This window comes from Bacillus sp. FSL K6-2865 (assembly GCF_040311405.1).
Lineage (GTDB): Bacteria > Bacillota > Bacilli > Bacillales > Bacillaceae > Bacillus > Bacillus velezensis.
Window position 1 is genome coordinate 2,323,274 of the sequence record NZ_CP152036.1, and the last position, 113,287, is coordinate 2,436,560.

Annotated in this window: 130 protein-coding genes, 1 other RNA gene, 1 pseudogene and 2 riboswitches (2 of these 134 cut by a window edge); of the genes and pseudogenes, 13 read left to right on the forward strand and 119 right to left on the reverse strand. The window is 46.4% G+C overall.

The features are described 5' to 3' along the window. Together NYE42_RS11375 and NYE42_RS11380 are read right to left on the reverse strand one after the other, a co-directional pair. Positions 1–193, reverse strand: the 5' portion of a protein-coding gene (locus tag NYE42_RS11375; RefSeq protein WP_032866285.1) for an ATP-dependent DNA helicase. 1,727 nt of this gene lie to the left of the window's left edge; 193 of the gene's 1,920 nt are visible here — the first part of the coding sequence; the start codon lies at positions 191–193; its stop codon lies beyond the left edge, outside the window. A gap of 103 nt (positions 194–296) precedes the next feature. After that, complete coding sequence (locus NYE42_RS11380; RefSeq protein WP_003153550.1) at positions 297–488, reverse strand: hypothetical protein; 192 nt, start codon at positions 486–488, stop codon at positions 297–299. A 165-nt stretch (positions 489–653) separates the two neighbouring features. Here NYE42_RS11380 and NYE42_RS11385 point away from each other — a divergent pair, with 165 nt between their 5' ends. Continuing rightward, complete coding sequence (locus tag NYE42_RS11385; protein ID WP_003153548.1) at positions 654–806, forward strand: YpzG family protein; 153 nt, start codon at positions 654–656, stop codon at positions 804–806. A gap of 40 nt (positions 807–846) precedes the next feature. Here the strand turns inward: NYE42_RS11385 and NYE42_RS11390 are convergent, their stop codons facing one another. The 9 genes and pseudogenes from NYE42_RS11390 to NYE42_RS11430 all read right to left on the reverse strand — a co-directional run bounded on the left by NYE42_RS11390 (position 847) and on the right by NYE42_RS11430 (position 8,221). Beyond that, positions 847–2,013, reverse strand: a complete 1,167-nt coding sequence (locus tag NYE42_RS11390; protein ID WP_015417697.1) for a class I SAM-dependent RNA methyltransferase — start codon at positions 2,011–2,013, stop codon at positions 847–849. A 96-nt stretch (positions 2,014–2,109) separates the two neighbouring features. Further along, positions 2,110–2,491, reverse strand: an RNA gene (gene rnpB, locus NYE42_RS11395) — RNase P RNA component class B. 55 nt (positions 2,492–2,546) lie between these two features. Continuing rightward, the gene (gene gpsB / locus NYE42_RS11400; RefSeq protein ID WP_003153541.1) at positions 2,547–2,846 is read right to left on the reverse strand and encodes a cell division regulator GpsB; all 300 of its coding nucleotides are present in this window, start codon (positions 2,844–2,846) and stop codon (positions 2,547–2,549) included. A gap of 79 nt (positions 2,847–2,925) precedes the next feature. Next, entirely contained in the window at positions 2,926–3,474 is a 549-nt protein-coding gene (locus NYE42_RS11405; RefSeq protein ID WP_007409499.1) for a DUF1273 domain-containing protein, read from the reverse strand. 88 nt (positions 3,475–3,562) lie between these two features. Continuing rightward, positions 3,563–3,799: a spore coat protein CotD gene (cotD, locus tag NYE42_RS11410; RefSeq protein ID WP_003153539.1), complete on the reverse strand. Its 237-nt coding sequence runs from the start codon at positions 3,797–3,799 to the stop codon at positions 3,563–3,565. An 83-nt stretch (positions 3,800–3,882) separates the two neighbouring features. Beyond that, positions 3,883–3,990 (reverse strand): annotated as a pseudogene (locus NYE42_RS11415) (hypothetical protein); the annotation flags it as partial. A 121-nt stretch (positions 3,991–4,111) separates the two neighbouring features. Next, on the reverse strand, positions 4,112–5,350 hold the full coding sequence (locus NYE42_RS11420; RefSeq protein WP_352426470.1) for a ribonuclease H-like domain-containing protein: 1,239 nt from the start codon (positions 5,348–5,350) through the stop codon (positions 4,112–4,114). Positions 5,351–5,369: 19 nt separating this feature from the next. After that, on the reverse strand, positions 5,370–7,616 hold the full coding sequence (locus NYE42_RS11425; RefSeq protein WP_352426471.1) for a DEAD/DEAH box helicase: 2,247 nt from the start codon (positions 7,614–7,616) through the stop codon (positions 5,370–5,372). A 98-nt stretch (positions 7,617–7,714) separates the two neighbouring features. Beyond that, positions 7,715–8,221: a PTS glucose transporter subunit IIA gene (locus tag NYE42_RS11430; protein WP_012117833.1), complete on the reverse strand. Its 507-nt coding sequence runs from the start codon at positions 8,219–8,221 to the stop codon at positions 7,715–7,717. A gap of 138 nt (positions 8,222–8,359) precedes the next feature. On the opposite strand from NYE42_RS11430, the gene NYE42_RS11435 reads away from it, so the two are divergent. After that, positions 8,360–8,773 carry a hypothetical protein gene (locus NYE42_RS11435; protein ID WP_039254739.1) on the forward strand — a complete coding sequence of 138 codons (414 nt, stop codon included), beginning with the start codon at positions 8,360–8,362 and terminating at the stop codon, positions 8,771–8,773. Positions 8,774–8,802: 29 nt separating this feature from the next. Here the strand turns inward: NYE42_RS11435 and NYE42_RS11440 are convergent, their stop codons facing one another. Beyond that, positions 8,803–9,270 (reverse strand): YppG family protein, encoded by a 468-nt coding sequence (locus NYE42_RS11440; RefSeq protein ID WP_094032290.1) that lies wholly within the window; start codon positions 9,268–9,270, stop codon positions 8,803–8,805. 186 nt (positions 9,271–9,456) lie between these two features. On the opposite strand from NYE42_RS11440, the gene NYE42_RS11445 reads away from it, so the two are divergent. Next, positions 9,457–9,639, forward strand: a complete 183-nt coding sequence (locus NYE42_RS11445; protein WP_003153532.1) for a YppF family protein — start codon at positions 9,457–9,459, stop codon at positions 9,637–9,639. A gap of 38 nt (positions 9,640–9,677) precedes the next feature. On the opposite strand, the gene NYE42_RS11450 is transcribed toward NYE42_RS11445, so the two are convergent. Both NYE42_RS11450 and NYE42_RS11455 read right to left on the reverse strand, forming a co-directional pair. Further along, the gene (locus NYE42_RS11450; protein WP_007409492.1) at positions 9,678–10,046 is read right to left on the reverse strand and encodes a YppE family protein; all 369 of its coding nucleotides are present in this window, start codon (positions 10,044–10,046) and stop codon (positions 9,678–9,680) included. A gap of 45 nt (positions 10,047–10,091) precedes the next feature. Then, positions 10,092–10,337: a DUF5446 family protein gene (locus NYE42_RS11455; protein ID WP_277506579.1), complete on the reverse strand. Its 246-nt coding sequence runs from the start codon at positions 10,335–10,337 to the stop codon at positions 10,092–10,094. Between the two features lie 205 nt (positions 10,338–10,542). Here NYE42_RS11455 and sspM point away from each other — a divergent pair, with 205 nt between their 5' ends. Next, the gene (gene sspM / locus NYE42_RS11460) at positions 10,543–10,647 is read left to right on the forward strand and encodes an acid-soluble spore protein SspM (protein WP_003153525.1); all 105 of its coding nucleotides are present in this window, start codon (positions 10,543–10,545) and stop codon (positions 10,645–10,647) included. A 43-nt stretch (positions 10,648–10,690) separates the two neighbouring features. Here sspM and NYE42_RS11465 read toward each other — a convergent pair whose 3' ends face one another. Continuing rightward, entirely contained in the window at positions 10,691–11,653 is a 963-nt protein-coding gene (locus tag NYE42_RS11465; protein ID WP_108724853.1) for a DUF2515 domain-containing protein, read from the reverse strand. A gap of 41 nt (positions 11,654–11,694) precedes the next feature. Between NYE42_RS11465 and recU the strand changes: the two genes are divergently transcribed. Both recU and NYE42_RS11475 read left to right on the forward strand, forming a co-directional pair. Beyond that, entirely contained in the window at positions 11,695–12,303 is a 609-nt protein-coding gene (gene recU / locus NYE42_RS11470) for a Holliday junction resolvase RecU (RefSeq protein ID WP_007409489.1), read from the forward strand. A gap of 38 nt (positions 12,304–12,341) precedes the next feature. After that, positions 12,342–15,122, forward strand: a complete 2,781-nt coding sequence (locus tag NYE42_RS11475) for a PBP1A family penicillin-binding protein (RefSeq protein WP_144464466.1) — start codon at positions 12,342–12,344, stop codon at positions 15,120–15,122. 77 nt (positions 15,123–15,199) lie between these two features. Here NYE42_RS11475 and NYE42_RS11480 read toward each other — a convergent pair whose 3' ends face one another. From NYE42_RS11480 to NYE42_RS11565, 18 genes are all read right to left on the reverse strand, one after another. Beyond that, positions 15,200–15,691 carry a YpoC family protein gene (locus NYE42_RS11480; RefSeq protein ID WP_144464468.1) on the reverse strand — a complete coding sequence of 164 codons (492 nt, stop codon included), beginning with the start codon at positions 15,689–15,691 and terminating at the stop codon, positions 15,200–15,202. Then, positions 15,688–16,347 carry an endonuclease III gene (gene nth, locus NYE42_RS11485; RefSeq protein WP_047935888.1) on the reverse strand — a complete coding sequence of 220 codons (660 nt, stop codon included), beginning with the start codon at positions 16,345–16,347 and terminating at the stop codon, positions 15,688–15,690. Before nth ends, NYE42_RS11480 begins: the two co-directional genes overlap by 4 nt. Before the next feature lie 18 nt (positions 16,348–16,365). Next, the gene (gene dnaD / locus NYE42_RS11490; RefSeq protein WP_060674319.1) at positions 16,366–17,064 is read right to left on the reverse strand and encodes a DNA replication protein DnaD; all 699 of its coding nucleotides are present in this window, start codon (positions 17,062–17,064) and stop codon (positions 16,366–16,368) included. 94 nt (positions 17,065–17,158) lie between these two features. Further along, on the reverse strand, positions 17,159–18,451 hold the full coding sequence (asnS, locus tag NYE42_RS11495; protein ID WP_003153515.1) for an asparagine--tRNA ligase: 1,293 nt from the start codon (positions 18,449–18,451) through the stop codon (positions 17,159–17,161). Positions 18,452–18,585: 134 nt separating this feature from the next. Further along, positions 18,586–19,767 (reverse strand): pyridoxal phosphate-dependent aminotransferase, encoded by a 1,182-nt coding sequence (locus tag NYE42_RS11500; RefSeq protein WP_251257374.1) that lies wholly within the window; start codon positions 19,765–19,767, stop codon positions 18,586–18,588. A 22-nt stretch (positions 19,768–19,789) separates the two neighbouring features. Continuing rightward, a complete protein-coding gene (gene tseB / locus NYE42_RS11505; RefSeq protein WP_007409483.1) occupies positions 19,790–20,275 on the reverse strand; it encodes a cell wall elongation/penicillin-binding protein regulator TseB in 486 nt (161 codons plus the stop codon). 9 nt (positions 20,276–20,284) lie between these two features. Then, on the reverse strand, positions 20,285–20,455 hold the full coding sequence (locus NYE42_RS11510) for a YpmA family protein (protein ID WP_003153512.1): 171 nt from the start codon (positions 20,453–20,455) through the stop codon (positions 20,285–20,287). 147 nt (positions 20,456–20,602) lie between these two features. After that, entirely contained in the window at positions 20,603–23,389 is a 2,787-nt protein-coding gene (gene dinG, locus NYE42_RS11515; protein WP_352426472.1) for an ATP-dependent DNA helicase DinG, read from the reverse strand. Positions 23,390–23,510: 121 nt separating this feature from the next. Next, positions 23,511–23,894, reverse strand: coding sequence for an aspartate 1-decarboxylase (panD, locus tag NYE42_RS11520; RefSeq protein WP_003153510.1), 384 nt, complete (start codon positions 23,892–23,894; stop codon positions 23,511–23,513). A 1-nt stretch (position 23,895) separates the two neighbouring features. Next, positions 23,896–24,756 carry a pantoate--beta-alanine ligase gene (gene panC / locus NYE42_RS11525; RefSeq protein WP_352426473.1) on the reverse strand — a complete coding sequence of 287 codons (861 nt, stop codon included), beginning with the start codon at positions 24,754–24,756 and terminating at the stop codon, positions 23,896–23,898. 3 nt (positions 24,757–24,759) lie between these two features. Next, positions 24,760–25,593, reverse strand: coding sequence for a 3-methyl-2-oxobutanoate hydroxymethyltransferase (panB, locus tag NYE42_RS11530; RefSeq protein WP_144464474.1), 834 nt, complete (start codon positions 25,591–25,593; stop codon positions 24,760–24,762). A gap of 244 nt (positions 25,594–25,837) precedes the next feature. Next, complete coding sequence (locus NYE42_RS11535; RefSeq protein ID WP_199022007.1) at positions 25,838–26,815, reverse strand: biotin--[acetyl-CoA-carboxylase] ligase; 978 nt, start codon at positions 26,813–26,815, stop codon at positions 25,838–25,840. Continuing rightward, positions 26,800–27,990, reverse strand: a complete 1,191-nt coding sequence (locus NYE42_RS11540; protein WP_241457510.1) for a CCA tRNA nucleotidyltransferase — start codon at positions 27,988–27,990, stop codon at positions 26,800–26,802. Before NYE42_RS11540 ends, NYE42_RS11535 begins: the two co-directional genes overlap by 16 nt. Positions 27,991–27,994: 4 nt before the next feature. Beyond that, positions 27,995–29,128: an N-acetyl-alpha-D-glucosaminyl L-malate synthase BshA gene (gene bshA / locus NYE42_RS11545; protein ID WP_335404094.1), complete on the reverse strand. Its 1,134-nt coding sequence runs from the start codon at positions 29,126–29,128 to the stop codon at positions 27,995–27,997. Beyond that, positions 29,125–29,838: a bacillithiol biosynthesis deacetylase BshB1 gene (bshB1, locus tag NYE42_RS11550; RefSeq protein ID WP_335404093.1), complete on the reverse strand. Its 714-nt coding sequence runs from the start codon at positions 29,836–29,838 to the stop codon at positions 29,125–29,127. The genes bshA and bshB1 overlap by 4 nt, the downstream gene beginning before the upstream one ends. Continuing rightward, complete coding sequence (gene mgsA / locus NYE42_RS11555; RefSeq protein WP_064115553.1) at positions 29,831–30,244, reverse strand: methylglyoxal synthase; 414 nt, start codon at positions 30,242–30,244, stop codon at positions 29,831–29,833. Before mgsA ends, bshB1 begins: the two co-directional genes overlap by 8 nt. 23 nt (positions 30,245–30,267) lie before the next feature. Then, complete coding sequence (dapB, locus tag NYE42_RS11560) at positions 30,268–31,071, reverse strand: 4-hydroxy-tetrahydrodipicolinate reductase (protein ID WP_144664603.1); 804 nt, start codon at positions 31,069–31,071, stop codon at positions 30,268–30,270. Between the two features lie 8 nt (positions 31,072–31,079). After that, positions 31,080–31,415 (reverse strand): nucleotide pyrophosphohydrolase, encoded by a 336-nt coding sequence (locus NYE42_RS11565; protein WP_003153495.1) that lies wholly within the window; start codon positions 31,413–31,415, stop codon positions 31,080–31,082. Positions 31,416–31,557: 142 nt separating this feature from the next. Here NYE42_RS11565 and NYE42_RS11570 point away from each other — a divergent pair, with 142 nt between their 5' ends. Next, positions 31,558–32,430: a YitT family protein gene (locus NYE42_RS11570; RefSeq protein ID WP_003153493.1), complete on the forward strand. Its 873-nt coding sequence runs from the start codon at positions 31,558–31,560 to the stop codon at positions 32,428–32,430. Between the two features lie 23 nt (positions 32,431–32,453). Here the strand turns inward: NYE42_RS11570 and NYE42_RS11575 are convergent, their stop codons facing one another. The 35 genes from NYE42_RS11575 to NYE42_RS11745 all read right to left on the reverse strand — a co-directional run bounded on the left by NYE42_RS11575 (position 32,454) and on the right by NYE42_RS11745 (position 64,331). Further along, positions 32,454–33,629 (reverse strand): oxalate decarboxylase family bicupin, encoded by a 1,176-nt coding sequence (locus NYE42_RS11575; protein WP_241457516.1) that lies wholly within the window; start codon positions 33,627–33,629, stop codon positions 32,454–32,456. A 29-nt stretch (positions 33,630–33,658) separates the two neighbouring features. Further along, the gene (gene ypjB, locus NYE42_RS11580) at positions 33,659–34,441 is read right to left on the reverse strand and encodes a sporulation protein YpjB (RefSeq protein WP_007612217.1); all 783 of its coding nucleotides are present in this window, start codon (positions 34,439–34,441) and stop codon (positions 33,659–33,661) included. A 67-nt stretch (positions 34,442–34,508) separates the two neighbouring features. Next, on the reverse strand, positions 34,509–35,102 hold the full coding sequence (locus NYE42_RS11585) for a DUF1405 domain-containing protein (RefSeq protein ID WP_186314444.1): 594 nt from the start codon (positions 35,100–35,102) through the stop codon (positions 34,509–34,511). A gap of 107 nt (positions 35,103–35,209) precedes the next feature. Beyond that, the gene (locus NYE42_RS11590; protein ID WP_007409471.1) at positions 35,210–35,977 is read right to left on the reverse strand and encodes a menaquinol-cytochrome c reductase cytochrome b/c subunit; all 768 of its coding nucleotides are present in this window, start codon (positions 35,975–35,977) and stop codon (positions 35,210–35,212) included. Between the two features lie 31 nt (positions 35,978–36,008). Next, a complete protein-coding gene (qcrB, locus tag NYE42_RS11595; RefSeq protein ID WP_003153485.1) occupies positions 36,009–36,683 on the reverse strand; it encodes a menaquinol-cytochrome c reductase cytochrome b subunit in 675 nt (224 codons plus the stop codon). Position 36,684: 1 nt separating this feature from the next. Further along, positions 36,685–37,188, reverse strand: a complete 504-nt coding sequence (locus tag NYE42_RS11600) for a ubiquinol-cytochrome c reductase iron-sulfur subunit (protein WP_003153484.1) — start codon at positions 37,186–37,188, stop codon at positions 36,685–36,687. A gap of 137 nt (positions 37,189–37,325) precedes the next feature. Continuing rightward, positions 37,326–37,772, reverse strand: a complete 447-nt coding sequence (locus tag NYE42_RS11605; RefSeq protein WP_158185899.1) for a YpiF family protein — start codon at positions 37,770–37,772, stop codon at positions 37,326–37,328. A 54-nt stretch (positions 37,773–37,826) separates the two neighbouring features. Next, positions 37,827–38,366 carry a ReoY family proteolytic degradation factor gene (locus NYE42_RS11610; protein ID WP_003153482.1) on the reverse strand — a complete coding sequence of 180 codons (540 nt, stop codon included), beginning with the start codon at positions 38,364–38,366 and terminating at the stop codon, positions 37,827–37,829. Positions 38,367–38,439: 73 nt separating this feature from the next. Beyond that, positions 38,440–39,711 (reverse strand): tetratricopeptide repeat protein, encoded by a 1,272-nt coding sequence (locus tag NYE42_RS11615; RefSeq protein ID WP_265451383.1) that lies wholly within the window; start codon positions 39,709–39,711, stop codon positions 38,440–38,442. Positions 39,712–40,026: 315 nt separating this feature from the next. Continuing rightward, a complete protein-coding gene (gene aroA, locus NYE42_RS11620; protein WP_352426474.1) occupies positions 40,027–41,313 on the reverse strand; it encodes a 3-phosphoshikimate 1-carboxyvinyltransferase in 1,287 nt (428 codons plus the stop codon). An 11-nt stretch (positions 41,314–41,324) separates the two neighbouring features. After that, a complete protein-coding gene (locus NYE42_RS11625; RefSeq protein WP_025284926.1) occupies positions 41,325–42,440 on the reverse strand; it encodes a prephenate dehydrogenase in 1,116 nt (371 codons plus the stop codon). A gap of 51 nt (positions 42,441–42,491) precedes the next feature. Beyond that, positions 42,492–43,574 (reverse strand): histidinol-phosphate transaminase, encoded by a 1,083-nt coding sequence (gene hisC, locus NYE42_RS11630; RefSeq protein WP_144664598.1) that lies wholly within the window; start codon positions 43,572–43,574, stop codon positions 42,492–42,494. An 11-nt stretch (positions 43,575–43,585) separates the two neighbouring features. Then, the gene (gene trpA / locus NYE42_RS11635) at positions 43,586–44,383 is read right to left on the reverse strand and encodes a tryptophan synthase subunit alpha (RefSeq protein ID WP_352426475.1); all 798 of its coding nucleotides are present in this window, start codon (positions 44,381–44,383) and stop codon (positions 43,586–43,588) included. Continuing rightward, a complete protein-coding gene (gene trpB / locus NYE42_RS11640; protein WP_352426476.1) occupies positions 44,376–45,578 on the reverse strand; it encodes a tryptophan synthase subunit beta in 1,203 nt (400 codons plus the stop codon). Before trpB ends, trpA begins: the two co-directional genes overlap by 8 nt. After that, entirely contained in the window at positions 45,559–46,212 is a 654-nt protein-coding gene (locus NYE42_RS11645) for a phosphoribosylanthranilate isomerase (protein ID WP_015417721.1), read from the reverse strand. Before NYE42_RS11645 ends, trpB begins: the two co-directional genes overlap by 20 nt. 4 nt (positions 46,213–46,216) lie before the next feature. After that, the gene (gene trpC, locus NYE42_RS11650; protein WP_007612237.1) at positions 46,217–46,969 is read right to left on the reverse strand and encodes an indole-3-glycerol phosphate synthase TrpC; all 753 of its coding nucleotides are present in this window, start codon (positions 46,967–46,969) and stop codon (positions 46,217–46,219) included. After that, entirely contained in the window at positions 46,962–47,978 is a 1,017-nt protein-coding gene (trpD, locus tag NYE42_RS11655) for an anthranilate phosphoribosyltransferase (protein ID WP_352426477.1), read from the reverse strand. The genes trpC and trpD overlap by 8 nt, the downstream gene beginning before the upstream one ends. Continuing rightward, positions 47,950–49,497: an anthranilate synthase component I gene (gene trpE, locus NYE42_RS11660; protein ID WP_144664593.1), complete on the reverse strand. Its 1,548-nt coding sequence runs from the start codon at positions 49,495–49,497 to the stop codon at positions 47,950–47,952. The genes trpD and trpE overlap by 29 nt, the downstream gene beginning before the upstream one ends. 223 nt (positions 49,498–49,720) lie before the next feature. After that, positions 49,721–50,104, reverse strand: coding sequence for a chorismate mutase (aroH, locus tag NYE42_RS11665; protein WP_003153463.1), 384 nt, complete (start codon positions 50,102–50,104; stop codon positions 49,721–49,723). Next, complete coding sequence (gene aroB, locus NYE42_RS11670) at positions 50,101–51,189, reverse strand: 3-dehydroquinate synthase (RefSeq protein WP_015417725.1); 1,089 nt, start codon at positions 51,187–51,189, stop codon at positions 50,101–50,103. The genes aroH and aroB overlap by 4 nt, the downstream gene beginning before the upstream one ends. After that, entirely contained in the window at positions 51,189–52,361 is a 1,173-nt protein-coding gene (aroC, locus tag NYE42_RS11675; RefSeq protein ID WP_003153459.1) for a chorismate synthase, read from the reverse strand. The genes aroB and aroC overlap by 1 nt, the downstream gene beginning before the upstream one ends. A gap of 71 nt (positions 52,362–52,432) precedes the next feature. After that, the gene (locus tag NYE42_RS11680; RefSeq protein ID WP_015417726.1) at positions 52,433–53,203 is read right to left on the reverse strand and encodes a protein-glutamate O-methyltransferase; all 771 of its coding nucleotides are present in this window, start codon (positions 53,201–53,203) and stop codon (positions 52,433–52,435) included. Positions 53,204–53,392: 189 nt separating this feature from the next. Further along, complete coding sequence (ndk, locus tag NYE42_RS11685; RefSeq protein ID WP_015417727.1) at positions 53,393–53,839, reverse strand: nucleoside-diphosphate kinase; 447 nt, start codon at positions 53,837–53,839, stop codon at positions 53,393–53,395. A gap of 120 nt (positions 53,840–53,959) precedes the next feature. Continuing rightward, positions 53,960–54,922 carry a heptaprenyl diphosphate synthase component II gene (gene hepT / locus NYE42_RS11690; protein WP_186314443.1) on the reverse strand — a complete coding sequence of 321 codons (963 nt, stop codon included), beginning with the start codon at positions 54,920–54,922 and terminating at the stop codon, positions 53,960–53,962. Positions 54,923–54,950: 28 nt separating this feature from the next. Next, positions 54,951–55,652, reverse strand: a complete 702-nt coding sequence (gene menG / locus NYE42_RS11695; protein WP_003153453.1) for a demethylmenaquinone methyltransferase — start codon at positions 55,650–55,652, stop codon at positions 54,951–54,953. Positions 55,653–55,657: 5 nt separating this feature from the next. Next, complete coding sequence (gene hepS, locus NYE42_RS11700; protein ID WP_007409455.1) at positions 55,658–56,413, reverse strand: heptaprenyl diphosphate synthase component 1; 756 nt, start codon at positions 56,411–56,413, stop codon at positions 55,658–55,660. Between the two features lie 156 nt (positions 56,414–56,569). Continuing rightward, positions 56,570–56,797, reverse strand: a complete 228-nt coding sequence (mtrB, locus tag NYE42_RS11705; RefSeq protein WP_003153449.1) for a trp RNA-binding attenuation protein MtrB — start codon at positions 56,795–56,797, stop codon at positions 56,570–56,572. Positions 56,798–56,817: 20 nt separating this feature from the next. After that, a complete protein-coding gene (gene folE / locus NYE42_RS11710; RefSeq protein WP_003153448.1) occupies positions 56,818–57,390 on the reverse strand; it encodes a GTP cyclohydrolase I FolE in 573 nt (190 codons plus the stop codon). 186 nt (positions 57,391–57,576) lie between these two features. Beyond that, positions 57,577–57,855: a non-specific DNA-binding protein Hbs gene (gene hbs / locus NYE42_RS11715; RefSeq protein ID WP_003153447.1), complete on the reverse strand. Its 279-nt coding sequence runs from the start codon at positions 57,853–57,855 to the stop codon at positions 57,577–57,579. Between the two features lie 374 nt (positions 57,856–58,229). After that, complete coding sequence (gene spoIVA / locus NYE42_RS11720; RefSeq protein WP_007409454.1) at positions 58,230–59,708, reverse strand: stage IV sporulation protein A; 1,479 nt, start codon at positions 59,706–59,708, stop codon at positions 58,230–58,232. A 185-nt stretch (positions 59,709–59,893) separates the two neighbouring features. Beyond that, positions 59,894–60,628 (reverse strand): hypothetical protein, encoded by a 735-nt coding sequence (locus tag NYE42_RS11725; protein WP_003153436.1) that lies wholly within the window; start codon positions 60,626–60,628, stop codon positions 59,894–59,896. A 19-nt stretch (positions 60,629–60,647) separates the two neighbouring features. Beyond that, complete coding sequence (locus tag NYE42_RS11730) at positions 60,648–60,851, reverse strand: DUF2768 domain-containing protein (RefSeq protein WP_003153435.1); 204 nt, start codon at positions 60,849–60,851, stop codon at positions 60,648–60,650. Positions 60,852–61,170: 319 nt separating this feature from the next. Then, positions 61,171–62,208 (reverse strand): NAD(P)H-dependent glycerol-3-phosphate dehydrogenase, encoded by a 1,038-nt coding sequence (locus NYE42_RS11735; RefSeq protein ID WP_003153434.1) that lies wholly within the window; start codon positions 62,206–62,208, stop codon positions 61,171–61,173. A gap of 17 nt (positions 62,209–62,225) precedes the next feature. Beyond that, positions 62,226–63,536, reverse strand: a complete 1,311-nt coding sequence (gene engA, locus NYE42_RS11740) for a ribosome-associated GTPase EngA (RefSeq protein ID WP_003153433.1) — start codon at positions 63,534–63,536, stop codon at positions 62,226–62,228. A gap of 192 nt (positions 63,537–63,728) precedes the next feature. Continuing rightward, positions 63,729–64,331, reverse strand: coding sequence for a hypothetical protein (locus tag NYE42_RS11745; protein WP_053573269.1), 603 nt, complete (start codon positions 64,329–64,331; stop codon positions 63,729–63,731). A 76-nt stretch (positions 64,332–64,407) separates the two neighbouring features. On the opposite strand from NYE42_RS11745, the gene NYE42_RS11750 reads away from it, so the two are divergent. Further along, positions 64,408–64,539, forward strand: coding sequence for a YpzI family protein (locus tag NYE42_RS11750; protein WP_003153429.1), 132 nt, complete (start codon positions 64,408–64,410; stop codon positions 64,537–64,539). 34 nt (positions 64,540–64,573) lie between these two features. Here the strand turns inward: NYE42_RS11750 and fni are convergent, their stop codons facing one another. From fni to NYE42_RS11835, 17 genes are all read right to left on the reverse strand, one after another. Continuing rightward, the gene (fni, locus tag NYE42_RS11755) at positions 64,574–65,623 is read right to left on the reverse strand and encodes a type 2 isopentenyl-diphosphate Delta-isomerase (RefSeq protein ID WP_144664590.1); all 1,050 of its coding nucleotides are present in this window, start codon (positions 65,621–65,623) and stop codon (positions 64,574–64,576) included. A 14-nt stretch (positions 65,624–65,637) separates the two neighbouring features. Further along, positions 65,638–66,786, reverse strand: coding sequence for a 30S ribosomal protein S1 (rpsA, locus tag NYE42_RS11760; RefSeq protein WP_003153426.1), 1,149 nt, complete (start codon positions 66,784–66,786; stop codon positions 65,638–65,640). A gap of 226 nt (positions 66,787–67,012) precedes the next feature. Then, on the reverse strand, positions 67,013–67,687 hold the full coding sequence (gene cmk / locus NYE42_RS11765; protein ID WP_014305316.1) for a (d)CMP kinase: 675 nt from the start codon (positions 67,685–67,687) through the stop codon (positions 67,013–67,015). Between the two features lie 78 nt (positions 67,688–67,765). Continuing rightward, entirely contained in the window at positions 67,766–67,942 is a 177-nt protein-coding gene (locus tag NYE42_RS11770; protein ID WP_186314442.1) for a YpfB family protein, read from the reverse strand. A gap of 46 nt (positions 67,943–67,988) precedes the next feature. Further along, positions 67,989–68,645 carry a flagellar brake domain-containing protein gene (locus NYE42_RS11775; protein ID WP_342496964.1) on the reverse strand — a complete coding sequence of 219 codons (657 nt, stop codon included), beginning with the start codon at positions 68,643–68,645 and terminating at the stop codon, positions 67,989–67,991. An 87-nt stretch (positions 68,646–68,732) separates the two neighbouring features. Then, positions 68,733–70,082: a germination protein YpeB gene (gene ypeB, locus NYE42_RS11780; protein ID WP_342496965.1), complete on the reverse strand. Its 1,350-nt coding sequence runs from the start codon at positions 70,080–70,082 to the stop codon at positions 68,733–68,735. A 24-nt stretch (positions 70,083–70,106) separates the two neighbouring features. Beyond that, positions 70,107–70,976, reverse strand: a complete 870-nt coding sequence (sleB, locus tag NYE42_RS11785) for a spore cortex-lytic enzyme (protein WP_064115478.1) — start codon at positions 70,974–70,976, stop codon at positions 70,107–70,109. A 130-nt stretch (positions 70,977–71,106) separates the two neighbouring features. Beyond that, positions 71,107–71,763, reverse strand: coding sequence for a glutamic-type intramembrane protease PrsW (gene prsW, locus NYE42_RS11790; protein ID WP_352426478.1), 657 nt, complete (start codon positions 71,761–71,763; stop codon positions 71,107–71,109). A gap of 96 nt (positions 71,764–71,859) precedes the next feature. Then, positions 71,860–72,843: a YpdA family putative bacillithiol disulfide reductase gene (locus NYE42_RS11795; RefSeq protein ID WP_012117874.1), complete on the reverse strand. Its 984-nt coding sequence runs from the start codon at positions 72,841–72,843 to the stop codon at positions 71,860–71,862. A gap of 105 nt (positions 72,844–72,948) precedes the next feature. Next, the gene (gudB, locus tag NYE42_RS11800; protein ID WP_003153413.1) at positions 72,949–74,223 is read right to left on the reverse strand and encodes an NAD-specific glutamate dehydrogenase; all 1,275 of its coding nucleotides are present in this window, start codon (positions 74,221–74,223) and stop codon (positions 72,949–72,951) included. Between the two features lie 160 nt (positions 74,224–74,383). After that, positions 74,384–74,968, reverse strand: coding sequence for a genetic competence negative regulator (locus NYE42_RS11805; RefSeq protein ID WP_003153412.1), 585 nt, complete (start codon positions 74,966–74,968; stop codon positions 74,384–74,386). 151 nt (positions 74,969–75,119) lie between these two features. Continuing rightward, the gene (locus NYE42_RS11810; RefSeq protein WP_352426479.1) at positions 75,120–75,908 is read right to left on the reverse strand and encodes a metallophosphoesterase; all 789 of its coding nucleotides are present in this window, start codon (positions 75,906–75,908) and stop codon (positions 75,120–75,122) included. Between the two features lie 86 nt (positions 75,909–75,994). Next, a complete protein-coding gene (locus tag NYE42_RS11815; RefSeq protein WP_144664587.1) occupies positions 75,995–76,453 on the reverse strand; it encodes a YpbF family protein in 459 nt (152 codons plus the stop codon). A 68-nt stretch (positions 76,454–76,521) separates the two neighbouring features. Beyond that, positions 76,522–77,304: a LysM peptidoglycan-binding domain-containing protein gene (locus tag NYE42_RS11820; protein ID WP_060674344.1), complete on the reverse strand. Its 783-nt coding sequence runs from the start codon at positions 77,302–77,304 to the stop codon at positions 76,522–76,524. Beyond that, positions 77,282–77,869 carry a CPBP family intramembrane glutamic endopeptidase gene (locus tag NYE42_RS11825; RefSeq protein ID WP_007409441.1) on the reverse strand — a complete coding sequence of 196 codons (588 nt, stop codon included), beginning with the start codon at positions 77,867–77,869 and terminating at the stop codon, positions 77,282–77,284. Before NYE42_RS11825 ends, NYE42_RS11820 begins: the two co-directional genes overlap by 23 nt. A 14-nt stretch (positions 77,870–77,883) precedes the next feature. Beyond that, the gene (locus NYE42_RS11830; protein WP_095352982.1) at positions 77,884–79,374 is read right to left on the reverse strand and encodes an ATP-dependent DNA helicase RecQ; all 1,491 of its coding nucleotides are present in this window, start codon (positions 79,372–79,374) and stop codon (positions 77,884–77,886) included. Continuing rightward, positions 79,367–80,425 (reverse strand): helix-turn-helix domain-containing protein, encoded by a 1,059-nt coding sequence (locus NYE42_RS11835; RefSeq protein WP_352426480.1) that lies wholly within the window; start codon positions 80,423–80,425, stop codon positions 79,367–79,369. The genes NYE42_RS11830 and NYE42_RS11835 overlap by 8 nt, the downstream gene beginning before the upstream one ends. 268 nt (positions 80,426–80,693) lie before the next feature. Between NYE42_RS11835 and NYE42_RS11840 the strand changes: the two genes are divergently transcribed. Next, positions 80,694–80,942 carry a ferredoxin gene (locus NYE42_RS11840; protein ID WP_003153403.1) on the forward strand — a complete coding sequence of 83 codons (249 nt, stop codon included), beginning with the start codon at positions 80,694–80,696 and terminating at the stop codon, positions 80,940–80,942. Between the two features lie 141 nt (positions 80,943–81,083). Here the strand turns inward: NYE42_RS11840 and NYE42_RS11845 are convergent, their stop codons facing one another. Continuing rightward, a complete protein-coding gene (locus tag NYE42_RS11845) occupies positions 81,084–81,656 on the reverse strand; it encodes an ECF transporter S component (protein ID WP_007409438.1) in 573 nt (190 codons plus the stop codon). Between the two features lie 147 nt (positions 81,657–81,803). Continuing rightward, positions 81,804–81,938: riboswitch (FMN riboswitch) on the reverse strand. Between the two features lie 206 nt (positions 81,939–82,144). Between NYE42_RS11845 and serA the strand changes: the two genes are divergently transcribed. Beyond that, positions 82,145–83,722 carry a phosphoglycerate dehydrogenase gene (gene serA / locus NYE42_RS11850; protein WP_007409437.1) on the forward strand — a complete coding sequence of 526 codons (1,578 nt, stop codon included), beginning with the start codon at positions 82,145–82,147 and terminating at the stop codon, positions 83,720–83,722. 46 nt (positions 83,723–83,768) lie between these two features. Here serA and NYE42_RS11855 read toward each other — a convergent pair whose 3' ends face one another. The 14 genes from NYE42_RS11855 to NYE42_RS11920 all read right to left on the reverse strand — a co-directional run bounded on the left by NYE42_RS11855 (position 83,769) and on the right by NYE42_RS11920 (position 96,732). Beyond that, positions 83,769–84,833 carry a sugar dehydratase gene (locus NYE42_RS11855; RefSeq protein WP_352427012.1) on the reverse strand — a complete coding sequence of 355 codons (1,065 nt, stop codon included), beginning with the start codon at positions 84,831–84,833 and terminating at the stop codon, positions 83,769–83,771. Then, positions 84,808–85,392: an RNA polymerase sigma factor SigX gene (gene sigX / locus NYE42_RS11860; protein ID WP_352426481.1), complete on the reverse strand. Its 585-nt coding sequence runs from the start codon at positions 85,390–85,392 to the stop codon at positions 84,808–84,810. The genes NYE42_RS11855 and sigX overlap by 26 nt, the downstream gene beginning before the upstream one ends. 190 nt (positions 85,393–85,582) lie before the next feature. Further along, a complete protein-coding gene (locus NYE42_RS11865) occupies positions 85,583–87,364 on the reverse strand; it encodes an ATP-binding protein (protein WP_007409435.1) in 1,782 nt (593 codons plus the stop codon). After that, positions 87,361–88,083: a DNA-binding response regulator ResD gene (resD, locus tag NYE42_RS11870; protein ID WP_003153397.1), complete on the reverse strand. Its 723-nt coding sequence runs from the start codon at positions 88,081–88,083 to the stop codon at positions 87,361–87,363. The genes NYE42_RS11865 and resD overlap by 4 nt, the downstream gene beginning before the upstream one ends. 81 nt (positions 88,084–88,164) lie before the next feature. After that, complete coding sequence (ccsB, locus tag NYE42_RS11875) at positions 88,165–89,340, reverse strand: c-type cytochrome biogenesis protein CcsB (RefSeq protein ID WP_007409434.1); 1,176 nt, start codon at positions 89,338–89,340, stop codon at positions 88,165–88,167. A gap of 18 nt (positions 89,341–89,358) precedes the next feature. After that, positions 89,359–90,987 carry a cytochrome c biogenesis protein ResB gene (locus NYE42_RS11880; protein WP_352426482.1) on the reverse strand — a complete coding sequence of 543 codons (1,629 nt, stop codon included), beginning with the start codon at positions 90,985–90,987 and terminating at the stop codon, positions 89,359–89,361. Beyond that, entirely contained in the window at positions 90,984–91,523 is a 540-nt protein-coding gene (locus NYE42_RS11885; protein WP_003153391.1) for a thiol-disulfide oxidoreductase ResA, read from the reverse strand. Before NYE42_RS11885 ends, NYE42_RS11880 begins: the two co-directional genes overlap by 4 nt. 84 nt (positions 91,524–91,607) lie before the next feature. Then, positions 91,608–92,342 carry a 23S rRNA pseudouridine(2605) synthase RluB gene (gene rluB / locus NYE42_RS11890; protein ID WP_007409432.1) on the reverse strand — a complete coding sequence of 245 codons (735 nt, stop codon included), beginning with the start codon at positions 92,340–92,342 and terminating at the stop codon, positions 91,608–91,610. Positions 92,343–92,435: 93 nt separating this feature from the next. Continuing rightward, positions 92,436–92,972, reverse strand: coding sequence for a spore maturation protein (locus tag NYE42_RS11895; RefSeq protein ID WP_007409431.1), 537 nt, complete (start codon positions 92,970–92,972; stop codon positions 92,436–92,438). Positions 92,973–92,976: 4 nt separating this feature from the next. Further along, complete coding sequence (locus NYE42_RS11900; RefSeq protein ID WP_003153385.1) at positions 92,977–93,567, reverse strand: nucleoside recognition domain-containing protein; 591 nt, start codon at positions 93,565–93,567, stop codon at positions 92,977–92,979. Next, a complete protein-coding gene (locus NYE42_RS11905) occupies positions 93,555–94,706 on the reverse strand; it encodes a D-alanyl-D-alanine carboxypeptidase family protein (RefSeq protein ID WP_352426483.1) in 1,152 nt (383 codons plus the stop codon). Before NYE42_RS11905 ends, NYE42_RS11900 begins: the two co-directional genes overlap by 13 nt. A gap of 112 nt (positions 94,707–94,818) precedes the next feature. Continuing rightward, the gene (locus NYE42_RS11910; protein WP_015240120.1) at positions 94,819–95,304 is read right to left on the reverse strand and encodes a DUF3907 family protein; all 486 of its coding nucleotides are present in this window, start codon (positions 95,302–95,304) and stop codon (positions 94,819–94,821) included. Between the two features lie 89 nt (positions 95,305–95,393). Further along, complete coding sequence (scpB, locus tag NYE42_RS11915; protein WP_144664582.1) at positions 95,394–95,987, reverse strand: SMC-Scp complex subunit ScpB; 594 nt, start codon at positions 95,985–95,987, stop codon at positions 95,394–95,396. Next, on the reverse strand, positions 95,977–96,732 hold the full coding sequence (locus tag NYE42_RS11920) for a segregation/condensation protein A (protein ID WP_007409427.1): 756 nt from the start codon (positions 96,730–96,732) through the stop codon (positions 95,977–95,979). The genes scpB and NYE42_RS11920 overlap by 11 nt, the downstream gene beginning before the upstream one ends. 207 nt (positions 96,733–96,939) lie before the next feature. Between NYE42_RS11920 and NYE42_RS11925 the strand changes: the two genes are divergently transcribed. Beyond that, complete coding sequence (locus tag NYE42_RS11925; RefSeq protein ID WP_003153376.1) at positions 96,940–97,029, forward strand: YjcZ family sporulation protein; 90 nt, start codon at positions 96,940–96,942, stop codon at positions 97,027–97,029. Between the two features lie 87 nt (positions 97,030–97,116). After that, positions 97,117–97,638, forward strand: coding sequence for a DUF309 domain-containing protein (locus NYE42_RS11930; protein WP_327942244.1), 522 nt, complete (start codon positions 97,117–97,119; stop codon positions 97,636–97,638). A 65-nt stretch (positions 97,639–97,703) separates the two neighbouring features. On the opposite strand, the gene ribT is transcribed toward NYE42_RS11930, so the two are convergent. The 9 genes from ribT to NYE42_RS11975 all read right to left on the reverse strand — a co-directional run bounded on the left by ribT (position 97,704) and on the right by NYE42_RS11975 (position 104,365). Next, positions 97,704–98,078, reverse strand: a complete 375-nt coding sequence (ribT, locus tag NYE42_RS11935; RefSeq protein ID WP_003153373.1) for a GNAT family N-acetyltransferase RibT — start codon at positions 98,076–98,078, stop codon at positions 97,704–97,706. A 116-nt stretch (positions 98,079–98,194) separates the two neighbouring features. Beyond that, complete coding sequence (gene ribE, locus NYE42_RS11940) at positions 98,195–98,659, reverse strand: 6,7-dimethyl-8-ribityllumazine synthase (RefSeq protein ID WP_352426484.1); 465 nt, start codon at positions 98,657–98,659, stop codon at positions 98,195–98,197. A 32-nt stretch (positions 98,660–98,691) separates the two neighbouring features. Next, positions 98,692–99,888, reverse strand: a complete 1,197-nt coding sequence (locus NYE42_RS11945) for a bifunctional 3,4-dihydroxy-2-butanone-4-phosphate synthase/GTP cyclohydrolase II (RefSeq protein WP_003153371.1) — start codon at positions 99,886–99,888, stop codon at positions 98,692–98,694. Between the two features lie 14 nt (positions 99,889–99,902). Beyond that, entirely contained in the window at positions 99,903–100,550 is a 648-nt protein-coding gene (gene ribE, locus NYE42_RS11950; protein WP_015417743.1) for a riboflavin synthase, read from the reverse strand. Continuing rightward, on the reverse strand, positions 100,531–101,646 hold the full coding sequence (gene ribD / locus NYE42_RS11955) for a bifunctional diaminohydroxyphosphoribosylaminopyrimidine deaminase/5-amino-6-(5-phosphoribosylamino)uracil reductase RibD (RefSeq protein ID WP_042635315.1): 1,116 nt from the start codon (positions 101,644–101,646) through the stop codon (positions 100,531–100,533). Before ribD ends, ribE (NYE42_RS11950) begins: the two co-directional genes overlap by 20 nt. Positions 101,647–101,777: 131 nt before the next feature. Continuing rightward, positions 101,778–101,924, reverse strand: a riboswitch (FMN riboswitch). Between the two features lie 119 nt (positions 101,925–102,043). Beyond that, positions 102,044–102,388, reverse strand: coding sequence for a hypothetical protein (locus tag NYE42_RS11960; RefSeq protein ID WP_007409423.1), 345 nt, complete (start codon positions 102,386–102,388; stop codon positions 102,044–102,046). 248 nt (positions 102,389–102,636) lie between these two features. Next, positions 102,637–103,212: a signal peptidase I gene (gene lepB, locus NYE42_RS11965; protein ID WP_032861567.1), complete on the reverse strand. Its 576-nt coding sequence runs from the start codon at positions 103,210–103,212 to the stop codon at positions 102,637–102,639. An 80-nt stretch (positions 103,213–103,292) separates the two neighbouring features. Beyond that, positions 103,293–103,784: a CcdC protein domain-containing protein gene (locus NYE42_RS11970; protein WP_042635316.1), complete on the reverse strand. Its 492-nt coding sequence runs from the start codon at positions 103,782–103,784 to the stop codon at positions 103,293–103,295. Between the two features lie 149 nt (positions 103,785–103,933). After that, entirely contained in the window at positions 103,934–104,365 is a 432-nt protein-coding gene (locus NYE42_RS11975) for a peptidylprolyl isomerase (RefSeq protein WP_003153363.1), read from the reverse strand. A gap of 284 nt (positions 104,366–104,649) precedes the next feature. Between NYE42_RS11975 and NYE42_RS11980 the strand changes: the two genes are divergently transcribed. Next, entirely contained in the window at positions 104,650–105,549 is a 900-nt protein-coding gene (locus tag NYE42_RS11980) for a DUF1002 domain-containing protein (RefSeq protein WP_014418285.1), read from the forward strand. 44 nt (positions 105,550–105,593) lie between these two features. On the opposite strand, the gene lysA is transcribed toward NYE42_RS11980, so the two are convergent. The 10 genes from lysA to spoIIAB all read right to left on the reverse strand — a co-directional run. Further along, positions 105,594–106,913, reverse strand: coding sequence for a diaminopimelate decarboxylase (gene lysA, locus NYE42_RS11985; protein WP_352426485.1), 1,320 nt, complete (start codon positions 106,911–106,913; stop codon positions 105,594–105,596). A 124-nt stretch (positions 106,914–107,037) separates the two neighbouring features. Then, the gene (locus tag NYE42_RS11990; RefSeq protein WP_007409417.1) at positions 107,038–108,519 is read right to left on the reverse strand and encodes a spore germination protein; all 1,482 of its coding nucleotides are present in this window, start codon (positions 108,517–108,519) and stop codon (positions 107,038–107,040) included. Then, positions 108,473–109,081, reverse strand: a complete 609-nt coding sequence (locus tag NYE42_RS11995) for a stage V sporulation protein AE (RefSeq protein WP_025284950.1) — start codon at positions 109,079–109,081, stop codon at positions 108,473–108,475. Before NYE42_RS11995 ends, NYE42_RS11990 begins: the two co-directional genes overlap by 47 nt. Positions 109,082–109,084: 3 nt before the next feature. Beyond that, on the reverse strand, positions 109,085–109,435 hold the full coding sequence (spoVAE, locus tag NYE42_RS12000) for a stage V sporulation protein AE (RefSeq protein ID WP_007409415.1): 351 nt from the start codon (positions 109,433–109,435) through the stop codon (positions 109,085–109,087). Further along, entirely contained in the window at positions 109,436–110,452 is a 1,017-nt protein-coding gene (gene spoVAD / locus NYE42_RS12005; RefSeq protein WP_015240132.1) for a stage V sporulation protein AD, read from the reverse strand. A gap of 11 nt (positions 110,453–110,463) precedes the next feature. Continuing rightward, positions 110,464–110,916: a stage V sporulation protein AC gene (gene spoVAC, locus NYE42_RS12010; protein WP_003153353.1), complete on the reverse strand. Its 453-nt coding sequence runs from the start codon at positions 110,914–110,916 to the stop codon at positions 110,464–110,466. Positions 110,917–110,928: 12 nt separating this feature from the next. Further along, positions 110,929–111,354 (reverse strand): stage V sporulation protein AB, encoded by a 426-nt coding sequence (locus tag NYE42_RS12015; RefSeq protein WP_014418289.1) that lies wholly within the window; start codon positions 111,352–111,354, stop codon positions 110,929–110,931. Next, a complete protein-coding gene (locus NYE42_RS12020; protein WP_007409412.1) occupies positions 111,344–111,964 on the reverse strand; it encodes a stage V sporulation protein AA in 621 nt (206 codons plus the stop codon). The genes NYE42_RS12015 and NYE42_RS12020 overlap by 11 nt, the downstream gene beginning before the upstream one ends. A gap of 126 nt (positions 111,965–112,090) precedes the next feature. Continuing rightward, positions 112,091–112,858, reverse strand: coding sequence for an RNA polymerase sporulation sigma factor SigF (sigF, locus tag NYE42_RS12025; RefSeq protein ID WP_003153348.1), 768 nt, complete (start codon positions 112,856–112,858; stop codon positions 112,091–112,093). Positions 112,859–112,869: 11 nt separating this feature from the next. Then, positions 112,870–113,287 carry the 3' portion of an anti-sigma F factor gene (spoIIAB, locus tag NYE42_RS12030; RefSeq protein WP_003153347.1) on the reverse strand. Its footprint extends 23 nt past the window's final position, so only the last 418 of its 441 coding nucleotides appear in the window; its start codon lies off the right edge, out of view — the gene reads right to left on this strand; its stop codon occupies positions 112,870–112,872.

The following is a 113,287-nucleotide window of genomic DNA, read 5'->3' on the forward strand; positions in this document are numbered from 1 at the left end:
CTGCCTCAGCGAACATGACTTTTTTCTCTTTAAATGCCCGTTCAAGCTGAAACGCCATAAATACCTGCTCATCCCGAAGGTCAAAGCCTTTCTCGGGAAGGATATCGTAAAACACGTCACCAATCCAATTGTTCAATTCTTCGTAAAAATTCTTTTCTTTTGTTAAAGCAAAAGGCAAACGTGATGTTGTCACCCAACTCCAACCCCTAACTATTCGGCATTCAGACCATCTATAATATCATTTAACCCTTTTCAATACAACAAAAAAACTTGGCCTCGCCAAGTTTTTGTCATTATCATTTCCGGTTAATGATATGTGTACATAGGAACGGATGGTCTGTTGAATGTGTATGTTTTACCGCATTTTCAAGTTCTTCCTGTGCGTGTGTCATGGCGGAAGGACCGAACTCCGCTCCGGCTTCCTCCAGCCGGAAAGCAGTTGCGTCTAACGCCTTTTGTATTTTACTGAAGTGCTCGCTGTTCAGCATAAAATAGATCACCTCTCAAATAGAAATAATCATCATTCTATGCCGATGCTTCACTTTCTATACATGCCATTCTGAATGATCCGCACCTGACCTGCACAAACTACAACAGATATTCGATCGAATATCCATCTTCACAAAATTATTCTATCCGGGAGTGATGGTTACATGAGTTATAAAGATCGATTAGATCAGCATTCTGAATTGTTTCATCACAATTGGACGCGGCCGAAACGCTCTAAATCGCAAGTGAACGGCCACACCGAAATGTCCCAGACCAACATTATTTTACGGAGCAACGCAAAAGCGCACCGCTGGTAATGGCAGAATAAAACGTAAAGATGCCGGAGAAGACGCTGTTTCAGGCGTCTTCTCTTTGTTGCGGCTTTTTCCGCTGCGGCCGCACTTTAGCCCAGTACTGATAATAATCCGTTTTGATAAAACCGTTAAAGAGCTTCCGTTTTTTGGTTGCTTTTCTTCCGTAGACCTCTTCAAATTGTTCATTTGACGTCAACATGTAGACAGACCATGTATCAAGAGATTCAAATGCCCGGCCCATTTCTTTATACATCTGCTCGACTTCCCTTTTTTCGCCGAGCCGTTCGCCGTACGGAGGGTTTCCGACGATTACGCCGTATTCGAGTTTCGTCGTAAAATCCTGCACCCGCATTTGCTTGCATTCGATCAGGTCACCGAGTCCCGCTTCTTCTGCGTTTTCTTTGGCGATGTTTACCATCCGGTGATCCACGTCACTGGCAAAGATCTGCAGCGGCTGATCATAGTTCGCCTTTTCTTCCACTTCAAGACGCGCCTTGTCCCACAGTTCTTTTCCGATCCATTCCCAGTCTTCTGAAACAAAATCACGGTTAAAACCGGGAGCAATGTTTTGTCCGATTAAAGCGGCTTCAATGGCGATCGTGCCGGAACCGCAGAACGGATCGACGAACGGACGGTCAGGCGTCCAGTTGGTTAACTGAATTAACGCGGCAGCGAGCGTCTCTTTAATCGGAGCTCCTCCCTGATCAACCCTGTATCCCCGTTTGTGAAGGCCTGTTCCTGATGAATCCAGTGTAAGCACGGCTTTATCTTTTAAAAGGGAAATCTCCACCTTATACTCGGGGCCCGTTTCTTCAATCCATTCATTTTGTTTTCCTGATTGAAGTTTCAGCTTTTCCGCTATCGCCTTTTTGACGATCCGCTGGCAGTCAGGCACACTGGCAAGCACTGATTTCACGGATTTTCCGATAACGGGGAACTTTGCGTTTTCCGGAATGTACGCGCGCCAGTCAATCGCTTTTGTTTTTTCAAACAGCTCATCAAACGTTTTCGCCTGAAACTCGGCGACCTGTACTTTGATGCGGTCAGCCGTCCGCAGCCATAAGTTAGCGCGGCAGATCGCAAGCGCATCTCCTTCAAAAATGACTTTTCCGTTGTCTACTTTGCATTCATAACCTAAATCACGCACTTCTTTGGCGACGATCGCTTCAATTCCCATCGGCGCCGTCGCTATTAGTGTGTACTTCTTCATCGTATCACCCTGTCTCTTTTAAGCTTTCGTCTCATTCAAGATAAAAGCTCCCCTTTAAAGGAGAGCTCTAATTTGTCATATCAATAATGTTTAACGTTCTGTAAGCCATGTTTTGTTCCGTCGTACTGCAATCGGCTCATCACCTCGTACTCAGGCGGCAATCATCTATCTACAGAAAGCATTCTGTCCTTCTATCTGTTCAATTCCTTCAAGAAGGTTCCCCTACCAAAATTTGGGTTTCTCGCTCGAGGGGTTTACCGCGTTCCACTCTCACCATTTCTGATGAGACTTCGTCACTGTGGCACTTTCAAGGATACTCAGCCATATCCGGAGACGTAGGCTTTTTTCCTGCCGTCAGCCTATCAAGGCTGCCCTAGCTTATTTCTTCGCTAGGCACGAACACTACGGGCATCTCAGCACCGTGCGAGCATGGACTTTCCTCTACAGATTCAAAGATCTGCAGCGATTACCCGAACGTTAAGAACACTTGTTCATTATAAAGCAACTTGTCTCATTTGACAAGTGCATCTGCCCTATTCGTCATAAAGTTTGCTGCCGAATACATGTTTCTCAAGGTTGGACAGCCTTTTCAGAATGTCAAAGTTGGTCGTATTGGACTGCACCGGCTGTTTTTTGCTTGCTTCTTCAAGCTGTTTTTTCAGCTGCAGATTTTCTTGCTGCAGTTCTTCAATTTCTTGATGAAAGGTTTCATAATCCTTAATAATCATATCTAAAAATTTGTCAACGTCTTCTTGTCTGTAACCTCTAACGCCTGTTTTAAATTCTTTTTCCAAAATGTCTTTCGCAGAAAGCTTTACTTTATCAGCAAGCATCTTTTTCACCTCATATCGTGAATCATCATGTTATATTTTATTCAGAAACACGTCCCGTTGTCAAATATTCTCTGACGTGTTATGTAAAGAAATCTTCTTCTTCAACGGCGGCACGGAGATCATCCATCGTAATCGAATAAATCGGATATCCGTCTGTTTCACGGCGTTTTTCTGCCTGCTGCAGCATATATTTCGGCGATCCTTCCATTTCAGGATCATATAAAAGCAAAAGCGCATCTGACTTTTCAATAAAGAACGCGTTTTTCTGCCGGAATTGGAGCGGACTTTCGTACGGCCGATGCGTCAGGCTCTCCTCATAATCTGCCTGAGCAAGCACCGCTTCATACATTTCTTTATTCGGTTCCTTCCACTTTTCTTCCTGGCCGTAGAAAGGCGTGATAACGGCAACCTTTAATTCCGGATACTCTTCTCTGAGATCGTACGCCGTTTCAGCCGCCCAAAGCTCAGTCCCCAGCTGTCCGGATATGAGAATCCATTCCAAGCCTTCGTCAATAAAGCTTCTGAGTCTGGTTTCTATCGCCTTTTTTATATAAACAAGCGCCCGGTCATCCTGTTTAAAAATTCCGAGTTCAAACGGCTTGTATCCTGTTACGGCTAATACTTTCAATTGATCACCTGCTTAAAAAATGGGGCTCCCCATCGGGCCCCATTTTGATTTGCTGATATCCTAACCGATCTTGCTTAAGCGTTCAATACTAATGATCGCAGCAAGGGCTTCCGCACTGAAAATGCTGGTGAGTTGTCGGGTCAACATTTGAAAAAGTGTGCGGATAGTAATGAACGTGCTCAAAGTTGTGGTGATTTACGTTAGTTGTATGTTGCGGATGAATATGCGGCACAACTGTGTTAGAAAAACAATGGTGTTCACAGCAATGAGTCGGATGGACAATCGGCGGCATCACGTTTGGTCTGCAACAATGATGATGAAACATGCTAAATCCCCTCTCCATTAACTTATATTACACTGTTAGGTTATGAAGAAAAGAGGGTGCATGTTCTAATTCAATCACCCAATTTAAAAGTGTGTCAGCAAGCTGTCTTTAAAATTCGAAAATACAAACGCAATCAAAAAAACCACGACAAAGAACAAGTAAAAAACACCTTTATACATACCAACTCTCCCCTATAAATAACTAACGCTATTTTACAAGATGCGGCACCATTCTACAACAAAATCGATGCGGATTCAGAAAAAAATATTTTTGGCGAAACAGCTCGGCTTTTGCGCTTTCCCGGGCAATATTTCAAGAAGGATATTTCCTCTTAAGCCGGGCAATTCTCACATGGAGCTTCTCGGCTTCTTTTTCCGATATTTCCCCGTCTTCTGCCGCCTGCTGTGCGGCCTGCAGAGCTTTTTTATAATCTTTTGCGTGATGCTCAAAATAGATCGCCAGCTCTACCGCTGATTGGTGTCTGCATATGTGAAGATCAGAGCCCGTCAGTTTCTCCCAAAGGGGCACGGCGTCTTGCCTGCGGTTTTGTTTTTTATAAAGCATTGCTAAGTCAAAAAGGGCCCGATCCGAATCTTCAAAGGCTTTGCCTTGCAGCGCTTCCAGCTGTGAAACAGCCCGATCGGTTTCTTTATGAGCGATAAACCATTTCGCCATGGCGTATGCTTCCTGACGTTCTGACGTCTGATCAGAAGATGCAAAAATCTTTTTTGACATATGGATGTAAAGAGCGATGAGGGAAAGCACATCTTGTTCATTATGCGAGAGCACTCCCTTTAAAAGAGCCGGATCCTCCGCCTTTAAAAATTGAAAATACAGCATCGGCGCCAAATAACCAGGTGTGTCTTCGTCCCTTTTAAAAGCAAGCTCTTCATTTTCAACCGCTGAAAGCGATACACGCTCTAATTTATGTTTCCAAAGCCGCCTCGCTCCGTGCAGAAGATCAAAGTGTCCGAATTCAGGAAGTTTCGGAAGTCTGTCCCGAAGCAATGTATGCCTTGTTTTTACTTGCGGCCAGTCAAAGGCTTTTCCGTTATACGTAACAAGAGACGTAATGTCAACCTCACTTAAAAAGCTTTTGTAAAAAGCCGTCTCGTTTCCCGGTTTAGGAAGCAGATGCTGTTTAACCGCGACACGGTCTTCATACACTCTTGCATGGCCGAGCAAAAAGATCATATTGCCGGCCCCGCCGCCGAGGCCGGTCGTTTCAGTATCAAAGAAGAACAGCTGGCTTTTTTCGTATCCTTCTGCTGATAAAGTATGTGTCAAACCGCCTTTATTCCATAATGCCATGACGTCATCAAGTTCACTGAAGCTGTACCGTCCGTGGCGGTGCGAAAGCGGATAGACGGTTTCGCGGATAAGACAGTATTCATCCTCAAAAAAGAAAGGCTTCACTCCGAATGCCTCCCATTCTTCTCTAAATGGGACTTGAATATCCGGGACCGAAAGTTGTGAAGCTGCCGGCTTTTTTTCAGCTTCCGGCACATTCAGGTGGTTTTTCATCCGCTTTAATTTATTTTTCAAGGACATCTTTCGTCCCCCTTTTCTTTTACACGTAATTCAAGAGCCGGAGTATCGCTTTCTTTGCATCTATTCCTTCTATTTCGGAGCCGATGCAGGAAGGACATCCGTCTTGACATGGACATTGTCTGATCAGGCGCTCAGCCCCTTCATTGATTTCATCAAATCGCTTATATACTTCATCAGCAAGTCCGATTCCGCCCGGATAATGATCATACAGAAAGATTGTCGGAAGTCCGGTATGTGCGGCTTTGGTTTGCGGCACGACATGCACGTCATTTCGGTCGCACATGACGTATACAGGCACGATATGCTGCAGGACGTGGGCAATGCCTAAAAGCAGCTGTTCAAGCGTTTTTTCGCCGATCTCCGAATCCGTCTCTTTCAATTCAAGCCAGGCAGCACTGGTATGCAGTTCTTCTTCTGGAAGATGAATCGGCCCTGATCCTATATTTTCAAATGTCGTCATTTTAATTTTTTTAAATATTGTCGGAAGTGCGTTCACGGTTACATCGCCGAAATGTAAGGCCGTTTTCTTTCTGCTGTCCGTTCTGTCAATGTCCAGCACTTTCAGCTGCACCGCTAAATTGGCATCTGTATAATATTCGACATCGACCTTTCGCACGTACGCTTTTTTATGATCCCAATCAAGCTTTTCAACCTGGTACTGCACCCCTTCATGAAGATAAATCGCTTCATCATGAAGAAGCGTCATCGCGCTGAAGCGGTCCATTTCTCCGATGATTTTTACATCAGCCGTCTCTGACCGGTCAACGATGACCACGTTTTCCTGTGACGCCGAACGGAGACTGATGTTGGAGGCGGGAAAAGATTCGCTCGCCCAGTGATAGCGTTCGCGGTTTTCGTGAAGCACCCCTTCTTCTTCTAAATACTCGAGAATGTCTCTTGCATCATTTTCTCCGAATGTTTCATCGGCTCTGAAAGGCAGCTCATACGCGGCGCATTTCAGGTGATCGACCAATATAATGAGATTATCGGGATTGATTCTTGCAGATTCAGGCGAGCGTTTAAAGAAATAATCAGGATGGCGCACAATATATTGGTCAATCGGATCAGAGTTCGCCACCATCACGATAAGCGCCTCTCCCTGCCGCCGCCCGGCCCGGCCCGCCTGCTGCCATGCGCTCGCGACACTGCCCGGGTACCCCGTCATCACGCAGACCTGAAGCTGGCCGATATCAACGCCGAGCTCCAGCGCGTTTGTGCTGACAACACCGAGAATGCTGCCGTCTCTTAACCCCCGCTCTATTTCTCTTCTTTCTTTCGGAAGATATCCGCCGCGATAACCTCTGACAGACTTCGCGCCGATTTCTTTTTTTACGATCTCCTGAATGTGGCTTAAAATAATTTCAACCCGGACACGGCTTCTGGCAAAAACAATCGTCTGGATCTTATTTTTTAAAAAAGTTTTGGCAAGTTCGTTCACTTCCACGGTGGCGCTTTTTCGAATATGCAGCGGTTTATTTACAATCGGAGGATTGTAAAAAGCAAAGTGCTTTCTTCCGGCCGGGGCGCCGTTATCGTCAATCAGGCGCACTGATTTTCCCGTCAGCTGCTCCGCCAATTCCCTCGGATTGGCGATTGTGGCGGATGTACAGATAAATGACGGCGTGCTTCCGTAAAAAGCGCAGATTCTCATTAAACGGCGGATGACGTTCGCCACATGGCTGCCGAATACGCCCCGGTACGTATGTAATTCATCAATGACGATATATTTCAGGTTTTCAAACAGACTCACCCATTTTGTATGGTGAGGAAGAATGGCTGAATGAAGCATATCAGGGTTTGTGATCACAATATGCCCGGCTTTTCTGACTTTCTGCCTGATGGCCGGTGATGTATCTCCGTCATAGGTAAAGCTTTTAATGTCCATGCCCGTCTCGTCTATGATTTCGTTCAGCTCGCTTTTTTGATCCTGCGCGAGCGCCTTTGTCGGAAATAAATAAAGCGCGCGGCTTGAGGCATCTTCCGCGATAGACTGAAGAACCGGAAGATTATAGCACAGTGTTTTTCCGGAGGCCGTCGGTGTGACAGCCACAATGCTTTCTCCGTTTTGAACCGTCTGAAAAGCGGAGTATTGATGTGTAAAGAGCCGCTCGATCCCCCTCTTTTCGAGGGCCGCCCGAATTTTCGGATCTACTTGTTCCGGCATCGGCATGGTTTTCGCCTCCCGCGGTTCCTCTTCATGCCAATGCACAATATTTTCATGATTTTTTAATTCCTGAATCAGTTCGCTCAGTGATTTTTTCTTCATCGTTCACACCTCTTTATGAGGTACAGTTTACCGAATATTTGTTTGCCTGGCTAGATGAAAATCCTGCACAAGAAAAAAAGCAGGGAATCAGCCCCTGCCTACTTCATTTTTATCGTAAAAAGCTCTGTTTGTCCTTTTTTCGCTTCATTTGCGCCTGCAAATTGCAAAGGTTCTGCGGCATCGCCATTCATAATCACCATAGGGATGACGGTGCTGCTTGCTTTTTCTTTTATTAAATCCAGCCGGCACGTTAAAAGCAGATCGCCTGTTTTCACTTTGTCTCCTTCTTTTACATGCGCTTCAAAGCCTTCGCCGTTCATATTGACGGTATCCAAACCGACATGTATCAAAAGTTCCGCTCCGGAAAGGGTGCGGATGCCGACAGCATGTTTTGTATGGAACAGCTGAATCACTTCTCCCTCAACCGGTGAAACAATGTCTCCGTTTGCAGGCTCGACGGCGATCCCGTCCCCCATCATTTTTTGTGAAAATACGGGATCCGGCACTGAAGCCAAATCCATCACCGCTCCGTCAGCCGGAGAAAAAATCACTTCCTCGGCCGGCTTTTTCCGGCTGTCTCCCAATCCGAATAATTTTTTCAGCAATGTGTTGTGCTCCCCTTCCTAAATGTGAATCCGTTACCAGTTTATTCTCCACTATTTAACCATACTTTCTTTTTTCCTTCAATTCTTAACCATACGGCATAACATCGCATAGTCTGTTTGTAAAAAGGCGGTGGTCATATGGATCAATCACAAAACGATAAACTTGATCCGCAAAGTAATGAGGACATCATCAGCCATGCGATGGACCAATTTTTTCACTCAGGTCCCTTCGCAGAATTGATGCAGGGTTTTCAGCACCTTGTCAATTCGGCTTTTACTGAAGCGCAAGTGACGATTGACGTCAGAGAAGAGCCGAAGGGCCTCGCGGTTGATATCGGCGTTCCCGAGACGTTCCGTGACGGGGATATGCTGGTGGAAACGAAGGGGTGCTACCTTCACGTTACAATCCGCTACGATCATAAACAGGCTCATTCATCCCATGTGTCTTCAAGCATGACAAGAACCGTTGTCCTCCCGTATAAGGTGAGTGAAGAAGATATGGAAACATCCTGGAATGAACAGACGCTTACCCTCTTTTTCCCTAAAAAATAAGCATGAATGATGGATATCATTCATGCTTTTTATTTGAAGATACTGGTGAAGCCTTTCACCAGCGATCCGACCTGATTTACGGCGCTTACCATCTGCCCCGTTGTATCTATCATTTTATTAAAGTCAAACTGTCCGTTCGTTTTTTTAAACTGGGAGAGTATGCCTGAGAATTGGGAAGACTGCTGCTGATTCGGTCTGGGAACGGGGTAAGGATTCACAAACCCCGGCTGCCCCCCGGGCATGGCTGCCTGAGGAGGAGAGGGAGCAAACGGCTGCTGCATATGACCGTATTCCTGATTCGGATAAAATTGCTGCGGGTACTGCCCTTGCTGATGATATGGCGGATGCTGCAATGGCTGTATCTGCTGCGGACTCGGCGGCTGTAGCGGCTGTATCTGCTGCGGATACGGCTGCTGTAATGGCTGTATCTGCTGCGGGTAGAAATATCCCGCCGGCTGCTGGTACATATTTTGATATGGCTCTGCTCTCCATTGCATACGACATTCCCCCTTGTCTCTCACTAAGTTTCTGCTATATATGTATGAATTCCGCCGTGGTTATGTGCTTTCGGTGATTCTGATTTTTGTCAAATGCTGTCGAAAGTCTTAATTTTTTAAAAACAGAAAAAAGTCGAATCGTTATGTTACCATAATCTCAACATACATGAGAGGGGATGCACCATTATGAACGTATCATACTTAAGAAAGCGTTTTGCTGAAGTGAAAAAATATGAAACAGATTGTGCAGATAAACTGATGGACTTTGCAAAATTCCTCTATATTCAAGGCCATCTCACCGCAACCGAATTTCGAAACAGTATGAAGGTTCTCGAAGCAAGTGGAGCAGAAAACCCGGCGTATGAATAACATACCCGACCCCTTTATATAAAAGAAGGCAGCCGTTTTCAGCTGCCTTCTTTTTCAATTTCATCCCTTAATATACGAAGCGTATATAAAACAGATTCAGTTAAATCCCTGTATCTTTTTTTATGAATATGATGAACATATGATTGGAGCATCAGCTCTCCGAAATTTTCTGTAACGGCCTGAATTTGTGCGTGATGAACGTATTTCGGACGGTTTTCCTGAATAAACGCAAGTGCTGCTTCTGTCCAAAGCGCGCAAAGCCGGTCTCTTTTTTCAACATCGGGTTTAATAATCTCAAAAAAATCATATGAACGGCCTGACTCTTTTCCATCCTGATACCTTTTTTCGGCTTCCAGAACCGCCTCTATCATTTGTTCTGTCAGCTCCAATAACGACTGTGTCTGCAAACGGACTCACCTCAGTACATATGGTACCAAAGTTTTTGCATAAAATCAGCTGATCCGGCAGACTCTCGGCAAATCCTTTTTACGCCGGTCAGTCAAAAACAGGTCATCAATACAAACATGAAGCTCCCGCGCCTCTTCCTCAAGGCGGGAAAGTTTCTCCTGTCTGATTTCTTCAGCTTCCGCCTGACAGGATCTGACTGCTTGGGTAAGCGTCTTTTCAGCAACAGAAATCCGGATTTCGATATCAGAAAGCAGACGGAGAATATCGGCCTTGCTCGTGTAAACAGACATTCATGTTCCTCCCTTTTATCACTTGCGTCTCTTACGAATATAATTCTCGTTTTCATACCGCTCTCCTTTGCACATGACAAAACTAGAAGCAGTTCGGCAAACAAACAGAGATTATCCTAAAAGGCGTGCCTTTCGACAAAAAAGTGCCGCAAACTTTGTATGAACCGGCACGTTAATGCAAACGATACAGTTGAGGAGGTGCCGTATGAAAACGAGACCGAAAAATGCAGGTAAACAGCAAAAAACCGAAGCAAAAACGACTGATACGCTTGATAAAAAATTAGGCGGCCCAAACCGCCCTTCCACGTAACACATCAGCAGCCCGAAACCCCAGCGAACGGTTTCGGGCTTTTTCATTTCTTCAGCCACTCTTTAACCGCGAAGAGCGCATGGAGCTCCCGTCTTTTCTGGAAGTACCAGTCCGTCAGTTCAAGCTGTTTCGGCATTTTCTCCTGTAAGAAAGCCCCTTTTCTTAACCTTTTTTGAAACCAATCCGCCCTTTCGCCGTCTAATGGGTGGGCAACAATGGGATAGGTTGTCCTCAGCATCGGTGATGTTCTTTTTTTGATGCCGATCATTTTCTCCATATCAAAGCGTGAACCGGTATGAGGAACGGTATCAAGAAAACGGTAAAAAGAAGCGTGAAGATCAGGGCTGAACAGAAGGCGGGCCAGCTGTTTTCCGAGCGTAATTCTTTCTTCGGTTTTTGAAAACCGTTTGACGGAAATTCCGTATAAATGTCCGTCAAATGAAGGGAATATCACCGTATTAAAGTGAAAACAATCACTTAAATAAAAAGGAATCGTGCCAAAAACATTCTTTTTAAACGAAGGATTTTGTATAATAGGTGCTTGGATAGTGTTTTGTTCATTTATAATAAGAGCATACATGAGCCGTTCCGTATCTCCGTCACGCCAAAAGCGGAACCATTCTTCCTGCATAAAAGCCGAGACGCGGAAATAAGGAAGATGACGGAAAAGAGGTTCGCCGATTTGTTTTGACCACTGGTAGACCAGAAGCTGAGGATAGGCATCAGAAAAAATCAGCCAATTCGCCCTTTCATACGAAAGGAAAAACCAGTTTTTCTGACTGCTGTCAAGGCCCTCCTGATAAAGGACGCCTCTTAAATCAGTCATCGACCAGCCCGCATTGCGGGACACAAACGATGCCAAAAGCGGCCACTTGATCTCAGGATGGCGGTCATAATATGCTTTATAGGCATTCGTCCGGGAAATATTATCGGCATTTTTTATTTTCGTCTCTTTTTCGATCAGGCGAAGAATGGCGGTTACGGTCTGTCGTTTATGCACGTTCATTCACTTCCGTCACTATTAGTTTGATAAGGAGGATGGAAAAAGTGATTCGGTACCCGAATGGAAAAACTTTTCAGCCGAACAAAACGGTTTCATCCCAAAACAGCCAGAAACGGTCCCATTCATACAGTAATCGCGGCATGACCCTCGAAGACGACCTGAATGAAACGAATAAGTATTATCTGGTTAACCAAATTGCTGTCATTCACAAAAAGCCGACACCCGTCCAGATTGTAAACGTCCACTATCCGAAAAGAAGCGCCGCAGTCATTAAGGAAGCTTATTTTAAACAGTCTTCCACAACTGACTACAACGGCATTTATAAAGGGCGCTACATTGATTTTGAGGCAAAAGAAACAAAAAACAAAACGGCATTTCCCCTGCAGAATTTTCATGATCATCAGATTGAGCATATGAAGCAGGTGGTCAGACAAGACGGCATTTGTTTTGTTATTATATCCGCTTTCGGAAAGGTTTATTTCCTCGAAGCCGACAAGCTGTTTGTCTTTTGGGAGAGAAAGGAGAACAATGGCAGAAAATCGATTCGCAAAGACGAATTAGAAGATGCTTCCTTTCCGATTTCCCTTGGATACTCACCGAGAATTGATTATATTAGTATTATTGAACAGCTTTATTTTTCGCAGGAACAGTAGACTGAGCGAAAGGTTGATAAACGAAAGGTTGAGATGTTATGTCAGATCAATTTACGAGCCGTGAAGAACGCCGTAAGGCAAGGCAGACGAAAAGCACTAAGCCCTCTTCACCGAAAAAAGGCAAGAAACAGCGTAAAGGCGGTTTATTCAAAAAGATTGTACTGTCCTTGGTTATTCTGTTTGTCCTTGGCATAGTCGGCGGAGCGGCGGCATTTGCCGTTTTGGTTTCCGGCGCGCCGTCTTTGGACGAAGCCAAGCTGAAAACGCCTTACTCTTCAACGATTTACGATAAAAACGGCAAAGAAATCGCGGAAGTGGGCGGTGAAAAACGAACCTACGTCCCGATTAAGGATATACCCGATGTTGTGAAAGAAGCATTTATCGCAACTGAAGACGCCCGTTTTTATAAGCACCACGGTATAGACCCGATCCGGATCGGAGGCGCCTTGGTCGCCAACTTTACGGATGGATTCGGTTCAGAGGGAGGAAGCACAATCACCCAGCAGGTTGTGAAAAACTCGCTTTTGACCCATCAGAAAACGATTAAACGGAAAGCACAGGAAGTGTGGCTTTCACTGCAGCTGGAGCGCCATTATTCTAAAGATGAAATCTTAGAAATGTATTTAAACAGAATTTATTTCTCACCGCGTGCCTACGGCGTCGGTAAAGCCGCTGAAGAATTCTTCGGCGTAAAAGATTTGAGCAAGCTTACGGTTGAACAGGCGGCGACGCTTGCCGGAATGCCGCAAAGCCCGACCGGATATAACCCGGTTAAAAATCCGAAGGCTTCCGAAAAACGCCGAAACATCGTTCTCAGCTTAATGGAAAAACAAGGATTCATTTCAAATTCTGACTACCAAAAAGCAAAGAAAGTGTCCATGAAAGATGAAGGCGTCGTCAGCCAAAAGGAATACGATAAAAAGGACACAAATAAATACAGCGCTTTTGTCGAAGAAGTTATGAAAGAAATTGAGACAAAAGAAAAGAAAGACGTCGATATTTCAACTGACGGATTGAAAATTTACACGACTCTTGATACGAAAGCACAAGATTATCTTGATCAATTGATGAACGGAGATACAGCCGGCTTTTCGGAAGGCATGCAGGGCGGCGTCACCCTCCTTGATACGACAAACGGAGAAATCCGCGCTATCGGAGCAGGACGGAACAGAACTACCGGGGGATTCAATTATGCAACACAAGGTAAAACCCAGCCCGGTTCAACGATAAAACCTATTCTTGATTACGGCCCGGTCATTGAAAATAAAAAATGGTCGACGTATGAGCAGATTGATGATTCGGCTTATACGTACTCTAACGGCACACCAATCCATGATTATGACAATAGATACAGAGGCCAGATATCAATGCGAGAGGCCCTCTCAGACTCACGTAATATCCCTGCTTTAAAAGCATTCCAAGCAGTTGGAAAGGATAATGCCGTGGACTTTGCAAACGACCTGGGATTAGGTTTAAACAAAGATCAAGTATATGAGCCCTATTCTATCGGCGGTTTTGGGGATGAAAATCGCGGTGTATCTACTATGACCATGGCAGGCGCCTACAGCGCTTTCGGAAATAACGGAACGTACAATGAACCGCATGCGGTCACATCAATTGAATTTAATGACGGCACTAAGCTTGATTTAACACCGAAACCGAAAAGTGCTATGAGCGATTACACGGCATTCATGATTACCGATATGCTCAAAACAGTCGTGCAGTCAGGAACAGGCAGACTGGCTCAAGTACCGAACGTGGAAGTCGCCGGTAAAACGGGTACGACTAACTTTACTAAAGAGGACATTCAAAAATATAATATTGCTCCAGGCGGAGTTCCAGACTCCTGGTTTGTCGGATACACCCCTCAATATACTGCGGCGGTTTGGACCGGAGTTGAGTCTGGCAACAAAGCAGGCAAGAAATCACTGTCTTCTGCAGACCAGCAAGTCGCAAAACGGATTTTCCAAAAGCTGATCTCTTACGTTGATGACGGTAAAGGAAGCTTCAAGCAGCCTGACAGCGTCGTCAAAGAAACAGTTGAGAAAGGCTCGAATCCTGCCGCTTTAGCCGGACCGAATACGCCGGATGATAAAAAAGTGACGGAGTACTTCGTGAAAGGAACGCAGCCAACTGCCGTTTCTAAAACGTACAAGAAAGAAAAAGCCGATAAACCTACAGGATTGCAAGTGAAATACGACAAAGATAAAAAATCATTAACTTTAAGCTGGAATTATGACGGTGATGCAACATTCAATGTCAAACAATCCGTTGACGGCGGAAGCTACAGTGACATTCAAAACAGTTCGGCAAAAGAAGCCGTCGTCTCAGATGTCACACCAGGCTCCACATACAGCTTCCAGGTGACAGCGGAAAACGATGACGGAAAAAGCGATACGGCATCAGCTTCTTTCAAAGTCCCGAAAGATGAAGAAGACGATGCGGATAAAGATAAAGCGACTGACGATGAACAGAAGTCTGATGAAGATAAAGACAAAGACAAAACGCAAACCGATGATTCAAACACAGATGACAATCAGACAGATACGTCTGACGGATCGGATCAAACACCAACTGATGACCCGGATAAAAATCAGGATCAATCCGATAAGGATCAAACAGATAACAACAATCAGAATCAGCCCGGTAACGGGACCGATAACAACGGACAGCAAGATAACTCTGATAATGGTTCCGACTCCGGTTCAGACGGCCCGAATAAACCTGACAACGGTCAAACGGACAAAAACCAAGACTCATCTTCAAATATCAACGGGCAGTCCAATTCGTCAACCATCCAGTCAAATCCCGCTCATTAGCGGACGAAATCCTTCACCTCAACCAGGTGAAGGATTTTTTTCATACAAAAAAACCTCCTTTTCTCATAAGGAGGTTTTTAACCTTTGTTCATGGCTTCATATTTATGATATTGTTTCTTCATCTCCGTCATCAATTCATCCAGCTGAATAAACGAGTGATATTGAGTCGGTTTTGTTAAAATAAACGCCATTCGCTCCGCCCAATTGATCGGTTCGGCGGGAAAATGCTTTGTTTCAAGCACAGACCAATCGAGTGATGTGACCCGCTCCCCTGCCGTCCAGTGAAAAGCGGCAATCAGACAGGCAATTCCCTTCAGCATGTCATTTTGATCACATCTCGATTTTCTTGTTTGAAAAACGGGAAGCAACGTTTCTTTCGTTTCATTCCAAATCTGAAACAGAAACGGGACATATTCGCCCCTTTCCCTCCATGGCTGCACTGTTGGCTGACCGCTGAAATCCATATACAGCGGATGGCGGCGCAACGCCGTTTTGACCTCGAGGCTTTCCAAGTCCGTAAGGCTGCGCAGGTATGTTTCATAGCCTGCCAGAATGTCAATCGCCGTCACCGTTTCACCAGCCCTTTTTTGTCACGCTTCTGCCCTTCTCTGCATAGCGGAAGCAAAGGACATTCCGCACAGCGGGGAGATTGCGCTTTACAATGATACCTGCCGAAAAATATTAATCTGTGATGCGTAACAGACCAATCCTCTTTCGGCACTTTTTTCATTAATGTTTTCTCTACCTCCAAAACAGAGTCCTTCCAGCGGCAGATACCAAGCCGTTTAGAGACTCGCTCCACATGAGTGTCTACTGCGATCGCAGGTACGCCGAAAGCAACAGACACGACCACATTTGCCGTTTTCCGTCCGACACCCGGCAGATTCACAAGCTCATCCCGGTCTTTCGGCACTTCTCCGCCGTACTCTTCGATGATCATTTTGCTCAGCTTTTGAATATTTTTGGCTTTATTACGGTACAGACCGATTGATTTAATATCCTGCTGGAGTTCTTCCAGCGATACGGAAAGATAATCTTCGGGCCGTTTATATTTTTGAAATAGCGTTTTTGTCACTCTGTTGACGAGAGCATCCGTACATTGCGCGGATAGTGCGACTGCCACAACCAGTTCGAAAGGATTTGAATGGACAAGTTCACATTCTGCGTGCGGAAACATATCGCCGATTTTTTCAAGACAATATTCAATCTGCTTTAAATTTAACACGTTTCTCCCCTTCTCATGTTATTGTTCCAGCCAATTATAAAAAGGCACCTGCCTCGTATACTCTTTTTGCGGATCATTTTGTTTCGTTTGAACACGCCGGAATTTTTGACTGTGCGCCTTCGCCTGCTCAACCGTTTTGAAGCCGTTCTTTTTCCATTCAAATAAAATCCGGTCAATATAGCGAAAACTGAGTTTCCCCGATAAAACGGCTTCTTTTAAGGCGTGCTTAATCAGAATCGCATCATGCTGATCCTGGTCCTGCCATATGGCCAGCGTCTCGCATTCAAGCGGCGACAGCGGTCTTCCGAACTCTTCTTCAAAGATGGTATACAGGCTTTTTTGTTCTTTTTCTGACGTTCTTTCCTGCGTTTCATTTTGAGAATGCTGCATGTAATCATACAGCTTCGCCCATAACGGCTGCAGAGAATATTTTTCAAACTTTATGCCGTTATGGTCTTCACATTCTTCAATAAACAGAAAACCTTTTTGAATAAACATTCTCAGGCAGCTTGTACATTCTTCAGCAGAGATGGACATGCCTGACTGAAGTTCAAACGGCGTCGGAAAATAAGAGCCCTTTTCCAAATGCATTTTAATCTTCAAAAGCAGGATCAATTCGGTTTCATTCAGCCCGAGCTGCCGGTAATGTGTCAGCAGCAGGTTGGGAATGCTTGAAATGCCAAGTTCCTGCATATCTATAAATTGCTGTTTTTTCATCCTTACACCTCTTACTGTAAAAGGTTATCTCCGGGAGTTTTCCCCTTTACTTAGAAAAAGTCTCCCTTGCAGGAGACTTCGTTTTTCATAACTATTACGGATACAGACGGTTCAGAAGTCTCGGGAACGGAATCGTTTCACGCACGTGAGGCGCTCCGCTGATCCAAGCCACTGTCCGCTCAAGTCCGAGGCCGAAGCCGGAGTGCGGAACAGAACCGTATTGTCTGAGTTCAGCATACCATTTGTAAGCATCTGAATCCAGACCGTGTTCTTTTAATCTTTCTTCCAATAAATCCATATCATGAACGCGTTCTGAACCGCCGATGATTTCCCCGTAGCCTTCCGGAGCGATTAAGTCGGCACATAACACGACATCGTCACGATCTTTGGCAGGCTGCATATAAAACGGTTTTAATGACGTCGGGTAATGAGTGATAAACACCGGTTTGTCATAGCTTTCTGCGATCGCTGTTTCATGCGGCGCACCGAAGTCATCTCCCCACTCAATATCGTCAAAGCCTTTTTCTTTCAGGAATTCGATCGCTTTATCGTACGTAATGCGCGGGAATGGCGCTTTGATTTGTTCAAGCTTCGATGTGTCTCTACCTAATGTGTTCAGCTCGATCTTACAATGTTCCAGCACACTTTGTACGATGTATGCAACATAATTCTCCTGAACTTCAAGGTTTTCTTCAAATTCAACAAATGCCATTTCAGGCTCAATCATCCAGAATTCGATGAGATGGCGTTTCGTTTTCGATTTTTCCGCTCTGAACGTCGGTCCGAAAGAGAATACTTTTCCGAGCGCCATTGCAGCTGCTTCCATATACAGCTGGCCGCTTTGAGACAGGAAGGCGTCTTCATCAAAATATTTTGTCGCGAAGAGCTCAGTCGTGCCTTCCGGAGCGCTTCCCGTCAAAATCGGCGGATCAACTTTCACGAAGCCTTCTTTATTGAAAAATTCATAAGTCGCACGGATGATTTCGTTGCGGATTTTCATAATTGCGTGCTGGCGTTTCGAACGGAGCCATAAATGTCTGTGATCCATTAAGAATTCCGTACCGTGCTCTTTAGGCGTAATCGGATAATCAGTCGCTTCGTGAATGACTTCAATGGATGTAACAGCAAGCTCATAGCCAAGCGGTGAACGCTCGTCCTCTTTCACAATTCCTTTTACATAAAGTGACGTTTCCTGTGTCACTGATTTCGCGATTTGGAAGATGTCTTCTTCTACTTCAGCTTTAACGACAACTCCCTGAATGAAGCCTGTACCGTCTCTCAGCTGTAAAAATGCGATTTTACCACTTGAGCGTTTATTAGCGACCCAAGCTCCAATCGTTACTTCCTCGCCTGTGTGTTTATACACTTGGTTGATTGTTGTTTTCAAACTCTTTCCCTCCAGAACAAGAAAGACATTCAGGAATCTGCCTGAATCTCTTTTTTCATCACTTTATTATACCCGTTCTACTCTAACGGGGTCAATGCAAGTGAAAAGCGGCTTTAAAAGCCGCTTTTTCAGAATCAGCTGTGTTTTTCCGTGAAGCGGCGGATTCTTTCGACCGCTTCTTCTAAAAGATCGAGTGACGTTGCGTAAGATAAACGGACGTTGTCCGGTGAGCCGAAGCCCGAGCCCGGCACGACGGCGACTTTTTCTTCTTCCAGAAGCGCCTTGACGTATTCATCGACATCTTTGAATCCGCAGTTTTCTGCGGCCGCTTTGGCGTTAGGGAACAAGTAAAACGCCCCTTCAGGTTTGACACAGGTGAATCCGGGAATTTCACTGAGCTGAGCGTAAATGGTGTTCAGTCTGTGCTCAAATGCCTGTCTCATCTCTTCCAGCGGCTCAGCCGGACCGTTATAGGCCGCAATAGCGCCGTATTGAGCGATAGACGTCGGATTTGATGTGCTGTGGCTCGCAAGGCTCGTCATCGCTTTAATAATCGTCTCCGAACCCGCCGCATAGCCGATCCTCCAGCCCGTCATGCTGTGAGATTTCGACACACCGTTAATGATGATCGTCTGCTCTTTCAATTCATCTGAAAGCTGTGCGATTGAGACGTGTTTTTTTCCTCCGTATGTAAGCTTCTCATAAATCTCGTCAGAAACGATCAGAATGCCATGCTCCAGACACACTTTTCCGAGTTCCGCAAGCTCTTCTTTCGTATACATAACACCTGTCGGGTTGCTCGGTGAATTGATAATGAACGCTTTTGTTTTCTCGGTGATAGCCTGCTTCAGCTGCTCCGGTGAAATTTTAAACTGATTGGATTCCAGCCCTTCTGCATAGACGGGACGCCCCCCTGCCAGTTTCACCTGCTCAGGGTAGCTGACCCAGTAAGGAGTCGGTATAATCACTTCGTCCCCTTCATCGAGAATAACCTGAAATAATGTATACAGAGCGTGTTTCGCTCCGGTGCAGACAATGATTTCTGACGGCTTATATTCAATCCCCTGGTCGTTTTTGAATTTTTTTGCAATACTGTCTTTCAGCGCCGGCAGACCGCCTGATGGCGTATATTTCGTATGGCCTTCATTCATGGAACGCACCGCGGCATCTATAATGTGCTGAGGCGTATTAAAATCCGGTTCTCCTGCTCCGAGGCCGATGACATCATGGCCTTCTGCTTTCAGCTCTTTCGCTTTTGCAGTAATTGCAAGTGTTGCAGACGGTGTTAATGCGGATACTCTTTTTGCCAATTTCAACTTGAACTCCCCCTAATACGTCTCACGGTGTGATGTTTTTGAGAATCTTGCCGCTTGTAAAGTCCACATAACTAAAGCTATACTGCCCGCTTTTGTTGATATAGGTCACTTCCCATAACGGAACATTGTTTTCTCTCGCCGGGTGAACGCCATTCAGCTTGGAAACAAGCCCTTCGTCCCGAACGATCTTGGCAGCCTTGCCGCTTGAAATGCCGTCACTGGCTTTTTTTGAGAGAATTTTTGCTTTTTTGTCGGCCGGAACCCATACATACATATCTTTTCCATGTTTATCCGTTCCGGTAACAACATAATATTTCTGTTTGCCGACAAAGGTCTCCACTTTCTCAGCATCTGTCAGATCCGTTTTTTCTTTAGCGGCTGCGGCAGCTGTTTCGTGGCCTTCTTCTTTTTGAGCCATTGCAGATTTAAAAATGCTGGCCGAAAATAAAAGAACTGCTAAAAAAATAATACCAAATACGGCTGTAAATATTAATGCTTTTTTTCTCATCTTTTTCACCTATGTGCGATAAATGGTGAAGACCGCTTCATTTTGATTTTCTTCGTCGAGCGCAAGCCCGAACATCAGATTGTCCCGTTTCAAAGTCCGGTTTAATGTATCGACGATTTTATATAAATCATCTGAATGCTCCACATTAATCGTTGACAGAATTTCAATTTTGCTTTCCATTTTTATACCCTCCATCGGTCGAACAAATTTTGTTAGTCATAACGGGATGCGCCCGCGGCATAATAAAATCACAAGGCGGCATGAACCCGCTTTTACTATAAAAACAATTCCTCATCCCACACCACGAAAGCCGCGATTATGCGGCTTTTATTCCGTTTGGCTGACATAAGCCCCGAGTTCGGCATCCGTCAGCTCCAAAAGGGATGAAGTCGGGAGCGCTTCAAGAAACAGCCGTCCGTATCCCGCCGTCTTTACACGCTGATCTAAAAGAACGATCGTTCCCTTGTCTCCCGCCGTACGGAGCAGGCGCCCAACCCCCTGTCTGAACGTTAACACAGCCTCAGGCAGGGAAATCGTCTGAAACGGATTTTTGCCCTGCTTCTTGGCAAATTCGCATTTTGCGGCATGAAGCGGATTGTCAGGCGCCCTGAAAGGAAGTCTTGCGATCATGACGGTTGACAATTCATCCCCCGGAAAATCAACGCCTTCCCAGAAATGATTCGTCCCGAGCAAAATCGCCCGGCTTGCCGTTTTAAAGGTTTTCATTAATTTACCGGGACTCCCGCCTGAAATACCTTGGGCGAGAAGCTGAATGCCTGATATCTCCATACTGAGTTTCAGTTCCTGATACACTTTTTTCAGCATATCATGAGACGTAAACAGGACAAGGATCTTCGGCTGTTTTCCCTTTGACATGATTTCTGCATACTTGGCAATATGCTCGATGACTTCCCGCTCTCCGTCATATTTAACGGATTTCATCTCTTTCGGAATGATGACGTTCATCTGATCATCGTAAGAAAAAGGAGACGGGATGCTTTTGGTGCGCGGATAAAAATCCGCAAGTCCGAGCCTTTCAATCATAAATTGAAAAGAATGCTCCACCATTAAGGTCGCTGATGTGAGCACAACGCTTTTTTTGCGGGCGAAAAACTGGTCTGCCAGCATTTCACCGGGCTCCAAAGGCTGCGCATAGATGCTGACGGCATTTTTTGCGCCCTTCGCGTCAATTTCAACCCAAACGGCTTCTTTCTCATCATTTTCAAACAGCAGCCTGCTGAACGTATCGCGATATTCTTTCAGCCCCCTGATACACTTTACATATTCGGCCGCTAAAAAAGCCGCTCCGCTTTTCATCTGATCAAGCTTTTGATGTAACAGTTTCTCCTGTACTGAAAACATGTCAAGCAGCTGATCCAGCATCGCACAAAGCCGCTCCGCTCCGTCCGTTATCATGTGAAACCCTTTATCCTGGCTTTTATGATTGAGACTATAAACGAGACGGTTCAGATCGTCTTTAGGTTTTCTTCGTTTGACAAAAGAATGCACTGAACTGAAAAATGCGTCGCTTTCCGATTGAATATGCTTCATCCACTCATCGGCGTCAAAAAAACTTTCCGCCGGCAGTTCATACGTATAAAACAGTTTTCTCATCCGCTTTAACAGTCCGTGTTCCTTTAAGGTTCCGATTCGGCTGAGCTTTGTGTGCAGTCCGATGTATGAAGCTCTCTTCCCCAGGTGCTCGCTGGCAGCGCGTTCGAAATGATGCGCTTCATCAATGATGATCGTTCCGCTTGCAGGCAGTTTTTTCGTTTCACTGCTTTGATCTGAAAACAGCAAAGCATGGTTTGTGATAATCAGATCTGCGGCCTGCGCCTTTTCTTTAGCCCGTTCATAAAACCCGGCAGCCGAGTCCTTCCCTTTTTTCAAAAAAGAATTCTCATCGTAAGCCATGCGCTCCCACAGCAATCTGCCGCCTGATGGAAGATTCAGCTCAGCGGCGTCGCCCGTTTCAGTCTCCGTCAGCCAGACGAGAAGCTGCGCTTTCGTCAAAACCGCATCATAGTTGTCATCTTCCTCATGCAGAATATGTTCAAACTTAGGCAGGCACAGATAATGTGATTTCCCTTTTAAAATAGCGGCTTTAACCGGCCAAGGAAACATACGCTCCAAAAGCGGAAGATCTTTAGATATGATCTGCTGCTGCAAAAGAGTAGAGTACGTGCTGATAATCACGGGAGTTTGCTCCGCTTTGGCAAATAAAACAGCCGGAACGAGATAACCGATCGTTTTTCCGATGCCGGGTGCCGCTTCAATCAGCGCATGCTCCCGATTGCGGAAGGCGCCAAGCACTTCATCCATCATCGAAAGCTGCCCTGTCCGCTTTTCATAGCGGGGGATGATGCCGGATAAGATCTGTTCTTTTTCTTCGTTCCACTTTTCAAGGTCAATGGCCGCATTCACCGGACGGGAAACCGGAATGTGATCGGGCTCTTTAATTGAAAAAGAGGCGTATGGAATGCAGCGCTTTTCTTCCGCCGGCCTGCTTTCATGTATAAAAGAATCCAAAAGCAGCGTCAAATCGCTGATAAAATGCTGTGAAAGCCTTCTAAGCTGCTTTAATGTCGGTAAAGGCAAATGTTTCAGTTTATGTAAAATGTCTAAAAAGACCAGTCCCGTAACCTCCGCATCGCTGTCTGCGCGGTGAGGGCGGTCATGAACAATATTCAGCTCCGCACACAACTCACCGAGCTTATATCCTTCAAACCCCGGGAAAACAATACGCGAAAGCTCAACCGTATCAAGCACTTCACAATCCGGCAGCTCATAGCCCGCTTCGCTCAGTTCATACCGGACAAATCCGAGGTCGAAATGAATATTGTGGGCAACAAAATACGCGCCGTCAAGCAGATGAAAAATCTCCTCTGCGACCGCTTCAAACGGCAGTTCATTTTCAACCATTCCGGACGAAATTCCGGTCAGCTGTTCAATAAACGGCGGGATGGCCTGATTCGGATTGATATATTTTGAAAACCGCTCAGTTATTTGTCCATTTTCAATGACAACCGCTGCGATTTGAATGATTTTATCGCCCTTTTTCGGCGAATTTCCTGTTGTTTCGACATCTATGACAACGAACCGTTGTTTGTTCATTAAAATGGACACCTCAATTCTTGCATACGAGAAAAGTGTAACACGTTTTGTTGAGAAATGGAGCGGAAAAACAGCTTTTGCCCCTAAATCTTAAAAGAAAACCCCCATGAAGGGGGCTCTTTTACAAAATCGTGTGTGCCGGCTCCTGGCCCAGCATCTGCTCGATTTTATTCTGATCATCCAGAACGGCCACCTTCGGCTGATGGCTTTTTGCTTCCTGATCAGACATCATTTGATAAGAAATAATAATGACTTTATCTCCTTCTTGGACGAGACGGGCGGCAGCTCCGTTTAAACAGATGACGCCGCTCCCCCGCTTACCGGGAATAATATACGTTTCAAGTCTCGCTCCGTTGTTATTATTCACAATCTGAACTTTTTCATTAGCGAGCATTCCGACGGCATCTAAAAGATCTTCATCAATCGTAATGCTGCCGACATAGTTTAAATTGGCTTCCGTCACGGTAGCGCGGTGCAGTTTTCCGGCCATCATAGTGCGGTACATATTATGATCTCTCCCATTCATCAATATCAATAATGATATTATCAATCAGTCTGGCTTTAGAAAATTGGACGGCACAGGCCAGAATGACCTTGCCGTTTAATGTTTTAAGCGGAGTCAGCTCCGGATAAGCGTACAGTTCGGCATAATCAATGACGCCGCTTGTGTTTTCGATGATATCGGTGACGGTTTTTATAACGGTTTCCGGATTTCTTTCACCGTCTCTGATCAGTTCGGCACCTTGCTGCAATGCTTTATAGATCATCGGCGCTTCTTTGCGTTCCTGCTCAGTCAGATAGACGTTGCGAGAGCTTTTGGCAAGTCCGTCTTCTTCTCTGACCGTGTCCACTGCAACCAATTCGATATCCATAAAGAAATCCTCAATCAATCCGTCCACAACCGCTGCCTGCTGGGCATCTTTCAGGCCGAAGTAGGCGCGGGTCGGTTTAACGAGATTGAAAAACTTCGTCAGCACAGTGGCCACTCCGTCAAAATGGCCGACGCGGGAGGCGCCGCACAACGCGTCAGTTCTCCTTTTCACTTGCACGGCAACATTTTGCTCGCCTTTATACATGTCACTTGGAGACGGCGTAAACAAAACATCTGCCCCCGCCTGTTCTGCAAGCCGGGCATCGCGCTTTAAATCTCGCGGATATGCTTCGTAATCCTCGCCCGGTCCGAATTGAGTCGGATTGACAAAGATGCTCATCACAACAATATCGTTTTCTTTGCTTGCTTTTTCAACCAGCGTCAGATGTCCTTCATGAAGAAAACCCATTGTCGGGACGAATCCGATCGTCCGGCCTTCTGAGCGGTATTGTGCAATCAATTCTTTCAGCTGTTGAGTTTCTGTCAGTTGTTTCATCGCTTACTTTCCTCCGTACAAGCCTTGCAGCACAGTTTGGTTTATCTGAAAGGAATGCTTTTCTTCCGGGAAAACCCGGTCTTTCACATCACGGACGTAATCGCTGAGGGCCGACTCAATCGTGCCGTCGATTTTGGCGTATTGCTTCACGAACTTCGGTGTTCTGTCCACGCCGTGGCCGACAACGTCATGATAGACAAGGACTTGGCCGTCCGCTTTTGAACCGGCTCCGATTCCGATGACGGGAATGGATACTTCTTCTTTTATTTTAGCAGTCAGTTCAGCAGGCACGCATTCAAGCACGAGCATCATCGCTCCCGCCTGCTCGCATTTGATGCTGTCTTCAATGAGCTTTTTCGCGCTTTGCTCATCTTTTCCCTGCACTTTATATCCGCCTAATACGCCGACAGACTGCGGTGTGAGGCCTAAATGGCTGACGACAGGAATTCCGCCGAGAGTCAGCGCGCGGATGGATTCGAAAACGCCGTCTCCGCCTTCAAGCTTTAACGCGTCCGCGCCGCTTTCCTGAATAATGGCCGCGGCGTTTTTCAATGTATCCTCTTTTGAAAGATGGTAAGACATAAACGGCATGTCAGTTACGATAAACGTATTTTTCGCACCGCGTTTTACCGCTTTTGTATGGTGAATCATGTCACTGACCGTTACGCCGACTGTTGAATCGAGTCCGAGCACGACCATTCCGAGCGAATCCCCGACTAAAATCATGTCGACTCCCGCCTGTTCCGCAAGCTTTGCCTGCGGATAATCGTAAGCGGTCAGCATCACGATCGGCTCTCCATTTTCCTTCATTTTCATGAAATCCAGTTTTGTTTTCATTCTGTTTCTCCTCCTCTAAACGGTGAGGAGATGAGCCGCCAATTCTTCGCAAGCAAAAAAGCCTTCTGTAAAATAAGAAGGATTCCCACTTGTTTAACGTTCGGCGAATGTCATCCCTCTGTCCCAGTCCTTTTTTGGATCAAGGCAGACTTTTCGTAATCTCTGTTCTGCTGATCAGGTGCAGTTCATTATGATACTGCCCATAGGAAGTATACCAAATTCACGAGGCTTGTACCAACTAAGATTAATTGAGCTCAATATCGGCAGAATATATCTTCTTTATACCGTCTCTCGTTTCCAAGAGAAGAACTCCCTCATCATCAATGCCGAGCGATTTCCCGTAAAACGTCCCTTGCAGCGTTCTCGCTCTGAGCTCGTTCCCCAGTCCGACCGCATAGCTTTCCCATAACAGCTTGATCGGTGTAAAGCCGTGCTTCAAATAATCCTGATAGCGTTTTTCAAAAGTCAGCAGAATCTCTTGTATCAGACCCGCTCTGTCAATTTTTTCGCCGGCTTCCATGCTCAGACTCGTCGCAATGTCCTGAAGCTCGCCGGGAAAATCGGTTTCCTGCTGGTTCACGTTGATGCCGATGCCGAGAATGACCGAACGGACACGGTCTTCTTCTGCCTGCAGCTCAGTTAAAATCCCGACGGCTTTTTTGCCGTGAATCATTAAATCATTCGGCCATTTAATGGCGGGCTGTACACCTGTAAAGGCCTCGATGGCCTGTACGACCGCAACGGCGGATAACAGAGTGAGCTGCGGCGTTTTTTGCAAAGGAACGTCGGGTCTCAGAATGAGGCTCATCCAAATCCCGTTTCCCTCCTGTGAATGCCATACTCTGGCCATTCTTCCTCTGCCTGCCGTTTGTTTATCGGCGACTACGAGCGTCCCTTCCGGCGCGCCGTCATTGGCAAGTTCATGAGCGGTTTTTTGGGTGGACGGCAGGACGTCCCGGTAATGAAGCTGTTTGCCCAAAACCTCTGTTTTCAGCCCGAAACGGATTTCGGATTCACTGAGTTTCCCCGGTTTTTTAATGAGCCTGTACCCTTTTCGTCTGACCGCCTCAACCTCATAGCCCTCTTTGCGGAGCTCCTCTATATGTTTCCAAACGGCGGTTCTCGAGCAGCCGAGCGCGTCACTTATTTTCTGCCCGGAGATAAAGCCGTCACCCGCCTCAGAAAATAAATCAATTAATTGGGTTCTTAATGTTGATCCCATGATGCGAGCCACTCCTTTATGTCATGTTTTCGGTTAGGGAGCTTCCCTGCCAATACCGCTTCTTCAATCCGGCGAAGTTCTTCGGCCACCCATTTACCCGCGCGGCGGTTTCTGAGCTCCATCAGATCAGCGCCTGAAATGTCGAGGTCTCGAAGGCTTTTGATCGGCAGCTTCTCATACAGGCTCTGAACCTCTTTCAGCTTTTGTTCATCAATCGTCTTATGCTTTTTCAGCATCCCGATTTTAACGGCTGATAACAGCGCCTCTCCCGCCCGGTACATCGCTTCCGCTTCCAGCTGCGCCGGATAAACGCTTATGATCTGCACCGCTTTTTTTATGACTTTTCCCGGCAGTTTCCATTGTTTTAAAAACGCCTCGGCGCTTTTCGGACAAAGACCGAGAAACAATAACAGCGCTGCCCAGCGTTCTTCGCGTGCATCTAAAGAAGAAAACGGAAAGCCGCTCGCTTCCAGCATTTGCTGCTCATAACCGGAAAGGCCGGGCAGCTCTTGTATCAGACCTGTCTGCACCATCGTTTGAATTGCATCCTGTGAGAAAGCGCCCTGCAGCAGCTTTTCAAACTCGACGGTCTTTCGTTCTACTGATACATGTGCCAAAAGCTCCCTGTCTTTTATGACGGCCTCTCTTGTTTCTTTTTCTAACAGAAAGCCGAGCTGACTCATAAAGCGGACGGCTCTCATCATCCGCAGAGCGTCTTCCCGAAAACGGTCTTCAGGATTACCCACCGTACGGATCAGCTTTTGTCCGATATCATGTGCGCCTCCGAAATAATCAAGCAGCTCTCCTTCGGCAGACATCGCCATCGCATTAATCGTTAAGTCTCTCCGCTTTAAGTCTTCTGATAAAGAAGTAATGAACCGCACAGCTTCAGGGCGCCGGTAGTCCTTATATTCTGATTCGGCACGAAAAGTGGTGACTTCATAGGTTTCATCTTCCCACAGGACGATGACGGTGCCGTGCTCTTTTCCTACATCGACAGTCCGCTTAAAGAGACGTTCCACCTCATTCGGCGAAGCGCTGGTTGCGATGTCCACATCACCAATTTTTCGTTTCATATAGCTGTCTCTGACGGCTCCCCCGACAAAGTACGCCTGATGGCCCGCCTTCATCAGGCGATGAAGGATGGGGAGGGCTTTGACAAATTCCTGTTCCATAAGATCACTCCGGTCCTGCCAATTCGTCATAAATCCGTTCATACTGACTGACGATTCTTTGCGAAGAAAAGGCGGTCTCCACCATTTTCAGCGCATGATCAGTCAATCGTTTGCTGAGCTGTTTATCTTCTAAAACGGCAAGCGCTTTTTCAGATGCCGCCTGAATATCGCCGACTTCCACCAGAAAACCGCTTACTTGATCTTTAATCACTTCCGGGATTCCGCCGATATTTGTTCCGATGCACGGCACGCCGCAGGCCATCGCCTCAAGGAGGACGAGTCCGAAACTTTCTTTTTCAGACAGAAGAAGCTTAAGATCGCTGATAGAATACAGCTCTTCCACCCTGTCCTGATTTCCGAGGAGCAGCACTTGATCCTGCAGTCCGTATTTTTCGACAAGCTGCCAAGCGACGCACTTTTCCGGCCCGTCGCCGACAAGCAGGAGCTTCGCCTTTGTTTTGGCTGCGATATTACGGAAAACGCGGATGACATCTGTAACACGTTTTACCTTTCTGAAGTTCGAGACATGGATGACGACTTTTTCATCCGGCAAAATGCCATGTTTCTCTTTTATACTCTCTGTATTTTTCTTAAGATAAACACGTTCATCAATAAAGTTGTAGATAGTTTCAATTTTTTTATCCGGCTTGATTAAGTCATATGTTTCTCCGGCAAGCGCGGTTGATACCGCCGTCACTCTGTCGGACGCTTCGATGGCAAAACGGATTAAATCTTTTAATGACGGATCATATCCTAAAACGGTGATGTCCGTACCGTGAAGCGTCGTCACGATGCCGATGTCGCGCTTGAGCATCTGTTTGGCGAGATAAGCGCATACCGCATGCGGCAGCGCGTAGTGCGCGTGAATGATATCAAGATTTTCCCTCGCGGCAACCTCGGCGATTTTGCTCGCCAGCGTAAGGTCATAAGGCGGATATTTAAATACCGCGTATTGGTTGACTTCCACCTCATGAAAATGAATATTCGGATGATATGTATTTAATCTGAACGGGATGCTTGATGTGATGAAATGAACCTGGTGCCCTTTTTCTGCAAGCAGCTTGCCGAGTTCCGTCGCAATAATACCCGAGCCTCCGACACTCGGGTAGCATGTAATCCCTATTTTTAATGGTCTCATTGTCCGCCCCCAAAAACATCATCATTCAAAACGGGAAGCTGTTTTGAAAAGAAACCTTCGGCATACCCCGTCCCGGCTTCTTTGCCATACAGTCTTTCCCGCGCTTCCACCATTTCGATATAACCGTTGGTCAGCGGTGTGTTCACTGACTGCGCCGTAGGAATAAACTGGCTTTCATAGGCGTGCAGGCTTTCTTTTTTCAGATCGATGGTTTCCGTTATGTCGATTACAAAGTCCGGACGGTGAAACCCGTTGATCATATAATAGTATACGCGCTGGGCCTTATGAGCCGGCAGTTCCTGGTGATCTCTGTATTTATGAATTCCAGCCGAGAACACCGCTTCTTCGACCAAAGCCGCCGCATTGCCGTGGTCAGGATGGCGGTCTTTCGGATAAGGCATGAAAACGGTTTTCGGTCGGCAGGCTCTGATGACACTGACAATCCGGCGGATGCCGTCCTCACTTTTCAAAAGCCCGCGGTCGGGAAGCGTAAGCTGGATTCTCTCTTTTACGCCGAGAATTCGTGCCGCCTCTGCCGCTTCTTCTTTTCTTATCCCTACCGTTCCGTTGGATGATAGTTCGGCCTCGGTCAAATCGCATATCACCGCGGTTTTTCCTTGAGCCGTAAATTTTGCGATCGTGCCGCCCATACCGATCTCGACATCATCACTATGGGCGCCGAACGCCAGAATATCAACGTGTTCAGACATTCGGCTCTCCTCCGCGCACAAGATTGCGGAAATCAAATGCCCCGCCGTCCAGCGTCCGGACGAGGATTTCCGCTGTTCCCATATTTGTGGCGAGCGGGATCGCGTATACGTCACACAGCCGGATCAGCGCCGAGACATCCGGTTCGTGAGGCTGCGCAGTTAACGGATCGCGCAAAAAAATGACGAGATCCAAGGCATTTGCCGCAATCAATGCGCCGATTTGCTGATCTCCGCCGAGCGGGCCGGATTGGAAACGTTCAACGGACAATCCGGTCGATTCCTGGATTTTTAAGCCTGTCGTACCTGTCGCGTATAACTCATGATGGCTCAGTATATCTTTATATGCGGTCGTAAACTGAACCATATCCTGCTTTTTTTTATCGTGAGCAATCAAAGCAATTTTCATTTGATGTTCTCCCCCTTGCCGATTCAGTCGATAATATTTTCGAGTCCGTATACAAGCTGGTCGATTTTCATCACTTGCTCCACTGACAGCTTCACTCCTGACATAAAGGAAGCCCGGTTATAGGAGTCATGGCGCAGTTTCAGCGTCTGGCCGTCCATGCCGAACATGACTTCTTGGTGGGCGATAAGGCCCGGCAAACGCACGCTGTGAAGGCGGATGCCGTTTAATTCAGCACCGCGGGCTCCCGGCAGAATTTCTTTTTCATCAGGATGGCCCTGCTGCTTTTCTGAACGGACGCTTGAGATCATTTCCGCTGTTTTCAGCGCCGTTCCGCTCGGGGCATCCAGCTTTTGATCATGATGAAGCTCAATGATTTCTACATCTTCAAAATAGTTGGCGGCCATTTGTGAGAACTTCATCATCAGCACCGCGCCCAATGCAAAGTTCGGAGCGATGATGGCGCCGATTCCTTTTTCTTCAGTCAAGGCTTGAAGCTCCTCTAAATCCGCTTCAGAAAATCCGGTCGTTCCCACAACGGGGCGGACGCCGTGTTCAAGAGCGGCTTTCGTATGTTTTTTGCCGATTTCAGGCGTTGTCAAATCGATCAGCACATCCGGTTTTGTTTCTTGGAAACATGCGCGGATATCCGTATAAATAAGAGCGTCTGAATCAGCTGACATCACTTCCCGCAATGTTTGCTGATCGTATGTATGGTCAATGGCGCCGACAAGCTCAAAATGAGGCGTGCGGACGGCAAGTTTTACGGCCTCCTGGCCCATTCTGCCTCTCGGTCCGGCAATGACGACTTTAATGGTTTCATTTGACATGGTTTCTCCTACTTTCCTTCTTCTTTTCTAGTCCAGCGGTCTTTATCACGTGTATTAAATTTATGCATGACGCGGTTATGAGCTTCCTCCAATGAAATATCAAGGGAGTTGGCGAGGCAGATCAGGACGAACAGCACATCGCCCATTTCCTCTTCCATGCTTTTCTCATTTTCCGTCGTTTTCTTCGGCTTTTCCCCATAATAATGGTTGACTTCTCTTGCAAGTTCGCCCAGTTCTTCCGTGAGACGGGCCATCATGGCAAGCGGGCTGAAATAGCCTTCTTTGAATTGGCCGATATATTCATCGACCTCAGCTTGTAAGTCTTTCATCGTTTTGTCACTCACTGTGCGAATACCTCCTGTCATCTCTTCCATGTTAGCTAATTCAAGTACATTTGACAAATGTTAAAAACGGCAGTTTGCTGTTTTCTTTTGTATCCACTATAATATTTACGCAATCTTATGGAAGGAAAAGGGGTTTGATGCAATGCTTGGAGAAATCAGAATTAAAAACATTTGCTTTATTTTAATCGGCGCCGCTGTTTTTTCATTCGGACTGGTTCACTTTAATATGCAGAACAATTTGGCGGAAGGCGGATTTACCGGCATTACGCTGCTTTTATATGCGTTATTCCACATCAGCCCTTCTATTTCCAACCTGGTATTGAACATTCCTATCTTTTTCATCGGCTGGCGTATGCTCGGCCGGACGATGTTTGTCTATACCCTGATCGGCACCGTCTCTCTTTCTGTTTTTCTGAGTGTTTTTCAGCGCTACGAAATTCATATGCCGCTGTCCCATGATTTAGCGCTGGCCGCCTTGTTCGCCGGAGTATTTATCGGCGCGGGTCTCGGTATTATTTTTAAATACGGCGGCACGACGGGCGGGGTCGATATCATCGCCAGGCTGATCAACAAATTTTTCGGAATCCCGATGGGCCGGACGATGTTTGCCTTTGACGCCTGTGTCATTCTGCTTTCTTTGTTTACGTATCTTTCTTACAAGGAAGCGATGTACACGCTTGTAGCCGTTTTTGTCGCTGCGAGATTGATTGATTTTATTCAGGAAGGCGGCTATGCCGCAAAAGGGGCAACGATTATTTCTTCGAAAAACGATTTGATCCAGCAAAAAATCATTGAAGAGATGGAGCGCGGCGTCACCGTTTTAAAAGGACAGGGATCATATACAAAAGAAGACAGGGACGTTCTTTACTGCGTCGTTCCGAAAAACGAAATTGTGCTTTTGAAAAGCGTCATCACTTCCGTTGACCCGCACGCCTTTGTTGCAGTAAGCGACGTCCATGATGTGCTCGGCGAAGGATTTACGCTTGATGAAAATAAAAATCCGATCAGACGATAATAAAAAGGCGGCTTTTGCCGCCTTTACTGTTCGTGTTTCCATTTGACAACCGGTGATTTTTTCTTTTTCAATCGGCGGGCGAATGCCGGACTGACATTGAGCGTCTGCTCGACGAAGCGCTGCGGCGTCAGTGCCAGCCATTGGTTTAAGGAGACGTCTTCGAAACGGTCGCTTTTGAAGATTTCCAGAAAGCGAAGCACGGTCTCACCGGTATTCTGAACATAATGTCCCATTGTAAAAGGAACATATCCTACGTCACCCGCTTGATAGTTAAATGTCCGCGCTCTTCCCTCCGCCGCAAACACCGTCATTTTCGCTTCTCCTGAAAGATAATACTGCCACTCGTCCGTATTCGGATGCCAATGCAATTCTCTCATGCCTCCGGGTTCGACCTCCACAAGAGCTGCGGCAATCGTTTTTGACACCTTAAACGTTTTTGAATCGACAATCTTTACTCTTCCCCCGCTGGTAACAAGAGGCTCCTGCCGGGAAAGCTTGTAGCTGAACGGCTCCAAAACGGTGCCTTCCGGGGAAGAAACTGCTGCCTGCTCAATAGGGGGAGGCGGTTCCAACTGGAACATGTAACGCTCTTTCTTATGGATGTAAGCCAAATCATATCCGGAAACACCAAAGTTCGCCTCCAGCACGCTGCGCGGGGTATGGGCAAACCAGTCCGTTACTGAAAAGGTGCTGTTTTCTGAAAAAGAGCCGTCATCAAAGACGAGCAAAAACTCACTGCCCTGCTCTAATCCTTGAATGGAATGAGGAATGCCGGAAGGAAAATACCACAGATCCCCTTCACTTACGTTGTCAATAAAATTCCTTCCATTTTGATCGACCGCAGTTAAACGGACTCCTCCGTTAATCACATATCCCCATTCGGCTTCTTTATGCCAATGAAGCTCCCGCACAGCTCCCGGCTTCAGTCTCATGTTCACCGCCGCGATGTTTTTGGATACCGGCAGTTCCCTGACCGTCACCTCTCTGGACCATCCGCCGTCTTCAAGCCTCATATGCGTATCAGAAAATGAGAATTTCAAGTTTTGAACCGTTCCTGCATCCGTTGAAGGCGGAACGAGCATGTCAGGATTCTGGAAGTCACGCGCGAGGTTTCGCGGTCCTTCGTCAGTCGCCCCTTTTCTGCCTCTGATCGGCTGCGGGAGGTGTTTTGAAGCCAATTGCTGGATGAGTTTTTTCACTGCCTTAGCTCCTTTACAGCAATTTGTGTTTATTTAGACTTAGGATACTCACGCTTTTTCTCTTTCTTTTTTTCCGCTCTGTATTTTCGGTAGCCGACATATGTCAGCGCAGTAATAATGATACCGCCTGTTGTCAGAATGACCCAGAGCAGCGAAGGGTCAGCGTCATCCCGCTCCACCTTGTCAAAAACCCGCTTTAAATCCTGCTGCAGGAGCGTCAGACGCTCAAGCTTTGTTCCTTTTGTCATCTGCTGAAACCCGTCCTGCTCAATCACCTCGATATGTTTCGCCACCGTATCAAGCTGGCCGGCCGACACATCCATTGTCAGGCTGGGATAAATTAAATCATATAATGATATAAATTCATTCCACTTTTCATTGAAATTTTCACTTCCGTTTCCGCTGACATCTTCTTTTAAGGCGCTGAATGTCGCCATAATCGGTCTTTCAAGCGAACCCCACAGCGGATCGGAGTGGTCTTCCATCGCATCCATTACCAACCTGAACTGGGCGGCTGCCCGGATTTTTTCGGTATCTGAGGCGTCTGCCTGTTTTAGAACGCGCACTAAATCATTGAAACCCAGAGTCACCTGCCTGACTTCGGCGCCGCTCAGTGAGTTTACGTGTGTCATTTTTTTCTTAAAGTAGCCAAGCACTTGCAGAGCCTCATCATACTGCGAATGCCGCGTCATTTGGAAAACGGTATCCGAAAGGTCGTTCAGTTCCTTGAGACCGCCCTCATCTTCAGCTTTGGCAGTTGTGATGAAACACATAAGAGCAAGTAAAAGACAGATCGTCAGCTTTCGTTTCATAGAGGTCCCTCCCACTCCTTCTCTTTACAGAATATGAGGAGCGGGACAAGGTTAGACCAAGATTCTATCAGTGTAAGTCAAGCTTTATCCGTCTTTTGGAAATCACCAAGTAGTATGCAAGGCCGAGTGAAAATATGCTCAGCCAGAATGTAGCATAGCCGATCTCTTGCATATAGTCATTGAGCATTGAGTAGCGGGGCATCATGCCGAAAAGATAATCAATGACATCATTATGAAGCGTCCAAACAGCGGCAGCGGCAAGATGCCATAACCGGAACCGAAAATACGGGCTGTATAAAACGCCTTGAACGGCCATGGCAAAATGTGAAGCAATCAGCATGTACCCTTCCCAAGGCATCTGCCCCATTTTGACCAGCACAAAGACATTCATTCCTACCGCCCACAGCCCGTATTTTACAAGGGTTACAAGAGCCAGCGCTTCAAACAGCGGCGCGTTTCTTCCCATGAGAAATGCCAGAAGCACGAACAGGAAAAAAAACGTCGCCGTCGGGCTGTCAGGCACAAATATCAGAAATCGGAACGGCGTGTCCGCAAGCTGCGGCAAATACCAATAATAGCCGTACACCGTACCGATAAAATTAACGGCAAGAACAAGCAGAAGCATGCCGCGCAACCCTAAAAGATAAGAAATCCACCTCATACCATCAACTCTCAGTCCGTAAAAAGTATGTATCATGCAAAAAAAGCTGACATCCGGTCAGCTCTTTTCATAAAAGTATATCCTGCTATTGTCTACTTCACAATACGTTATTTCGCTGTCGTTTCAGAAATGAACTTCGCCAGCTGATCAAGCTGTTTGTCATTCCCTTTAAAAATACCGGCTGGCATCTGCCCTTTCCCTTTGACGGCGATTTTTTTAATTTCTTCCGGGCTCAGCCCGTTATCGACCAGAGACGGACCGGCGCTTCCGCCTTGAAGATTATCCCCGTGACAGGAAATACAGCCTTGTTCTTTAAATACCTTATAACCGTCTGATTCAGTATCAATGGCGGCTTCTTTTTTGATTTTCCCTTGCTCCTCCGCCTTCGCCCAGTCATGCGTCGCGACTGACTGCCACGTTAAAAAGACCGTAGCGCAAAGCGCCAAAAGCATCATGCCGACCGCAACCGGACGCTTCCACGGCCTTCTTTCAGACCCCCTGTCGAGAAACGGAGCCAAAAGCAGCGACCCGAAGGCAAGACCCGGTATAATCATCGCGCCGATAACGGTGTAGCTCCCTGCGGCATATTCATATTTTAATAGCTGGTATAAAAATAGAAAATACCAATCCGGCAGCGGAATATACCCTGTATCCGTCGGGTCCGCCACCCGTTCCAAAGGCGGCTCGTGCACAATCGTTAAAACGAGAAATCCGACGAGGAAAACGGCCCCGACCATCCATTCTTTCAGCAGGAAGTTCGGCCAAAACGCCTCTGTCTTTCCAGGATACTCTGAATAGTCTTTCGGTATATTCGGTTTTTTTTCAGCCGGTATCCTTGAATCTCCTACAAACTTCATTCCTTTCCCCCGGTGCATGTCATCCCCTCCCTTTTATATCAGATTTGTATTAAAGCGGTCCTGAAATTCCCTGCTTGCGGATCATGACAAAGTGGGCGCCCATGAGCGCAAACAAAGCGGCAGGGAGAAAAAATACGTGAATCGCAAAAAATCTCGTCAGCGTTTGGGCGCCGACAATATCGTGGTGGCCGGCAAGAAGAGTTTTCACCTGCGCTCCGATCAATGGCGTCGCCTCCGCAATCTGAAGACCTACCTTTGTCGCAAACAGCGCCTTCATATCCCATGGAAGCAGATACCCTGTAAAACCGAGACCGAGCATCACAAAAAAGATCAGAACACCGACGATCCAGTTCAATTCCCGAGGCTTTTTATAAGCTCCCTGAAAGAAAACCCGCAGCGTATGTAAAAACATCATCACGATGACTAAACTTGCGCCCCAATGGTGCATACCCCTTACAATCTGCCCGAAAGCGACTTCATTCTGCAAATAATACACAGATTCCCACGCGTTTTTTATATCCGGCACATAATACATCGTTAAAAACATCCCGGACAGCACTTGGATAACGGTTACAAAAAACGTCAAACCGCCGAAACAATAGACAAAAGCCGAGAAATGGTGAGCGGGATTTACATGTTCCGGCACTTCATGGTCGGCGATATCCCGCCACATCGGCGTAATATCGAGACGTTCATCCACCCAGTCATAAATTTTGTTCAGCATGTCACCCTTCCCCCCTAGGCTTTGCTTTTCCAAGATACAAAAAGCCGTCCTTTACTTTTTGCTCATAACGGTCAAGAGGCGCGAGCGGCGGCGTGCCCGGAACGTTCGTGCCGTCTTTTTCATACAGCCCGTAATGGCAGGGACAAAAGAACTTGTTCGGATTTTTAGGATCATTGTTCCAGTTTACGGTGCAGCCCAAATGCTTACAGATCGGAGAAAGCGCTATAATTTCATCCCCATGCTTGTAAACCCAGGCTGACCTGGATTCTTCCGATTCGTACCAGGCGTCGACTTGATGAATTTTAAAGTCAAACCGCTTCGGCTCCTTCGTCAGCTCATCCACACTGACAACCTGCACCATTTTTTGATCTCCCGTCGGTTTTAATACCGGGTCCAGCGCAAAACGGACCATGGGCATAAGCGCACTGGCGGCCATAAATCCCCCCACGCCGGTGAGCGCATAGTTTAAAAATTGTCTTCTTGATATATCTTGTTTTCCGCCCATCTCTTCCCCCCCTAAAGATTGACCAAAAATTAACTAAAATAGAAAATAATTCTGAGATTTGACACCCTCATAATATATGAATCTTTCAGCAAGGTCAACAGAGGCAAAACGGGTGTTTTGCGGGATGCCTGGTGTTTTTAAGAATTGTTCCACTTCTGTAACAAAACGTTCAAAATTTCTCCGCACTTGTCATCCGCAATTTTTCTCTTTAAAGAGTCTTTCATATGTTCAAACGGAACGGCAGGTATGTATATGACATCAGACCCTATTTCAGAATCCTTCCATTTTTCGTCTGCCGTCAGAAACAAGGCGTGCCGGAAGTTGGTCATCACCTCTTCTTTGAGTTTTTGAAGCAGGGCGATTTGTGATTGGTCTATATCAACATATGTATAAGAGGGGAATAAATATACCCGTCCCTTCAATTGGCGCTCAAGCTCTTCAGAAAGCAATTGAGTGCTTTCCCCCTGTTCAACGGCCTCTTTTAAGCCTCCTGAAGACGTTATGGAAATTAACGGAATGACAGCGGTATCAATGTAATCCGCAGATTGTATATAGGCATCGGCATCAGCGGCCCTCCATCTCATGTCCCGTTCCTCCTCTTTACGCAACAAGCCTTGCATATTCTGCAAGGCTGTCATTTATGTGAGCTGATTCAATTGGCGGGAAAGCTTTTCAAATGTTTCTTTGTCGTGGCGGTCCAGCGCCTCGTCGATATCTTTAAGCAGCTTTTCCCGCTGGAAAGTGGAAATGGCATGTTCTAATATTTTTTCGGCCATCCCCTGATCCTGTTTATTTTCAAACAGGTCTTTCGGCAGATGCGGATTTGATTCAAGAACAGCGGCATATTCCGGTGAGCTGTAGGCCGAACGGAAATTCAGCTGGATAAATAAATCCTGCTGTTTATTTAACCGGATGTCGTGAAAAGATTTTTCCGCGTCCGTAGTCATGACATTTTCTTTATAAAACCTAAACGGCACCTCATCAACGCAATGAGTAGACATGATAATGCCTCTCGGGCAAAATTCGGCTTGTTCTACAAAATGGACTTTTTCCATTAATGAATCATGACTCATTAAATAATTTAAAATCCAGACGCACTCCCGGCGTTTAAGCTGATAATGATTTAAAAACCAACGGATAAAATCCTTTTTTTCATTGACAGAAACAGGGGTCTGCATGTAATTCCCTCCTCTATCGATCGTATAATCTGACATCACTTATACATTCAGCAAGCATGGTCCAAAATCCTGCTTATCTTAAAAATTCATCCTCTATCCGTAAGATTGTTTCTTCAAGCTCTTCGTTTGTTCCATCCATTGAAAGCACTTGTTTTAAAAGCGGCAGCGCTTCTTTCTGGAGACCCTCTTCCAATAAGAAGTGAGCGTATTCATATAAGAAATCCCGATCATCCTGATAATGGAGATACGCAGCTTCGAAGCTTTTTTTCGCTTCAGCGTATTGCTCAAGGCCTGTATAGGCACCCGCCAAATACCAATTGTATTTCGGATCTTCTTCTCCGTAGCCGCGGACTTCCTTAATCAGATCAATAATCTCTTCAAAGCTTTCTTCTTTATGATAGACGGCTAAAAGCGTATGGAGCGCTTCCACGTAACCCGGATCGAGCGCCAGCGCTTCCTGAAGAAGCTTTTTGCCTTCCTCTTCGTTGCCGAGCTTTAACGCCATTTTCGCCGCATAGAGAAAAAGCTCTTTATTGTATTCATCGTAAGTAATACCTTCTTTAGCGGTTTTTAATGCATCTTCATACATGCCTTCTGCCTCATAGCTTTTTGCAAGCGGCATATAAAGCGATGAATAGGAAGGATCAAGCCCTTTTAAATCAGACAGCTGCTTGATGGCTGTTTTGACCATTCCCGCCTGATAGGCTGTGAACCCGTACCCGAAAATCGTATTCGGTTCTGTATGTTCTGCCGCCGCTTTTTCATACCATGAAATCGCTTCCTCAAATTCACCCGCCGCGCTCAATGACTCAGCCAGCCTCTGATGAACATTTACGCCGCCGATTTCGTGCCGTTCTTTTGCCGTCTCTTCATAGTAAGGAACGGCTTTTGCGTATGACCCCTGAGTGAAGTATAATTCCCCCAGAGCGAAATCAATAACAGGTTCATCTTGTAACATCGTTTTCGCCTGTAACAGCTTTTGCTCACTTACTTCAAATAAGCCCTGCATCTGATACAGATCAGCCATTAAAAGAAGGCTTTCCGCGTAAGACGGGTCTTCCGGAGAAATTGTCTCCAGCACCTCAAGAGCTTTTTCTTCTTCATCAATATCTATTAACAATTCGGCGTAAAAATTCGTCAGCTCAGACTCATCCGGATAAAGGTCATGCAGATCACTGATCAGCGCTAATGCTTTTTCGGCGTTTCCCCATTCATAGTAGAGCTGGGCTGCAATGGCTTTGTCTTCGTCATGAAGCTGCGTTTCAGCTTTTGAAAGCGCTTTGAGTCCCTTTTCGGTTTCACCTGCTTCAACTAATTTTATGGCTTCTTGGATCAATGTATTCAAATCAGACCGGTCCTTTCTTTTCCTATACCTCATCAACCAATGAAAAGGGTTTTTATTCGGGTTATTCTTATCATAATTCAGACAGGGCCTGCCCGCAAATAAGATGCTTCACCCGGCATTATAGTTTATCAGAAAATGGTTAAGAGGAAAACGGCAAAAAAGGGGACGGCATCTTTATACGCAAACAGCGCAATTTGTTCCGGCTGTTTCTGTAACGAAAACGCATTCCCCCTTTCTGTTATTTTCTGTTTAAGACAAGCTATGTCAAAGCCCAAAGTTTTATGACACATGAAGAAAAAAGCCCGAAGAATCTCTTCAGGCTTTTTTGGCTAATTGATCTAAATGCTCAAAAAATGTCGGATATGAGACATGGATTGCCTCAGTATCACAGATGTCAATCGGCTCTTCTGTCAGGCATGAAGCGACACCGAGCATCATGCCGATGCGGTGGTCGCCGTGGCTTGACACATCGGCTCCGCCCGCAAGCGTTTTTTTGCCGTGTATTTTCATGCCGTCTTCAGTCGGTTCAATGTCTGCGCCGATTTTCCGGAGCTCTGATACGACGGTGTCGATCCGGTTCGTTTCCTTCACCTTCAGCTCCGCAGCGTCTTTAATGACAGTTGTGCCTTCAGCCTGCGTTGCCAAAAGGGCGATAATCGGGATCTCGTCAATTAAACGGGGAATGATTTCTCCGCCGATTTCTGCCGCTTTCAGATCTGAAGTTTCAATAACCAGGTCTCCATAAGGCTCAGCGCTGTCCGCTTCTGAAGGAATCACTTCAAGTGAAGCCCCCATTTGCTTTAAGACATCAAGTATTCCCGTGCGTGTCGGGTTCAGGCCGACGTTTTTCAGCACAATCCGGCTTCCGGGAACGACAGCACCTGCCGCGAGGAAAAAGGCCGCTGAAGAAATATCGCCGGGCACGAAAATATCAGCTCCCCGAAGCTTCTGACCGCCCGTTACGGAAGCGCTCGTCTCCGTTTCCGCAAGCTCGGCGCCAAAAGCGTTCAGCATCCGTTCCGTATGGTCTCTCGATTTATGAGGCTCAGTGACGGTCGTCGTCCCTTCTGCCTGCAATCCGGCAAGCAGCACGGCGGATTTGATCTGCGCGCTTGCAACAGGGGAGACGTAATCAATGCCTTTCAATTGTCCGCCTCTTACGGATAAAGGCGTAAATCCTCCGTCCGCTCTTCCGTCAATCGCGGCTCCCATCTGTTTTAAAGGCTCCGTCACCCTCTTCATCGGGCGCTTTGCAATACTTTCGTCGCCCGCTACCGTACTGTGAAATGGGCGTCCGGCTAAAATGCCGAGCATCAGGCGGATGGTCGTGCCGGAATTTCCGACATCAAGAAGGCTGTCAGGCTCAGAAAGTGCGTCAATGCCCTTTCCGTATATCTTTACATCACTTCCGTTTTGTTCAATGGAGACACCCATTTTTCTGAAGCAGGCAATGGTGCTCAGACAATCGGCTCCGGGCAAAAAGTTTTTTACCGTTGTCGTTCCTTCCGCAAGCGCTCCGAACATAACAGAACGGTGGGAGATGGATTTATCCCCCGGAATATGAATTTCACCGTTTAAAGACGTCACTTTTTCTCTTTTCAATGTTTTCCACCTCAGTCAGCGTAAAATGTGTCATATTTGGCGCGGGATTGAATGCAGGTTTCCGCACGCTTCCGGTCATCATCAGTCTGGAAACTGATTCTGAGAATTCCGTTAATATCTTCTCTTGTTTCGATAATGCGGATGTTGGTGATACTGATTTTTTCTTCTGCCAATATCGCCGTAATTTCCGAAATGACCCCCGGATGATCGGGAACATCGACATAAAGGTCATAAAAGGACGGGATCGCTCCTTTTTGACGGAGCGGCAGACCGTCGCGATAATCTTTCGCTTTTTTAAAATATCCGAACAGGCTGTCCGCATCTTCATTTTCTACATAAGATTCGATCGTGTCAATCTCCCGTTTCCATTCTTTGAAGCGGTCAAGCAGTTTATCTTTGTTATGAAGAAGTATGTCCCTCCACATCGCCGGGCTGCTTGAGGCGATCCTGGTGATGTCCCGAAAACCGCCGGCTGCGAAACGTTTCAAAAACGGATAATCTTCTTCAGCATGATGAGCCTGATGTACGAGGCTTGCAGCAACGATATGAGGGAAATGGCTGATGACGCTCGTTACGCCGTCATGCTCCTCGGGAGTCATCTCCACAAAGTGGGCGTTTGCCGCTTTCAAGAGTTCCTTCAGATGCGTTACTGACTCTTTAGAAGTTGATTTTCCGGGTGTTAAAATATAAAACGCATTTTCGAATAAAAATTCTTTCGCGGCAGCGGCCCCGGATTTATGAGATCCCGCCATCGGATGACCGCCGACAAATTGATAGTGAGCCGGAAGCACTTTGTCGGCGTAGCTGACGACTTTCTGTTTCGTGCTGCCCACATCCGTAATCAGGAGTTCATGGGTGATGTCTGATGCGGCCAGCACATCGAGCATTTTCAGCGTTTGGGCGACAGGCGTGGCGATAATGACAACAGACGCTTGCTGCGCCCCTTCCGTAAATGAGCCGGCCCGCTCGTCAATAATTCCGAGCTTCAGCGCGGCAGTGAGCTGTTCTTCCGAAATATCCACACCGATAATCCGTTTATGCGGATGCTCCTTTTTGATGGCCAATGCGATCGATCCGCCGATCAGCCCGATCCCCGCAAGCAATATAGTATCCTTCATTTCACTCATTTCCTTTTTCAACTATTTTAATAGAGCAAAGAGGTGATGCCTGATCACCTCTTATAATATTTCAGCTAAAATTGTGAGAATTTCCTCATTCTGCTCTTTCGTACCGACCGTAATCCTTAACGCTGTCGGAAATCCGAGCGCCTGTCCTGAGCGGACGATATATCCTTTTTCCAACAGGGCTTGGAACAGTTCATCCGCCGGGCGGTTAAAATCAATGAGCACAAAGTTGGTTTGTGAAGGATAACAAGTTAATCCGTGAGTTTCTGCAAAATCATAATACTGCTTAAGGCCTGCTTTATTTTTCTCGACGCATTCCTGAATAAATGTCTGGTCATCAAGCGCTGCCAGTGCCGAAGCCTGACCGATTCTGCTCGTATTGAACGGCTCTCTCGCCGGTTCAATCTGGCGGATCAGCGCTTCGTCCGCAATGCCGTATCCGACGCGCAGCGCGGCAAGTCCGTACGCTTTAGAGAAGGTGCGGAGGATCATAACATTCGGATATTGCTTTACAAGCGGAATGCTTTCTGGGTAATCTTCCGCCGTAACATACTCGTAGTACGCTTCATCAAGTACAACGAGTATATGCTCGGGAACTCTGTTTAAAAAGGCAATTAGCTCTTGTTCAGAAGTATATGTCCCCGTCGGATTATTGGGGTTGCATACCCATATGACTTTCGTCTCGCCGTCAATTGCTTCCAGCATCCGGTCCAAATCATGAGCGCCGTCACTGCGGAGCGGCACCTCGCGCACCTCAGCGCCTTCAATCACCGCATTGTGTCTGTATTGCGGGAAAGTCGGGGCGGCGGTAATCGTGTTTGCCTGATCATTTAATAAAGAACGGCAGATAATCTGCACTAGCTCATCAGAGCCGTTGCCGAAAATGATCGAAGATTCACTGACCTGCAGATGCTCACTGAGCCGCGTTCTCAAGGCGGCACTGTAACCATCGGGATACAGCGCAAGCTGCTCAATCTCCTGATGAAGCGCATCTTTAGCGGCCTGTGAACAGCCGAACGGATTTTCGTTAGAAGCGAGTTTTACTACTTTCTCAAGCCCGTATTCCATTTTCACTTCTTCTATTGGTTTGCCCGGCTGATACGGTTTCAGCTGCCGCAGCTGTTCTTTTATCTGCAAATCCAGTCACCTCATTTTACACTGTACAGTCGTCCGAACGTCTTTGCGTATTCTTCAAATTCAAGAAGCGCATCAGCTCTTGTTCCGGGATTCACAAGCTTTATTTTAAGCTCTTCAACTTTTTTGACAAGCGCGCTGCCGACAACGACACCGTCAGATATTTCATTCATCCTGTCAACCTGTTTGCGGTTCGAGATGCCAAAACCGACCGCCACCGGAACAGGGCTGAATTCTTTCACCTTACGGATGAAAGAGTATACAGACGGATCGAATTCGCTGCGTACGCCCGTCACTCCTAAAGAGGATACACAATACACAAAGCCGCAGGCCTGTTCAGTAATTATTTTCAAACGGTCTTCACTTGTCGGCGCAACCAGTGAGATATAAGCGATATTCTCCTTTTTGCATGTCATTTGCAAAAGGGAGCTTTCCTCTAATGGAAGGTCGGGTACAAGCAGACCGTCTATGTCGTTTTCCCGCAGTAAAGCGAAAAAGCATTCTTTTTCTAATTGTAACACAGGATTGTAATACGTAAAGAGGATTATTGGAATATGAACGCCGTTTTTTTTCATTTTGCCGCCAAGTTCAATTGCTTTTACGATATTCATTCCGTTTTCCAGAGCCCGTTTTGAAGCCCGTTGTATGACGGGTCCGTCCGCAAGCGGATCTGTGTAAGGAACGCCGATTTCAAGGGCAGAAGCGCCTGCGTTCTGCAATGATATTGCCAGTTCAACAGAAATGTCAGGAAGCGGATCGCCAGCTGTAATAAAAGGGATAAATAATTTTTCAGACTCTCGCAGATTAAACATGTGTCTCCACCCCGTTTTCCAAAACATTCATCAGCGTATGAACGTCTTTATCTCCTCTTCCCGATAAACTGACGAGAATGATTTTATCTTTATCCATGTCTTTTGCCATTTCAAACGCTTTTGCCAGGGCGTGGGCAGATTCAATAGCCGGAAGAATACCTTCTGTTTCAGAAAGCAGACGTAACGCGGCAATCGCTTCTTCGTCTGTCACGCTTTCGTACGTTACACGGCCGCTTTTATGCAGATAGGCGTGCTCAGGGCCGATCCCCGGGTAATCAAGGCCTGCTGAAATGGAATACGGTTCGATAATCTGCCCGTATTTATCTTGTATTAAATAGGTCATTGATCCGTGAATCACCCCGAGCGTCCCTTTTGCGATCGTTGCCGCATGCAGCGGCGTATCAATTCCTTTTCCGGCCGCCTCGGCGCCGATCAGCTCAGTATCTTCGGCTAAAAAGGCCTGAAAAATGCCCATCGCATTGCTTCCGCCGCCGACACATGCAACAATCTTATCCGGGAGCGTTCCTTCAACCCGGCGGAGCTGTTCTTTCGCTTCCTCTCCGATGATTTTCTGAAATTCGCGAACGATATACGGATACGGATGCGGCCCCACTACAGAACCGATAAGGTAGAAATGATCTTCACAATGCTGGACCCAATACCTGATCGCCTCATTCGTCGCATCTTTCAGCGTGCCGTTGCCGCTTGTGACCGGCACCACTTCCGCGCCGAGCAGTTTCATCCGGAATACGTTCAGCGACTGGCGCGCAACGTCTTCTTCACCCATAAAAACCGTACATTTAAAACCGAATTTTGCGGCGGCTGTCGCGGCAGCCACACCGTGCTGTCCCGCGCCGGTTTCGGCGATGATTTTCGTTTTGCCCATCTTTTTAGCAAGCAGAATCTGGCCTAACGCGTTGTTAATTTTATGAGAGCCGGTATGGTTTAAATCTTCTCTTTTCAGATAGATTTTCGCCCCTCCCAAATACTCTGACACCCTGTCTGCGAACGTTAATGCAGTCGGTCTTCCGGAGTAATCAAACAATAGCTTTTTATATTCGGCATGAAAAACGGGATCATTCTTTAATTCTGTGAAAGCCGTTTCGATTTCCTCAAGGGGCCGCATCAATGTTTCAGGGACAAATTTGCCGCCGAATTCGCCGTATCTTCCGATTTCATTTGGATATGGATACATAGTGGTTCATCCTTTCTTCTAAAAGCCGGATCAGTGTTTGATCCTTTTGTCCGTTTTTTTCAATTCCGCTGGCAAGATCTATACCGCACGGACGCGATCTCAGTAAGCCGGTAATCGTTTCAGGATTAACGCCGCCCGCGATAAAACAGCGCTTGTTTGCATTTTGAGCCTGCTTTCGGTACAAGGGGACACGAGCCCATGAAAACGCGATTCCCGTGCCGCCTCTCATTCCTTTTACTGAAGAATCAATGACATAGCCGTCGACAGCAGGTGCAAATTGAGCCATCTGACGAAGCGTCCCTTCCCCGTGATGGAGCGCTTTCCATATCTCCGAGCGCACAAGCGGACGGAGACGGAGGGCATCCTCAGGCGATTCATCACCGTGAAGCTGGATGGCGTCAAGTGCCAGATCAGAGGCGATTTGCGCGATGTTTTCTATCGTTTCATTTACAAATACTCCGACATGTTTCTTGTCTGTCCGGACCTGCTCTTTCCATTTCCGGACCTCATCCGGCGTTACTCTCCGTTTGCTTGCGGCAAAAATAAATCCCAGATAATCCGCTCCTGAAGCTGCCGCAAGTTCGTAATCACGCTTCGATCGTATCCCGCAGTACTTTACCTCAGGCTTTTTCATATCATCACTCCCCGAACAGTCCGCGGATCGCCTTTTGCTGCGAATCCTCTCTCATTAAGGATTCTCCGACCAATACAGCCTGCGCCCCGTGCTTGTTGACGAATTGCAGGTCAGCCAAAGAACCGATGCCGCTTTCGCTGACCAGCAGGCAGCCGTCCGGTACAAGCTGCGCTATTTTTTCCGTTTGCGAAACAGAAGTACGGAACGTTTTTAAGTCCCGGTTGTTTATGCCGAGAATGTCCGGCTGAAACACTTGTAAAATCCGTTCAAGCACAGTTTCATCATGGACTTCAACGAGAACGTCCATGCCCTTCTCGCGGGCTTCCAGATAAAGCTCATGAAGCTCTGAAGGTTCCAGCGCTTCCCCGATCAGCAAAATGGCATCGGCGCCGATCCTGAACGATTCCTCCACCTGAAGGGAATCAATAATAAAATCTTTTCTCAGCACGGGAAGAGACACGGTTTGTTTAACATCTGTCAGAAATTGATTTCTCCCCTGAAAAAAACGGGTATCCGTGAGAACCGAAAGGGCGTCGGCTTTAGCCGCTTCATAATCCGCCGCAATCGTTTCCGGAACAAAATGCTCTTTAATCAATCCTTTAGACGGCGAAGCTTTTTTCACTTCGGCGATCAGCCCGATAAAACGGTTCGGGTTCAGGAGCGCTTTTTTAAAGGATCTCCGTTCAATTTGACAGGTTTCCGGCAGCACGATGGATTTGATTTCTTCTTTTTTCTGCTGAATGATTTGATCAAGCATACATTTCTTCCTCTTTCTGTTTCAGACGTTCGAGCTGCCTTTTGGCATCTCCGTTTTGAATCGCTTCTAAGGCGGTTTTCGTTCCTTCTTTCAGATCGTTTGCAAGACCTGCCGTATAAATGGCCGCGCCCGCATTTAAGGCGGTAATATGCAGAGCGGATGACGGAGCTTCATTTGCAAAAATATTCTGAATGAGGAGCGCGCTTTCTTCCGATGAACTCACTTGAATATCCTTTAGTGAACCTTCTGCAAAACCGAATTGTTCAGGTAAAACGGAATATTCCAGACGTTCACCGTTTTTCAGTTCAATAATATCGGTCGGTGCTGTGATGGACAGTTCATCTAATCCGTCACGGGCCGACACAAGCATGACGTGTCTGACATCAAATTGTTCCAACGCGCTTGCCATCAGGCGCGCTTTATCTAATGAATAGACGCCGATCACCTGCCGCTTCACCTGCAGCGGGTTGCTGAGCGGGCCCAGCAGATTAAATACGGTTCGGAAGCCAAGCTCTTTTCTTGCGGCGGCGACGTGCTTCATTGACGAATGAAACAACGGCGCAAACAAAAACCCCATTTGTTTCATTTCAATGCTGCGTTTGACGCTGTCTGGTGTGGCTTGAATGGAAACCCCCAGCTTTTCCAGCACATCCGCGCTGCCGCTTTTAGACGAAACGGAGCGATTTCCGTGCTTGGCAACTTTAGCTCCGGCGGCAGAAGCTGTAATCGCCGCTGCCGTGGATATGTTAAACGTAGAAATCCCGTCTCCGCCTGTTCCGCACGTATCAACGACATCCGCCAAGCCACCCGCCGTCTGTGCCCGTGCCCGCATCACTTTTACAAATCCGGCAAGCTCCTCCGCCGTTTCACCTCGATGGGCTAACACCGATAAAATCCCGCCGATCTCAGACTGCGACATGTCCCCGTTCATCATCATCTCCATCAGCTTTTCGGCTTCTCCGGTTTTCAGCGTACGGCCATTAACGCACGATTGCAGAAATTTGTTCATCCGTCTTCTCCTCCCCGCCAGAAAAGATGTCTTCTGCGATTTGAATCGTTTTTAAAAGCGCCCCCGCTTTGTTACAGCTTTCTTCATATTCGGCTTCCGGGACGGAATCGGCGACTATTCCCGCGCCCGCCTGCACCGATGCCGTACCGTTTTTGACACTCATAGTGCGGATGGTAATACACGAATCAATTGACCCGTCAAATCCGATATAAGCGATACATCCGCCGTAGGTTTCTCTGGAAGTCGGTTCTAATTCATTTAAAAGCTGCATCGCGTGGATTTTCGGAGCGCCCGTGAGTGTTCCTGCCGGGAATGCCGACATCAGCGCGTCAACGGGATGGACGCCCTGCTTTAAACGGCCGGTTACAACAGAGATGATGTGCATCACATGTGAAAAAGAAACGACCTTTGTGAATTCCGGAACGGCTACGGAACCGTACTCCGCAACTCTGCCGATGTCATTGCGCGCAAGATCGACGAGCATGTAATGTTCAGCTTTTTCTTTTTCGTCATTCATCAGCTCTTTTTTCAGGCGTTCATCCTCTTCTTTTCCGGCGCCCCTTCTTCTCGTTCCGGCAATCGGATGAATTTCCAGGTGCCTGTCATGCACGCGGATCAGACGTTCAGGCGAACTCCCGACAATGTCTCTGTCAGGCAGTTTGATATAGTACATATAGGGTGAAGGATTGATGATGCGGAGCACCCTGTACAGCTCAAATGAATGTCTGGATACCGGAATGTCAAACTTTTGCGAAAGCACCCCTTGAAAAATGTCTCCCGCTTTTATATATTCTTTCAGTTTATTAACGCCGGCCATAAACTCCTCTTTCGTATAATTGGATGTCACATCGGCAAAACTTGGCGTGTCAAACGTTTCTTTAGAAAAAAACGGCTCTTTCATATCTTTCGATTCTGTCAAAATACCGATAAGCTTACGAAGCTCCGCGCAATTTTCTTTAAAAACGGCCCGCTTTTCTTCCTCCGTCTCCCGGCCGTTAAGCTCCGCATATTGAATGAAATGCACTTGTTTCGTTTCGTGGTCGTACGCGATGATTTTCCGGCAGACAAACAGCATACATTTTTCGAAATCTGTTACTTTCGCGTGGCTTGGCACGGAAGGCTCAATCAAAGGAATCATGTCATAGCTCAGATAACCGACCGCCCCTCCCGAAAATGGGATATCAAGCTCGGGTGTTTTAATGCGGAAGCTCTCATTCATCCAGTCAAGCACGGCTTTTAATTCTCCGGCTTCAAACAGCGTATGCCCGTTTGGATCAGTGGCAGTGAATGTGTTATGACTCTCTTTAATGGTGATAAAAGGATCAAGGCCGATAAAAGAGTATCTCGACCAGCTTGACGACTCATCCTTGCTTTCTAAAAGATACGTAATGTTTCTGTCCAGTTTTTCAACCATCTGAATGGGTGTGATCGTGTCGACCGTAAAAGTCTCTGCGATTGGAATGGTGCGGTGTGTCAGACTGTCCTTTAAAAATAAAGAAACATCCGATTGTAAATTCATGATTCTCCTCCTTACGGTAAGGAGAATGAGATGAAGAGTGAGAGGAGTCTTGCGTATAAGAAATAAACCCAAAAGAAAGGCTTCTTTTGGGCAGAATAAAAACGTGTTTATCTCAGCTCAGCTAAACTCATTCTCTGCTACCCTATTCTAAACTCAACTGTTCAATGTCTTACTTACCAGCTCTATACACACTCTTGTGTATTTCTAAGCTTTGTTTATCGTATTACATGTCAGTATTTTTTGTCAATGATAAATCCGGCCTTAACACAACGGCTTTTTCTAAATAGACATGCTTGATTTCATCCTGAGGCGTATCCGTCTGAACCGTCATCAGGACACGGATACACTTTTGCAGAGCGCCGGTGACATCCATTTCCTGCATGCACGTCACCGGGACGTACTGCCACCCGGAAAGGCGGCGGACCGCTTTTGCCGGAAATACGGAATGGATATCAGGCGTGGCGGATAACAGGATCTGTACAACGTCTTCCGGCTTGCATCCATTTTGTTCAATGATTTTTTCAAGCAGCTGCTGTGTTTTTTCTAAAATTTCTTGTTCGGTGTCTTGTTCCACCGTTGTTGCTCCGCGAATGCCGCGTATCATCATGCTGTTTCCTCCATTCGCCATTTATTCAGCAAATTTTCGAGCTCATCTTTTGAAAGCATGCAGTCCCGCGCTTCGCCTAATTCTTTTAACACGATGAACTGTGTCATGCCTCCGCGCGTTTTTTTATCATTCATCATCCGGGCGGAGAGAACCGGCGTTTCAATATCTTGTCTGATGCTTCCCGGGTAGCCGAGCCCAATCAGCCATTGTGTGAGTTCTTTCCTGTTCATCTTGCAACCCGCAACCTGTTCACTCACGTAAAGGGCAAACTGCATGCCGAGGGCGACCGCATCTCCATGTGTAATCCGTCCGTAGCCGTATTCCGCCTCAACGGCATGGCCGAGCGTATGGCCGAAATTCAGAAAAGCTCTTATCCCCTCTTCCTTTTCGTCCTCACGCACGACGGCCGATTTGATTGAAATTCCTTTATAAATCATTTCATTCAGCTCAGCGCTTGTCAGTCCTTGCAACGTGTCAAACGTGAGAAGTTTTTCTAAAAAAGCATGATCGGCGATAAACGCGTGTTTGATCACTTCAGCCATGCCCGATCTCAGCTCTTGTTCCGGCAGGGTTTTCAGAAGCTCCGTATCGTAAATCACCGCTTTCGGCTGATAAAACGCGCCGATTAAGTTCTTTCCGAGTTTATGGTTGACGGCCACCTTGCCGCCGACCGCGCTGTCATGGGCAAGCAGTGTTGTCGGCATTTGAATGAAATCAATTCCGCGCATAAAAGTTGCTGCGCAAAAGCCGGCCAAATCACCCGTCACGCCGCCTCCGAATGCAATCATACATGAGGAGCGGTCCATATGGAAAGCGATCGCTTCCGTTTGAATCCGTTCATACTCTTTTAGAGATTTCGCTTCTTCTCCGCTTGGAACGATCACCTTTTTCACGGGCCATGTTTCGTTTAAAAGCCGGAACATCTCATCACCGTAAAGCCGGTCAACTTCAGCATCGATGATGAGAAGGATCTTTGTCAGCGGCCTGTTCAGTGAAGACAAAAGGGCAGCGGCCTGTTTCCTTATGCCTTCACCGATATACACGGGATATGCGGAGGAAGCTGTCCGAACCTCAAGCTCTTTCATCAGAATTCCCTCGATAGTTTTTTCATGTTTTCAACATTTTCTTTAATGCGGTCGATCTGGTCAAGCCCGAATTGTTCGACGACTGCATTTGCGATTTCCCAGGCCACTGCTGCTTCAGCCACTACGCTTGCTGCCGGAACCGCGCAGCTGTCTGAACGTTCAATGCTCGCTGTAAACGGTTCTTTCGTTTCAATGTCGACGCTTTTCAGCGGCTTGTACAAAGTAGGGATCGGTTTCATAACGCCGCGGACGACAATCGGCATTCCCGTCGTCATACCGCCTTCTAATCCTCCGAGCCTGTTTGTGGCGCGTGTATAGCCTTTCTCTTCATCCCATACGATTTCATCATGAACTTCACTGCCGTTTTTGCCGGCCGCTTCAAAACCGATGCCGAACTCTACGCCTTTAAACGCGTTAATCGACAGAACGGCAGCAGCGAGCTTGCTGTCCAGCTTACGGTCATAGTGGACATAGCTTCCGACACCGACCGGCATACCTTCGACGATCACTTCAACGATTCCGCCGATCGAGTCGCCGTTTGCCTTCGCTTCATCAATGGCTGCCATCATTTGACGGCCTGCTTCTTCATCGTAGCATCTGACCGGTGATTCTTCCGTTACCCGTTTGAGATCCTCAATGGATGTGTAATCGGTTTTCTCTGCTTTTACGCTGCCGATTTGCAGGACATGCCCGGCGACTTTAATGCCAAGCTCCGCTAAAATCTTTTTAGCGACGGCTCCGGCAGCCACGCGAACCGTTGTCTCACGCGCGGAAGATCGTTCTAACACATTTCTCATATCACGGTGATTATATTTAATAGCACCGTTCAAATCTGCGTGTCCCGGTCTCGGTCTTGAAATCTGGCGTTTCATTTCACTTTCTTCTTCTTCTGTAATCGGTGCTGCGCCCATAATTTTTGTCCAGTGGGTCCAGTCTTTATTTTCTACAACGAGCGCGATGGGTGAACCGAGTGTCCGGGCATGCCGCACGCCGCTTGTGATCTTCGCTCTGTCCGTTTCAATCTGCATGCGGCGTCCGCGGCCGTGCCCTTTTTGACGTCTGGCAAGCTCAAAATTAATGTCTTCTTCAGTTATATAAAGCCCCGCAGGCACACCTTCTATAATTGTCGTCAGCTGCGGACCGTGTGATTCTCCGGCTGTTAAGTATCTCATTTTTTTCTTCTCCCTTCATCGCATTAACGCTTTTAAGTAAAACTATACCACAAGTTTTCATTAAATGTCTTCTATCTTTTTTGATAAAAAAATGTATCAGTGCTCTCAAGGCCGAATTTTTCCGGGCTGAAAATTTGTTCTGTACTGCCTACAAACAGAATTCCGTTCTTTTTCAGACTGCCCGCCATTTTCACATACAGCTCTTCTTTTGCTTTTTCAGTAAAATAAATAAAGACGTTGCGGCAGACGATCAGATCAAAATCCTGTTCATAGCTGTCGGCAAGCAGGTTGTGCCGCTTAAACCGGATGTTTTTCTGAATCTCTTGTTTTACTTGATAACTGTTGTCAGCCTGCTTAGTGAAATAACGGCTTTTCACGGAAGCCGGCACCTCTTGCAGCGAGCGTTCCTGATAGATGCCCCGCTTAGCTTTGCTTAGCGCCTTTTCATCAATATCTGTCGCCAATATATCAAATCCGGCCAGTCCCGTCTGCTGATTGAGAATCATAGCCAAAGTATAGGGCTCCTCTCCCGTTGAACAGGCCGCACTCCATATTTTTAACGGTTTTTTATGCTTTATTAACGGAAGAATTGAGGTTTCAAGAACTTCCCACCGTTTATAATTTCGGTAAAATTCAGAAACATTGATCGTCATTCTGTCCAATGTTTCGTTTAATAAAAGCTTGTCCTTTTCCAAAGCGGCGGCAAATTCCTGAAAATCTCTGAACCCCTTCTTTTCATAAAGGGACGTCAGCCGCCTTTTCATCTGTGCTTCTTTGTATAAAGATAAATCAACGCCGGTTATTTGTTTCCACTTGGTGATAAAAATGTCGTAAGGCTCCATTGCTTCTCTCCCAATCTCGCTGTCTTTTGTCCTAGTATAGCCTGTTTTCTTTCTAATTTGTACGATTTCAATAAAAAAATCAGCCCGCAGGCTGATTTGTGAGAAATGAAAAGACAGGGCAGCACAGCCTCTGTCTTTCTTAAAATATGTAAACCTTTTCATAACAAGAGAAAAAGAAAGGCTGACGGCTTAGTACACCCAGTCGGCCATTAATTTTTGATACGGTACAAGCTCTTCCTGTTTGAAGAAAATGTCAATTTCCCGCTCAGCGCTTTCTAAGGAGTCTGAACCGTGAATGATATTTTTGCCGACAAACATGCCGTAGTCACCGCGGATCGTGCCCGGCAGTGCATCTTTCGGGTTCGTTTTTCCGATCAGCTGTCTTGTGATCTCTACTACATTTTCCCCTTCCCATACCATTGCAAATACGGGTCCTGATGTAATGAATTCCACAAGCTCGCTGAAAAACGGCTTCCCTTTATGTTCAGCATAATGGTTTTCAGCCATCTGTTCTGAAACTTGCATTAGCTTGGCTCCTGCCAATTGTAAGCCCTTACGCTCAAATCTGGATAAAATCTCTCCGATTAGCTGGCGCTGTACGCCGTCCGGTTTTACCATGATAAAAGTTTTTTCCATAAGATTCTCCACCCCATCATTATGTATAGGCTTTCAAGTTGCACACCGAAATCGTAACATCTTTCTGACAATTAATCAATCCAGGGCGGAGAATGTTCACATCTTGTTCGTAAAAGGAATTTAAAATTTCCGTTTGCCGATATATTTGGCGATGGCGGCCAATGATGAGCGCGCACGTCCTCTCGGCAGTGTATTCAGTTTTTCAAACGCTTTTTTTAAGTACCTGTCACTGACGGCTATTGATTTTTCAATCGCGTCTGTGCGTTTAATATTTTCAATAATGGGGGCGAGTTGCTCCTGTGTTGTTTCACTGTTAATTAATTTCAGCTGATTTTTCAATTCAGGCTGACGGAGCGCGTACAAAACGGGCAGAGTGACATTTCCTTGCAGCAGATCCCCTCCGACCGGTTTTCCCAGTTCCTCTTCCGTTGAAGTGAAATCAAGAATGTCGTCAATAATCTGATAGGACATGCCCACGTAATAACCGAACCAATATAATGCTTTGTGAATCTTCTCATCAGCTCCCGAAGCGATGGCGCCGAGCTGGCAGCTGACGGCAATGAGAAGAGCCGTTTTCCGTTTGATGCGGCGCAAATAGGTTCTGAGGTTTTGTTCCATATTGTATTTATCTCTGATCTGTTCAATTTCTCCGAGGCATACTTCTACGATGGTTTTGGACAGGATTCGGTGGGCTTTCGGCTCATCCAATCTCGTCATCATCTCAAGTGAGCCCGCTAGCATATAATCACCGGTATACATGGCGATGCGGTTGTCCCACTTGGCTTTGATGGTCGGTTTTCCCCTCCGCAGCTCGGCGTCATCAATGACGTCGTCATGCACGAGGGACGCCATATGAATCATTTCCAGCGTCACCGCAACATATTTTATTTTATTAATGTCATAGTCGCCAAACATGCCGGAAAGCAATACGAAAACAGGGCGGATCCGCTTGCCGCCCGCCTGGAGCAGGTGGAGCCCGGCTTCACTCAGCAAAGGATAGTCTGACCGCACCGTTTGCTCAAGCTCCCTTTCGATCACATCAATATCGTCATTTAAAAAAGAATAGGCCATTTTAAATTTCATATCATTCACCCAAACATCTGTATATTCATCATTTCCAACCGATATGCGTAGCGGCCACTCCGCCGGTAAACGAATGGTATTTGACATTCGTCAGGCCCGCTTCTTCAAACAGACGCGCAAGTTCTTTCATACCGGGAAATTCTCTTGCCGATTCTTGAAGCCAAGAATATTCTTTATAGCTCTTCGCAAACATTTTTCCGAAGAAAGGCATGATGTATTTAAAATAAAGAAAATACGCCTGTCTGAATCCGAACATTTCCGGCTGGGATGTTTCCAGACATACAACCTGCCCGCCCGGTTTGACGACCCGCCGCATTTCTTTCAGCACGGTCAGATAGTCGGGAACGTTCCGCAGCCCGAAGCCGATGGTGACAAAATCAAAAGAATCATCAGCGAAAGGAAGCTCCATCGCATTTCCGTGCAAAAGCTCAATTTGGCTGTAACCGCCCTCTTTCACTTTTTTCTCACCGATGCTCAGCATATTTTTGCTGAAATCCAGTCCTTTGATTTCGCCGCTTTTTCCGGCCGCTTCTGCGAGGGCAATCGTCCAGTCAGCCGTTCCGCAACAGACATCAAGCGCTTTTGCGCCTTCTTTTACATTCATGATCTGCATCGTTTTATCGCGCCATTTTTTATGCTGCTGAAAACTGATGACAGAGTTCATTTGGTCATAATTTTTATAGATTTTTTCAAACACGCCGTGTACGCGCTGTTCTTTTGACTCCTGCATGTTGATTACCCTTCTTCCACTTTCTGATGATATGTTTTGTCCTGGCTGATCGCTTTAAGCCGGTTCAGCATGAGGTTTTGGATTGGTGAATTGAGCGGCAGCAGCGTTTCAATGCTTTGCTTTGCCTTTCGGAAGCTATCTTCCATTATGTCAGCCTTTGATTTCCCTGACTTTACAATATTGCCGATGACATCGAGAAATATAGCATTGCCGTTCATCAGCCGCTTATATACAAAAAAATCACTCGCCAGCTCTTTCCAGCGCGGAAGATTAAAGTGGTCTGACACTCTGTGAAACAGGGCCGCTTCCACAATCGCCATGCTTTCGATCAATTGATTCAAGTCATTGACAGACCGATCGTACAGACGGATTTTATGCTCATTGATTTCTTTAATTGCCGTAGCGAGCGTCCGAATCATATAGATATCCTTCATTTCAGATAAAAGCGAATAATACAGTCCGCTGAAATAGTCGCCGGCAAGCACGGTGAGCTGCCGGTTTTTATTTTCGTCTCGCTTTAACGCTCTGGCTGTTGTCACTTCATCGTGGGTATCAAGGGCGCTTTGGACAAGCATCGCAGTTACTATGTAATTTTCTCTGTCGTTGTTCTTAATGTCCGCCTCTTCAAACAAAGCGTGAAAAAGAAGAAGCTTATCCTCATCGATTTTAGGCGCAGAAATATGTTTCGCTAAATAAGGATGAGACAGCTTTTGTTTTAATTTCGTATTTAGATTCGCTAAAGTTCCGTAGATGTCTTGCAAAAATATCACCCTTGTCCCCAAATTCACATTTATTCTAATATGTATGAGATTTACTCGTCATTATTATACGCAGGTATCATTATAGCATAAAAAAAAGAAATTGGCTGTATTCTCCCGCCGTTTGCGGGCATTTGGCAAAAGCGGGAAACAGCCGGCTTATTTTTTTTCGCTGTTCATTTCTCCGTAAGCGGTCTGGATGAGGGCGTTGCCTCTCACTTTGATGGCAGAGGTATGCTCAGTAAACTGAGCGATAATCACTTCGCCTTTGTCCAGTTTTTCGGAATGGTGAAATTTCGTATCCGTTCCTCTCGTTAAACCGATGACGTTCACGCCGTCCTCGACCGCTTTAATGACGACAAAATCACTTGAATGCTTTGAATTCATATCTGCACCCTCTATCATTATTAATCCGCACGTTTAATATGTTCTAACACTTCGGAACGCGCCGCTGCGTCATCTTTAAAAATACCTCTTACAGCGGAAGTCACTGTTTTTGCACCTGGCTTTCTTACGCCCCTCATTGTCATGCACATATGCTCAGCCTCGACGACAACCATGACGCCGTGGGGATCTAAGGTCTCTACGATGCTTTCTGCAATCGTTGAAGTGATGCGCTCCTGCAGCTGCGGGCGTTTTGAGACGGCTTCCACCGCCCGCGCCAATTTACTCAGGCCCGTCACTTTGCCGCCGCGCGGAATGTAGGCAATATGCGCTTTTCCGTAAAAAGGAACAAGGTGATGTTCACACATGGAATGAAACGCGATATCTTTTACAAGAACAAGCTCCTCATGGTCTTCTCCGAAAACGGTTTTAAAGTGTTCTTTCGGGTCTTCATTTAATCCCGAGAATACTTCCGCGTACATTTTCGCCACGCGTTTCGGCGTATCTAAAAGCCCTTCCCGGTCCGGGTCTTCTCCAATCGCCTCTAAAATCTGGCGAACCGCCTGTTCAATCTGTTCTTTATTAACTTCTTTCATTGTCTGTGTCCTCCACCATTGAATACATTTAATTTCGATTCTAGCACATTTGCCGCGCCAAAAGCAAAACGAAAGTCCTGCCCGGTGACCGAGGCTGCTTAAATATGAAAAGCCCCTTTATCAAGGGGCTTTTCTGTGAAGAAACAAAGTGTATGTATCAGATGCATACACGATCTATATTCACAATTATTTTCCTGCAACAGCGTCTTTAAGAGCTTTACCTGGTTTGAAAGCAGGTACCTTGCTTGCAGGGATTTCGATTTCTTCACCAGTTTGCGGGTTACGTCCTTTACGTGCAGAGCGCTCGCGCACCTCAAAGTTACCGAAACCGATCAGTTGGATTTTATCACCGTTTTTAAGTGCATCTAAAATCGTATCAAAAACAGAATCAACTGCTTTTGTAGCGTCTTTTTTAGACAATTCGCTTGCTTCAGCAACCGCATTGATTAGTTCTGTCTTGTTCATGCCTTTCACCTCCTCCCAAAAGGGTATCAAATCAGCAGTTTATTATCATTTCTTCACAGTTCAGCCTGATTCTAAACCTGTCTGATAAAAAATCAAAGCAGGGAAGAACAGACAAGTAAACGGCTTTTCAAAAGAAAACAGACACTTTGAGGAATGTTTGTCCAACAAAGTGAAGATTTTCTGTCTGTAGAGTAACACATATAAAAAGCCATATCAAGCATTTTAAAGCCTCAATCCCTTGCTCGTCAAGGTTTTCACGTGTTTTATCGAACAAATATTCCTTTTTTTGCTTTTTTCCTCCTAATCCTTGATTGATTTCCAGTATCTAAAAAGAATAAAAAAAGACCCCCCGTTTCAGGAAGAGGTCCTTCAGCTTACAAAATAATGGCGATCAGGCCGCCTGAGCCTTCGTTAATAATTCTCTCCAGCGTTTCTTTCAATTTATATCTCGCATTTTCCGGCATGAGTGACAGTTTTGCGGAGATTCCTTCTCTTACGATAGAGCTCAATGATCTGCCGAAAATATCGGAGTTCCAGATAGAAAGCGGATCATCTTCAAAGTCCTGCATTAAGTAACGGACAAGTTCTTCACTTTGTTTTTCCGTCCCGATGATCGGCGCGAATTCACTTTCCACATCCACTTTGATCATATGAATGGACGGAGCGACCGCTTTGAGCCTTACTCCGAATCTTGATCCCTGTCTGATGATTTCCGGTTCATCAAGGCTCATATCGGCTAAGGCCGGGGCGGCAATGCCGTAGCCGGTCTGTTTCACCATTTTCAGCGCATCTGATACCTGATCATATTCTTTTTTCGCGTGGGCGAAGTCCTGCATTAATTCAAGCAGGTGGTCTTTCCCGCGGATTTCAACGCCGACCACTTCTTTTAAAATCTGGTCATATAAATGATCCGGCGCATACAAATCAATTTCTGCGACACCCTGGCCAAGTTCGATTCCGGCCAATCCGGCGCTTTCAATAAACTCAAATTCACTGAAGTGTCCGACAACCCGGTCGACATCGCGCAGGCGTTTAATATCTTTTACGGTTTCTTTCACTGATTCCTGGTAGCTCTCTCTGAGCCAGTGATTTTCTTTCAGCACCATGACCCAGCTCGGAAGGTTGACATTGACTTCCAGCACAGGGAACTCGTAAAGCGCTTCTCTGAGGACGCTTAACACATCTGTTTCCCGCATGCTTTCAACACTCATGGCGAGGACGGGAATATCATATTTCGCGCTTAATTCAGCTCTGAGCGCTTCTGTTTCCGGGTGGTACGGTTTTACCGAGTTGATAACCATAATAAACGGTTTGCCGACTTCCTTCAGCTCGTCGATGACTCTTTCTTCCGCTTCCACGTAATCGCCCCGCGCAATATCGCCGATTGAGCCGTCTGTCGTAATGACGACCCCGATTGTGGAGTGTTCCTGGATGACTTTTCTCGTACCGATTTCCGCTGCCTCATGAAAGGGAATCGGTTCTTCGTACCAAGGTGTATTGATCATTCTCGGGCCGTTTTCATCCTCATATCCCTTCGCCCCGGGAACCGTATATCCCACACAATCCACAAGACGGATGTTGACATCAAGTCCTTCCGCGACATGAACGGACATGGCTTGATTCGGGACAAATTTTGGTTCTGTGGTCATTATCGTTTTTCCTGCTGCGCTTTGCGGAAGCTCATCCTGCGCCCGCGCTCGGTCGGCCTCATTGCTGATATTCGGGAGCACCACGAGCTCCATAAATTTTTTAATGAATGTAGATTTCCCTGTACGGACAGCGCCAACGACTCCTAAGTATATATCGCCCCCTGTTCGTTCAGCGATATCCTTGAAAATATCGACCTTTTCCAAGTGATCCCCTCCCGGACTTCCTATCCTTATCATTTTTCATTCACCATTCTCCAATCAAATACAGGACACTATATGTGTATGACGTTGTCCTATTTCAATATGACATCTTTAAAAAATTTTCAGGCAGTCTTTTCTATCAAAATCAAAAAAACCTTTCTCCCTATTTGTATGCGCGGGAAAAAGGTTCATTCCTGTTTCGTTTGACTTTCTAAAAAAACGGGTTCCTGTTTTTCATTTACGGTGTATGTGACTGAAAAGGCCGGGACGAAAGGAGTCTCTTTCCATAAAATATCTTGAATTTCCGCGCCCGGTTTGATTTTCTTTTTGTTTTCCTTCAGGCAGCGGGCGAGATCGACGCGATAGTCGGCATAGATTTCTCCGTCAGCGCCGATTAAAAGCGGCAGAGACGTGCCTGAAACCGGACTTTTGACTGAAGGAGAGTCTTTCATGCCGAGCTTTTTTTTATTTAAAGTGAACAGCCCTTTTGAAACGGCGTCCTCATAGGGAGGATATGTATGCTTTTCCTGATACATTTTGACACGCAGCTTCATGTCGCGGATTGCTTCCGCCATTTGGAGATCGACCAGCTTGACGGTCGGCTTATTTTCCACATCGACAAGCACGTATTGGTACATTCCTCCGCTTTCATAAGCTGAGGCCGGCGGCTCCTCTATGTATCTGGGCGCGAGCCGCTTAAAATCTATCGGATATTTTTGATAGAGCGGTGTTTTCATATCTTTTGTCTGAATCGGCAGAAGTCCGCCGTTCGCCTTTTTAAATTCATCCACTGCCGCTTGCACCTGCTGAAGCTGATGTTTGTAAGATACTTTATTTTCAGTTTTTTTTGCTTCAGGGTACAGACAGCCGGACAGCAGAAGCACCGCCATTGCCGTTATGACGGCCATTTTTAACTTATGCATTCCGCGCCCCCTTTTTGCTTTATTCATTGACAGGCCCGCTGAAAACGACCATTAACACGATCAATCCCGAGATGACCATGCAGGCATAAGCGAGTGAAGAAACTGCTGCTTTTATCAGTTTGTTTTTCACTTTGTATCTGCTGACATAAATAGAGGCCACCGCAACAAACATTAATCCCATAGCACCAAGCGCAAACCACATTTTCATCAATGCCACACTCACGTTCGTGCCCCCCGTCCCATCATTGTAAGCGTTATATTTCATTTTAATATACAAATGTTGAAAAGATCAACAGGTTTTCCATCTATTGAAAAAACAAAAAAAACTGAAGCAAAGAGGGGGACTTTGCTTCAGTCAAGTTGACTATATTCACCTGTACGTCTGAGATACACTCTCTTGGACTTCGATGCTATAGTATGCGCAGATGCATACGTCTGCATCCTCTTCTGCCTAAATCAGCAAATGTTTTAAGCGATTTCAGCCGGAGAGTTCTGCGTTTTGGACTTTCGTCACTTCAGAATATGCTGACGGCATGTTATTGTCACTTCACCCGGTTTTCGAATGTGTTGACCAAGTCTTCCATCTCATGGGTTTTCACTCTGGCCATTAAGGATTCTACGGCCGTTTCTACCTTCTGCCCGTTAAATAATACTTGGTGAAGCGCCTCTGTGATCGGCATTTTCACTTGGTATTTTTGAGACAGCTGATACGCAGCTTTCGTCGTCCGCACGCCTTCAACAACCATCCCCATCTTATCCAGGACAGCTTCCAGCTTGTATCCTTTGCCGAGCAGGTTGCCGGCGCGCCAGTTTCGAGAATGAACGCTTGTACACGTCACGATTAAATCGCCTACGCCGGTCAGGCCGGAAAAGGTGAGCGGATTTCCGCCCATCTTTGTGCCGAGTCTGGCGATTTCAGCAAGACCTCGGGTGATTAAGGCCGCTTTTGCATTATCTCCGTATCCCAATCCGTCTGTAATCCCCGCTGCAAGAGCGATGATATTCTTTAACGCTCCCCCTATTTCAACACCGATCATATCCGGATTGGTATAGACGCGGAAATGCTGGTTCATGAATAAATCCTGAACCGCTTCTGCAGCCTTGATATTTTTTGAAGATGATGTAACAGTCGTCGGGTGTCTTAATCCGACTTCCTCAGCGTGGCTCGGCCCTGAAAGCACGACGATGTCTTTTCTGTACTCCTCAGGCAGCTCCTCTTCCATTAATTCTGAAATGCGGAGAAGCGAATCCGGCTCAATTCCCTTGCTGACATGAACAAAAATCGATTGTTTCGGGATGTACGGCAGAGCCTTTTTCAGCACTTCCCGAATGGCTTTTGTCGGAACTGCCACAATGATGAAGTCAGCTCCTTTTAAAGCCTCGCTTAAATCAGCTGTACCGATGATAGAACTTGATAGCTCCACCCCCGGCAGGTAATCTTTGTTTTCATGCAGTTCGTTGATTTGATCGATCAATTCGGCACGGTGTCCCCACATCATGACTTGATGTCCGTTATCAGCCAGCACTAAAGAAAGTGCAGTGCCCCAGCTTCCCGCTCCAAGCATTGCCACTTTTTTCATCTCTGTATCACACCTTTTTATTTTCTTGCTCTTGCAAATATTTTAATTGGCGTACCTTCAAATCCGAAAGCATCCCGGATTCGGTTTTCTAAAAAGCGTTCATAAGAAAAATGCATCAGTTCCGGATCGTTGACAAAAACAACGAAGCTCGGCGGCTTAACAGCGACTTGAGTCGCATAATAAATTTTCAGACGGGAGCCGTTGTGCGTCGGAGTCGGATTCATGGCGACCGCATCCATAATGACATCATTTAAGACATTTGTCTGTACGCGGAGAGAGTGGTTTTCACTCGCTTTAATAATCGCAGGCATGAGTGTATGAATCCGCTTTGTCGTCAGTGCCGACATAAACAGCACCGGCGCGTAATCGAGAAATTGGAAATGTTCCCGAATATTCTGTTCAAATTCTTTCATCGTGCGTTCGTCTTTATCAACGGCATCCCATTTGTTTACGATAATGACGACGGCTTTCCCGGCTTCATGGGCGTATCCGGCGATCCGCTTGTCCTGCTCAAGGATGCCTTCTTCTGCATTCAGCACAACGCCGACGACGTCTGAGCGGTCAATGGCTTTTAACGCCCGAAGCACACTGTATTTTTCTGTTGTTTCATATACTTTACCCTTTTTTCTCATTCCCGCCGTGTCAACGATTACAAATTCCTGCTGATTGTAGGTGAACGCCGTATCCACAGCGTCTCTAGTCGTTCCGGCTACGTTGCTCACGATAACCCGCTCTTCGCCGAGCATCGCATTGACAAGGGATGATTTTCCGACATTCGGGCGGCCGATCAGGCAGAATTGAACGACATCATCACTATACTTCGTCTCCGGAATGTTTTTAAAATGCTCGGCACAAGCATCGAGCAAATCTCCCAATCCTAAACCGTGTGTGCCCGAAATCGGATACGGTTCTCCAAAGCCGAGCGCATAAAAGTCATAGATGTTCGCTCTCATTTCGGTATTATCTAATTTATTTACGGCTAATACGACCGGTTTTTTCGTCCGGTACAGTATTTTTGCCACTTCTTCATCCGCAGACGTCACACCTTCGCGGCCGTTCACCATAAAGATGATCACATCAGCCTCGTCCATGGCGATTTCAGCCTGCTGGCGGATCTGTGTCAGAAACGGTTCGTCTCCGATATCAATTCCGCCCGTATCAATCAGGTTAAAATCATAATTCAGCCATTCCGCCGAACTGTATATCCGGTCCCGCGTCACTCCGGGGGTATCTTCTACTATTGAAATTCTTTCACCCGCAATCCGGTTAAAGATTGTAGATTTTCCCACATTCGGTCTTCCGACAATGGCTACGACAGGTTTACCCATAGTACCCTTCCTTTCAATCCAGCCGCTTACATTTTCACAAAAAATTGTTCAACCGGTTATTAAAAATCATCTTCGCTATGAAAAGAACCCTTCAAACAGAAGGGCTTAACTCATTTATTATATCAGTTTTCACTGAGATCACAATGTATTCTTCAAAATGTTTCGCATTCATGTAACAGTCTCCGTCTGTTTTCAAGACATTTTTGTCGCTCCTTTGCCCTGCTTTTTGCTTTTTTGGCTGATGCGCGCCGCAAGCTGTTCATATGTAGTCAGCCCGACGAGGAGAATCACTCCCGCCGAACAGCCTGAAAGCCATTGATAATCCCCGACGGCTGCCGCACCCGCAATGTTGCGGATGACCGCAGCATACAATAGCTCCCCCTGGCACATGCCGAGAACAAAAAGACAAAGCCTCTCAGGGAACCGCCCCTCAACGGAAAGCGTAATAACGGTAAGCAGTATAACCGCCGCCCATTCAGGTTTTATGATAAACCAAACAGGATCATATAATGCAAAAAGAAAAATAAAGCCGTACGCCGCAGACGCCGTCAGATGAATCACAATATTACGGAGCCGTTTATGCATGCCGAGGCTTCCCGCATAAACAAATGCCGCAGCAAAAAACATGACATATGCCGCATTCAGCGTAAAATAAGCCGTAATCTGATGTATGCTTGCCATCATATTAGTCAAAATAAAGACTGATACGTAAAAACGGCTTTTCGTTTTGGCAAAAATAAAAGTCGCAAGTATCCATAAAAACCACATTGACCAGTAATAATAAAACGGTTCCATAATCGCTCCTCCTCTGATCAGTATGGAGCGGGAACGCATTTTTTAAACCAATTATGCCTGAAAGGAGCGGATAAGGATGGGAAAAGACAGACAGGAGAAAAAACTGAAAGCCTCCCGCCGGGTGGAATCTGATCGCGATGATTCGATTCACCATAAAGGAGCGACAAGCCTTGAGCAGAACGGGGAATTCCGAAAAAGAAAATCGTAAAAAACAGAAAAAGGCATGCGGGTTCGCATGCCTTTTAACGTCTGCTGAAACGGGATGTGTCAATTCCCCGTTCAGAAAGCCAGTGATGTGTGTCACCTTTTATGACCAAAGGCGCCTTTTGCAATTGGGCAACCGATTGGCATCCGAGGGCGGTCATAATCATTTTCAGCTCTTGTAAAAGCGCCGTCATCTCGTCAAACAGGCCCTCTTCTCCTTTAGAGGTGAGAGCTTTCAGGAAAGTGCCCGCCATTCCCGCACTGGAAGCGCCGAGGGCAATTGATTTGGCGACATCCAGGGCACTTTGCAGCCCACCGGATGCGATAATTGATTGATCAGCGGAGAGCGAGTAGATTTCCGCTAAGCTTGCGGCAGTGGAAATTCCCCACGTATTAAAAAAATGAAGCGCCTTCTCTCTGCGCATATTTTCAATCTTAGAGAAATTCGTACCGCCGTATCCGCCGGCATCAACTGCTGCTGCGCCAGCATCAAATAACTGCCGTGCCGATTCCCTGCTCATTCCGAAGCCGACTTCTTTGACAAAAACGGGCACTCCCGCTTCCGCCGCAATCCGCTCAATGCGGCCGAGAGCGCCGGTAAAGCTTCTGTCACCCTCTGGCATGACGATCTCCTGAATCACATTTAAATGAATCTGGAGGGCATCTGCTTGAATCATATCAACTGCCCTTTTCGCCTGCTCGGCATCCGCCTCGCTGCCTAAATTGGCAAATATCAGCCCGTCCGGATTCTCTTTTCTGACGATCTCGTAAGAACACCGTTCGGAGGGATCTTTTAAAGCTGACATTTGCGAACCGACAGCCAGCGGCATGCCGGCTTTGCGCGCGGCTCTTGCCAGCGATCTGTTAATTTCGTATGTAAGTTGTCCGCCGCCGCCTGTCATCGCATTGATAAAAATCGGCGAACTGCTTGTGAGTCCGCCGATTTTCGTTGAGATATCCACTTTTTCCAATGCTAGGTTCGGTAGGCTGACATGAACAAACGTAATATCATCAAGCCCCGTTTCCCGGTTTTGGCCGGTAGACAGCGCATGATTTATATGTTCTCTTTTTCGTTCTGCTCGTGTCACGTTTTATCACCAATTTATTTTAATTTATTAAGCTTGTCTCCGATTAAATCGCCAAGCTGGAAGCCGGTGCTCGGCTCTTCTTTCGCCTGGTATTGGCGGAAGTCCTCCTGATCGGCTTTCGGCGCTTCTTCAAGCTCACGCATGCTTAAGGAAATGCGCTCTTCGCTTTCGTTCACGTCAAGCACTTTCACTTTAACAGTCTGTCCTTCTTCAAGCACTTCATGCGGCGTTCCGATATGTTTATTGGAAATTTGCGAAATGTGCACAAGTCCTTCCACGCCCGGAAGAATTTCAACGAAGGCGCCGAAGCTTACAAGGCGCTGCACTTTTCCTTCAAGCACATCTCCCTGTTTTACCTTTTCGCCGATCTGGCTCCAAGGTCCCGGCAGCGTTTCTTTAATAGATAAAGAAATACGTTCGTTATCGCGGTCTACGGACAGTACTTTCACTTTTACGTCCTGACCTTCTTCCACCACGTCAGACGGTTTTTCGACGTGTGAATGAGACAGCTGCGAAATATGAACAAGCCCGTCAATTCCGCCGATGTCGACAAATGCGCCGAAATCAGTCAGACGCTGCACTTTTCCTTCAAGCACGCTTCCAACCTCAAGTGTTTGGAGAAAATCATGCTTTTTGGCTGTCTGTTCTTTTTCCACTACAGCCCGGTGTGACAGAATCACCCGGTTTTTATCACGGTCGAGTTCAACGACGATAAGAGAGAGGGTTTTCCCTTTATAGTCAGTGAAATCCTCGACGAAATGAGCTTCGACAAGTGATGCGGGAATGAAGCCGCGAACGCCGATATCAACGACGAGACCGCCTTTCACCACATCTTTCACTTCAGCTTCAAACACTTCTTTTGTGTCGAATTTTTTTTCAAGGTCTTCCCAAGCGCGGTCAGCATCAACGGCACGTTTAGATAAAATCAAAGCATCGTCTTCCACTTTTGTTACTTTCAGGTCAAGCTCGTCGTCAACTTTTACGACATCCGATGCTTTCTCTACATGAAGACTTGATAATTCACTGATTGGAATGATTCCGGACTGTTTGACATTGACAATTTCGACATCTACATGCTTGTCCTCTACCTTTGTCACAATCCCTTTTACTACATCTCCAACCTCTGGCACTTGAACATCAATTTGATTCATTTCCTCTGTCATTTGAATAACCTCCTTGGTCCAAACCTACACAGCTTAATTAATACGGTTTGAAAGCTGAACATGTGAATGTCCGCTTTTCAGCCGAATATGTATTAAAGAATCATCCAAAAAGATTTTGAATGATCAATAAAAAGTTTTATTAGTATTAACTTCTAATAAATGGACTGGTTTGTCAAGCAATAACATCTTGTCTTTCGAAAAAAATTATAAAGCGCTCCGCCCGAAGTTAACGTGATTTCTGTTCGACGATCTCCAGAATTTTTCCTGCGACTTCGGCAATGCTGAGTGACGTCGTATCGATTTCAATCGCGTCTTCCGCTTTGCGCAGCGGGGAAACTTCCCTCTCTGAATCGAGTTTGTCGCGTCTGGCAATTTCTTCAATGAGCGTCTCGTAATTCACGTCATAGCCTTTTTTCTTATTCTCTTCATATCGGCGCTTCGCTCTTTCCTCTACGGACGCGAGCAGAAAAATTTTCACTTCGGCATCAGGCAGCACATGAGTACCGATATCACGGCCGTCCATGACGACACCGCCTTTTTGTCCGAGCTGCTGCTGTCTTTTGACCATTTCTTCTCTGACGCCTTTATGCTTGGCGGCGATTGATACTTGGTTGCTGACTTCGTCTTTACGGATTTCTTCTGTCACATCTTCTCCGTTTACCAGAACGATTTGTCCTTCCGGAGCGGATACAAGCTCAATTTCCGTACGCTTCAGCAGCTCTGTAAGCGCGGCTTCATCAGTTAAATCGGCATTCTGCTTGAGCGCCGTATATGTAATGGCACGATACATCGCTCCTGTATCAATGTACACATATGATTTTTTCTCAGCCACTATTTTAGCAACGGTGCTTTTTCCGGCAGCGGCCGGCCCGTCGATCGCAATTGATAATTTCTTGTCCATAATCTCTCTCCTTGCTCTTTACTCCTCTATGGATTGTATCATGAACTGCCGGAAAAGGGGCGAAAAAATTGAGCTGATTTACCGCTTTACCGTTTCAATCCATTCTTTTTTCTCCATTTTATCAACTCCCTCATATTTCACAGCTTTCGAAATATAAGGTTCAATAGGCTGATAATGAAGCAAGAACTGCACCGTGCCCAAAATGATAAGCTGAATGCAGACCAATTTGACCAGCAGACGTTCAAACGTTTTCATACACGCGCACCTCCATTATGATTAGTATGGAAAAGTGTGCTGCTGTTTATTCCGACAGACTGTTTCTTCTCTGCTGCAGCTGCGCGCGCATACAATATTGGAGTAAAAGCTGCTGTGAAGCGGGATCGATTTCTGCAAATTCAAGCGTCATTTTTTGTTTATCCGCCTTTTCATCATAAAAAATCCGCTGGGTAACAGCCTCGGCCGTAATATCGGCTGTATTTTCCTTGCCGGGAAGAGAAAATGAGACATACAGCTTTTCACCTGGTTCCGCGGAAATATGCTCAGGCATCACAACAGCGATTCCGCCGGCGCTGATATTAGAGGAAACCGTTTGGAAAGCGGTTTTTTCCGCTTCCATTTTGACGGATACATCCAATACTGCGTCTGCACGGACGTATCGGCGTCTTTGAATCCGCTTCATTTCCTCCTGAGGGGGGATGTCCAATCCGATCATCGGGATGGGGTCTTTTTTCTTTCCTTTGATTATGCTTTTAAATTGATACGGCACGCGGCCATTCCCCATAAATTCCGCTGTTATTTCCAATCCTTTATGCAAAAAGACCGTCCGTCCCGAATCCAGATCGACGGGATATGAGATGTGCAGTTCGCCGTTTTCAACGCTTACTGCTTTGCTCCTCGCTTTTTTGGGCTCATTGTTCTCTATGTATTCAATCCAAATATAATCTCCGACAGCTATCATGGGCCTTCACTCTTTCATTATTTATGCTTTTATTAAAGCATGTAACGAAAAAAAGGAAAAGACTTTTAGTCCTTTCCTCCTTTATTTTTATAGGTCTTTATATATAGGTTCTGCACTTTTTAACTTTTCTATTTTTTCCTCTTTTCCGTCGTCCGCATTAATGAACATTTGATACGTGTCTTTCCCGATCGTCCCGAGCATTTCGTAGCAAAGCACTTCCTGACCGAGCTCATTCGTGATCAGCGCCTGCCGGGTCTCCCGCACTTCAACATTTTTATTCAGCTTCGCTTTCGCTTCATCAGCTGACAAAGAGGGAGCCGGAATCGTTCTCGTGCGGTGCGCCGACAGGTAATCACGCGCGGAAAAACCGACGACTTCACCATCATCCAGCGCCACTTTCATTCGGATGGCTTCCGGATAAATGCGGACGTTTTTCTCCACGGGAATAAAAGAAAAGACGCCGATGTTATTATATTGCGCGCTTTCATCAATTTCGAGACCTTTTGTTTCATATCCGTTTTTCTTTAAAAACGCGACAGCCCGGTTAGATGCTTCATTGAGGCTGATCTTTTGTTTCTTCACGGCCCGTTTTTGAATCAAATAGACAGGATGTCCCCCTTTTTGGGTAATATCCATATAGATAAAAGATTTGTTGTCGGCGTCTTTCATGCGGATGCTGTATACGTCCCGATTCGTTTTCCTGCCGCTTTTGACCACTTTAATTGAATAATTATGATCAGGCGCAAACCGTTGCGCGATTTTGACCGCTTCTTTTTCCGTAATTTGTTTTCCTTTCAGATGCGTAAAACCTTTTTGTTCTGTATTTGCTCCTGTAAATGTGGGGCTGATGCTGTCTTCAGAAAAAGCGCCTACATTTTTTTCGACTGTTTTAAAGCTGTCGACGATCGTATTATCGCTTTGTTTTTTGTCAGAGGCGAGCGCCATCTCAACATCCATCCACCGTAAATTTTTGCTCATGACGAGATGCTGAACGCTGCGGAGCTGGTTTTGAATGTTCTCCGCCTGTTTGTACAGGCTGTTCAGTGTTGTATATTCTTTCTTATCAAGCGGTTTTTGGTCTAAATCCCGGACGGATGTTTTATAGCTGAAATCTCCTATGTTGGATAAAAACTCCTCCGTCTTATTAAAAGGCATGAGAGTCAGGGGCAGCTGGCTCACATTGTTATGAGCTTCAGATGTTATTCTCCATACATCAATGAGCGCCGGAGACAGAGATTTTTTACTGTTCATCGCAAGCGTCGTCCCGATTTTGTCGTGAAGCTGATCTACATGGTACGTTAATTCATGAAAAGCCCTCTGATAATTATTTTCCGCATGCAGAAGGACCGCATCTTTTTCCTGATGCTCTTTATATCCCCAATATCCGGTTGCGGCGATCGCGACACCGAGAACAGCGATAATGATTCCTCTAATCATGTTAACACCTCATTTTGCGTACTTTTACTCACAGAAAATGTGTTTTCCGATTCTTTTTATCTGCGGACGTCCCCAAATCCATTTGCTTGTCGCCGTATCAGGATTAAAATAATAAATTGCGTTTTCAGAAGGATCCCAGCCGTTGATCGCATCAAGAACCGCTTCTTTTGCTCTTTCATTCGGCTGCATATATATTTGGCCGTCGGCAACGGCGGTAAACGCGAGCGGTTCGAAAATGACGCCGGCCACCGTATTCGGAAATAACGGGCTTTTAATACGGTTTAAAATAACCGCGGCGATGGCAACCTGCCCTTCAAACGGCTCACCGCGCGCTTCCCCGTACACAGCCTGTGCCAGAAGATTGATGTCGTTGTTTGAGAAACCGCCAGGCATATTGGCCGCTGTCGTATTTTGCTTTTGATTTGACTGACCGCCTTTATTGTTTTGCGGCTTTTGAGCAGGCTTATTCGTTCCCGCCGGCTTCTGCGTTCCGGCCCTCGGTTTTGTTTGGTTTTCCAATGGGACGTTGCCATAATGAGTGAACGTATTCCCTTTTTGGATCTGCTCCATTACATATTCACGGTAATATTTTGATTTTGAAATCAGCACCTGTTTGGTTTTCGCGCCGACGAGGCCGTCAACCGGTTTCATGCCGAATTTCTCCTGAAAATTTCTCACGGCCCAGTATGTGGTCCAGCCGTAAACACCATCGATTTTCCCGTTATAAAATCCGTTATATTGAAGACGGGCCTGCAATTCTATAACATCATCACCCGTCGCGCCTCTTTGAATCACTTGATTTGAAAACGCATGAACCGTTTCATGATGATCGAAGAAAGCAGCGGCGAAAGAAAATAGAATGAGACATGCCATAAAGGCTCCTTTGCACTTCATCTCTTCAAGCCTCCTACTGCAAAATTTAAAGTGTACCCGTATTGTCTGTCACGAGGTTATTTTTATGCACGTTTCCTTCTTATCCCCTGTCAAGGCATAAAAAAGAAACCGCACGCGACGCGCGGTTTCTTCACACTTGGATCATATTGACGGAGCGTGCTTTTTTTGCCTTTCGCAGCCCGAACCACCATAAAAACAGCATAAACGGCAGCATATAATATACCCAATGATTGAGGGCGGTAAGAATAAAATCGTAAGAACCGTGCAGACATGAAGGCACGGCCAGCGAAATCACAAGCCATTTGACACGGGCTTTTTTCTGCGAAAAGCGGGCTTTTCCGAGATAAAATCCCATAATCACTCCGATCAGCGCATGGCAGGAGACCGGCAGAAGCGCCCTGATGAAAGCATGCTCAACGCCGTGGCCGAATAGATACAGAATATTTTCAAGCGTGGCAAATCCTAAAGACACACTGGCCCCGTAAACGATTCCGTCATAATGCTCATTAAAATGAGCATGCGGATACACACTGATCATCAGAACGAACCATTTCACCGATTCTTCCAGAAATCCCGAAGACAAAAACGAAACGAAAAAGCTTCCTCCCCCCACATGCTCTTTTTCAAGAACATATTGGATAAACATGGTCGGAAACACAAGGACAACCCCGAGAAAAAAAGACCTCAGCACCATATGTACGGGTTCATTGTCATACTGATCTTTTAAATAAAAATAGCTTAACAGCGCAATGCCGGGAGCAATTCCTGCAGAGATGATTGCAAACATCAGGCAACCTCTTTCCTTTATATTCCTATATCTATCGTACCATGTTGTTCATACTTTTACATCTTTCAATTTTTTTAAAAAAGAGCATATGAATGATCATATGCTCTCTGCACCCAGCCGTTTTGATATTTCGTTTGCGATCAAGCCGCCGTGAAAACGGCCGTTCTCGATAAAAATTTCGTTGGCGTTATTTCCAGCCGCAATGACTCCGGCGATAAAAACACCGTCAACATTTGTTTCCATCGTTTCTTCCCGGAAAAACGGCCGGCCTGATTCCGCATCAATCCGCACACCGATTTTTTCGAGGAAACCGTGATCGGGATGGTATCCCGTCATGGCAAATACGAAATCGTTTTTCAGCCGGACCGTCTCATTTCGGCCGGAGCGGAAAATGATTTCATCTTCCGTCACTTCTTCAAGACAAGCGCCGAATTCCATCCGGATTGTGCCGTTTCTGACGAGGGCCTCAAACTCAGGCAGAATCCACGGCTTGATGCTCGGGGAGTACTCATGTCCTCTGTAGAGCACCGTGACGCGCGCACCGGACTTCACGAGTTCCAAAGCCGCGTCCACACTTGAGTTTTTCCCGCCGATCACAGCAACATCTTTATCAAAATAAGGATGGCCTTCTTTAAAGTAATGAAATACCTTAGGAAGCCCTTCACCCGGTATGTTCATATAATTCGGATGATCATAATATCCTGTCGCAATGATACAAAACGGAGTGAGGTAGCGGTCTTTTGATGTTTCTACAAGAAAACGGCCGTCTTCCTGTTTCGTTACGCGCTCCACCGTTTCAAAGGCGTTTACGCGCAGCTCTTTTCTTCTGACAACCTCTCTGTAGTAAGAGAGAGCCTGTATTCGGACCGGTTTTCTGTTTTCCGTAATAAAGGCGACATCGCCGATCTCCAATTTTTCACTTGAACTGAAAAAAGTTTGGTGGGTCGGATAGTTATAAATGCTGTTTACGACATTCCCTTTTTCGATCACAAGCGCGTTCACGCCAATTTGCTTCAGATGTATAGCCGCCGATAATCCGCAAGGACCTCCGCCTATTATAATTGCTTTTTCTTCTGTCATGTCCTTCAACTCCTGCGATTGGCATTTCCATCATAAGTTTCCACTCATATAAAAAATCTCCTATATTATCATAGGAGATTTTTTTTGTTTATGCAAACGATTGGTTTATATCCAGCCTCTGAAACGCGAAGCCTCCGCCATTTTCCGCACGCCGACCATGTAAGCCGCAAGCCTCATGTCAATCCGGCGGTTTTGGGACATTTCATAAATATTATTAAACGATTTTATCATCATATTTTCCAGTTTTTCCTCGACTTCTTCTTCACTCCAGTAGAAGCCTTGGTTGTTTTGAACCCATTCGAAATAAGAAACCGTTACACCGCCGGCGCTCGCCAGAACATCGGGAACCAGCAGCGTTCCTTTGTCTGTCAGGATTTTCGTTCCTTCCAGTGTCGTCGGTCCGTTTGCCGCTTCTACAACGATTTTCGCTTTGATGCGGTCAGCGTTCTCTTCTGTAATTTGGTTTTCGATCGCCGCCGGGACAAGTATATCACAGTCCAGCTCAAGCAGCTCCTGATTCGTAATGGTGTCATTGAAAAGCTTCGTCACCGTTCCGAAGCTGTCTCTGCGGTCAAGCAGATAATCAATATCAAGACCGTCCGGATCGTAAAGGCCTCCGTACGCGTCAGAAATTCCGACAACTTTCGCGCCGGCGTCATGCATAAACTTGGCCAGATAGCTGCCCGCGTTTCCGAAACCTTGTACGACGACGCGCGCGTTCTGAATATCGAGACCTTTTTTCTTGGCCGCTTCTTTTATGCAGATGGTGACGCCTTTTGCCGTCGCTGATTCCCTGCCGTGGGATCCGCCGAGTACAAGCGGTTTTCCCGTAATAAAGCCGGGTGAGTTAAATTCATCAATTCTTGAATATTCATCCATCATCCAAGCCATAATCTGTGAGTTTGTAAATACGTCAGGTGCCGGGACGTCTTTAGTCGGTCCGACAATCTGACTGATTGCTCTGACATATCCCCTGCTCAGCCTTTCAAGCTCTCTGAATGACATATTTCTCGGATCACAAACAATTCCGCCTTTACCACCGCCATAAGGAAGATCAATAATTCCGCATTTTAAACTCATCCAGATGGAAAGTGCTTTCACCTCTTTTTCAGTTACATTCGGGTGAAAACGAATGCCGCCTTTTGTCGGACCTACGGAATCATTGTGCTGCGCACGATAGCCTGTAAATATTTTCACAGACCCGTCATCCATCCGAACAGGAATTTTAACCGTTAATAATCTGAGCGGCTCTTTCAGCAGTTCATACACTTCTTCTGGATACCCCAATTTTTCCAGAGCTTTATGTATTACGGTTTGGGTTGATTTTAATACATCATGTTTGTCTTCTTCATTATGACCGGTGAATCGATCGGCTGCCATTTGAGTTAACCTCCTAAAATCTTCTGTTTCTCTCATGCTCCCTTTCAGTGACTAGTATACACCTTCAATATCTCCGTGCATAGAAGAAAGACAATGATTTTTCCATTATTTCGCTTAAAAAAAGACGGCCGCTGAAAACAGCTGCCGTTTCAAATCTTTTTTATGAAAAATGTTTCTGGATGGTCTCCACAGCATTGCCGTCCATGATGAGTTTTCCGTACTCATGGAGCCTGTAAATCGTAATCGTCGCCGGGTGTCCGTATTCAGCCAGCACCGCGATGACGCCTTCGGCGGAACGGGAGCCGAGGTCTTCAAGGCTTACATAGTATTGGTTCTCATAGTGGTAGACGGTGCCGCCGGTAATCCCGATTCGGTGAAGGCTTCCGGCAAGCTGAATGATATCTTCAAACGAATGGAACTGATAAATAATATCCGGACTTTCGTCAAGTTTGACCTGCATCTCGATATAATCATCGTCATATTCGTCATCTTCTGCGTCCGCGTCATGATTTTTCGTTACAATCACAACCATGCCTTGTGCCTGAAGAGAATATACTTCCACCGCGATCGGACCATTCGCTTCAAAGCCGAGCTCTGTATTTGCTTCATTCATCATATCTTTAAATAACTGGTGGACTTTAAACGAGTCCTTCCAGAGGTCTTCTTTTGTCAGTCCCCGATCAGTCAGATCGTCGAGGGTTAAAAAGATTTTAATCTTATTATAGTTCAGACGCTCAAGCCGCATAATGTTCCCTCCTGCCTCTTCTTGCACACAAATCATATAACACAGTATATGAATAAATGAGTCATAGGTTCTTAATTTGTTATCAGTTTACACCGTGTACAGCGGGAAGACAAGCAGAATGCCGTTTTTTATCACCGCGGCCGGGTTTGTTTCAGGAAGACGGCTCATCCGGTCCAAACAGTGTAATCATATGCGTCTCCGGTTTCGCCCCGAGCCTCAGCGGAACTTTTGTCGTCCCGTAGCCGTTGCTGATCAGGTAATGCGCTTTTTTTACCGTTCCCGTCCCGCCCAATTCGTACGGCCCGAACCGGCCGAAACGGATTTGGCCGCCATGCGTATGGCCGCTGAACACAGCGTCAATCCCGTCTGACTCCCTCATCTGCTCATGAATGTCCGGGTTATGGCAAAGCAGGAGGTTTACTTTGTCAGCATCCGTATATCTGATTGCAGCATCGTAATCATCCATCATCATCCTGATATCATCCACGCCGCAGATCGTAACGGTTTCCCCTTTATAAGCAAACTGAAACGATTCATTTCTCAGCGGGATCACTTTATATGCCCGTAAAAGAGAGAGCAGTTTTTGCTGGCTGACCTCGTAATCGTTATTCCCCCACACATACATGACAGGCGCAAGAGCCGTCAGACGTTTGATGTTTTCTTCAATTCTGGCGTAAGGAACTCCGCCCTCCGCCAAATCACCGCCGAGCAAAACGGCATCCGGCTTATAACCTGCCGCTTCGCGGAGAAGCTTTTCATCAATTAAACGGCGGTGCACGTCAGATATAAAGAAGATGGTGAGCGGCTTCATCCCCTTCATTTTATCAAGCGTAAATGTATGTGTTTTCAGATGGCTGCCGTTTGCCGTTTTGTACATAACGGCCGCCATAACCGCAGCCGCTCCCGCCAATGAGCCGAGAATTCCCGCTGTAAGCTTCATAAACGCACTCTCCATTCTGTCATTGTCTTATATTAGACGGACAAACAAAAAAAGACGTTTCTATCCTTTCCGGAAAACGCCTCATTTTATTTGCTTTCAAAATAAAGATTGATATCATACCGATGTTTCATCAAGTGAAAAACAGATTCTCTCGCCCTCCATTTTTCAGGCTGGGGCCATAAATCCGTGCTTTTTTGGATAATTTCACATCTCAGTTTATGAAATTCACCCTCAGCTTTTTCTTCCTTTTTTTTAAAATAATAAGAAGTGCAATACGCAAAAGCGGAAGCCATAATCCAGCACAAGTAAACCGTATGGCCTAATATTTCCTGCAGAATCAGCTGCGGAGAGGCTTGGGGGGCACTAAAGCTTTTAAACATCAGCAGTATGCACATCAGGGAAAAACAAACGAGGGACGCCCACTGCCATCTTCGGCATTGTGCGGCATAATTTTCGTATTTTAATTTCCGTTTCACCAGCGCCTGAAGCATTTGTTTCGTCGGTCCGTCAGCAAATCGGTCTAATTGCTTCCATAAAGAATCCATGCGCTTCACACCTTGTCCGTTTTCATTGGTACACTATATGAAAAACGCGGTGAAAACATGCATTTATTTTAATCAGACAGCGGAATGTTCAGAACCTGGCCGGTGTACACGTCGTTTCCGTTTAATCCGTTGTAGCTGCGGATTTTTTCTTCGCCCGCCCGGCTTTTATAGTATTTCATTGAAATACGGTAAAGCGTTTCTTTCGGCTGTACAGTATGCTGTACGGTCCGCACTTTTTTTGGGACAGTCCCGGCTTGATCACTCGCCTCAGCCGGAGCCGCTTTTTCACGGACAGCCGGCGGAGACTGCTGTTTTGTCTCCGCGTATTCGGTGTCTGTCGGCTTTACTTGTTTTTCTGAGGGCGTTTCCGTTTTTTTAGGTGTTTTTTCACTTGGTTTTTCACTTGGTTTTTCTTTCGTTTTTTCAGGTGCAGCCGCTTCTTTCTTATCTTTGTCGTCAGACTTTTTTTTCGGTTGTTCTAAAAGAGCGGTTCCTGACGTTTCTTTCTGAGCGCCTTTCGGAATAACGGCAGGCGCGCTTTCACTGTGGTCTATGAAGACATCTTCATAGTCCTTCGGGTCAAATCTGCTGCTGTTCGTCATATAAAGAAGACCGAAAAAGACACCGATTGTTACGATAATGAACAGGACGGTCAGAAAAGTGAACAGCGGCGTTTTTGTTTTGGTTTTTTCCTTCACCTGCTCTTCCTTTTTTTTACGCTCCTCTTTTACAGATTGTCTTGTCGGGAGGCTGTCTTCAAGATATTCAATTTGTTCATCCGCGGCCGCGGCAACCTGCTGCTCGGCACGCAGCTGAGCTTTTCTTCTTTCAACTCTTGACATTTCCGTCATGCAAACCCCTCCTAACATATTGAAAACGGATCTGACAGGCAAATACCGCATCAATAATAAAATGCGCTGTAACCGGAACGAATAAATTGCCGGTCCATTCATAGATAAGCCCCAGCAAAAGACTGATACCCGCAACCATCATAAACAGAAGCCACTTCGCCAAGTATCTGAAATGAAGCACGGTAAAAATGAAGCTGGCGGCCCATAAGCCGATATGTGTCTGCAGAACGCCTCTGAACAAAATCTCTTCGCTGAACGAAATGAGAAGCGTCAAAAACAAAATATGCAGAACCGGCCTGTTCTTAAAAAGCAATACATTAATGCCGCCGTCATCATATAAATGCGAAGGACACCATTTCATCACCGCCAGATCGGCAAAAATGACAAGGACGGCAAGAGTTACACCGTACCATATGATATTATCGTCACGTATATGCCACAGCTTTAAAAAATCGTGAATGTCGGTAAAAAAGAAAAAGCCGATAACAGCTGAAACCGCCAATATGAGCAATTGGGTGGCATACAGCTGCATCACAATCTCCCGGTCTGAGAGCTGCCGGATCAATTCGCTTTGCCGTCTCAGCTGAACTCACCCGCAGACTCTGATCCGAAAATCCGGCCTAATTCCAGCTTCCAATCTTCAAACCGTTCCATATTTTTACGTTCTCCTTTTTGCTCGTACGGAGCCAGATCAAGTCCGCAGCTGCTGCAGCATTGTCCGGTTTGACCATCAGGCTCATACGGTTCATCAAAATAAGACAGCAGCGCTTCTCTTATACATTCTTTCCGCTCTAATAACGCCGAAAAACGATTCATTTTACGCAGCTTCTTTTCCACGCGGTATGTCAGTTCTTCCTGCAGCTGGTCTTTTGTGGTTTTTCCTTGCAGATACAGATGGACGGCCGTTCGCGCCTGTGTTTCCTGGACGCCCTTATTGATCAGAACGTCCCGAAGCTTTCGCTCATCACTCGTACCGGCATCCCGTATGACGGCCAGAATGCCTTCCAGGTCATAATCAGACAGGCTTTCTGTCTGAATAATCTGCTGCTGAAGCTCGGTATCGCCGGGCGCCCTCAGCAAAATACTGACACTCGGGCTGCCGTCGCGTCCCGCTCTGCCGATTTCCTGCATAAAGGCCTCGGCCGTTTGGGGAGGATAAAAGTGAATGACAAAGCGGATATCTGACTTATCCACACCCATGCCGAACGCATTGGTGCAGCAAATGCAATCAAGCTGGTTATGGATAAATTGCTGCTGGATTAAAATCCTGTCGCCTGTATCCATTCCGCCGTGATAATAATCCGTCCGCTTTCCCGTTTTTTCGTTCAGCTCAGCCGCAAGCTCTTCCGCCCATTTTCTGGTCGGACAATATATGATACCCGGGCCTTCAAGCTTTTCGGCAAGCTCCGTGAGCCTGCTTATTTTTTCGGCATTATCAGCCAAATGTTCTGCCGCCAGGAGAATGTTCGGCCGGTTGACTGAATAAAGATGACGCACCGCATGCTCAAGTCCGAGCACATCCGTCACGTCTCTGAGCGTTTCTTTTGTCGCTGTTGCGGTCAGCGCCAATACAGGCGGCTTTCCGAGTGCCTGCCTGAAAGGTCCGAGCTTCGAGTAATCAGGCCTGAAATCATGTCCCCATTCTGATATGCAATGAGCCTCATCAATAACAAATAAACTGACCGGGACGTTTTTCAAGCGGTTCAGTACATAAGGTGAAGAAAGGGCTTCAGGAGACATATAGAGAAATTTATACCGGCTGATGTTGCTGAGGATAAAATGCCGCTCTGCGGAATTCAGCATGCTGTTTAATGCCGCAACCCGCTTTTCCCCTTTCGCTTTCAGCTGCTGCACCTGATCTTCCATTAATGAAAGGAGCGGCGAAATAATCAGCACCAGCCCGTCCATCATGTAACCCGGGAGCTGATAGCATAATGATTTTCCCCCGCCGGTCGGAAGCATGGCGATCGTATCTTTTTTTTGGAGCACGCTAGTCATAATCTCTTCCTGCCCTTTTTTAAAGGAATGCAAACCAAAATACCTGGATAAAGCTTTATGCAGCTCAGTCATGCTGATTCACCGTCTTTGCCAGCGCCAGCCTGATCTGAAAATAGCTGAAGCGCATCTGCATTCCTTCGCGAATCCGTTTAATTTTATTCGTTTGATGCTGTTTTGCAAATGCCGTTATCATACGCTGTTCCTCTTCAGAAAGATACTGTTCTGTAAAAAATGCAGGCTGATGCAATGATATTTCTACGATATGATCTTCGATTGTGGCGGTTTTTAAATTTCTGACCGCGGCGATCCGTTCAATCGGAAACCCTTTTTCCAACAGCTCAAAGGTTTTTCTGGCAGACTGTGTCAGCGCGCTTTCCGCCTGCAGATCGGACAACAGCTCGCGCAGAGCGGGATATGCACATTGCGGAAGCGATTGAATAACATAATGTACCGCTCCCCAAAACTGGACGGACACATACCATTCATCTTTGTTCAGCTGGAGAGCAAGCTGCTTATTCGTTTTACCGATTCTGTTGAATGAAGTTAAAGAATAGACAAAAATAAGCGCCTGCCGTTCACTTACGCCTTGCAGAAGGTGAAACAGCGTCTCATGCATTTGGACGGAGAGCTCTTTAGCGTCTATGTTTTTCTGCATGAACCGTTTGACCCATCTCAGCGTCTGCACATCGTTTGTAACCGGGATATATTGATTACATTGATGCTCTTTGTTTGACAGGACTTGAATGAGCAGGGAAAGCCGCCTCCACAGTGTGACAGCAGGCGTTTGATAATTCGCGCCGTGGCAGTGCTTCGGCCAAGGCCGCTCGGCAAACGCCCGTTCAAGCTTTTGAACGCCGCGCGCAGTCACTTTCCACGTTCCCTCTTCTTTTCCGGCTGTAATGTATGAGTTCTCGGTGAGTCTATGCAAAGAAGCCGCAATATCGCCGCGTTCACAATGTGAAGCCATGCCGAAATATTTAGCGATCTGAAATAAGCCGGCATCCTGAATGGTTTGAGACGACTTTTTTCCTTTTAATAAATGAAACACAGCACTCGGAGTCCGTTCGCCGTCTATTTTGTCCAGACAGTCGAGAACCACGGTATCAAAGTAGTTTATCGCCAATCTAAACACACCTACATTTCTTCTGTGACAAGTTTCGTTTTTTGGTTCTTTTTATTTTAACAGATTTTCATATAAATTTGACGTTTAAAGTCATCTTTTAGGGGGAAGTGCTAAAGAGAATCCCTTATGTGATAAGCATTCTCAATCATTTTTCTGTTGAAATTTGACACTAACATCATTACAATAAGTAAGAGGAATAGGTGTTATATTTAAAAATATATAAGGTAAACCATTTGTTCCAACACGAACAATCTGGGAGGTTTTATTCATGGCAAAGTACACAATTGTAGATAAAGATACGTGTATTGCATGCGGCGCCTGCGGAGCTGCGGCACCAGACATTTATGATTATGATGATGAAGGCATTGCGTTCGTTACGCTTGACGAAAATAAAGGCGTCGTCGAAGTTCCGGAAGTTCTGGAAGAAGATATGATTGACGCATTTGAAGGATGCCCTACTGATTCAATCAAAGTTGCGGATGAACCGTTCGAAGGCGACCCGCTGAAATACGAATAAAAAAGCCCTCCCCGTGAGAGGAGCTTTTTCGTCCTGAATAAGACTCCGGCTGTTATCGGCCGGAGTCTTATTTTTTTTGCGTGATCAAACAATCAAAAAAGCGCCCGGTCTGTGTTTTACAGAGCGGGCGCTTTGGAGTGGTTATTGTGTCTGGATGCTGCGTTTTTGTTCAATCCAAGGTTTCAGCTTCGTAAAGATGAACGTAAAGACAATGGTGATGATAACGCCTTTTACAATGTTAAACGGCAGAATTCCTGCCACAACCGCCGTTTTTAACTGGCTGTTTGACAGTGCCGGTGAATGTAAAAACCAAGTATACGCGGGCAGGATAAGAATATAGTTCAAAATACTCATCAGCACGGTCATCGCCGCGGTTCCGGCCAGCAGGCTCACTGCAAGCCCTTTTGCCGAATTGAGCTTTTTAAACATAAACGCCGTCGGCAGAATAAACAGCGTTCCTGCGATAAAATTGGCTGCCTGCCCGACAGGCACGCCGGCCATGCTTCCTTGAATGATATACTGCAGAATATTTTTAATCGCTTCAACCGCAATCCCCGCCGCAGGCCCGTAAACCAAAATGGCGATAATTGCAGGAACGTCACTGAAATCAATTTTCAAGTAATCCGGCAGCCCCGGAAACGGGAAATTTAACAGCATAAGCACAAAAGCAATACTGCTAAGCATACTGATGACAACTAATTTTTTTACTTTCACAATGCTCTCTCCTTTTCGATCAAATCTCTCGAAAAGAGGAAAGGTTCTTTTGCGCCCCAATAAAAAAACCGCTTTTGTTAAAAAGCGGGAGCTTACTAAGGCTTGGCAAAGAAACGTTTGATATAAGCATCAAAACGTCTGCTGAACCTCCATCTTCTCCCATCCAGACTATACTGTCGGCTCCGGAATCTCACCGGATCCTGCCGCCGAAGCAGCTCGCGGGCTTAGAGCATGATGCTCATCACCGCCGGTAGGGAATTTCACCCTGCCCCGAAGATTGATCTTATGAATTTATTCACATTATATATGATCAAATTGCAATTGTATAGAGAACTGCTCAAATTTAAATAAAATATTGGGGAAGCCCAATTTAAGCTGATTCAGCGGTTTCCTTTTCTCCTTTACTGCGTCAATACACATTGACACTCTATTGAGAATATGATAAATTATCAGATATTTAGTCAGCTAAACTAGGAGGAAATCTAACAATGTTTCGAGTTTTGGTCTCAGATAAGATGAGCAATGACGGCTTAAAGCCGCTGATGGAATCAGACTTTATAGAAATTGTTCAAAAAAACGTCGCGGATGCAGAAGATGAATTACATACCTTTGATGCCCTGTTAGTCCGCAGTGCCACGAAAGTAACCGAAGAATTGTTTAAAAAAATGACCTCTTTAAAAATCGTCGGCAGAGCCGGTGTCGGCGTAGACAACATCGACATTGATGAGGCTACAAAACATGGGGTTATCGTGATAAACGCGCCGAATGGAAACACCATTTCAACGGCAGAGCATACATTCGCGATGATTTCTTCATTAATGAGACACATTCCGCAAGCCAATATCTCAGTAAAATCAAGAGAATGGAACCGGACGGCTTTTGTCGGGGCGGAGCTCTACGGAAAGACTTTAGGCATTGTCGGTCTGGGCCGGATCGGAAGCGAGATTGCCCAGCGCGCCAGAGCGTTCGGTATGACGGTTCATGTATTCGATCCTTTCTTAACCGAAGAGAGAGCCGGCAAAATCGGCGTAAACAGCCGGACATTCGAAGAAGTGCTTGAAAGCGCGGATATCATTACCGTCCACACGCCTTTAACAAAGGAAACAAAAGGACTGCTTAACAGAGAAACCATTGCCAAAACGAAAAAAGGCGTCCGTCTTATCAACTGCGCAAGAGGCGGCATTATTGATGAAGCGGCGCTTTTGGAAGCGCTGGAAAGCGGCCATGTCGCAGGCGCTGCCCTTGACGTGTTTGAAGTGGAACCGCCAGTTGAATCAAAGCTTCCCGACCATCCGCTGGTGATCGCCACACCTCACTTAGGCGCTTCAACGAAAGAAGCACAGCTGAATGTCGCTGCACAGGTTTCTGAAGAAGTGCTGCAGTTTGCAAAAGGTCTGCCTGTCATGTCAGCGATCAACCTGCCTGCGATGACGAAAGATGAATTCAAAAAAATCCAGCCTTATCACCAAATTGCCGATAAAATCGGAAGTCTCGTGTCACAATGTATGAAGGAACCCGTCAAAGATGTTGCGATTCAATATGAAGGCACCATCGCCAAACTTGAAACATCATTTATTACAAAAAGCCTGCTATCCGGTTTCTTAAAACCGCGTGTAGACTCAACGGTCAATGAAGTGAACGCCGGCGGTGTAGCAAAAGAACGCGGAATCAGCTTCAGCGAGAAGATTTCCTCCAATGAATCAGGATATGATAACTGCATCAGCGTAAAAGTAACCGGAGACCGGAGCACATTTACGTTAACGGCTACGTATATCCCTCACTTCGGTGAACGAATCGTTGAACTGAACGGCTTTAATATTGACTTAAATCCTGCCGGCCACCTCGTTTATATCCAGCACCAGGATACGACTGGTGTAATCGGACGCGTAGGACGCATCCTCGGCGATAACGATATCAATATCGCTACCATGCAGGTAGGCCGTAAAGAAAAAGGCGGAGAAGCCATTATGATGCTTTCTTTTGATAAACATTTAGATGATAAAGTCGTCAATGAGCTGACTTCAATTCAGGATATTGTTTCCGTTAAACTGATTGATCTTCCGTAACCAACAAAAAACCCAAAACATTCATATGTTTTGGGTTTTTTTACGTTTAATGGCTTGGAAGCGGATTAGGCGCGGCAGGCACAGCGATAGGTTTTGTCACATCATAATTACCGATTTTCTTTGTATGCGCATGTGTGAACAGCACCTCAGAATAACCGAATTCCTTCGCAGTTAACAGAAGCCCTTCGATCATTAAAATCCCTTCCAGCGAATCTTCAACCTTATGTTTTTCGGACAATTGAATCCGCAGCTGCTCGCCGTCTTCCCTTTCCGATACCGATGCAATCGCATCAGCTTCTATAATGCTCGCAGTCTGTGAGCCTCCGTCTGTTGTCTTCATCCCGTCAATAGCCTGATATACTGAATAATAGGTTTGTTCAGACGGGATGAGATACTCTTGTCCCAGACTGTCGCTGTAAGAAAAATACGCCCGGTTTGTCTGTTTATGTACGGACATCTCAGCGGATATGCCGTAAGATTTATAAAAATCCTGTCCGGCTCCGTTTTGAACCTTTTTCAATTTAATCCGCTCGTAAGGACTCCATGTCAAAGTCTCTTTCAGCATCTTTTTCAATAAGTCAGCATCGGCAGCTGATTCGATAGAAAGCCGTCCGTTTACCTGCACAAGCAAATCCTTCTTATCCGCCGTTACCTGCACACCTTCCAAAAGGTTCGGCACAGACAGGAAGGATTCGGGCACTTCTAGGTTTTCTGCTTCGGATAAAGCCTCTGATACCGATTCATCCGGCTTCTTTTTTTCAAAACTGACCGGTATGACGGCGGATGTTTCTGAATCGGCAAATGCCAAAGTAATGTAATTGTTTTTGTTTTGGTTTGAGACGACGAACGTCTTCTGATCCGGCGGCTTGACAGAAGCTGACTGACTGGCTTTTTCAGTCTGGCGGCTGTCAGCGGTAAGATCACCGAAAGATTTGTTTGTCATCAGGTGAGGAGATATAATCAGAGCGATGCACAATGCGCAGACGCCGGCTGCGGCGGGGCCGATCCAGCTTCGGGCCGGTTTTTTCCTGTACGGTTTACCCGTTTCAATATTCCGGTAAATGGCCTCGGGTGAACGATGATCTCTAACCGCCGGAAGTTGTCTTAACAACTCCTCTACTCTTTCTTCGTTCCAATATGACTTCATCATCCATTAGCTCCTCCCTCAAAAGCTCCATCTGTTTCCGAAGTATTTTGAGCCCTCTGTGTTGGGTCGTTTTGACTTTGCTTTCCGAGAAGCGGAGAGCGGCGGCTGTTTCCTGAATGGAATATCCCTGAATAAATCTCAAGATAATAACAGCTCTTTGATCAATAGTGCAATGATCAAGCGCGGTATAAATTTCCCGGACGTTTTCATGCTGTACGGCGAGTTCGTCCGGAAGCAAATGCTGATCTCTGACATCTTGTGTATCCCAATCAAACGTACCCATAATACGCTGTCTGATCGTCTGCTGCTTGCGGAACCAGTCAATCGCCACATGGCGTGCGATGGACAACAGCCATGTTTTTTCACTGCTTCTTCCTTCAAATGTATGATAGGAATTCAAGACGCGGATATACACTTCCTGCGTCAAATCTTCAGCCTGCGACTTATCTTTTACCATATAATATAAAAATTGATATAAATCTTGATGGTATGCATCATATAATATCTGAAAGGTTTCTTCCATGGGAAACCCCTCCGTTCACTTTTTTGTCGTAAAAATGCGTTGAAAAGTTACATTACAACTATATTACGAGAAACTGGAATTTGGAAGGGAATTTATATTAACATATTCTTAAATTTTTAAAGGAGAAACAAATAAAAAACACCCGCAGAACATGCGGGTGTTTCGTATGGAACAAGATTGTTCGTCAATTTCAGACGTCATCCTGCACTTTTGTCGGAATATAAAATGTAAACGTCGTCCCTTTGTCGATGCTGCTGTGAACCGCAATTGAGCCGCCGTGGGCTTCCACGATATTTTTTACGATGGCGAGCCCGAGTCCGGTTCCCGCCCTGCCTCTTGTTCTTGCTTTGTCCGCTTTATAAAAACGTTCAAAAATAAAAGGCAGGTCCTCTTCCGGTATACCAGAGCCGGAATCTTTGATATCGATCTTCAGTCCGTCTTTTACGGTCTGAGCCGCGATATGAACGCTTCCGCCTGACTCCGTATGGCGCAGCGCATTATCTATAAGGTTGGTAAACACCTGTTCCATTTTGTCTTCATCAAAGACACACTCCGGCTGAGACACTGAGATGTCCTCTGTGAGCGAAACGCCTTTTTCCTTCGCTACCCCGGAAAATTTGCGGGAGATCTTCTCCAGAAATTCATGCAGGTTTACCGTTTCATAGTGCAGGCCCGTATGTCCGGATTCCATTCTGGCCAAATCCAGCAAATCATTGACGAGCCGGCCCATGCGAAGAGATTCATCATAAATGATCTGTGCGATTTCTTTTTTCTCCTCTTCGGTGCTTGCAATGTCGTCCACTATTGCTTCGCTGTATCCCTGCAGCATAGAAATCGGGGTTCTGAGCTCATGACTGACATTGGCAATGAAGTCTTCACGCAATTTATCCAGCCTGCGCTCTTCGGTCATATCACGGAGCACGGCCACGGCGCCGCGGACGTGTGATTCCGCATAAAGAGGCGACATCAATAAAACCCATGACCTTCCTTGAAGCGTCATTTCAATCATTTGCTCTTTTTCCGTGTTCACTGCATTTTGAAATAGCTCTTTTGCTTCAGGGGGAAGGTTGTCTCCTTCTTTAATGTTCATGTTCTGCTCATAATACCATGCCTGCAGAAAACGTTCGGCCGGCGGGTTGGTCACCAAAATGGTGCCGTCGATATTAATGGTGATGACCCCGTCTGCCATACTGCTTAAAATATTGGACAGCTGTTCTTTTTCCTGATTCAGCGCGTTAATATGGAAATTGAGCTGCCGTCCCATCTGATTAAAGGCAATGGCCAGTTCCCCGATTTCATCTTGGGTCAGAATCGGAATTTTTGTATCAAACTTTCCTTTCGCCAAGTCTTGGGCGCCTTCCCGCATTTTCCGAAGGGGATATGTCACCCTGCTGGATAAAAAGAACGCGAAAAACGTTGTCAAGACGATGGCAATGCCCGCCGCAAGAAAAATATAGCGTGTCGTATGTTTCGTCGTATCTTTGACGGCAAGCAGCGATTGGGATAAAAAGACCATGCCTTTTTTGCCGTCTTTTTCATACGGCACTCCGACGATCAGCCGTTCGTTATCCGAACCGGCATTGTTGGGGACCGCGCGTTTGCTTACTTTTTTGCGGTCTGTCAGCGCCTTGTGCAGATCCCGGTCATGTTTGATCTGCTCTAATGTAATAGAGGATAAATGATTATCGTCATTGGGCGAATACCAGACATGCTTATCATCCTGAATGATCGCGATGCTCGTTAAATTGTCCGCCAGTTCCCACGTGATGGATCTGGCAAGCGGCTGGTCTTCATGATTTTCTATTATGACCGCAATTTTGTCGGCAAGCTGCGTTAAATCTTTTTCCGCTTCTTCAACGTGGTAATTTTCTATAAATTCCAGAAGCAGCACCGTTAAAATAAATAAAACAATTAACACGAGTGAAAGAATGGTAAACCAAAGCTTACCTACTACGCTTTTCCAAAACTTCATTCAGCGCCTACCTCAAATTTGTATCCGACTCCCCATACGGTGACGATTTTTTTCGCCGCTCCCGGGGACACTTTATTTAATTTTTCACGGAGCCGTTTGACATGGGTGTCCACCGTTCTGAGGTCTCCGAAAAATTCATACTGCCACACTTCTTTTAAAAGCTTTTCCCTGTCGTACACTTTGTCCGGTGTTTTCGCCAGAAAGTACAGCAGTTCATATTCCTTCGGCGTCAGGCTCACCTCCGTGCCGTCCGCAGTCACCCTGTGAGCATCGTGATCAATGGATAGATGCGAAAAGACGAGCACATTTTTTGTCGGGGTATTTGCTGTCAGATAAGATGTTTGGGAAGCCCTTCTTAAAAGCGCCTTTACCCGAAGCACCACTTCTCTCGGGCTGAAAGGCTTGACGATATAATCGTCCGTACCCGCTTCAAACCCCTGGACGCGGTTGGCTTCTTCCCCTTTTGCCGTCAGCATGATAATCGGCGTCGCTTTTTTTTCTCTGAGCTGCCGGCATACTTCGATTCCGTCCGTTCCCGGCATCATTAAATCCAAGAGCACCAGATCATAATCTGATGCCAGCCCCATTTTAATGGCCTCGTCGCCGTTTTCCGCTTCTTCAATCACATAGTTTTCCCGTTCAAGGTACATTCTTAAAAGGCGTCGAATTCTGGCTTCATCATCTACTACTAATATTTTAGTTTCATTTGTTTGATCCATCGTTTTCCCCCTGCTTTCCTTCTGTTACTTTCATTTTAACAAACTGTGCAGCAGCTTGAGAACTGTATCGGCTTTTTGCATCTATGCGTACGAATGAAGTCCGGCAAGCACGAGATTCACAAAAATTAAGTTAAACATAATAATGGCGAAGCCGATGACGGCAAGCCACGCGGACTTTTCGCCATGCCAGCCTCTTGACAGCCGCAAGTGCAAATACGCTGCGTAAAATAAAAAGGTGATCAGCGCCCATACTTCCTTCGGGTCCCAGCCCCAAAAACGCGTCCATGCAAGCTGCGCCCAAATCATCGCAAACACAAGCGCGCCGAGTGTAAATACCGGAAAACCGATGGAAACAGCGCGATAGCCGACTTCATCGACCAAGTCCAGATTCACATTTTTGACGAGCGGGCTGATAAGAGCGCTGATTCTCTTTCTGAATATCAGCCTGAGCGCACCGTATAAAACGAGACCTGCGCCAAACGACCAGATCACCGTATTGACCTTTCTGCCTGAAAAAATGGCCGGAAGCTCAATAAGCGGCTTCATTGCGCCTTCCGTAAGCAGTTCTCCCTCATGCGGGCCGACAAGCGCAGGCATATCATATATCATGACGCTTTTGGCTTCTTTTTTATCCACCCAATTAAATTCAGCTTTGTAGTCCGCCAGCCGGAATGCCGACGTGACGGCGATAAATGCCACGGTCGTCACGAGTATAAACATGATGACTTCAAGCCAGAACGTTTTTTTGCCCGGTCTGGATTGATCGACATGCTTTAACAGGAAAATGACGCCGGCTACAAAACTGATCGCAAGAATCGCCTGCCCGAGCGCCGCCGTCGTGACGTGAATGTACAGCCAATTGCTCTGCAGTGACGGAATAAGCGGCGTAATGTCTGTCGGAAACATGCTTGCATATGCGATAAGCAAAAGCGCGATAGACAATGTGAACATGCCTAATGAAGGCAGTCTGTAAATAAAGTAAATAATAATAAAAGCGAGAACAAGCATCATGCCGAATGACGTCGTAAATTCAAACATATTGCTGACAGGCGCATGTCCGCTTGCCGACCATCTCGCAATGAAGTAGCCGAGATGACAAAGAAATCCGAAAATGGTTAACGTGATTCCGATAGCCGACCAGCGGCCCTTACCGTCCTTAGCACCTTTTGTTCCCCGGATGGCGCCGCCGAAAACCGGGACGGCAATTAAATAAATCAAAAAGGCAGCATAAAGAAAATTTGCGCTCAGCTCCGCCATGACACCACTCCTTTTTCACTAGGCCTGATTTTTGGCCAATTCTTTTTGATCGGCCGGCTCTTGAATCCCGGTCCCGCTAAGAACAAATTCGATATCTTTTTTCAGACCGAACCAGTTTTTGTTCGTATGTCCCGCCACAAGCACTTCATGATCACCTGTTTTGATCCAGATCCTTCTGTGCTGCCAGTACATTCCTTGAATGACGCCGATCATAAAGATCGCGCCGCCGACGGCAAGCACCCATAAGGTTAAATCTTTTCTGACGGTGAGTCCTGTAATGTTTTTCGTTTCCACATGGTCGAATTTTAATTTGTACTTGTTACTTTCGGAACCTTCAACAGTCTGCTGAATCGCAACAAAACTTTTCTCCTCTTTCGGCTTGTCAGGAGCCGTGATTTTAAAGACAAAAGCCGGATTGTTAGGAACCTTCGTTTTCGTGCTCGGTTCTCCGTCCTTGTTAAAATAAAAATCAGGAAGATAACTGGCGATCTGCACTTTGTAACCGTTACCAAGATCATAGTCCGTGTCGGGATCAAGAAGATTGATCTTCAGTTTGCCGAATGACTGTTTTGTTTTTTGGTCGATCAGCTGAAATACCATCTGATCGAGCTGGTTTTCTTTATAGTCCACCTGATATACAGAATAGGAGTCAAAGCGCAGCGGTTCATTGACGCGGATATTGTTTTCTTTGACTCTTTTAAGCTTCGGCTTTTCACCGAATACAATGTCGCCTTCCCTCTTATACAAAACCGCGTCCGTTGTGAAGGATTTGGCGACTTTGCCGTTTCCGGCTCTGTCAATGGCGTCGGCGAATACTTTTTTCTCAGTGTCTTTGTTATATGTCTGCATCGTGAACCGGTTGTTTTTTAAGTAATATTTGCCGTCAGTACCTGGGATCTGGGCGGTTTCGCCTTCACGGACCCAGAGCGTTTCATCGACATACATACCGGGTACAAATCTCAGCATGGCTCCGATCAGAAAAATGATCAGGCCGATATGATTGACGTAGGGCCCCCACCTTGAAAAACGGCCTTTTTCCGCCAGAATGCTGCCCTCTTGTTCTCGCACTCTATAATGCTTTTTTTTCAATCGTGTTCTGAGGCTATCAGCCGCATCCCCGCTCAGCTCGGTTTCTGTCCGGCTGTATAGACGCTGCCTCTTCAAAAAGACCGGATTCCGCCGAACTCCTTGATTTTTCAGCGCCCTGTACAAAGGAATCACCCGGTCCAGGCTGCAGATGACCAGTGATATGCCAATGGATGCGATCAGGAGCATATACCACCATGAGCCGTACAGGTGATGAAATCCCAACAGATAATACATTTGGCCGATTATGCCGTACTGCTGTTCATAATATGTATCCGGCTGGGCGCCCGGCGGCAGATAAGCTTCCTGCGGAAAAACCGTGCCGAAAGCAGACGCCGCCAGAGTAATGACGATCAGCCATATTCCGACTTTTACGGAAGAAAAGAAGTTCCATACCTTATCTACGATTGTTTTATTATATGTTTGCGAACGCCTTGCGCTGCCGTCGTACCGCATATCGGCAAGCGGCGATTTTTGATCATCAAGCGGCTTCCCGCACGACTCGCACAAAACCGTCCCGGCTGGATTCACGTGCCCGCATTCACATTTGACCTTTTTCATGAAGACGCCTCCGGCTTAATTAAATTCATATAGTCATGAACCATGCGTTCTGTCATCGTGCCGGTCACCACTTTCACGACTTTTCCGTCGGGATTGATCAAAAATGTCGTCGGAATAGGTGATACGCCGTACGCGTCCAGCACTTGCCGGTCAGTATCGAGCGCAACCGGGAAATTGACGCCGTATGTTTTCATAAAATTATGTACTGCAATTTTTGATTCGCCGACATTTACCGCAACCACCTCGACACCGAGGTCTTTAAAATGCTTGTATTGATTCTCCATGTAGGGAAATTCCTGCTTGCACGGCTCACACCACGTTCCCCAGAAATTCAGAAAAACACCTTTTCCTTTTAACTGACTCAGTTCTATGAGTCTGCCCTCTGTATCTTTCAGCGCGAAATTCGGGGCTTTGGACCCCTCAGATATACGCTCACCGTTTGTGTATACGGCATTATAGATGGTATATCCGAGCGCGCAGAGTAAGATGAGAAGGATGCCGGTCCGAATGAATAAACGCCGCCGTTTTTTGTTCATTGTACACTGCTCCCCTCCCCTGCCTGCAAATCCATTCAATTATATCATCAACACGTTTTGTAATTTTTGAAGGTTATGTGAAAATTAGAAAGCGTTTTTACCGTGTTCAGCTAAAGCCCGCAGCCTTTTCACCTCATGCGGCGACAATTCTCTTGCGTCTCCTGTGCGCAGGCCTCTTAAATCTAAAAATGCGTATTCTTCACGTTTTAGTTTCAGCACGTCATGACCGATCGCCTCGAACATGCGGCGGACCTGTCTGTTCCGTCCTTCATGAATCGTCAGCTGAATGATGCTCGTCTGCTTTCTTTTGTCCAGGGAAAGCAATTTCGCTCTGGCCGGCGCCGTCTTGCCTTCTTCAAGCTGAATGCCGCGCTCAAGCTTTCTCAGAAGTTCCTTGGAAGGAATCCCCTTCACTTTGGCGACGTACGTCTTATCAATTTCGTATTTCGGATGCATGAGTTTGTTGGCAAACTCGCCGTCATTTGTCAGCAATAAAAGTCCGCTCGTATCATAATCAAGCCTGCCGATCGGATAAATGCGCTGCGGCACTTCTTTGAAAAAGTCGGTCACCACTTTCCGCCCTTTGTCGTCATCAGCTGCTGAGATCACTCCTCTCGGTTTATAAAGCAGAAAGTACACGGGTTCTTCCCGCTCCACCTTTAATCCGTTTACTTCAATCTGATCAGAACCGGTCACTTTTACGCCGAGCTCTGTTATTACTTTTCCATTCACCTTTACTTTTCCTTCTTTTATCAGCTCTTCCGCCTTTCTGCGTGATGCCACGCCGGCATGAGCAATAACTTTTTGCAGTCTTTCCATGTCGTTCACCTCAAGTATAATCTTACTTTTTTCCCCTTGAACAAACAAGCTTTTTCAAGGAGAGTTATTCTGATATATAAAAAGCGCCTGATTTCAGGCGCTTCCAAATAATAACGTAACTATGATGATTGATGCAACCACCCCGATCAAATCAGCAAGAAGACCAACCTTTAAAGCATCCCCCATTTTTTTGATGCCGACCGCCCCGAAATACACCGTCAGGACATACAGCGTCGTGTCAGTCGATCCCTGCATGACCGAGGCCAGCCTGCCGATAAATGAATCAGGCCCGTACACGGCGATCAGATCTGTCGTCATGCCGAGCGCCGCCGTCCCCGAAATCGGGCGGATCAGAGCAAGCGGCACGACTTCTGCGGGAATGCCGAGCGCTGTAAAGAAAGGCTTGCACAGCCCCATGACAAAATCCAGCGCGCCCGAGGCCCGGAATACGGTAATCGCCACCAGCATCCCGACCAAATACGGAATGATGGAAAACGCAATCTCAATTCCTTCTTTTCCGCCTTCAACGAATGATTCATACGTCGGCACTTTTTTGATCGTGCCGTATATCAATATACCGGCGATAATAATCGGAATCATGGCTAAAGACACCCAATTCACCATTTCCATTCGCTTACCTCCCTTTTCTTTTGCGGCGGTACCAGAAGTAGCGGTCAATGAAAATCGCGCCGATTCCCGAAATTAAAGTCGCTAAGATGGTCGGCCCGACGATATCGGTCGGTGATTTCGCCGAGTAAGCCATGCGCACGGCAATGACGGTTGTCGGTATCAATGTAATACTCGAAGTATTTACCGCCAAAAAGGTAATCATGGAACGGCTGGCCTCAGACTTACCTCCATTCAGCTTTTTCATCTGCTCCATGGCTTTAATGCCGAGCGGTGTCGCCGCATTTCCCAGTCCGAAAAAGTTTGCCATGAGATTTGATAAGATGTATCCCATCGCCGGATGATCAGGGGGAATATCGGGAAACAGCTTAGAAATAAACGGGCGGCACATTCTGCTGAATATATCCAAAAGGCCGGACTGCTCGGCTATTTTCATCAGGCCGAGCCAGAACACGAGAACGCTCATTAATCCGAACGAGATCGTAACCGCTTCTTTCGCTCCTTTAAAAACGGCTTCATTCACATCCTGCAAGGTACCGTTAAACATCGCAAAGACAAGTCCGATTACCGTCAGACATACCCAGATTAAATTGACCATGACGAACCGCCCGCCGCGCTCATAAACAGGCTCGTAAACGTCTCAATGAAATGCTTTTTCGGTTTTTTATGGCGCTCATTTTCATAATAGACGGGGATCTTGGCGATCACTTTCCCATCATGCATAACAGTCATCCGGCCGACGACATCAGGAATGAGAGAGGCGTCCTTTTTCCAGGCTTTTTTCGGTTTTATTAAGGTTGTGCGGATTTTTACATCGTCGATTTCATCCTCTTTTAACAAATATTTGACATCCCGGGCAATAAAAGCGCGCTTTCCGTAAAACGTCTTTTTCAGCTTCGGGATGCCGCCTTTTTTGGCGACGACATAGGTTTTATAGTGATCAAAGACATAATTAAACATATTCATATGATCATCCCAATCATCCGGATCATTTATGGTGACCGCGATGAGATCCGTACCGTCTTTTGAGGCCGTCGAGACGAGCGTCCGTTTCGCGATTTTTGTGTAACCCGTTTTTCCGCCTGTGCTGTAACGGTAGAGCCCGGTCAGAAGCTTGTTTTTATTTTTCCATACCCGGTCCATCGTTTCCGCCTTATACACTTTTGTGCCTGAAACGGTCCGGTATTCCTTGATTTTCATCGCGTATTTAGTCAAAAGCGCCATGTCATACGCCGTTGAATATAAATTTTCATGGTCGTCCAGCCCGTGCGGATTTTGAAATTTTGTATTTTCCATCCCGATTTGCTCGGCTTTTTTGTTCATCATAAATACAAAACCGTCAAGGCTTCCGCCGACATATTCCGCTATTGCCGCAGCGGCGTCATTTCCTGATCTCAGCATAAGCCCGTATACGAGATCTTTCAGCTTTACTTTTTGTCCCGGCTGAAGATAAATGGCTGAGCCTTCCGTTTTTACGGCATTCGGGGAAACCGTCACGGTCTCTTCCATCTTCCCTGATTCAATCGCCAGCACCGCCGTCATGATTTTCGTAATGCTTGCAATCCGCCGCTTATGATGTTCATCCTTGGCGAATAACACCCTGCCAGATGCTCCGTCGATTATAATCGCGCTTTTTGCGCTGACATGTATTTGGGCATGTGCCGTATTGCCGTCTGTAATGGAAAAAAGAATAACAAAATTCAAAAGAAATACGGCAGCTTTTTTGAGAAAGCGCATGAATGCTCACGTCCTTGTTGTGGGTTTGTACAAGTTTATGCGCATGTCCATGACTTATGAATACCAATTGCATCACTTTCACATAAAAAAACTCTCCCAAAAGGAAGAGTTTTTATCTGACTGATGCCATATTTGAGCCTGATGCTTCATATTGCGCCAATTCTTCCCGCATCCGCAGAAATTCACTGCTGAGCGAAAGCAGAAGGCTCCGCAGCGAGTCCGGCACTTGCTGGTAGAATTCAATCGCGCTTTGGCCTGTATAAGCGGCGCGGCTGTTTTCGTACCATGTATCCTTTTTCGGCATGAAAAACTCTTCCACGCACTGATGATATACTTTATACAGTGTTTTTTCCGCTCTCGCCTCATGAAACGGCTCCTGCATTAAAAGCCGCCTGCAGGCTTCCTGGGCGCCTTCGCAAAAGACGGTCATCCTCCTCAGCACACTGAGCACGTCGCGGCAGTATGCCTCATCCGCCTCTCCTTGAGCCCGCATCTCCGGCAAAGTTGTATGATTTAAATAGCTGCTGACCATCGTGACAACCTCGGCTAAAAATTCACCAGTTTCTTCAGTATGGGCCCTCACAATCGAATTTCCCATTTCCGTCCGTTTCCTTCCTCTCTTGTACGTCGTCATTTGCGTCATTCATCAATGGCCTTTCCCTACTATCGTATGATGAAAAACGATTATTATTTAATATCCTCAAAAGTTTGGTTGAAGTTTTCAAAGAATAAATCGGCTTCCTCCTGGAGAACGTCTTCCTCCGCATTTTCAGGAAGCGGCGGGAGCTCCTCCAATGTTTTTAAGCCGAATTGTTCAAGAAATACCGGTGTCGTGCCGTATAAAATCGCCCGGCCGGGACCGTCGGCGCGGCCCACCTCACACAGCAGCGCTTTTGACACGAGGCTGTGCAGAATCCGCTCAGACTTCACGCCCCGGATATCTTCAATTTCCGCCCGTGTGATCGGCTGCTTGTACGAAACGATCGCCAGTACTTCCAAAGAAGCCTGTGACAGCCCTTTTGACGGCACTTCGATTAGTTTTTTCAAATAAGGCACGAATTCTTTTTTCGTTCCAAGCATATACGTATCCGCATATTCGGTAAGCTCGATGCCTCTGTCGTCTTCCTCGTACTGAGCGGCCACTTCTTCCATGATTCCGGCCAGTTCCGCTTCTTCTATTTCAAGCACCGTCACCAATTGCTTTTTGGTCAGCCCTTCATCACCCGCCGCATATAGCAGGGCTTCCACAATCGCTTTCCAATTCACGATATCAAGCGCCATGAATGGATTCACTCCCCGTAATGTATATATCTGAAAAGTTTTCTTCCTGTTCAATGATAATCTGCTGATTTTTCATCAGTTCCAGGACTGCTAAAAACGTCACGACGAGATGGTCCTTTTGCCGAGAAGGAAAAAGCTCCGTGAAGTTTATTCTTCTCCCCGCCGTTTTTAAGCTTTTTACGATTTCGTTCATTCTGTCTTCAATCGGTATTTCCTGCCTTGTAATGGTCGTTTCTTTCGGCCGCGTGATTTTTTTACGCTGAAGCACCTTTTGAAACGCGCCGATCATGTCATAAACGGTCACCGACAGTTTCTGCTCCGTCTGTTTGATTTCTTTTGCATACTCACTTAAATCACTCGGCGGCTTTGTAAATGACTTTTGTCTTTCTTCTTCCCGCTCTTTTAAATCCTTCGCAGCGGTTTTATACTTTCTATACTCAATCAGCTTTTCAATCAGCTCGTCCCGAGGGTCTTCTTCTTCAAGCATTTCGTCTTCAAACAGCTCTTCCTCTTGTTTCGGAAGCAGCATTCTGCTTTTAATGCTGAGAAGCGTCGCCGCCATGACCAGATATTCACTGGCGACATCAAGTTCAAGCTCTTGCATTGTATGTACATATAATAAATATTGTTCAGTAATGGTTGCCACGGGTATGTCGTATATGTCGATTTCAAGACGGTTAATCAGATGAAGCAGCAGGTCCAATGGGCCTTCAAACGTATCAATTTTCACTTGATATTCTACCATTATCTCACCATTTTCAATATCACTCTCATTGCCGGAAAAACTGGCTACCCTTTAGTATAATCCACCGAAATGCTCTCGTCCAATACTTTTATACACGTCATCCGTTATTTAGAAAATACTGAAAAAGAAGATATACGCCTATACCTTTAAAGGCGGATGCACATATGATAGCCGTGTAAACTTGAAACAAAGGGAGGCTGATTTCACATGAGCGGAGCTTGTTTCGGCGGAGGTTTTGCATTAATTGTCGTTCTGTTTATTTTGCTCGTTGTCGTAGGAGCATCTTACATCTGCTAGTTCCTCAGGCTTCAGACACCAAGCCGCTCTTTTTTCCTTTTCATAGCGCTGTGGTACACTGGTTTTAGCATAAAAGGAGGAAGCGGCTTGTATCCTAAAGCTTATATCGGCTTTTTGGCCGAATTTCACGCATCAAGAGATTATTTTGAGTGTCATGAACTGTTAGAGGAATATTGGAAAGAAAGCCCGGCTGAAAAGCGGAGCGTTCATTGGGTCGGCCTGATTCAGCTTGCCGTCGCTCTGTATCACCAGCGCAGGGGAAATGAAGCCGGGGCGAAACGGCTGATTGCCAACAGCTTACGTATTCTCCGGTCTGAAAAGCAGGCGGTCTGTTCTCTCGGTCTCAGCCATCCGAAGCTGATTGAGCTGATAGAAACGCTGTCAGACGATATAGAAGCGGGCCTGCCTTACAGAAGTGTTATGCTGCCGATTACAGATGAAGCCCTGAAAGAAGCATGTCTTGCCGAATGCCGCCGAAAGGGCTATACATGGGGGCAAGACGGCGTATCAGATACCTTTCTTATTCATAAACACCGCCTGCGGGACAGGACGGCTGTCATTAAGGAACGCGAACGGGAATTTGAGAGAAGAAAAAAAAGCAGAGGCTGACGGTCAGCCCTGCTTTTTCTATATCAAAACAGCTCCCGAAACCGTGAAGATTCCGGGAGCATTTGTCAGTTATTATATGAGATATCCTGATCTTTTTGATGTTGACAGCGTTCAAAAAAGCTTTGCGTTAATTCATTCGGAACGAGTGCCTCCGTTTTGAACAGACGTTTTAAGGCGTCCATCATTTGCTTTCCGATTCCTTGATGGCGGTGAGAAGGATTCACGCTGATATGCCGGATTTCAACTTCTGAGTCCTTTTTTTCGACTCCGATCGCTCCGACGATATCTTCATCCTCTTTCCAAAGAAAGAGCTGGCGGCCAGTATCCGTTTCATAGTCCTTTATTGTCTGCTGAAGCTGCTTGAGATCTTTTTCATTCGGCATAAATGACAGAAGACCCATCGCAATCTTTTCAAACGATTTTTTATAACGAATTAACATAAAAACCCCTCTATATCCAAAATGTCCATTCATGTCCTATCAAACGGATACATAAAGGCGATCCGTTTCCTCACATTATATCATTTTCGCCGCTGTTTTAAACGCTTTTCAACAAATTATTCAAATGAACGGTTTAAATTTGCCATTTCAATGGCAGATACTGCGCAATCCGCTCCCTTATTTCCGGCTTTTGTTCCGGCTCGTTCGATGGCCTGCTCAATGGTTTCAGTCGTCACGATGCCGAAGATAACCGGGACGCCCGTCGCCGTTCCCGCCTGGGCAATGCCTTTTGCCGATTCATTGCACACATAGTCATAATGCGTTGTCGCTCCTCTGATAACCGTGCCGAGCGTAATGACGGCATCGTATTTTTTCGTTTCCGCCATTTTCTTTGCCGCAAACGGGATTTCAAACGCTCCCGGCACCCAAGCGACGTCAATGTCGTTTGATTCTACACCGTGGCGAAGCAACGTGTCTTCCGCTCCGCTTAACAGCTTGCTCGTAATAAATTCATTAAATCTGCCGACGACGATTCCGATTTTAAGTCCTGTTCCTACTAGGTTTCCTTGTATGATATTCATATGTTATCCATCCTTTTTTGTGAGATTTGTTTTTAGAAATGAAGCAGATGTCCAAGTTTTTTCATTTTGGTCTGTAAATATTGCTTGTTATGCTCACTCGCTTCCATTTGAAGCGGCACCCGTTCTGAAATGCTGAGACCGTATCCTTCGAGGCCGGCGATTTTCCGGGGGTTATTGGTTAAAAGTTTCATATGCTGAACCCCTAAGTCGCGGAGAATCTGGGCGCCGATGCCGTAGTTGCGCAGATCAGGCAGAAAGCCGAGCGCTTCGTTCGCTTCAACCGTGTCATACCCTTGTTCCTGCAATCGGTACGCCTTCAGCTTATTGATTAAACCGATCCCTCTGCCTTCCTGGCGCAAATACAATAGAACGCCGCGGCCTTCTTCAGCAATTTGCGCAAGCGCGGCATGAAGCTGAGGTCCGCAATCACAGCGATGGGATGCAAACACATCGCCCGTCAGGCATTCTGAGTGCACTCTGACAAGAACGGGTTCGCTGTTAAACGGGACATCCCCCATGACAAAGGCGAGATGTTCTTTTCCGTCAACCTCGTTTGTATATCCGTAAACTCTAAACGTGCCGAAGTCAGTCGGCAGCGTAATATCAACTTCTCTGTTCACAAGGGTCGTAATGTTGTAACGGTACTCTATTAAGTCTTTTATCGTAATCATTTTCAGCTGGTGGCGTTCGGCGATTTCGGCTAACTCCGGCACTCTGGCCATAGTGCCGTCTTCATTCATAATTTCACAAATGACGCCCGCTCCCTGAGATCCGCAGGCTTTTGCAAGGTCAACGGCTGCTTCCGTATGGCCGGCCCGCTTCAGGACGCCTCCTTTTTTTGCGATTAAGGGGAAAATGTGGCCCGGACGCTGAAAATCGTCAGACACAGATTCTTCGTTCAACAGCGCCTGAATGGTAAAGGATCGTTCCTGCGCGCTGATGCCCGTTTTTGTCAGCCTGTGGTCAATACTGACCGTAAACGCGGTCTCATGTGAGTCCGTATTATGATCGACCATCGGGTGAAGATCCAGCCGGCCGGCGATGTCTTCAGACAGCGGCGTGCAGATCAGGCCTCTCCCATGGGTCGCCATAAAATTCACCACTTCCGGCGTGGCATGCTCAGCCAGCGCTACGAAATCTCCTTCGTTTTCTCTGTCTTCATCATCGACAACAATGATGACTTCACCTTTTTTCAGCGCCTCTAACGCCTCTTCTATCGGATGAAACATATCGATCTTCCTTTCTAAAAGCCGTTCTCGCTTAAAAAGGCTTCCGTGATAGTTTGATTGCTTTTCGTTTGTTCTGTTTTGTGCAAAAAGCGGTATAAGTATTTGCCGATCATGTCACACTCAATATTTACGATCGATCCGACTGTTTTCGTCTGAAAAATCGTTTCTGAGATGGTATGCGGAATGATGGATACCGTCACGCTTTCGTCTGATAAACCAAAAATCGTCAGGCTCACGCCGTCTACCGTAATTGAACCTTTCAATACGAGCGTTTTTGTCAATTCCGGCGAAAGTTTTAAATCGTAATAGACCGCGTTGCTTTTTTTCTCGATCCGCGTAATTTCCGCCGTTCCGTCCACGTGCCCTGATACAAAGTGGCCGCCGAACCGTCCGTTGGCGGACATCGCTCTTTCCAGGTTTACTTTACTGCCTTTTGACAAGCCGTTCAGCGAAGTGGCTTTCACTGTTTCCGGCATGACATCAACCGTAAATTGATTGTCAGAAAATCCGGTTACGGTCAGGCAGATGCCGTTTACCGCAATGCTGTCGCCAAGCTTCACGTCACTTGTCACTTTTGAAGCGGCGATGGTTAATGCCATGGAAAGGCCTGTCTTTTTGATTGCTTGGATCGTGCCTGTTTCTTCAACGATTCCTGTAAACATCGTCACCATCCTTTCCATCTTTAGGTATGGCCGTCAGTTTTATATCCGGCCCGATTTGGGTGATTTGTGTGAATTGTAAATGGGGGACATCTTTCATTGATTGAAAACCTTCACCGGAGATCAAGCTGGGAGCAAGCGTTCCTCCGATTAATTTAGGGGCGAAATAGAAATGAAGCTCTTGGAAACAGCCTTCCTTGACAAAACTTCCGTGTACGGATGCTCCGCCTTCCACATAAACGGACATTATGCCGTTTTCAGCGAGAATACCGAGCACCTCAGGGACGTGAATGCGGTCTGTTTCCAGCGGAATAACTTTTATTCCGAGGGCGGTCAGCCGGTCTTTCTTTTGCACGTCTGCACCTTTGGCCGTAAATATCCATGTCGGCGCAGCGCCGTCAGTGAGCACATTTGCCGTTTCAGGAATGGTCAGCTTTGTATCGAGAATCACTCTGACCGGCTGCTTCACCGCATCAGGAAGCCTGCAGGTCAGGCTCGGATTATCGGCTTTGACTGTGCCTGCTCCGACAAGAATGCTTTGATGCGATTTCCTGTATTGCTGGGCATCAAGCCTTGCCGCCTCTGATGTAATCCATTTGCTGTCACCGGTTTCAGTCGCTGTTTTCCCGTCAAGGCTCGCGGCCGCTTTCAAGGTGACATACGGAAGTCCGGTCCGCATGAAGTGAAGAAACATTTTATTCAGCTCTTCTGCCTGCTGCCTGAGAAGTCCGGTGTTCACTTCGATGCCCGCTGCTTCCAGCATTCCGATGCCTTTTCCGGCTACAAGCGGATTCGGATCTTTCACAGCGATAAACACCCTTTTTATCCCCGACTTTATTATCAGTTCGGCGCATGGCGGTGTTTTTCCGTAATGGCTGCAAGGCTCCAGCGTCACATACATATCTGCGCCTTTTGCGTGACTGCCTGCCATATTGATCGCGTGCACTTCTGCATGGGCTTCTCCGTATTGCAAATGGGCGCCCATTCCGACGATCTGTCCGTTTTTGACGACGACAGCGCCGACAAGAGGATTGGACTGTGTCTGTCCTTCACCGCGTCTGGCAAGTTCTATTGCCGTATTCATATAATATTCTTCCATCGTTATCCCTCCCTTCTTCCACGCAATTTGGCGTCAAAAAAGCCCCGAATGTTTACACAGTTCGGGGCTTTGCCAGTTTTAATCCATAGGAAATAAGACTATACAGTAAGTTTATTTTTTGCATAGCTTCTCTCATCCTTCTCCCATCCAGACTTTCACTGTCGGCTTCAGCTTTTCACTGAATCCACCGTATACAGATGCATACGGGTCACGGGCTGTAAAGCGCAAAACGCCTTATTACCGCCGGTCGGGATTTTCACCCAGCCCCGAAGGATACAATCAATATTTTTTTGTCCTTATCCGCTATTATAACATCCTTTGCGGCAGGCGCAATGAATTTGCACCTAATTATTCAGAAAAATAAAAAGCGCCCTTTTCTCATAAAAGGCGCCTTTATTTATTCGTTCACTTTGACGACCTTCAATAAGCCGTCAATCCGGTTTGATTTGCTGAAATACGCTTTAATCTTATCTCCCTTTTTCACATCGGAGAGATCCTGCTTCAGCTTGTCGCCGTTAAAAATAATTTTTGTGCCGTTTTCTGCCGTACCGTGGTACTCAGTTCCTTCGATTTTCGTAATTTTATATGTTTTGACTGTATATTCTTCTTTTTCCTGGGACAGGGTTTGTCCGATTGCAGTCGGCACGTCTTTCAGTTCAATATCGTTTATGACCATATAACCGCCCGCTAATAACAGCAGCAGTACAAGTAAAATGGCTGCTTTTGTTTTAATTCTTCCCATTTTTCTACCTCCAGCCCGTATCAATCTATTCATTACTATGTCATATTCCTTTTTTTCATGAATAGAAAACCGTTCTTCCCTGCGTGAGTTATTCATATAACGTTTCATAAAGGGAAGATGTTTCATGTATCTGTAAAACTTTCTATCTATTAAATAGATATACGAATTTATGTTCTGTTTTTGAGGGTGGAAAGATAAATTTATATAAAAAAAGCAGTTTTCCTCATGAAGAAAACTGCCTGTACGGTTTATTTCGTCTTGCGAATTTCGTTAAACGGGAAGAAGACGAATTTTGATGTGCCCGCTATTTGTTTTTTCGTAAAAAGACCGAGGCCGTTGCGGCTGTCCATAGATTCTCTGCGGTTATCACCCATGACGAAATATTTGTCGTCCGGCACCTTCACCGGGCCGAAGTCTTCTGTCAGCCGGTCATAGCCGTCTTGCTTCGCCTTGTGCTTGTTTGCCGCTAAATACGGTTCGGACACTTTTTTGCCGTTGATGTACAGCTGATCGTTTTTCATTTGCACCGTGTCGCCGGGAAGTCCGATAATCCGTTTGACATAGTGCTCGTTTTCTCCGTTCAGAACGACGATCTGGCCGCGTTTGAAGTCGCTTATGTATTTGACCGTCATATTGACAAAGATTCTCTCGCGGTCATGCAGCGTCGGATCCATTGATCTTCCATCAACGAGATAAGGGGCAAATAAAAAGTTTCGGATGAGCAGTGCCAGAACGACAGCGATGATAATGGCTTTCGCCCAATCAAGTACGGCGCTTTTTTTAGAAGTTTTTTCTTTTTCTGATTTCAAGTGATTTCCTCCCATTAGCCATGGTCGTTTTTATTTTACCATGAATCCCTGCACAGAGGGCAAATAAGCCCCGCACCTCATCCATTTTTTTCATTTTATAAGCCGGATTTGCTGATTTTACGGTATTTCACGAAGCTTCCGATCCGCCAAATGCACAAATACACAAAAGCAAGTTCCATCGTTAAAACGGCGAATTCCGCCGCGTCAATGTTTTTGAAATATTGGCTGAGCACGATACGGATCGCAATAATCGCGATAATGACATATTTAAAGTTTTTATTCCGCTTGGAGTAGACAAAGCCGTCTTCCCGGATTTCATAGGCGGTTTGCGACAGCATGATGACGCCGAATGCCGCGCCTAACAGTCCGGCGATGGCGAGCTCCCAAAGAGCGGGAAAATGAAACGGCTTTCCCGGGATATTCATGAGCTGGCTGATGCTGAATGTAAAAATGACGGCGATAATCAAAAGCGGGAGAATGATGCCGAAGCCGCCGCCTTTAATCGGCCTGTTTCCCTTTTTCACCCTGAACCAAATCATAAGTGCGAGAATGATAATGACAAATAAAACGGTTGCCAATTGAACCAACGTTTCTACCTCTTTTCATTGTTGTAATCGGTCTTTTTCACTATACCAGAATGATCACTGATGTTCATATATGTATTTTTTCATGATTTACACATGAGAATTTTCATATACATAAAAAAACCCGCCTGAAAAAGGCGGGTTTTCCGTCATTATCCTTCTACACGGATTTCTTTCATTTTGTCTCCGTTAGACATGTTTTTCGCATGCTCTAAACCGCTTGTCACTTTTCCGAATACAGTATGAACGCCGTTTAAATGCGGCTGCGGCTCATGTACGATGAAGAATTGGCTTGAACCCGTGTCTTTACCGGCATGCGCCATTGATAAAGAACCGGCTTCGTGCTTATGCGGATTGCCTTCTGTTTCACATTTGATCGTTTTTCCGCTTCCGCCCATGCCTGTCCCAGTCGGATCTCCGCCTTGGCTGACAAAGCCCGGAATCACGCGGTGGAAAATAACGCCGTCATAAAAGCCCGTATTCGCCAGGTTTTCAAAGTTAGCGACTGTATTAGGCGCTTCATTCGGATAAAGTTCAAATTCAATTCTGCTGCCGTTTTCCATTTCGATGTAACCAGTTTTCATTCTCATTCCTACTTCCGTATTGTTTTTTGTCAAAGCCTTCTTCAATATGAATTTCAATTGTAAGCCGGCTTTCTTTTTGATATTCTTTTGAAGGAAGAGGCCTCTGCTCTTCTTTTCGCGGCTATTATACCATACCTTCAGCCGGAAAACGAATCTCCCCGCTTCCACAGAAAGAAAATGAAACCAGAACAGCTTCACAGCCGTCTATGTATCGGAACTGCTTCACGCAGGCCCTCACAAACCGCTTCAAAACGGCTTTTGTGAAAAGAAGGAGGTTAACCGCTTTGAAAAAAATGTGGATTGGATTGCTGGCGGCGGCCGTTGTATTGTGCACAATACCGAAAATCAGCCTGGCCGATGCCGCAGTCGGAGATGTCATCGTCACACTGGGGGCGGATCTGTCAAACGAAAACCGTCAGAAAGTGCTTGACGAATTAAATGTCCCTGATAACGCGACAAAAGTGACGGTTACGAATAAAGAAGAACATGAATATCTGGGAAAATATATATCGAATGCCCAAATCGGCACAAGAGCCATCTCTTCATCATCCATCACGGTGGCAAAGAAAGGGTCCGGGCTTGACGTTAAGACCCATAATATCGATTCCATCACGGATGAAATGTACTTAAACGCCCTGATGACAGCAGGAGTGAAAGATGCGAAAGTATACGTGACGGCGCCGTTTGAGGTATCAGGCACCGCAGCATTAACGGGAATCATCAAGGCATATGAAGTCTCATCAGACAAAGCGATTTCAGAAGATGTAAAACAGGTCGCCAACCAAGAGCTTGTCACCACTTCAAATCTCGGGGATAAAATCGGGGATAAAAACGCCTCCGCGCTCATCGCAAACATTAAAGATGATTTCGCGAAAAACGGTGTGCCCGATACAAAAGAAGGAATCGAGAAAAAGGTCGATGATGCGGCTTCAAACCTCAACATTACACTGACTGACGCTCAAAAAGACCAGCTCGTTTCATTGTTTAATAAAATGAAAAATGCCAAGATTGATTGGGGCCAAGTCGGCAGCCAGCTTGACAAGGCAAAAGACAAAATCACGAAGTTCATTCAATCCGATGAAGGCAAAAGCTTTGTTCAAAAAGTCATTGATTTCTTCGCTTCGATTTGGAATGCGATCGTGTCTGTATTTACAGGAGACAGCGGATCAAGTTCTAACAGCTGAATGCAAAAAGAGACCGGACGCCATTGTTCCGGTCTCTTTTTTATTTATTGTTTGACCCCCGTCTTAAACGGCAGATCCAGTTTTACAATGTCTTCATAAGTTTCCCTTTTAATGACAAGATGCGCTTCGCCGTCTTCCACAAAAACGACGGCGGGACGCGGAATGCGGTTGTAGTTGTTAGCCATGCTGTATCCGTATGCTCCCGTGCAGAAAACGGCGAGAAGATCGCCTTCTTTCACTTCCGGAAGATCTATATCCCAAATGAGCATATCACCGCTTTCACAGCACTTACCCGCGATGGATACCGTTTTATCGTGGTGTTCTCCGATTCTGTTTGCCGATACGGCTTCATATTTCGCCTGATACAGGGCAGGACGGATATTATCGCTCATGCCCCCGTCAACCGCTGCATATTTACGGGTGCCGGGCACTTCTTTTTGCGAACCGATGGTATAAAGCGTCGTTCCGGCGTCTCCGACGAGCGAGCGTCCCGGTTCAATCCAGATCTCCGGAATGTCAAAAGCGTGCAGCGCTGCGTTTTCTTTTACCGCTTCGATAATTTTTTCCACATAAACGGCGGGATGAAGGGGTTCATCCTCCTCCGTGTAGCGGATGCCAAAGCCGCCCCCTAAATTCAGCACTTCAGAGACAAAGCCGAATGATTCTCTCCATTCATTCAGTTTTGTGAAGATTTTTTCTGCGGCCAGCACAAAGCCCGCCGTATCAAAAATTTGCGATCCGATGTGGCAGTGAACGCCGAGAAGGCGGATATGGTCTGACTGTAATACTTGTTCAATCGCCTTTTCTATTTGCCCGTTATGCAGATCAAAACCGAATTTGGAATCTTCCTGTCCCGTCGTAATATAATCATGCGTATGCGCCTCTACCCCCGGAGTGATCCGCAGAAGCACATCCATTGTGCGCCCTGATTTGCGGCACAGTTCCGCGAGTAAGGATATTTCATAAAAATTATCAACGACAATGCAGCCGATTTGATGATCGAGCGCCATTTTCAACTCTTCTTCGCTTTTGTTATTGCCGTGAAAATGAATCCTGTCAGCCGGAAAACCAGCCGCAACCGCCGTAAACAGCTCTCCGCCGGATACAACGTCCAATGAGAGCCCCTCCTGCTCAGCGAGCTGTATCATCGCAACGGAAGAAAACGCCTTGCTCGCGTACGCGACCTGCGCCTTTAAATCCGCGTCAATGAATGCCTGTTTAAAGCTTTTAGCGCGCTCACGTATTAAAGCCACATCGTAAACATAAAGAGGCGTGCCGTAATGCTCCGCTAAATACAGCGCGTCCACACCTCCGATTTCCAAATGACCTAGTTTGTTTTGTCTGCTTGTGCCATGTAAGAACAATGCTCATTCCCTCTTTCTGATCCGCATATGGGTGAAAAGGACAGCTTCTTTTGAGCTGTCCTTATACAAGTCCCGTATAAGTTAAGACATACAATATCATAATCTTCTGTCGGTTTCAATGCGATTATGAACCGCTTGGCTGTCTTTGACGGTCTTTCGGGTGAACAATGCTCGGTCTGACTTTCGCTCCCGGCACTGTCGTCCGGACGAGCACCTGCCACAGCGCCTTGCCGTTAAACGGTAAAAACGGCCATAAATACGGCGTGTGAAACGAGCGGATATTCGCCATTATGATCAGCAGCAATGTAAAGCCTATCACAAAGCCTTTTACTTGGAAAATGGCCACGAGCACCATTAAGATGAGGCGTATCATTTTATTGGCGAGGCTGAGCTCATAGCTCGGCGTGGTAAATGATCCGATGGCGGCGATCGATACGTACAGAATCACTTCTGCTGAAAACAGCCCCACCGCTATGGCGATTTGACCGATCAGCACCGCCGCAATCAGACCCATGGCGGTGGATAAAGCGGTCGGCGTATGGATCGCGGCCATCCTGAGAAACTCAATCCCCAAATCGGCCAAAAAGATTTGCAGAATGATCGGGATGTGCGTATTTTTATTTAAACCGATAAAATCCAATCTTTCAGGCAGAAGAGACGGTTCGAGAACAAAGAGGAACCAAATCGGAAGCAGAACGGTTGAAGCGATAATACCGAAAAACCTGATCCATCTTAAAAATGTGCCCACTGAAGGCGCCTGCCTGTATTCTTCCGCATGCTGAACATGGTGAAATATTGTTGTCGGCGTTATGATCACGCTCGGTGACGTATCGACGACGATGATGACGTGCCCTTCCAAAATGTGATTGGCGGCCACATCCGGCCGCTCCGTGTATCTGACCATCGGAAACGGATTGTAGCCTTGTTTGACGATGAATTCCTCCACCGTTTTATCAGCCATCGTCAGTCCGTCAATGTCAATCGCATTCACTTCGTTTTCGACGATGCTGACAAGGTCCGGGTCCGCGATGTCCTCTATATACACAATCGCAAGATCGGTCTTAGAGCGCTCGCCGACTTTCGTAATTTTGACGCGGAGCCTTTCGTCCCTGATTCGTCTTCTGATCAATGCTGTATTAATGACGATATTTTCGATAAAACCGTCTCTTGCCCCGCGGACGACCTTTTCCGTATCCGGTTCTTCAGGTGTGCGTCCGGGATAACTTCTGACGTCAACGATAAAGGCGAAGCCCGCGTCTTCAACGATAACCGCCACAAGTCCGGAAAGCACTTGATCCGTTGCTTCGTCGAGCGTTTTGACTTTTTGGACCTGCTGATTGACAAGCCTGTTTTCAACAACGTCAATCGCTTCATCCGCATTCTCGTCATAATTATTGACGTCGACGAGCTGTTCCATTAAATGAATGATAAACAAAGTATCGGTTAATCCGTTGACAAAGTAAATCTGGACTTCCCGGTCTAATACTCGAACTTTGCGGACGCCGACATCATAGCTCGTTCCCATACCGACGCGGTCTTTAAAAAATTGTTCATTTTTTCTAGGATCCCGGTACACCTTGATCATGTTTTCCGGTTTTTCCGGCATGGCTTTCGCTCCTTTCTAAAATGAATTCGACCGCCTTCATCGTGATCGGCGAGCCTTTGGATATGTCATCTTTTCTCCCCATCTTTCCAATGTCGCCGATGCCCACAATGAGGGGAACGTCCAATTTATCCAGACAATACACCGTATCTCCGTTCATTCTGTGCTCGTCCATTTCTCTCATTCCGGTTTTATCGACGCCAAACTCCGTCACTTCTCCATCACGGTCAATGGAGACATCGACTTTCGTCCATTCAGCCTGATGGGTCTTAGAAGCGACCGCAATCACCCCCAGCACTTCAATGTCCTGATGTGAGGCGACATATTTCAGCGCCGTTTCGCCCGGCCCTTCCCCTTGCAGGCCTGAATCGTCAAACATGACAAACACCGGGTCATTCGGCGCGGCTTTAATCAGCTGAACAAGTTCGGGGCCGCTTCTCGTTGACGGATTGCCTTTTGATTGGGAAATACACCGTCCGCCTGCTTTTTCCGCGGCATATTCAATTGTTTTGGCGGCGTACACGTCCCCGTCTGTCACAAGAATGACCTTCCGTTTCGTCATCAGGCATTATCCTTTCGGTTTAAAAATAACGGCTACAAGAAATGCGAATAAAATCGCTGAAGATATACCGGCGGAAGTAAGTTCAAAAATCCCCATGGCGATCCCGATAAATCCATGCTCGTGAGCTTGATGCATGGCGCCGTGCAATAAGCTGTGACCGAAGCTGACGATGGGAACCGTTGCGCCCGCGCCCGCGAATTCGATAAATTTGTCATAAATTCCGAACCCATCTAACAAGGCGCCGATGACGACAAAAGTTGTCATCACATGGGCGGGTGTCAGTTTAAAAATGTCAAGCAGCAGCTGACCGATAATGCATATGATTCCCCCGCAAACAAAAGCCAACAGATATTCCATTTATGATGCACCTCCCGCCCGCTCAAATACCACACCGTGCGCGATGGTCGGAATGGTTTCCTTCTGCTGGATCATTGTCGGACTCAAAAGCGCTCCTGTCGCGACAACGAGTACCCTGTTTAGAGTCCCCGCTTTTAATTGGTTAAAAATATGTGTGTACGTAACAAGCGCGGAGCAGGCGCAGCCGCTTCCGCCCGCAAACACCTGCTGGTCCGGCGTATAGATGAGAAGACCGCAGTCATCGTGTTTCGTTCCCACGGGATAGCCTTCTTCTTTGAGCAAATCTTTTACGATCGGCGAGCCGACGCCTGAAAGGTCTCCCGTTAAAATCAGATCATAATCATCCGCCGTGCGGTTTAAGTCCTGCAGGTGCTGTTTGATTGTGTCGGCGGCAGCGGGCGCCATGGCGGATCCCATATCGAACGGATCTGTTATTCCGAGGTCGCTTACTTTTCCCACTGTTGCGCTTGTAATCTTGATATCAGAAGGGTTTTGACTGATGATGACCGCCCCGCCCCCCGTGACCGTTGAAGTGGCGGTATCCGGTTTTTGCCCGCCGTACTCCGTCGGATTGCGGAATTGCCGTTCTGCCGTCGCGTTATGGCTGCTCGTGGCTGCGATCGCCCGGTTCGCAAAACCGCCGTCAATGAGCGCGGATGCGACGGCAATCGTTTCCATTGATGTCGAACAGGCGCCGAACAGACAGAGGAACGGAATTTTCAGATGTCTGGCGACGTAGTTGGCGGTCACATTTTGATTTAAAAGATCCCCCGCGAGTAACAAATCAATATCGCTCTTTTTCAAATTCTGTTTTTGCAAAGCGGAGTTGATGGCATCTTCCATTAACTGACGTTCCGCCATTTCCCAGTTTTTCTGATTGCAATGCATTTCATCGTATGTCTTATCAAACAGCGAACCGAGCGGGCCGTCTTTTTCTTTCGGTCCGGCTGCCGTCCCCGCCGCATTTACAAATAACGGGTTTTCAAACACCCAGGTTTGCTTTCCGGTCAATTTCATTTTTTCTCCTCCTACGAAAACAGTTTTTCACAAGCAAACCGTATCAGGCCTACGATATAGGCTGCCACCACGCCGAATACAATGACGTTTCCCGCCAATTTAAACATGTTTGTCGCTACTCCGAGTACAAGTCCTTCACTTCTGTGTTCGAGAGCGGCGCTTGTCATACTGTTTGCAAAACCCGTCACCGGCACGGCTGAACCCGCTCCGGCAAACTGCCCGAGTCTGTCATAAATGCCGAATCCGGTCAAAAGGGCGGAAATTAAAATAAGAGTGGCGGCCGTCGGGTTGCCTGCTGTTTTTTCATTAAAATTAAAAAAGTGGATGTAAAAGTCTTGAAGAGCCTGCCCGATCAGACAGATCAAACCGCCGATTAGAAAGGCTTTGACGCAATTCCAAACATATGGCGGTTTCGGCTGATAGTCTTTCACTTTTGTTTTGTAATTTTCTTTTAAGTTTGTCATGTCGGTTCCTCCTTATGAATGATGGATAAAATACAGCCAATGAAATAAAGAGCCGGCTATTTTGCCGAACACAATGGCCATCAGCAATATGATGATTTTGCTGCCGAAGCCGATCCGTTTGGCAAGAATGGGAAGCACATTCAGCACTTCTGTAAGCGCGGCGGCCAGCATGCCGACAAACATGCCGGCCAAAAGCCCGACCGGAACGGCCAGCCATTCAGATAAAAAAAAATGATTCATATTTAAGGTTTCCCAGCCGCCGAACACAGCTCCTGAAATAACAGCTCCTTCGTAAGCCTGTACAAAGCGCATTGTTTTTGTCAGCTGCATAAGGCGGGGGACGATTCCCATAACGGTTAAAAAAGCCACAAAGCCCGCACCCACGGTCAGCCCTCCGCCAAGCCCGACAAACATAACGAAAAGAATGCTAACGATCATGCAGATCTTTCATCGTCTCTTCATTTTCGTGCATTGCGACATAATGATCGAGATCAAGCTGATAATTAAACATCTCTACTTCCAGCGGGCTTGGCTCTTCATTCAGGCGTTTTTTGAAGATGTGATTAAAAAAGACGATCATACCGAGACCGAGGCCGATGCTGTATGGAATCTGAAGCAGATACGGATATTCATTCCGTTCGCCCGTTATGATTTCATATAAGGCGATATGAACTTCTCTCATACTGACATCTTCATGAAAATTCATAATGGCAAGACATGAACCGATAAAAAGCAGGAGCCAGACACCGACGAACAAAACGGCTGACAGCTGCTTTTTTTGGTAATGGATTTCCACTATCGTTTCAGCGCCGCCGACGGTCTGTACATCAAGAGCGGGAAAAGCGGTATGAATGGTTTTCAGCACTTTTATGATGTCCAGCACGACGATATTTTTATCTTTTTTCGTGACCTTATACAGCGGCAGTGCCGACAGTTTTTTTTTCAGCTTTTGCTGTCCCGCAATCTGCGCGGCGTCGCCGATTGTGATGATATCTCCGGTATGAGCCTTCACGCGGTGGCGAAGTCTGAGAAATATTCGTCTTTCCATCTTGCATCACCATCTTTCGGGTGGTTATATATGTAGTATGCGGTTCACTTTTGTTCTCATTCATCAGCGGCAAAAGACCATAAATTACCACCGATGCACAAATAAAAAAAGCCGGCCCGTAAAAGGTCAGCTTTCCGTATGATCCATCTGCACTTTAATCTGCTTTAATATTTTTTTCTCCAGCCTCGATACCTGGACTTGGGAAATCCCGAGCCGTTCGGCTACTTCCGACTGTGTCTGATCTTTATAATATCTCAGATAGACAATGAGTTTTTCCCGTTCTTCCAAATCACTGATCGCTTCCTTGAGGGCGATTTTGTCAAACCACTTCTCTTCTGAATGATCGGCGATCTGATCAAGCAGGGTGATCGGGTCTCCGTCATTTTCATACACGGTCTCATGAATGGATGAAGGCGCCCGCACCGCTTCCTGCGCAAGCACCACATCCTCCGCGTCAATTTCTAAATGGTCCGCGATTTCCTGGACGGTCGGCACTCTTCCGTATGTTTTTGACAGTTCATCTTTCGCCCGGCGTATTTTATTGCCGAGCTCTTTTAAAGATCTTGAAACTTTGACGGTTCCGTCATCGCGGATGAAGCGCTGGATTTCTCCGATAATCATCGGCACGGCATAAGTTGAAAAACGGACATCATAGGACAAATCGAATTTATCAACGGATTTTAACAATCCGATACAGCCGATCTGAAACAGATCATCCGGCTCATACCCTCTGTTTAAGAACCTTTGAACGACGGACCACACAAGACGCATGTTTTTTTCTATGAGGAGGTCTCTTGCCTGCTGGTCGCCCTCTTGGCTCTTTTTGATTAATTCTTTGACTTCATGGTCCTTGAGCTGCGCGTTTTTGCTGTTTTTCTTAACCTCCACATCCATAACAAATCTCCTTAATTACAAAGCGCTTTGCTTTTTGATAGGTGTTTTGTTAAGCGTATCGTCGTTCCCATCTCCGGCGAGGAATCAATCGTGACATCATCCATGAAGTTCTCCATAATGGTAAAGCCCATTCCGGAGCGCTCAAGCTCGGGTTTTGTCGTAAAGAGCGGCTGGCGCGCTTCCTCAAGATCCGTGATCCCGAGGCCTTCGTCACGTATGGTCAGATAGACGACATGATCCTCCAGCGTAACGGAGATGTACACCTTTCCGTCGCAGTTTTCTTCATAGCCGTGGATGATCGCGTTTGTTACCGCTTCTGATACGACGGTCTTGATTTCCGTCAGCTCATCCATCGTCGGGTCGAGCTGTGCGATAAAAGAAGCAACTGTTACGCGCGCAAACGATTCGTTCTGACTGAGGGCTGAAAAT

Bases quoted from the DNA above. Each gene is read 5' to 3' on its own strand.
- spoVAE (WP_007409415.1), bottom strand. From the start codon at position 109,435: ATGGAATATCTGTTGGCTTTTGTTTGCGGGGGAATCATATGCATTATC.
- NYE42_RS11810 (WP_352426479.1), bottom strand. From the start codon at position 75,908: ATGAAGCTTACAGCGGGAATTCTCGGCTCATTGGCGGGAGCGGCTGCG.
- cmk (WP_014305316.1), bottom strand. From the start codon at position 67,687: ATGGACAAGAAATTATCAATTGCGATCGACGGGCCGGCCGCTGCCGGA.
- NYE42_RS11610 (WP_003153482.1), bottom strand. From the start codon at position 38,366: ATGCAGACCCCTGTTTCTGTCAATGAAAAAAAGGATTTTATCCGTTGG.
- ypeB (WP_342496965.1), bottom strand. From the start codon at position 70,082: ATGATTAGAGGAATCATTATCGCTGTTCTCGGTGTCGCGATCGCCGCA.
- NYE42_RS11535 (WP_199022007.1), bottom strand. From the start codon at position 26,815: ATGGGATCAACATTAAGAACCCAATTAATTGATTTATTTTCTGAGGCG.
- NYE42_RS11840 (WP_003153403.1), top strand. From the start codon at position 80,694: ATGGCAAAGTACACAATTGTAGATAAAGATACGTGTATTGCATGCGGC.
- NYE42_RS11745 (WP_053573269.1), bottom strand. From the start codon at position 64,331: ATGGAACCGTTTTATTATTACTGGTCAATGTGGTTTTTATGGATACTT.
- NYE42_RS11540 (WP_241457510.1), bottom strand. From the start codon at position 27,990: ATGGAACAGGAATTTGTCAAAGCCCTCCCCATCCTTCATCGCCTGATG.
- NYE42_RS11885 (WP_003153391.1), bottom strand. From the start codon at position 91,523: ATGAACAAAAAACGGCGGCGTTTATTCATTCGGACCGGCATCCTTCTC.
- dinG (WP_352426472.1), bottom strand. From the start codon at position 23,389: ATGAACAAACAACGGTTCGTTGTCATAGATGTCGAAACAACAGGAAAT.
- dapB (WP_144664603.1), bottom strand. From the start codon at position 31,071: ATGTCAAATGAAACCATTAAAGTCGTCATTGCCGGACCGAGAGGCAGA.
- rpsA (WP_003153426.1), bottom strand. From the start codon at position 66,786: ATGACAGAGGAAATGAATCAAATTGATGTTCAAGTGCCAGAGGTTGGA.
- ypjB (WP_007612217.1), bottom strand. From the start codon at position 34,441: ATGAAACGAAAGCTGACGATCTGTCTTTTACTTGCTCTTATGTGTTTC.
- trpE (WP_144664593.1), bottom strand. From the start codon at position 49,497: ATGAATTTACAATCGGATGTTTCTTTATTTTTAAAGGACAGTCTGACA.
- trpD (WP_352426477.1), bottom strand. From the start codon at position 47,978: ATGAACAAATTTCTGCAATCGTGCGTTAATGGCCGTACGCTGAAAACC.
- NYE42_RS11820 (WP_060674344.1), bottom strand. From the start codon at position 77,304: ATGACGGAAATGTCAAGAGTTGAAAGAAGAAAAGCTCAGCTGCGTGCC.
- NYE42_RS11725 (WP_003153436.1), bottom strand. From the start codon at position 60,628: ATGCATAAGTTAAAAATGGCCGTCATAACGGCAATGGCGGTGCTTCTG.
- NYE42_RS11385 (WP_003153548.1), top strand. From the start codon at position 654: ATGAGTTATAAAGATCGATTAGATCAGCATTCTGAATTGTTTCATCAC.
- resD (WP_003153397.1), bottom strand. From the start codon at position 88,083: ATGGATCAAACAAATGAAACTAAAATATTAGTAGTAGATGATGAAGCC.
- NYE42_RS11925 (WP_003153376.1), top strand. From the start codon at position 96,940: ATGAGCGGAGCTTGTTTCGGCGGAGGTTTTGCATTAATTGTCGTTCTG.
- rluB (WP_007409432.1), bottom strand. From the start codon at position 92,342: ATGGAAAGACTGCAAAAAGTTATTGCTCATGCCGGCGTGGCATCACGC.
- bshA (WP_335404094.1), bottom strand. From the start codon at position 29,128: ATGAGACCATTAAAAATAGGGATTACATGCTACCCGAGTGTCGGAGGC.
- NYE42_RS11990 (WP_007409417.1), bottom strand. From the start codon at position 108,519: ATGCCGGAAAAACCGGAAAACATGATCAAGGTGTACCGGGATCCTAGA.
- mtrB (WP_003153449.1), bottom strand. From the start codon at position 56,797: ATGAATTCAAAGCATTCAAGTGATTTTGTCGTCATTAAAGCGGTCGAG.
- gudB (WP_003153413.1), bottom strand. From the start codon at position 74,223: ATGGCAGCCGATCGATTCACCGGTCATAATGAAGAAGACAAACATGAT.
- NYE42_RS11570 (WP_003153493.1), top strand. From the start codon at position 31,558: ATGCTTGGAGAAATCAGAATTAAAAACATTTGCTTTATTTTAATCGGC.
- panB (WP_144464474.1), bottom strand. From the start codon at position 25,593: ATGAAAACAAAACTGGATTTCATGAAAATGAAGGAAAATGGAGAGCCG.
- NYE42_RS11455 (WP_277506579.1), bottom strand. From the start codon at position 10,337: ATGTCTGTTTACACGAGCAAGGCCGATATTCTCCGTCTGCTTTCTGAT.
- sigX (WP_352426481.1), bottom strand. From the start codon at position 85,392: ATGGAAGAAACCTTTCAGATATTATATGATGCATACCATCAAGATTTA.
- trpA (WP_352426475.1), bottom strand. From the start codon at position 44,383: ATGTTTAATCTGCGAGAGTCTGAAAAATTATTTATCCCTTTTATTACA.
- NYE42_RS11585 (WP_186314444.1), bottom strand. From the start codon at position 35,102: ATGAGGTGGATTTCTTATCTTTTAGGGTTGCGCGGCATGCTTCTGCTT.
- NYE42_RS11895 (WP_007409431.1), bottom strand. From the start codon at position 92,972: ATGGAAATGGTGAATTGGGTGTCTTTAGCCATGATTCCGATTATTATC.
- panD (WP_003153510.1), bottom strand. From the start codon at position 23,894: ATGTACCGCACTATGATGGCCGGAAAACTGCACCGCGCTACCGTGACG.
- NYE42_RS11910 (WP_015240120.1), bottom strand. From the start codon at position 95,304: ATGGGAAATTCGATTGTGAGGGCCCATACTGAAGAAACTGGTGAATTT.
- NYE42_RS11590 (WP_007409471.1), bottom strand. From the start codon at position 35,977: ATGCACCGGGGGAAAGGAATGAAGTTTGTAGGAGATTCAAGGATACCG.
- prsW (WP_352426478.1), bottom strand. From the start codon at position 71,763: ATGTTTGCAATCATCTCTGCAGGAATTGCTCCCGGCATTGCGCTGTTA.
- NYE42_RS11380 (WP_003153550.1), bottom strand. From the start codon at position 488: ATGCTGAACAGCGAGCACTTCAGTAAAATACAAAAGGCGTTAGACGCA.
- aroH (WP_003153463.1), bottom strand. From the start codon at position 50,104: ATGATGATACGCGGCATTCGCGGAGCAACAACGGTGGAACAAGACACC.
- menG (WP_003153453.1), bottom strand. From the start codon at position 55,652: ATGCAGGAGTCAAAAGAACAGCGCGTACACGGCGTGTTTGAAAAAATC.
- ribD (WP_042635315.1), bottom strand. From the start codon at position 101,646: ATGGAAGAATATTATATGAATACGGCAATAGAACTTGCCAGACGCGGT.
- ribT (WP_003153373.1), bottom strand. From the start codon at position 98,078: ATGTTAATTCGTTATAAAAAATCGTTTGAAAAGATTGCGATGGGTCTT.
- scpB (WP_144664582.1), bottom strand. From the start codon at position 95,987: ATGGCGCTTGATATCGTGAATTGGAAAGCGATTGTGGAAGCCCTGCTA.
- NYE42_RS11465 (WP_108724853.1), bottom strand. From the start codon at position 11,653: ATGAACGTGCATAAACGACAGACCGTAACCGCCATTCTTCGCCTGATC.
- dnaD (WP_060674319.1), bottom strand. From the start codon at position 17,064: ATGAAAAAACAGCAATTTATAGATATGCAGGAACTTGGCATTTCAAGC.
- NYE42_RS11975 (WP_003153363.1), bottom strand. From the start codon at position 104,365: ATGAAAACTGGTTACATCGAAATGGAAAACGGCAGCAGAATTGAATTT.
- NYE42_RS11960 (WP_007409423.1), bottom strand. From the start codon at position 102,388: ATGGGAAGAATTAAAACAAAAGCAGCCATTTTACTTGTACTGCTGCTG.
- spoVAD (WP_015240132.1), bottom strand. From the start codon at position 110,452: ATGAAATTGACCGGAAAGCAAACCTGGGTGTTTGAAAACCCGTTATTT.
- tseB (WP_007409483.1), bottom strand. From the start codon at position 20,275: ATGAGAAAAAAAGCATTAATATTTACAGCCGTATTTGGTATTATTTTT.
- NYE42_RS11805 (WP_003153412.1), bottom strand. From the start codon at position 74,968: ATGCGGCTTGAGCGTCTGAACTATAATAAGATTAAAATCTTTTTAACC.
- engA (WP_003153433.1), bottom strand. From the start codon at position 63,536: ATGGGTAAACCTGTCGTAGCCATTGTCGGAAGACCGAATGTGGGAAAA.
- NYE42_RS11735 (WP_003153434.1), bottom strand. From the start codon at position 62,208: ATGAAAAAAGTGGCAATGCTTGGAGCGGGAAGCTGGGGCACTGCACTT.
- NYE42_RS11435 (WP_039254739.1), top strand. From the start codon at position 8,360: ATGGATCAATCACAAAACGATAAACTTGATCCGCAAAGTAATGAGGAC.
- ribE (WP_015417743.1), bottom strand. From the start codon at position 100,550: ATGTTTACAGGAATCGTTGAAGAAACAGGCACGATCCAAGCAATCAAA.
- NYE42_RS11680 (WP_015417726.1), bottom strand. From the start codon at position 53,203: ATGGAGCCTTACGACATTTTTATCACCAAGTGGAAACAAATAACCGGC.
- NYE42_RS11605 (WP_158185899.1), bottom strand. From the start codon at position 37,772: ATGAGATGGAGGGCCGCTGATGCCGATGCCTATATACAATCTGCGGAT.
- trpB (WP_352426476.1), bottom strand. From the start codon at position 45,578: ATGTATCCATATCCAAATGAAATCGGAAGATACGGCGAATTCGGCGGC.
- trpC (WP_007612237.1), bottom strand. From the start codon at position 46,969: ATGCTTGATCAAATCATTCAGCAGAAAAAAGAAGAAATCAAATCCATC.
- ribE (WP_352426484.1), bottom strand. From the start codon at position 98,659: ATGAATATCATACAAGGAAACCTAGTAGGAACAGGACTTAAAATCGGA.
- hbs (WP_003153447.1), bottom strand. From the start codon at position 57,855: ATGAACAAGACAGAACTAATCAATGCGGTTGCTGAAGCAAGCGAATTG.
- bshB1 (WP_335404093.1), bottom strand. From the start codon at position 29,838: ATGTCTGAACACGTTGATATTCTGGCGTTCGGCGCCCATAGTGATGAT.
- sspM (WP_003153525.1), top strand. From the start codon at position 10,543: ATGAAAACGAGACCGAAAAATGCAGGTAAACAGCAAAAAACCGAAGCA.
- ndk (WP_015417727.1), bottom strand. From the start codon at position 53,839: ATGGAAAAAACTTTTATCATGGTAAAACCGGACGGCGTACAGCGCCAG.
- panC (WP_352426473.1), bottom strand. From the start codon at position 24,756: ATGAAACAACTGACAGAAACTCAACAGCTGAAAGAATTGATTGCACAA.
- NYE42_RS11880 (WP_352426482.1), bottom strand. From the start codon at position 90,987: ATGAAAAAGGTCAAATGTGAATGCGGGCACGTGAATCCAGCCGGGACG.
- NYE42_RS11905 (WP_352426483.1), bottom strand. From the start codon at position 94,706: ATGCGCTTTCTCAAAAAAGCTGCCGTATTTCTTTTGAATTTTGTTATT.
- hepT (WP_186314443.1), bottom strand. From the start codon at position 54,922: ATGAAATTTAAAATGGCCTATTCTTTTTTAAATGACGATATTGATGTG.
- lepB (WP_032861567.1), bottom strand. From the start codon at position 103,212: ATGGGAGGAAATCACTTGAAATCAGAAAAAGAAAAAACTTCTAAAAAA.
- folE (WP_003153448.1), bottom strand. From the start codon at position 57,390: ATGAAAGAAGTTAATAAAGAACAGATTGAACAGGCGGTTCGCCAGATT.
- mgsA (WP_064115553.1), bottom strand. From the start codon at position 30,244: ATGAAAATTGCTTTGATTGCTCACGATAAAAAAAAGCAGGATATGGTT.
- NYE42_RS11445 (WP_003153532.1), top strand. From the start codon at position 9,457: ATGAACGTATCATACTTAAGAAAGCGTTTTGCTGAAGTGAAAAAATAT.
- spoVAC (WP_003153353.1), bottom strand. From the start codon at position 110,916: ATGACAAACTTAAAAGAAAATTACAAAACAAAAGTGAAAGACTATCAG.
- NYE42_RS11775 (WP_342496964.1), bottom strand. From the start codon at position 68,645: ATGATAGCTGTCGGAGATTATATTTGGATTGAATACATAGAGAACAAT.
- NYE42_RS11795 (WP_012117874.1), bottom strand. From the start codon at position 72,843: ATGACAGAAGAAAAAGCAATTATAATAGGCGGAGGTCCTTGCGGATTA.
- qcrB (WP_003153485.1), bottom strand. From the start codon at position 36,683: ATGCTGAACAAAATTTATGACTGGGTGGATGAACGTCTCGATATTACG.
- NYE42_RS11440 (WP_094032290.1), bottom strand. From the start codon at position 9,270: ATGCAATGGAGAGCAGAGCCATATCAAAATATGTACCAGCAGCCGGCG.
- NYE42_RS11510 (WP_003153512.1), bottom strand. From the start codon at position 20,455: ATGGAAAGCAAAATTGAAATTCTGTCAACGATTAATGTGGAGCATTCA.
- serA (WP_007409437.1), top strand. From the start codon at position 82,145: ATGTTTCGAGTTTTGGTCTCAGATAAGATGAGCAATGACGGCTTAAAG.
- NYE42_RS11865 (WP_007409435.1), bottom strand. From the start codon at position 87,364: ATGAAGTTTTGGAAAAGCGTAGTAGGTAAGCTTTGGTTTACCATTCTT.
- NYE42_RS11770 (WP_186314442.1), bottom strand. From the start codon at position 67,942: ATGAAAACGTTTGAACGTCTGCTGGTCAAATTGGTCTGCATTCAGCTT.
- NYE42_RS11920 (WP_007409427.1), bottom strand. From the start codon at position 96,732: ATGGTAGAATATCAAGTGAAAATTGATACGTTTGAAGGCCCATTGGAC.
- ccsB (WP_007409434.1), bottom strand. From the start codon at position 89,340: ATGGCGGAGCTGAGCGCAAATTTTCTTTATGCTGCCTTTTTGATTTAT.
- NYE42_RS11945 (WP_003153371.1), bottom strand. From the start codon at position 99,888: ATGTTTCATCCGATAGAAGAGGCGTTAGAGGCGCTGAAAAAAGGTGAA.
- NYE42_RS11420 (WP_352426470.1), bottom strand. From the start codon at position 5,350: ATGTCCTTGAAAAATAAATTAAAGCGGATGAAAAACCACCTGAATGTG.
- NYE42_RS11815 (WP_144664587.1), bottom strand. From the start codon at position 76,453: ATGGATTCTTTATGGAAGCAATTAGACCGATTTGCTGACGGACCGACG.
- NYE42_RS12015 (WP_014418289.1), bottom strand. From the start codon at position 111,354: ATGATCGTTAGCATTCTTTTCGTTATGTTTGTCGGGCTTGGCGGAGGG.
- NYE42_RS11390 (WP_015417697.1), bottom strand. From the start codon at position 2,013: ATGAAGAAGTACACACTAATAGCGACGGCGCCGATGGGAATTGAAGCG.
- aroC (WP_003153459.1), bottom strand. From the start codon at position 52,361: ATGAGATACTTAACAGCCGGAGAATCACACGGTCCGCAGCTGACGACA.
- sleB (WP_064115478.1), bottom strand. From the start codon at position 70,976: ATGAAGTGCAAAGGAGCCTTTATGGCATGTCTCATTCTATTTTCTTTC.
- NYE42_RS11900 (WP_003153385.1), bottom strand. From the start codon at position 93,567: ATGGTCAATTTAATCTGGGTATGTCTGACGGTAATCGGACTTGTCTTT.
- gpsB (WP_003153541.1), bottom strand. From the start codon at position 2,846: ATGCTTGCTGATAAAGTAAAGCTTTCTGCGAAAGACATTTTGGAAAAA.
- NYE42_RS11600 (WP_003153484.1), bottom strand. From the start codon at position 37,188: ATGGGCGGAAAACAAGATATATCAAGAAGACAATTTTTAAACTATGCG.
- aroB (WP_015417725.1), bottom strand. From the start codon at position 51,189: ATGAAAGAGCTTGAGGTTCGGACAGCTTCCTCCGCATATCCCGTGTAT.
- NYE42_RS11425 (WP_352426471.1), bottom strand. From the start codon at position 7,616: ATGAAGAAAAAATCACTGAGCGAACTGATTCAGGAATTAAAAAATCAT.
- NYE42_RS11830 (WP_095352982.1), bottom strand. From the start codon at position 79,374: ATGACTGAGCTGCATAAAGCTTTATCCAGGTATTTTGGTTTGCATTCC.
- NYE42_RS12020 (WP_007409412.1), bottom strand. From the start codon at position 111,964: ATGGAAAGACGAATATTTCTCAGACTTCGCCACCGCGTGAAGGCTCAT.
- NYE42_RS11750 (WP_003153429.1), top strand. From the start codon at position 64,408: ATGGGAAAAGACAGACAGGAGAAAAAACTGAAAGCCTCCCGCCGGGTG.
- cotD (WP_003153539.1), bottom strand. From the start codon at position 3,799: ATGTTTCATCATCATTGTTGCAGACCAAACGTGATGCCGCCGATTGTC.
- NYE42_RS11475 (WP_144464466.1), top strand. From the start codon at position 12,342: ATGTCAGATCAATTTACGAGCCGTGAAGAACGCCGTAAGGCAAGGCAG.
- NYE42_RS11625 (WP_025284926.1), bottom strand. From the start codon at position 42,440: ATGAGTGAAATGAAGGATACTATATTGCTTGCGGGGATCGGGCTGATC.
- NYE42_RS11645 (WP_015417721.1), bottom strand. From the start codon at position 46,212: ATGAAAAAGCCTGAGGTAAAGTACTGCGGGATACGATCGAAGCGTGAT.
- sigF (WP_003153348.1), bottom strand. From the start codon at position 112,858: ATGGATGTGGAGGTTAAGAAAAACAGCAAAAACGCGCAGCTCAAGGAC.